Origin of the sequence: Agrobacterium sp. CCNWLW32, from assembly GCF_037083425.1 — a bacterium.
Lineage (GTDB): Bacteria > Pseudomonadota > Alphaproteobacteria > Rhizobiales > Rhizobiaceae > Agrobacterium > Agrobacterium radiobacter.
On sequence record NZ_JBAOJM010000001.1, the window covers coordinates 109,351 to 220,465 of the forward strand.

At 61.3% G+C, this 111,115-nt stretch carries 114 protein-coding genes (2 of these 114 running past the window's edge); 79 read left to right on the forward strand and 35 right to left on the reverse strand.

All coding sequences use genetic code 11. The features are described 5' to 3' along the window. Nucleotides 1–384 carry the 5' portion of an ABC transporter permease gene (locus V6R85_RS00570; RefSeq protein WP_080865994.1) on the reverse strand. The gene continues 525 nt to the left of window position 1, outside the view, so only the first 384 of its 909 coding nucleotides appear in the window; the start codon lies at nt 382–384; its stop codon lies off the left edge, out of view. A gap of 246 nt (nt 385–630) precedes the next feature. Next, nucleotides 631–1,641 (reverse strand): ABC transporter substrate-binding protein, encoded by a 1,011-nt coding sequence (locus V6R85_RS00575; RefSeq protein ID WP_112958572.1) that lies wholly within the window; start codon nt 1,639–1,641, stop codon nt 631–633. A gap of 83 nt (nt 1,642–1,724) precedes the next feature. On the opposite strand from V6R85_RS00575, the gene V6R85_RS00580 reads away from it, so the two are divergent. Continuing rightward, on the forward strand, nt 1,725–1,856 hold the full coding sequence (locus V6R85_RS00580) for a hypothetical protein (protein ID WP_003509291.1): 132 nt from the start codon (nt 1,725–1,727) through the stop codon (nt 1,854–1,856). 278 nt (nt 1,857–2,134) lie between these two features. On the opposite strand, the gene V6R85_RS00585 is transcribed toward V6R85_RS00580, so the two are convergent. Continuing rightward, entirely contained in the window at nt 2,135–4,234 is a 2,100-nt protein-coding gene (locus tag V6R85_RS00585) for a S9 family peptidase (RefSeq protein ID WP_111835019.1), read from the reverse strand. 223 nt (nt 4,235–4,457) lie between these two features. Here V6R85_RS00585 and V6R85_RS00590 point away from each other — a divergent pair, with 223 nt between their 5' ends. The 4 genes from V6R85_RS00590 (at nt 4,458) to V6R85_RS00605 (ending at nt 7,842) form a co-directional block, all read left to right on the forward strand. Further along, nucleotides 4,458–4,859, forward strand: a complete 402-nt coding sequence (locus V6R85_RS00590) for a DUF930 domain-containing protein (RefSeq protein WP_003509289.1) — start codon at nt 4,458–4,460, stop codon at nt 4,857–4,859. Between the two features lie 105 nt (nt 4,860–4,964). Further along, on the forward strand, nt 4,965–5,873 hold the full coding sequence (locus V6R85_RS00595) for a dihydrodipicolinate synthase family protein (RefSeq protein WP_111784555.1): 909 nt from the start codon (nt 4,965–4,967) through the stop codon (nt 5,871–5,873). Between the two features lie 51 nt (nt 5,874–5,924). Next, the gene (locus tag V6R85_RS00600) at nt 5,925–6,650 is read left to right on the forward strand and encodes a polysaccharide deacetylase family protein (RefSeq protein ID WP_020812985.1); all 726 of its coding nucleotides are present in this window, start codon (nt 5,925–5,927) and stop codon (nt 6,648–6,650) included. A gap of 112 nt (nt 6,651–6,762) precedes the next feature. After that, nucleotides 6,763–7,842 (forward strand): bifunctional transcriptional activator/DNA repair enzyme AdaA, encoded by a 1,080-nt coding sequence (locus tag V6R85_RS00605; RefSeq protein ID WP_111835018.1) that lies wholly within the window; start codon nt 6,763–6,765, stop codon nt 7,840–7,842. Between the two features lie 28 nt (nt 7,843–7,870). Here V6R85_RS00605 and V6R85_RS00610 read toward each other — a convergent pair whose 3' ends face one another. Continuing rightward, nucleotides 7,871–9,067 (reverse strand): AI-2E family transporter, encoded by a 1,197-nt coding sequence (locus tag V6R85_RS00610; RefSeq protein ID WP_080865999.1) that lies wholly within the window; start codon nt 9,065–9,067, stop codon nt 7,871–7,873. An 84-nt stretch (nt 9,068–9,151) separates the two neighbouring features. Further along, nucleotides 9,152–10,012 carry a VOC family protein gene (locus V6R85_RS00615; RefSeq protein ID WP_111835021.1) on the reverse strand — a complete coding sequence of 287 codons (861 nt, stop codon included), beginning with the start codon at nt 10,010–10,012 and terminating at the stop codon, nt 9,152–9,154. A 278-nt stretch (nt 10,013–10,290) separates the two neighbouring features. Here V6R85_RS00615 and V6R85_RS00620 point away from each other — a divergent pair, with 278 nt between their 5' ends. The 4 genes from V6R85_RS00620 to V6R85_RS00635 all read left to right on the forward strand — a co-directional run bounded on the left by V6R85_RS00620 (nt 10,291) and on the right by V6R85_RS00635 (nt 12,651). Next, a complete protein-coding gene (locus tag V6R85_RS00620) occupies nt 10,291–10,701 on the forward strand; it encodes a universal stress protein (protein WP_003509277.1) in 411 nt (136 codons plus the stop codon). A gap of 61 nt (nt 10,702–10,762) precedes the next feature. Continuing rightward, complete coding sequence (locus V6R85_RS00625; protein WP_003509276.1) at nt 10,763–11,083, forward strand: TraR/DksA family transcriptional regulator; 321 nt, start codon at nt 10,763–10,765, stop codon at nt 11,081–11,083. Nucleotides 11,084–11,366: 283 nt separating this feature from the next. Next, complete coding sequence (trhA, locus tag V6R85_RS00630) at nt 11,367–12,035, forward strand: PAQR family membrane homeostasis protein TrhA (RefSeq protein WP_003509275.1); 669 nt, start codon at nt 11,367–11,369, stop codon at nt 12,033–12,035. A gap of 118 nt (nt 12,036–12,153) precedes the next feature. Next, nucleotides 12,154–12,651: a GNAT family N-acetyltransferase gene (locus tag V6R85_RS00635; protein ID WP_087743582.1), complete on the forward strand. Its 498-nt coding sequence runs from the start codon at nt 12,154–12,156 to the stop codon at nt 12,649–12,651. A gap of 19 nt (nt 12,652–12,670) precedes the next feature. Here V6R85_RS00635 and V6R85_RS00640 read toward each other — a convergent pair whose 3' ends face one another. Further along, complete coding sequence (locus tag V6R85_RS00640) at nt 12,671–13,297, reverse strand: LysE family translocator (RefSeq protein WP_003509272.1); 627 nt, start codon at nt 13,295–13,297, stop codon at nt 12,671–12,673. 117 nt (nt 13,298–13,414) lie between these two features. Beyond that, entirely contained in the window at nt 13,415–13,822 is a 408-nt protein-coding gene (gene msrB, locus V6R85_RS00645) for a peptide-methionine (R)-S-oxide reductase MsrB (protein ID WP_003509266.1), read from the reverse strand. A gap of 203 nt (nt 13,823–14,025) precedes the next feature. On the opposite strand from msrB, the gene V6R85_RS00650 reads away from it, so the two are divergent. From V6R85_RS00650 to V6R85_RS00695, 10 genes are all read left to right on the forward strand, one after another. Next, nucleotides 14,026–16,395 carry a putative monovalent cation/H+ antiporter subunit A gene (locus V6R85_RS00650; RefSeq protein WP_111835017.1) on the forward strand — a complete coding sequence of 790 codons (2,370 nt, stop codon included), beginning with the start codon at nt 14,026–14,028 and terminating at the stop codon, nt 16,393–16,395. Next, nucleotides 16,392–16,811: a Na(+)/H(+) antiporter subunit B gene (locus V6R85_RS00655; protein ID WP_003509264.1), complete on the forward strand. Its 420-nt coding sequence runs from the start codon at nt 16,392–16,394 to the stop codon at nt 16,809–16,811. Before V6R85_RS00650 ends, V6R85_RS00655 begins: the two co-directional genes overlap by 4 nt. Then, nucleotides 16,811–17,188 carry a Na+/H+ antiporter subunit C gene (locus V6R85_RS00660; RefSeq protein WP_003509263.1) on the forward strand — a complete coding sequence of 126 codons (378 nt, stop codon included), beginning with the start codon at nt 16,811–16,813 and terminating at the stop codon, nt 17,186–17,188. The genes V6R85_RS00655 and V6R85_RS00660 overlap by 1 nt, the downstream gene beginning before the upstream one ends. Before the next feature lie 19 nt (nt 17,189–17,207). Further along, on the forward strand, nt 17,208–18,785 hold the full coding sequence (locus V6R85_RS00665) for a Na+/H+ antiporter subunit D (RefSeq protein ID WP_111835016.1): 1,578 nt from the start codon (nt 17,208–17,210) through the stop codon (nt 18,783–18,785). After that, complete coding sequence (locus V6R85_RS00670) at nt 18,782–19,261, forward strand: Na+/H+ antiporter subunit E (RefSeq protein WP_020812977.1); 480 nt, start codon at nt 18,782–18,784, stop codon at nt 19,259–19,261. The genes V6R85_RS00665 and V6R85_RS00670 overlap by 4 nt, the downstream gene beginning before the upstream one ends. Then, nucleotides 19,258–19,644, forward strand: a complete 387-nt coding sequence (locus V6R85_RS00675; protein WP_111835015.1) for a cation:proton antiporter — start codon at nt 19,258–19,260, stop codon at nt 19,642–19,644. Before V6R85_RS00670 ends, V6R85_RS00675 begins: the two co-directional genes overlap by 4 nt. After that, nucleotides 19,641–19,973 carry a monovalent cation/H(+) antiporter subunit G gene (mnhG, locus tag V6R85_RS00680; RefSeq protein WP_020812975.1) on the forward strand — a complete coding sequence of 111 codons (333 nt, stop codon included), beginning with the start codon at nt 19,641–19,643 and terminating at the stop codon, nt 19,971–19,973. The genes V6R85_RS00675 and mnhG overlap by 4 nt, the downstream gene beginning before the upstream one ends. A 433-nt stretch (nt 19,974–20,406) precedes the next feature. Then, nucleotides 20,407–20,835 (forward strand): MucR family transcriptional regulator Ros, encoded by a 429-nt coding sequence (ros, locus tag V6R85_RS00685; RefSeq protein WP_003509257.1) that lies wholly within the window; start codon nt 20,407–20,409, stop codon nt 20,833–20,835. 335 nt (nt 20,836–21,170) lie between these two features. After that, entirely contained in the window at nt 21,171–21,593 is a 423-nt protein-coding gene (locus V6R85_RS00690) for a helix-turn-helix domain-containing protein (protein WP_111835014.1), read from the forward strand. After that, on the forward strand, nt 21,586–22,428 hold the full coding sequence (locus V6R85_RS00695; protein WP_111835013.1) for a DUF6456 domain-containing protein: 843 nt from the start codon (nt 21,586–21,588) through the stop codon (nt 22,426–22,428). The genes V6R85_RS00690 and V6R85_RS00695 overlap by 8 nt, the downstream gene beginning before the upstream one ends. Nucleotides 22,429–22,431: 3 nt before the next feature. On the opposite strand, the gene V6R85_RS00700 is transcribed toward V6R85_RS00695, so the two are convergent. Beyond that, nucleotides 22,432–22,848, reverse strand: coding sequence for a SufE family protein (locus V6R85_RS00700; RefSeq protein WP_087743595.1), 417 nt, complete (start codon nt 22,846–22,848; stop codon nt 22,432–22,434). Between the two features lie 198 nt (nt 22,849–23,046). Continuing rightward, a complete protein-coding gene (locus V6R85_RS00705; protein WP_336376936.1) occupies nt 23,047–23,472 on the reverse strand; it encodes a DUF5330 domain-containing protein in 426 nt (141 codons plus the stop codon). A 488-nt stretch (nt 23,473–23,960) separates the two neighbouring features. Here V6R85_RS00705 and V6R85_RS00710 point away from each other — a divergent pair, with 488 nt between their 5' ends. The 3 genes from V6R85_RS00710 (at nt 23,961) to V6R85_RS00720 (ending at nt 26,986) form a co-directional block, all read left to right on the forward strand. Then, a complete protein-coding gene (locus V6R85_RS00710; protein ID WP_111835012.1) occupies nt 23,961–25,493 on the forward strand; it encodes a sensor histidine kinase in 1,533 nt (510 codons plus the stop codon). After that, a complete protein-coding gene (locus tag V6R85_RS00715) occupies nt 25,465–26,373 on the forward strand; it encodes a peptidoglycan-binding domain-containing protein (RefSeq protein ID WP_031233927.1) in 909 nt (302 codons plus the stop codon). The genes V6R85_RS00710 and V6R85_RS00715 overlap by 29 nt, the downstream gene beginning before the upstream one ends. Before the next feature lie 259 nt (nt 26,374–26,632). Then, complete coding sequence (locus V6R85_RS00720; protein ID WP_003509247.1) at nt 26,633–26,986, forward strand: DUF1491 family protein; 354 nt, start codon at nt 26,633–26,635, stop codon at nt 26,984–26,986. Between the two features lie 74 nt (nt 26,987–27,060). Here V6R85_RS00720 and V6R85_RS00725 read toward each other — a convergent pair whose 3' ends face one another. Further along, nucleotides 27,061–27,996: a DUF2336 domain-containing protein gene (locus tag V6R85_RS00725; protein WP_210303433.1), complete on the reverse strand. Its 936-nt coding sequence runs from the start codon at nt 27,994–27,996 to the stop codon at nt 27,061–27,063. A gap of 561 nt (nt 27,997–28,557) precedes the next feature. Between V6R85_RS00725 and V6R85_RS00730 the strand changes: the two genes are divergently transcribed. Then, complete coding sequence (locus V6R85_RS00730; RefSeq protein ID WP_003509245.1) at nt 28,558–28,746, forward strand: hypothetical protein; 189 nt, start codon at nt 28,558–28,560, stop codon at nt 28,744–28,746. Between the two features lie 19 nt (nt 28,747–28,765). On the opposite strand, the gene V6R85_RS00735 is transcribed toward V6R85_RS00730, so the two are convergent. The 3 genes from V6R85_RS00735 to V6R85_RS00745 form a co-directional block, all read right to left on the reverse strand. Next, complete coding sequence (locus V6R85_RS00735; protein WP_003509243.1) at nt 28,766–29,314, reverse strand: DUF1254 domain-containing protein; 549 nt, start codon at nt 29,312–29,314, stop codon at nt 28,766–28,768. Beyond that, nucleotides 29,307–29,894, reverse strand: coding sequence for a DUF1214 domain-containing protein (locus V6R85_RS00740; RefSeq protein ID WP_003509240.1), 588 nt, complete (start codon nt 29,892–29,894; stop codon nt 29,307–29,309). The genes V6R85_RS00735 and V6R85_RS00740 overlap by 8 nt, the downstream gene beginning before the upstream one ends. Before the next feature lie 109 nt (nt 29,895–30,003). Next, entirely contained in the window at nt 30,004–30,612 is a 609-nt protein-coding gene (locus tag V6R85_RS00745; RefSeq protein WP_003509238.1) for a LysE/ArgO family amino acid transporter, read from the reverse strand. 373 nt (nt 30,613–30,985) lie between these two features. Here V6R85_RS00745 and V6R85_RS00750 point away from each other — a divergent pair, with 373 nt between their 5' ends. Further along, the gene (locus V6R85_RS00750) at nt 30,986–31,885 is read left to right on the forward strand and encodes a LysR family transcriptional regulator ArgP (RefSeq protein WP_111835088.1); all 900 of its coding nucleotides are present in this window, start codon (nt 30,986–30,988) and stop codon (nt 31,883–31,885) included. Between the two features lie 250 nt (nt 31,886–32,135). Here V6R85_RS00750 and V6R85_RS00755 read toward each other — a convergent pair whose 3' ends face one another. Next, a complete protein-coding gene (locus V6R85_RS00755; protein ID WP_111835074.1) occupies nt 32,136–34,328 on the reverse strand; it encodes a PBP1A family penicillin-binding protein in 2,193 nt (730 codons plus the stop codon). 254 nt (nt 34,329–34,582) lie between these two features. Between V6R85_RS00755 and V6R85_RS00760 the strand changes: the two genes are divergently transcribed. Then, on the forward strand, nt 34,583–35,062 hold the full coding sequence (locus tag V6R85_RS00760; RefSeq protein ID WP_003509227.1) for a YcgN family cysteine cluster protein: 480 nt from the start codon (nt 34,583–34,585) through the stop codon (nt 35,060–35,062). Nucleotides 35,063–35,230: 168 nt separating this feature from the next. Then, nucleotides 35,231–36,055: a class D beta-lactamase gene (blaOXA, locus tag V6R85_RS00765; protein ID WP_003509224.1), complete on the forward strand. Its 825-nt coding sequence runs from the start codon at nt 35,231–35,233 to the stop codon at nt 36,053–36,055. A gap of 27 nt (nt 36,056–36,082) precedes the next feature. Here the strand turns inward: blaOXA and V6R85_RS00770 are convergent, their stop codons facing one another. Together V6R85_RS00770 and V6R85_RS00775 are read right to left on the reverse strand one after the other, a co-directional pair. Then, a complete protein-coding gene (locus V6R85_RS00770; protein ID WP_111835073.1) occupies nt 36,083–36,418 on the reverse strand; it encodes a type II toxin-antitoxin system YafQ family toxin in 336 nt (111 codons plus the stop codon). Continuing rightward, the gene (locus V6R85_RS00775) at nt 36,415–36,690 is read right to left on the reverse strand and encodes a type II toxin-antitoxin system RelB/DinJ family antitoxin (protein WP_020811442.1); all 276 of its coding nucleotides are present in this window, start codon (nt 36,688–36,690) and stop codon (nt 36,415–36,417) included. Before V6R85_RS00775 ends, V6R85_RS00770 begins: the two co-directional genes overlap by 4 nt. A gap of 211 nt (nt 36,691–36,901) precedes the next feature. Here V6R85_RS00775 and V6R85_RS00780 point away from each other — a divergent pair, with 211 nt between their 5' ends. The 5 genes from V6R85_RS00780 (at nt 36,902) to V6R85_RS00800 (ending at nt 40,854) form a co-directional block, all read left to right on the forward strand. Next, entirely contained in the window at nt 36,902–39,481 is a 2,580-nt protein-coding gene (locus V6R85_RS00780) for a heavy metal translocating P-type ATPase (protein WP_162695606.1), read from the forward strand. Next, the gene (gene cueR / locus V6R85_RS00785; protein ID WP_060726101.1) at nt 39,478–39,900 is read left to right on the forward strand and encodes a Cu(I)-responsive transcriptional regulator; all 423 of its coding nucleotides are present in this window, start codon (nt 39,478–39,480) and stop codon (nt 39,898–39,900) included. Before V6R85_RS00780 ends, cueR begins: the two co-directional genes overlap by 4 nt. Before the next feature lie 52 nt (nt 39,901–39,952). Continuing rightward, a complete protein-coding gene (locus V6R85_RS00790) occupies nt 39,953–40,153 on the forward strand; it encodes a heavy-metal-associated domain-containing protein (protein WP_060723954.1) in 201 nt (66 codons plus the stop codon). A gap of 76 nt (nt 40,154–40,229) precedes the next feature. After that, nucleotides 40,230–40,499 carry a ribbon-helix-helix domain-containing protein gene (locus V6R85_RS00795; protein ID WP_003509217.1) on the forward strand — a complete coding sequence of 90 codons (270 nt, stop codon included), beginning with the start codon at nt 40,230–40,232 and terminating at the stop codon, nt 40,497–40,499. Continuing rightward, nucleotides 40,489–40,854, forward strand: coding sequence for a hypothetical protein (locus V6R85_RS00800; protein ID WP_060726102.1), 366 nt, complete (start codon nt 40,489–40,491; stop codon nt 40,852–40,854). Before V6R85_RS00795 ends, V6R85_RS00800 begins: the two co-directional genes overlap by 11 nt. Here V6R85_RS00800 and V6R85_RS00805 read toward each other — a convergent pair. Next, nucleotides 40,851–41,099: a hypothetical protein gene (locus tag V6R85_RS00805; RefSeq protein ID WP_003509215.1), complete on the reverse strand. Its 249-nt coding sequence runs from the start codon at nt 41,097–41,099 to the stop codon at nt 40,851–40,853. The genes V6R85_RS00800 and V6R85_RS00805 overlap by 4 nt on opposite strands. Before the next feature lie 176 nt (nt 41,100–41,275). On the opposite strand from V6R85_RS00805, the gene V6R85_RS00810 reads away from it, so the two are divergent. Further along, nucleotides 41,276–42,664 carry an MFS transporter gene (locus V6R85_RS00810; protein WP_336377019.1) on the forward strand — a complete coding sequence of 463 codons (1,389 nt, stop codon included), beginning with the start codon at nt 41,276–41,278 and terminating at the stop codon, nt 42,662–42,664. 80 nt (nt 42,665–42,744) lie between these two features. Here the strand turns inward: V6R85_RS00810 and V6R85_RS00815 are convergent, their stop codons facing one another. Both V6R85_RS00815 and V6R85_RS00820 read right to left on the reverse strand, forming a co-directional pair. Beyond that, nucleotides 42,745–42,918: a hypothetical protein gene (locus V6R85_RS00815; protein ID WP_020009686.1), complete on the reverse strand. Its 174-nt coding sequence runs from the start codon at nt 42,916–42,918 to the stop codon at nt 42,745–42,747. 67 nt (nt 42,919–42,985) lie between these two features. Continuing rightward, nucleotides 42,986–44,701 (reverse strand): glycoside hydrolase family 32 protein, encoded by a 1,716-nt coding sequence (locus V6R85_RS00820; RefSeq protein WP_035213467.1) that lies wholly within the window; start codon nt 44,699–44,701, stop codon nt 42,986–42,988. A gap of 169 nt (nt 44,702–44,870) precedes the next feature. Here V6R85_RS00820 and V6R85_RS00825 point away from each other — a divergent pair, with 169 nt between their 5' ends. Continuing rightward, nucleotides 44,871–46,331: a protein adenylyltransferase SelO gene (locus V6R85_RS00825; protein WP_060726105.1), complete on the forward strand. Its 1,461-nt coding sequence runs from the start codon at nt 44,871–44,873 to the stop codon at nt 46,329–46,331. A gap of 171 nt (nt 46,332–46,502) precedes the next feature. Here the strand turns inward: V6R85_RS00825 and V6R85_RS00830 are convergent, their stop codons facing one another. After that, nucleotides 46,503–47,603: a saccharopine dehydrogenase family protein gene (locus tag V6R85_RS00830; protein ID WP_080866011.1), complete on the reverse strand. Its 1,101-nt coding sequence runs from the start codon at nt 47,601–47,603 to the stop codon at nt 46,503–46,505. A gap of 145 nt (nt 47,604–47,748) precedes the next feature. Between V6R85_RS00830 and V6R85_RS00835 the strand changes: the two genes are divergently transcribed. After that, nucleotides 47,749–48,180 (forward strand): Lrp/AsnC family transcriptional regulator, encoded by a 432-nt coding sequence (locus V6R85_RS00835; RefSeq protein ID WP_052817598.1) that lies wholly within the window; start codon nt 47,749–47,751, stop codon nt 48,178–48,180. Nucleotides 48,181–48,377: 197 nt separating this feature from the next. On the opposite strand, the gene V6R85_RS00840 is transcribed toward V6R85_RS00835, so the two are convergent. Further along, a complete protein-coding gene (locus V6R85_RS00840) occupies nt 48,378–48,746 on the reverse strand; it encodes a winged helix-turn-helix transcriptional regulator (protein WP_003509204.1) in 369 nt (122 codons plus the stop codon). A gap of 142 nt (nt 48,747–48,888) precedes the next feature. Here V6R85_RS00840 and V6R85_RS00845 point away from each other — a divergent pair, with 142 nt between their 5' ends. Then, the gene (locus V6R85_RS00845; RefSeq protein ID WP_111835070.1) at nt 48,889–49,728 is read left to right on the forward strand and encodes an SDR family oxidoreductase; all 840 of its coding nucleotides are present in this window, start codon (nt 48,889–48,891) and stop codon (nt 49,726–49,728) included. Nucleotides 49,729–49,751: 23 nt separating this feature from the next. Here V6R85_RS00845 and V6R85_RS00850 read toward each other — a convergent pair whose 3' ends face one another. Next, the gene (locus tag V6R85_RS00850; RefSeq protein ID WP_162695607.1) at nt 49,752–51,392 is read right to left on the reverse strand and encodes an alpha/beta hydrolase; all 1,641 of its coding nucleotides are present in this window, start codon (nt 51,390–51,392) and stop codon (nt 49,752–49,754) included. Nucleotides 51,393–51,840: 448 nt separating this feature from the next. On the opposite strand from V6R85_RS00850, the gene V6R85_RS00855 reads away from it, so the two are divergent. The 11 genes from V6R85_RS00855 (at nt 51,841) to V6R85_RS00905 (ending at nt 60,434) form a co-directional block, all read left to right on the forward strand. Next, nucleotides 51,841–52,353, forward strand: a complete 513-nt coding sequence (locus tag V6R85_RS00855) for a hypothetical protein (RefSeq protein ID WP_080866012.1) — start codon at nt 51,841–51,843, stop codon at nt 52,351–52,353. Nucleotides 52,354–52,356: 3 nt separating this feature from the next. Then, nucleotides 52,357–53,616 (forward strand): DNA-packaging protein, encoded by a 1,260-nt coding sequence (locus V6R85_RS00860; RefSeq protein ID WP_162695605.1) that lies wholly within the window; start codon nt 52,357–52,359, stop codon nt 53,614–53,616. A gap of 445 nt (nt 53,617–54,061) precedes the next feature. Next, a complete protein-coding gene (locus V6R85_RS00865) occupies nt 54,062–54,700 on the forward strand; it encodes a hypothetical protein (RefSeq protein WP_111835068.1) in 639 nt (212 codons plus the stop codon). A 59-nt stretch (nt 54,701–54,759) separates the two neighbouring features. Then, nucleotides 54,760–55,068, forward strand: coding sequence for a Dabb family protein (locus V6R85_RS00870; RefSeq protein ID WP_031233658.1), 309 nt, complete (start codon nt 54,760–54,762; stop codon nt 55,066–55,068). 254 nt (nt 55,069–55,322) lie between these two features. Further along, nucleotides 55,323–56,489 carry a phage portal protein gene (locus V6R85_RS00875; RefSeq protein WP_003509188.1) on the forward strand — a complete coding sequence of 389 codons (1,167 nt, stop codon included), beginning with the start codon at nt 55,323–55,325 and terminating at the stop codon, nt 56,487–56,489. Between the two features lie 195 nt (nt 56,490–56,684). Continuing rightward, a complete protein-coding gene (locus V6R85_RS00880) occupies nt 56,685–57,005 on the forward strand; it encodes a DUF6107 family protein (RefSeq protein ID WP_003509186.1) in 321 nt (106 codons plus the stop codon). Between the two features lie 28 nt (nt 57,006–57,033). After that, nucleotides 57,034–57,642, forward strand: a complete 609-nt coding sequence (locus V6R85_RS00885) for an HK97 family phage prohead protease (RefSeq protein WP_003509185.1) — start codon at nt 57,034–57,036, stop codon at nt 57,640–57,642. A 30-nt stretch (nt 57,643–57,672) separates the two neighbouring features. Further along, entirely contained in the window at nt 57,673–58,941 is a 1,269-nt protein-coding gene (locus V6R85_RS00890; protein ID WP_111835067.1) for a phage major capsid protein, read from the forward strand. Nucleotides 58,942–59,133: 192 nt separating this feature from the next. Next, nucleotides 59,134–59,703: a head-tail connector protein gene (locus V6R85_RS00895; RefSeq protein ID WP_111835066.1), complete on the forward strand. Its 570-nt coding sequence runs from the start codon at nt 59,134–59,136 to the stop codon at nt 59,701–59,703. Nucleotides 59,704–59,706: 3 nt separating this feature from the next. Then, entirely contained in the window at nt 59,707–60,042 is a 336-nt protein-coding gene (locus V6R85_RS00900; RefSeq protein ID WP_111835065.1) for a phage head closure protein, read from the forward strand. Then, the gene (locus tag V6R85_RS00905; protein WP_111835064.1) at nt 60,039–60,434 is read left to right on the forward strand and encodes a DUF3168 domain-containing protein; all 396 of its coding nucleotides are present in this window, start codon (nt 60,039–60,041) and stop codon (nt 60,432–60,434) included. The genes V6R85_RS00900 and V6R85_RS00905 overlap by 4 nt, the downstream gene beginning before the upstream one ends. 7 nt (nt 60,435–60,441) lie before the next feature. On the opposite strand, the gene V6R85_RS00910 is transcribed toward V6R85_RS00905, so the two are convergent. Next, on the reverse strand, nt 60,442–61,641 hold the full coding sequence (locus V6R85_RS00910; protein ID WP_162695604.1) for an MFS transporter: 1,200 nt from the start codon (nt 61,639–61,641) through the stop codon (nt 60,442–60,444). 90 nt (nt 61,642–61,731) lie between these two features. Between V6R85_RS00910 and V6R85_RS00915 the strand changes: the two genes are divergently transcribed. The 21 genes from V6R85_RS00915 to V6R85_RS01015 all read left to right on the forward strand — a co-directional run bounded on the left by V6R85_RS00915 (nt 61,732) and on the right by V6R85_RS01015 (nt 81,492). Beyond that, nucleotides 61,732–62,139: a phage major tail protein, TP901-1 family gene (locus V6R85_RS00915; RefSeq protein WP_112958571.1), complete on the forward strand. Its 408-nt coding sequence runs from the start codon at nt 61,732–61,734 to the stop codon at nt 62,137–62,139. Then, the gene (locus V6R85_RS00920; RefSeq protein ID WP_087743626.1) at nt 62,139–62,498 is read left to right on the forward strand and encodes a gene transfer agent family protein; all 360 of its coding nucleotides are present in this window, start codon (nt 62,139–62,141) and stop codon (nt 62,496–62,498) included. The genes V6R85_RS00915 and V6R85_RS00920 overlap by 1 nt, the downstream gene beginning before the upstream one ends. Next, on the forward strand, nt 62,495–62,704 hold the full coding sequence (locus tag V6R85_RS00925; RefSeq protein ID WP_087743628.1) for a rcc01693 family protein: 210 nt from the start codon (nt 62,495–62,497) through the stop codon (nt 62,702–62,704). Before V6R85_RS00920 ends, V6R85_RS00925 begins: the two co-directional genes overlap by 4 nt. A gap of 68 nt (nt 62,705–62,772) precedes the next feature. Further along, entirely contained in the window at nt 62,773–63,354 is a 582-nt protein-coding gene (locus V6R85_RS00930) for a phage tail tape measure protein (RefSeq protein WP_020809574.1), read from the forward strand. Nucleotides 63,355–63,402: 48 nt separating this feature from the next. Further along, nucleotides 63,403–64,041, forward strand: coding sequence for a TIGR02217 family protein (locus tag V6R85_RS00935; RefSeq protein WP_111817284.1), 639 nt, complete (start codon nt 63,403–63,405; stop codon nt 64,039–64,041). Next, a complete protein-coding gene (locus tag V6R85_RS00940) occupies nt 64,038–64,922 on the forward strand; it encodes a DUF2163 domain-containing protein (protein WP_111834250.1) in 885 nt (294 codons plus the stop codon). The genes V6R85_RS00935 and V6R85_RS00940 overlap by 4 nt, the downstream gene beginning before the upstream one ends. Further along, complete coding sequence (locus tag V6R85_RS00945; RefSeq protein ID WP_107675291.1) at nt 64,919–65,353, forward strand: C40 family peptidase; 435 nt, start codon at nt 64,919–64,921, stop codon at nt 65,351–65,353. The genes V6R85_RS00940 and V6R85_RS00945 overlap by 4 nt, the downstream gene beginning before the upstream one ends. Nucleotides 65,354–65,369: 16 nt before the next feature. Continuing rightward, entirely contained in the window at nt 65,370–69,167 is a 3,798-nt protein-coding gene (locus V6R85_RS00950; RefSeq protein ID WP_112958570.1) for a baseplate multidomain protein megatron, read from the forward strand. Between the two features lie 34 nt (nt 69,168–69,201). Continuing rightward, nucleotides 69,202–69,408, forward strand: coding sequence for a hypothetical protein (locus tag V6R85_RS00955; protein ID WP_161974039.1), 207 nt, complete (start codon nt 69,202–69,204; stop codon nt 69,406–69,408). A 137-nt stretch (nt 69,409–69,545) separates the two neighbouring features. Next, on the forward strand, nt 69,546–69,800 hold the full coding sequence (locus V6R85_RS00960; RefSeq protein WP_003497070.1) for a hypothetical protein: 255 nt from the start codon (nt 69,546–69,548) through the stop codon (nt 69,798–69,800). A 93-nt stretch (nt 69,801–69,893) separates the two neighbouring features. Then, nucleotides 69,894–70,565: a response regulator transcription factor gene (locus V6R85_RS00965; protein WP_003509815.1), complete on the forward strand. Its 672-nt coding sequence runs from the start codon at nt 69,894–69,896 to the stop codon at nt 70,563–70,565. Next, nucleotides 70,555–71,955 carry a sensor histidine kinase gene (locus V6R85_RS00970; RefSeq protein ID WP_003509813.1) on the forward strand — a complete coding sequence of 467 codons (1,401 nt, stop codon included), beginning with the start codon at nt 70,555–70,557 and terminating at the stop codon, nt 71,953–71,955. Before V6R85_RS00965 ends, V6R85_RS00970 begins: the two co-directional genes overlap by 11 nt. A 105-nt stretch (nt 71,956–72,060) precedes the next feature. Further along, nucleotides 72,061–72,489 carry a membrane protein gene (locus V6R85_RS00975; RefSeq protein ID WP_031233662.1) on the forward strand — a complete coding sequence of 143 codons (429 nt, stop codon included), beginning with the start codon at nt 72,061–72,063 and terminating at the stop codon, nt 72,487–72,489. Between the two features lie 160 nt (nt 72,490–72,649). Next, nucleotides 72,650–73,813, forward strand: coding sequence for a c-type cytochrome biogenesis protein CcmI (ccmI, locus tag V6R85_RS00980; RefSeq protein ID WP_003509809.1), 1,164 nt, complete (start codon nt 72,650–72,652; stop codon nt 73,811–73,813). Then, nucleotides 73,810–74,322, forward strand: coding sequence for a cytochrome c maturation protein CcmE (gene ccmE, locus V6R85_RS00985; RefSeq protein ID WP_020809581.1), 513 nt, complete (start codon nt 73,810–73,812; stop codon nt 74,320–74,322). Before ccmI ends, ccmE begins: the two co-directional genes overlap by 4 nt. Next, nucleotides 74,319–76,310, forward strand: coding sequence for a heme lyase CcmF/NrfE family subunit (locus V6R85_RS00990; protein WP_111834252.1), 1,992 nt, complete (start codon nt 74,319–74,321; stop codon nt 76,308–76,310). The genes ccmE and V6R85_RS00990 overlap by 4 nt, the downstream gene beginning before the upstream one ends. Then, entirely contained in the window at nt 76,307–76,774 is a 468-nt protein-coding gene (locus V6R85_RS00995; protein ID WP_003509801.1) for a cytochrome c-type biogenesis protein, read from the forward strand. Before V6R85_RS00990 ends, V6R85_RS00995 begins: the two co-directional genes overlap by 4 nt. Nucleotides 76,775–76,930: 156 nt before the next feature. Next, nucleotides 76,931–78,499 carry a Do family serine endopeptidase gene (locus V6R85_RS01000; protein ID WP_020809582.1) on the forward strand — a complete coding sequence of 523 codons (1,569 nt, stop codon included), beginning with the start codon at nt 76,931–76,933 and terminating at the stop codon, nt 78,497–78,499. Between the two features lie 205 nt (nt 78,500–78,704). Beyond that, nucleotides 78,705–79,463: a response regulator transcription factor gene (locus V6R85_RS01005; protein WP_020009721.1), complete on the forward strand. Its 759-nt coding sequence runs from the start codon at nt 78,705–78,707 to the stop codon at nt 79,461–79,463. A gap of 9 nt (nt 79,464–79,472) precedes the next feature. Then, nucleotides 79,473–80,882 carry a sensor histidine kinase gene (locus V6R85_RS01010; protein WP_111792467.1) on the forward strand — a complete coding sequence of 470 codons (1,410 nt, stop codon included), beginning with the start codon at nt 79,473–79,475 and terminating at the stop codon, nt 80,880–80,882. A 184-nt stretch (nt 80,883–81,066) separates the two neighbouring features. Further along, a complete protein-coding gene (locus tag V6R85_RS01015; protein WP_111792460.1) occupies nt 81,067–81,492 on the forward strand; it encodes a thiol-disulfide oxidoreductase DCC family protein in 426 nt (141 codons plus the stop codon). A 117-nt stretch (nt 81,493–81,609) separates the two neighbouring features. On the opposite strand, the gene V6R85_RS01020 is transcribed toward V6R85_RS01015, so the two are convergent. Further along, nucleotides 81,610–82,473, reverse strand: coding sequence for a MipA/OmpV family protein (locus V6R85_RS01020; RefSeq protein WP_162695511.1), 864 nt, complete (start codon nt 82,471–82,473; stop codon nt 81,610–81,612). A gap of 291 nt (nt 82,474–82,764) precedes the next feature. Between V6R85_RS01020 and V6R85_RS01025 the strand changes: the two genes are divergently transcribed. Next, on the forward strand, nt 82,765–85,734 hold the full coding sequence (locus V6R85_RS01025; protein WP_111834253.1) for a bifunctional [glutamine synthetase] adenylyltransferase/[glutamine synthetase]-adenylyl-L-tyrosine phosphorylase: 2,970 nt from the start codon (nt 82,765–82,767) through the stop codon (nt 85,732–85,734). Between the two features lie 222 nt (nt 85,735–85,956). Here V6R85_RS01025 and V6R85_RS01030 read toward each other — a convergent pair whose 3' ends face one another. The 3 genes from V6R85_RS01030 to pepN form a co-directional block, all read right to left on the reverse strand. Then, entirely contained in the window at nt 85,957–88,293 is a 2,337-nt protein-coding gene (locus V6R85_RS01030) for a PAS domain-containing sensor histidine kinase (protein WP_112277709.1), read from the reverse strand. Between the two features lie 238 nt (nt 88,294–88,531). After that, nucleotides 88,532–88,852, reverse strand: a complete 321-nt coding sequence (locus V6R85_RS01035) for a carboxymuconolactone decarboxylase family protein (protein ID WP_003509790.1) — start codon at nt 88,850–88,852, stop codon at nt 88,532–88,534. A gap of 135 nt (nt 88,853–88,987) precedes the next feature. Continuing rightward, nucleotides 88,988–91,636, reverse strand: coding sequence for an aminopeptidase N (gene pepN / locus V6R85_RS01040; protein WP_336376937.1), 2,649 nt, complete (start codon nt 91,634–91,636; stop codon nt 88,988–88,990). A 441-nt stretch (nt 91,637–92,077) separates the two neighbouring features. Here pepN and V6R85_RS01045 point away from each other — a divergent pair, with 441 nt between their 5' ends. Further along, entirely contained in the window at nt 92,078–93,013 is a 936-nt protein-coding gene (locus V6R85_RS01045; protein WP_020809591.1) for a DMT family transporter, read from the forward strand. A 264-nt stretch (nt 93,014–93,277) separates the two neighbouring features. Here the strand turns inward: V6R85_RS01045 and V6R85_RS01050 are convergent, their stop codons facing one another. The 3 genes from V6R85_RS01050 to V6R85_RS01060 form a co-directional block, all read right to left on the reverse strand. Further along, a complete protein-coding gene (locus V6R85_RS01050; protein ID WP_003509784.1) occupies nt 93,278–93,469 on the reverse strand; it encodes a hypothetical protein in 192 nt (63 codons plus the stop codon). A gap of 152 nt (nt 93,470–93,621) precedes the next feature. Beyond that, a complete protein-coding gene (locus V6R85_RS01055; protein WP_065694918.1) occupies nt 93,622–94,521 on the reverse strand; it encodes a uracil-DNA glycosylase in 900 nt (299 codons plus the stop codon). Nucleotides 94,522–94,564: 43 nt separating this feature from the next. Further along, nucleotides 94,565–95,863: an Hsp70 family protein gene (locus tag V6R85_RS01060; RefSeq protein ID WP_035213543.1), complete on the reverse strand. Its 1,299-nt coding sequence runs from the start codon at nt 95,861–95,863 to the stop codon at nt 94,565–94,567. 303 nt (nt 95,864–96,166) lie between these two features. Between V6R85_RS01060 and V6R85_RS01065 the strand changes: the two genes are divergently transcribed. Then, on the forward strand, nt 96,167–97,144 hold the full coding sequence (locus tag V6R85_RS01065) for a GGDEF domain-containing protein (RefSeq protein WP_162695512.1): 978 nt from the start codon (nt 96,167–96,169) through the stop codon (nt 97,142–97,144). A 22-nt stretch (nt 97,145–97,166) separates the two neighbouring features. Here the strand turns inward: V6R85_RS01065 and V6R85_RS01070 are convergent, their stop codons facing one another. Next, nucleotides 97,167–97,955, reverse strand: a complete 789-nt coding sequence (locus tag V6R85_RS01070) for an SDR family oxidoreductase (protein WP_111834255.1) — start codon at nt 97,953–97,955, stop codon at nt 97,167–97,169. 182 nt (nt 97,956–98,137) lie between these two features. Here V6R85_RS01070 and V6R85_RS01075 point away from each other — a divergent pair, with 182 nt between their 5' ends. Beyond that, nucleotides 98,138–99,058: a cation diffusion facilitator family transporter gene (locus V6R85_RS01075; RefSeq protein WP_111834256.1), complete on the forward strand. Its 921-nt coding sequence runs from the start codon at nt 98,138–98,140 to the stop codon at nt 99,056–99,058. Nucleotides 99,059–99,073: 15 nt separating this feature from the next. Here the strand turns inward: V6R85_RS01075 and V6R85_RS01080 are convergent, their stop codons facing one another. Continuing rightward, a complete protein-coding gene (locus V6R85_RS01080; RefSeq protein ID WP_162695510.1) occupies nt 99,074–99,337 on the reverse strand; it encodes a hypothetical protein in 264 nt (87 codons plus the stop codon). A gap of 135 nt (nt 99,338–99,472) precedes the next feature. Here V6R85_RS01080 and V6R85_RS01085 point away from each other — a divergent pair, with 135 nt between their 5' ends. The 4 genes from V6R85_RS01085 to V6R85_RS01100 all read left to right on the forward strand — a co-directional run bounded on the left by V6R85_RS01085 (nt 99,473) and on the right by V6R85_RS01100 (nt 103,790). Beyond that, the gene (locus V6R85_RS01085; RefSeq protein ID WP_336376938.1) at nt 99,473–100,033 is read left to right on the forward strand and encodes a hypothetical protein; all 561 of its coding nucleotides are present in this window, start codon (nt 99,473–99,475) and stop codon (nt 100,031–100,033) included. Between the two features lie 51 nt (nt 100,034–100,084). Continuing rightward, complete coding sequence (locus V6R85_RS01090; RefSeq protein ID WP_111834257.1) at nt 100,085–100,588, forward strand: hypothetical protein; 504 nt, start codon at nt 100,085–100,087, stop codon at nt 100,586–100,588. A gap of 439 nt (nt 100,589–101,027) precedes the next feature. Beyond that, nucleotides 101,028–102,692: an electron transfer flavoprotein-ubiquinone oxidoreductase gene (locus tag V6R85_RS01095; RefSeq protein ID WP_111834258.1), complete on the forward strand. Its 1,665-nt coding sequence runs from the start codon at nt 101,028–101,030 to the stop codon at nt 102,690–102,692. Nucleotides 102,693–103,049: 357 nt separating this feature from the next. Continuing rightward, nucleotides 103,050–103,790, forward strand: coding sequence for a pentapeptide repeat-containing protein (locus V6R85_RS01100; protein WP_020809597.1), 741 nt, complete (start codon nt 103,050–103,052; stop codon nt 103,788–103,790). An 86-nt stretch (nt 103,791–103,876) separates the two neighbouring features. Here the strand turns inward: V6R85_RS01100 and V6R85_RS01105 are convergent, their stop codons facing one another. Continuing rightward, a complete protein-coding gene (locus tag V6R85_RS01105; protein ID WP_111834259.1) occupies nt 103,877–104,893 on the reverse strand; it encodes a zinc-binding alcohol dehydrogenase family protein in 1,017 nt (338 codons plus the stop codon). Between the two features lie 103 nt (nt 104,894–104,996). Here V6R85_RS01105 and V6R85_RS01110 point away from each other — a divergent pair, with 103 nt between their 5' ends. Together V6R85_RS01110 and V6R85_RS01115 are read left to right on the forward strand one after the other, a co-directional pair. After that, on the forward strand, nt 104,997–105,386 hold the full coding sequence (locus V6R85_RS01110; RefSeq protein WP_111792160.1) for a winged helix-turn-helix transcriptional regulator: 390 nt from the start codon (nt 104,997–104,999) through the stop codon (nt 105,384–105,386). A 122-nt stretch (nt 105,387–105,508) separates the two neighbouring features. Next, nucleotides 105,509–106,345, forward strand: coding sequence for an undecaprenyl-diphosphate phosphatase (locus tag V6R85_RS01115; RefSeq protein WP_003509996.1), 837 nt, complete (start codon nt 105,509–105,511; stop codon nt 106,343–106,345). 68 nt (nt 106,346–106,413) lie between these two features. Here V6R85_RS01115 and mgtE read toward each other — a convergent pair whose 3' ends face one another. Together mgtE and V6R85_RS01125 are read right to left on the reverse strand one after the other, a co-directional pair. After that, nucleotides 106,414–107,787 (reverse strand): magnesium transporter, encoded by a 1,374-nt coding sequence (mgtE, locus tag V6R85_RS01120; RefSeq protein ID WP_020809600.1) that lies wholly within the window; start codon nt 107,785–107,787, stop codon nt 106,414–106,416. A gap of 286 nt (nt 107,788–108,073) precedes the next feature. Continuing rightward, entirely contained in the window at nt 108,074–109,318 is a 1,245-nt protein-coding gene (locus V6R85_RS01125; protein ID WP_080866556.1) for an MFS transporter, read from the reverse strand. A 235-nt stretch (nt 109,319–109,553) separates the two neighbouring features. Here V6R85_RS01125 and V6R85_RS01130 point away from each other — a divergent pair, with 235 nt between their 5' ends. Both V6R85_RS01130 and V6R85_RS01135 read left to right on the forward strand, forming a co-directional pair. Further along, nucleotides 109,554–110,462 carry a diacylglycerol/lipid kinase family protein gene (locus V6R85_RS01130; RefSeq protein ID WP_003509989.1) on the forward strand — a complete coding sequence of 303 codons (909 nt, stop codon included), beginning with the start codon at nt 109,554–109,556 and terminating at the stop codon, nt 110,460–110,462. A 286-nt stretch (nt 110,463–110,748) separates the two neighbouring features. After that, nucleotides 110,749–111,115, forward strand: the 5' portion of a protein-coding gene (locus V6R85_RS01135; protein WP_162686144.1) for an aspartate aminotransferase family protein. Its footprint extends 1,007 nt past the window's final position; the window shows 367 of its 1,374 coding nt (coding positions 1–367); the start codon lies at nt 110,749–110,751; its stop codon lies off the right edge, out of view.

Sequence of the window (111,115 nt, forward strand, 5' to 3'; positions counted from 1 at the left end):
GAGCGGCAGGCCGATGACGATGGCGATCAGCGTGGCGATGGCGACGATGGAGAGCGTCGTCATGGCGTCGCGCCAGAGGCCGACGGCGCCGATCATGAGCAGGGAAATGGCGGTGCCGCCGGTGATCTTCAGGCTGCGCCCGGCCAGATGCACGATGGCCAGAATGACCAGCATCGTGATGATCCACGGCGTTTGGATGAACAGCCGCTCTGAGGCATTGAGGAACAGCTGCAGCGGATGCACGACCACGTCGATCGCATCGCCGTAATTGCGCACGATGTCGCGAAAACCGTCATCGATGGTCTTGCGTGCCACACGCATCGTACTGTTGTCGATAGCCGGGAACTTGCAGAGCAGGTCCGGCAGGTAGTTGCAGAGGGCCATTATTGTTGTTTTCCCTTTGGGTTGGGGGGGGCGGCGGGCGGCGGCTGGGGCACCCCCCTCTGTCCTGCCGGACATCTCCCCCACAAGGGGGGAGATCGACCTGCGGTAAGGTCTCGCCCATGACACACGTTGCGGATTTGGGAGAAGGGTGCGCCCAGCCGATCTCCCTCCTTGTGGGGGAGATGTCCGGCAGGACAGAGGGGGGTAAAGCCACGGATAAAAACCGAAGCTTCCCCCATCAACCAATCACATCGAAGCCTTGATCTTCTCCGCCACCTCGGCCGGAACCCACTTCGTCCAGATGTCCTCATGGTTCTCGAGGAAATATTCCGCGCCGTCCTCGTTGGTGCCCTGGTTCTCATCCATCCAGGCAAGGATTTCGGCGACCGTTTTGTTGTCCCAGTTGCGGGCCTTGATGTAGTCCATCGTCACCCCGGCCTTGCCTTCGAAGTCCTTGGTGATGACCGTAAAGACATCCGCCACGGGATAGGCGTTGACTTTGGGATCGGCACAATCGACCTTCGCCGTGCATTCGTCGAAATGGGCGCGGTCGAGTTCGACGCCGTCGTCCAGCTTCACCATCTCGTATTTGCCGAGAATGGCGGTGGGCGACCAGTAATAGCCGAGCCAGCCCTGCTTCTTTTCAAAAGCGTTGGCGATAGAGCCGTCAAGACCGGCGGCCGAACCGGTGTCGACCAGCGTGAAGCCCTTTTTGTCGCCTTCGCGCGCCTTGTAGAGATTGGCGGTCGTCACCTGGCAGTTCCAGCCGGATGGGCAATTGTGCACGGCGCCTTTGCTGGCGTCTTCCGGGGCGGGGAAGAGTTCGGGGTGCTTTAGCGCGTCTTCGACGGTCTTGATGTCGGGGTGTGCGTCGGCGATGAATTTGGGGATCCACCAGCCTTCGATGCCGCCTTCGCTCAGGATTTTCGACGCTTCGATCATGCGGCCGTCCTTGACGGCGGCGCTGAGCGGTTCGCGCACGGCGTTCACCCATAATTCGGGGGCCATGTCCGGCTGGCCCTTTTCGTTCATGGAAGCGAAGGTCGGCATGGTGTCGCCGGTGACGACATTGACCGTGCAGTCATAGCCGTTTTCCATAATGAACTTGTCGACATAAGCCGCGACACCCGCGGATGCCCAGTTCATTTCGGCGATGGTGATGCTGCCGCAGCTATCGGCGGCATTGGCGGAATGTGCTGCACCGGCAGCGATGGTAAAGCCCGTTACGAGAATGGTCGAGGCCAGGAGTTTCTTCATAGGAGACCTCCAAGTCTGATGCAGTGTTTTCAGTTGGCAAAGCGGGAGCACTGCAAAGCCCGGATTGCCAAGGGCGAACTGACATGGCGCGTGGAAAAGCCGAAAAATTACGGCGAGAAGAATATCCGCAGAACACGCTGCGGCATTGCCGCAAGAAAAGCGGCGAAAAGGCGCATGAATATGTCAACGACCGGCATAATACGGCCAAAAAGTGATATTGCAACGCGAAATGACGCATCGCAGCCATGCATTCGATTTTTGGAACATTTCCCTATTTCGAATAATACATGAGAGTTATTATGATTTAAGTTGGATATATTATTAGTTGCAATAACTAGAAATAAAAATCCAATGATATGACAAGTGAAATTTAAAGAAAAGATACAATCGATATTTTCTGGAATAAATGTTCGAAAAGATGATTTTTGTGGGTATTTTTATCTCTCATGGGTCGGGCGGCGACGGAATCGCCGCCCGTTTTAATGTCAGGCCGTCACACGGCGTCCTTGCCGGCCACCTTCAGCGCGAAGGCGTATTCGAAGGCAATTTCTTCAAGCCGCTGGAAACGGCCCGATTTGCCGCCATGGCCGGCCGCCATGTTGGTCTTCAGCAGGATGGGCGCTTCTCCCGTTGTCCTTTCGCGCAGCTTCGCCACCCATTTGGTCGGCTCCCAATAGGTCACGCGCGGATCGGTAAGGCCGGAAAGCGCGAGGATCGGCGGATAGGCCTTGGCGCCGACATTGTCATAGGGGCTGTAGGCGGCGATCCAGCCGTATTCCTCTTCCGATTCCAGCGGATTGCCCCATTCCGGCCATTCCGGCGGGGTCAGGGGCAGCGTGTCATCGAGCATTGTCGTCAGCACGTCCACGAAGGGTACGGCGGCGATGATGCCGGCGAATTTCTCCGGCGCCATATTGGCGACAGCCCCCATGAGCATGCCGCCGGCCGAGCCGCCTTCGGCGATGATGCCCTCATAGGAGGTGAAACCTTCCTGAACCAGATGGTCAGCCGCTGCGATGAAGTCGTTGAAGGTGTTCTGCTTGGCTTCCATCTTGCCGGTTTCGTACCACTCGAAACCCTTGTCCTTGCCGCCGCGAATATGGGCGATGGCATAGATGAAACCACGGTCGGCCAAGGACAGCGTGGTGGTGGAGAAGGAGGCGGGGATGGTGATGCCGTAAGCGCCGTAGCCATAAAGCAGGCAGGGGGCGGAACCGTCGAGCGCCACATCCTTGCGATAGAGCAGGGAGACCGGCACCAACTCGCCATCATGCGCAGGCGCCATGATGCGGCGGGTGATGTAGTCATCCGGATTGTGGCCTGATGGTACTTCCTGCGTCTTCAGAAGCGTGCGCTCACGCGTCACCATGTCGTAATCGAACAGCTGGCTCGGCGTCGTCATCGAGGAATAGGAGAAACGGATGACGTCGGTGTCATATTCTGCCGCGCCATGCAGGCCGAGCGAATAGGCCTCTTCGGCAAAGGCGATGGAATGTTCCTCGCCGGTGCGGCGGTCGCGGATGACGATGCGCGGCAGGCCGTCGCGGCGTTCCAGCCAGATCAGGTGGCGGGCATAGGCGTCGACGGAGAGGATCAGGCGGCCCGGCTCGTGCGGAACCACCTCTTTCCAATTTTCCTTGCCGGGCGCGGTGACCGGCGCTTCCACGATGCGGAAATCCTTGGCGTCGCCGTCATTGGTAAGGATGAAGAAGACGTCGCCGCCTTCGCACATCGAATATTCGATGCCCTCTTCGCGCTCCGCCACGATAGCGGGCTCGGCCGTCAGGTCCTTGGTGGAGAGAATGCGGTATTCGCTGGTCTCGTGGTCGTGAATGTCGATGAAGATGAAATCGTCGAGCACCGACGCGCCGACGCCCATGAAGAAGCCGGGATCCTTTTCCTCATAAACCAGCCGGTCGGCCGATTGCGGCTCGCCGATGATATGGTGGAAAACTTTCGAGGGGCGATGGTTTTCGTCCTGCAGCGTATAGAAAAAGCTCTTGCCATCGGGCGCCCATGCGCCGCCGCCGCCGGTGTTCTCCACGACGTCGGCAAGGTCCTCGCCGCTTTCGAGATTGCGGATGCGCAGGGTGAAATATTCCGAACCCTTGTCGTCATAACCCCAGATGCCGTGACTGTGATCGGAGGACTGGTCGAGACCGGCGAGACGGAAATAATCCTTGCCTTCCGCTTCCTTGTCACCATCAAGCAGAACATGTTTTTCGCCGCCATCACGCGGGGTTCGGAAATAATGCGGCTGCTCGCCGCCGGTCACGAACAGCGTGCCATAGGCATAAGGCCCGTCATTAACGGGAACGGAGGAATCATCCTGCTTGATGCGGCCCTTCATTTCCTCGAACAGCTTTTCCTGAAGCGCCTTGGTGTCGCCCATGGCCGCTTCCATATAGGCGTTTTCCGCCTCCAGATGGGCGCGGATGGCCGGGTCGAGCAGGGTGGGGTCCTTGAACATGGCCTGCCAGTTATCGGCCCGGAACCATGCGTAATCGTCGGTGCGGGTAATGCCGTGATGCGTATCCTGGACGGGCCGTTTTTCGGCGGTCGGGGCAATGGGCAGGTTCTTGAAAATCGGCAAGGGAAACTCGCTTTCCTGTAAAAATTCTTGGGCGGCACCAAGATGTAGAGTGCGGCTTGCGGCCGATCAAGTTTCAAATCTCCACAGGCGGAATGCGGCTCGGGCACAATTTCGTCAGCTTTCGATCACATTTTGGCAATATCCGGCAAATCGGCGATGATGTGCGTCGGCCGTCCGGCCTGCCGCGATCGACAAGAACAAACGAAAAAACTGACAGGACCCCATGCGAAAGCTTCTTCCCGCTGCCCTCTCTGCCTTTTTCCTCAGCCTGCAGGCCTTCACCCCCGCTTTCGCGATCGATGCCAGCGTCATGCGGCAACTGAATGCGCTGGCCCCCGAAGAACGCCTGGAGCAGCGCTGCGATATAGAGGCGATGGAAAGGATAGCGACGGAACAGAAGGGCATGCGGCCGGACAAGGTCATCGCCTATACGTTCGGCGACCCGGAAGTGGGCAAGAACTCCATCAAGGCGCCGGGTGCGGTCTTCAGAAGCGCGGGCGAATGGTACAAGCTCAAATACAAGTGCCAGCTGAAGAGCGACAGCCTCAGCATCCAGTCCTTCGACTACCGTGTGGGGGACAAGATTCCCGAAGAGCAGTGGAAGAAGTTGTATCTTTATGACTGAGCACGGAATTTTTCGATTTCAGGCCAGCGTTTAGCCGCCGCTTTTGTTGCGGCCGCGCGGTCGGCTCTGTAACCCTGACTTCCGATCGAAGTGAGGGGCATAGACATGACGAGACGATTCAAGGGACTTTCGGCTTTTCCGATTACGCCGGCCGACGAGGCGGGGCGGGTCGATGTTGAAGCCTTCTCGGCCCTGATCGAGCGGCTGGATACGGCGGCGGTCGATTCCATCGGCATTCTCGGCAGCACCGGCATCTACATGTATCTCACGCGGGAACAGAGACGTTGCGCCATCGAGGCCGCCGCCGCCATCCTTAAGGGCAGGCGCATATTGATGGCGGGTGTCGGCGCTTTGCGCACCGATGAGGCCGTTGCGCTTGCCACGGATGCGGAAGCCGCCGGCGCCGATGCGCTGCTGCTGGCACCCGTGTCCTACACGCCGCTGACGCAGGAAGAGGCCTATCACCATTTCGCCGCCGTGGCTGGCGCGACGGCCCTGCCGCTCGCGATCTACAACAACCCGACGACCACCCGGTTCACCTTCAGCGACGAGCTTCTGGTGCGGCTCGCCTATATCCCGAATATCCGCGCCATCAAGATGCCGCTGCCGGCGGATTCCGATTATGCCGGCGAACTTGCGCGGCTGCGCCCCAAGCTGTCGGAGGATTTCGCCATCGGTTACAGCGGCGACTGGGGCTGTGCGGACGCCACACTTGCCGGCGGCGACACATGGTACAGCGTCGTTGCCGGCCTGCTGCCGGTTCCGGCCCTGCGGCTGATGCGGGCGGCTCAGGCCGGCAATGCGGAAGAGGTGAAACGGATCGATGCGGCCTTCCAGCCGCTCTGGGCGCTGTTCAGGGAATTCGGCAGCATCCGCGTTGTTTACGCCGCCGCCAATATCCTATCGCTGACGGTGAGTGAACCGCCGCGGCCGATCCTGCCGCTCACCAGTGCGGAACGCCAGCGAGTGGAAGAGGCGCTGGAAGCCCTGTCCGTGCTGGAAACCGCGCCATAATTCGGGCGCTTTGCAGGCGGATTGCCACCTCTTCACACTCCGGAATATAAAATGCTGCGTCGCCTCTTCATTGCCGCCCTGTTTCTCTCCGCCTCTTCAGCCGCTTTTGCGGGAACCGGCCTTGTCGAGCCGTCGCTGAAAATGACGCCGCAGCATGACGGCAGGGTGCGGGTGGCGATGACGCTGGATGCCTGCATGGGCAAGACCGATCACCGCATCCTCGATACGCTGGTGCGCGAGCGCATTCCCGCGACGATCTTCGTCACCGCCCGCTGGCTGAAACATAACAGCGAGGCGCTGGCCACGCTCATGGCGCATCCGGATCTGTTCGAGATCGAAAATCACGGCGAAAACCATGTGCCGGCGGTGGACAAGCCCGTTTCCATCTACGGCATTGCCGCCGCCGGTTCGCAAGCCGCGGTCGAGCAGGAAGTGGAGGGTGGCCGTCAGGCGATCGTCGCCGCTACCGGCATCCAGCCGCAATGGTTCCGGGGGGCGACGGCCAAATACACAGGCTCGTCCATGGCCACCATCAACCGGCTTGGCATGCGGGTCGCGGGTTATTCCGTCAATGGCGATGGCGGCTCGCTGCTGGGTGCGGCGGCGACGGCGAAACACATCGCTTCCGCCAAGGACGGCGATGTCATCATCTCCCACATCAACCAGCCCACCCATGAAGCGGGCGAGGGCGTGGTGAAAGGCCTGCTGGCGCTGAAGGCGCGGGGCGTGATTTTCACAAGGCTGGACGACCCGTCCTTTGCGCCGCCGGGGAATTGAAGGGGAAGCTCCTTCCTCATTCCTGTGACGAGCACAGGAAAGAGGGAGATGAGCCACATCCACGCCCGTTTTTCGGCGGCATGCCGCTTAAATTTGCGCTAGCATCCTCCCCATGATGCTGTTCAAACGCCCCGACACCGAAACCCTGTATTCAGCCCTTGTGAACAAGGACCCCGCCTATGAGGGCGTGGCCTATGTCTGCGTGACCTCGACGAAGATCTTCTGTCGTTTCACCTGCACGGCGCGCAAACCGAAGATCGAGAACTGCCGGTTCCGCGAGACCATCGCCGAATGCCTGGAGGCGGGTTTCCGCCCCTGCAAACGCTGCAAGCCGATGTTGTCCTACGGCACCGCCGATGAGACCGTCACCTCGCTGCTGACGGCGCTGGAAAACGAACCGGCGCGGCGCTGGCGCGAGGAGGATGTGGTGGCGCTCGGCCATGATCCTTCCACCGTGCGCCGCACTTTCAAGCGCCGTTTCGGCATGAGCTTCCTGGAAATCGCGAGATTGCGCCGGCTGGGCGATGCGGCGGAGAGCATTGCTGCCGGCGAAGCGGTGATCGGTGCACAGATCGATGCCGGTTACGATTCCGGCAGCGGTTTCCGCGCCGCCATCAACCAGTTCTTCGGCGCTTCACCCATGGCCATGAAGGGCAAGGGGTTCCTGAAGGGCGACTGGATCGATACGCCGATCGGCCCGATGCTCGTCGTCGCCGACGATCACGCCCTGCATCTCCTCGAATTCGCCGACCGGCCGGCGCTTCCCGCCGAGCTGAAGCGGCTGAAGACGCGTACCGGCGCGGATATGGTGCTCGGCCGTACGGCGGTGACCGGCCAGATCGAAGCGGAGCTCAAGGCTTATTTCGCCGGCCGCTCGGCCGCCTTCGAAACCCGGCTTGCCGGCCACGGCACGCCCTTCGAGCGCGATGTCTGGCGCAGCCTGCGGGAAATTCCGGCGGGGGAGATCGTCAGCTATTCCTCGCTTGCAACCACCATGGAAAGGCCGTCCGCCGTGCGCGCGGTGGCCCGCGCCAATGGCGCCAACCAGATCGCCATCGTCGTCCCGTGCCATCGGGTGCTGGGCGCGGATGGCAGCCTGACCGGTTATGGCGGCGGGCTGTGGCGCAAGAAATGGCTGATCGAGCACGAGCGCCGCATGGCAACCCGCGAAGGTATGCCGCTCGCTTCCTGAGCGGCCCTGATGCGCCTTTCGGAAAAGGCTAGGCAGGCAAGTTTGGCACAACCCGGCGCGAGGGGAATAGCTCCCGCGTCACCGTCATCGCGATCAGCGACAGCGGCAGGGCGAGCATGGCGCCGGCCGCCCCCCACATCCACGTCCAGAAGATGATCATCACGAAGACGAGGAAGGGGTTGATCTCCATGTTGCGGCCAACGACCGCCGGAAAGGCGAGGTTTTCCATCAGCAGGTGAATGGTGAAGAAGATCGCCGCCGGCAGAAGCGCCAGGACGATGTTGTCATGGGTGATGATGCCTGCCACCGTCAGCGAAATCGTCATGGCGGTGATGCCGAGAAACGGCACGAAGCTGGAGAGGAAGGCAAACAGCCCCCAGAGCAGCGGCATGGCCAGCCCGCCAAAATAGGCGATGACCACCATCGTCACGCCAAGCCCGGCATAGATCAGCGCCGCCGTGGCGAAATAGGTGCCGAGCACCTCTTCCACCGAGCCGATGATGCGGATGGTGCGAAGCCGCTGGTGGCGGGCCGGAAAGGCCATGATGATCGCCTTGCGCAGCCGCAGCCGGCTATAGAGAAACATCAGCAGCGCAGCGAGGAAGATCAGGCCCTGAATGACCGCGGGGGTGATGTTGGAGCCGAGCACGGAGATGATCTCGCCGCTGCGCGAAATCAGCGATTCCATCGACATTGACCCCATGCTGAAACTGGCCGCCGAAATATTCAGCCATCGCAGGCTTTGCAGATAGGGCAGGAAACGATCGATGCTGCGTTCAATCAGCGCCGGGCCTTCGGAAGCGAGGAGCGAGAGCGGCTCGGTCAGCGAATTGATGACGAAAAACATCACCGCCGCCACGAGGCTCGACAGGATAAGCGCAACGCCGAAACCGGGAATGCCGTAGGAGCCGAGTTTTTCAGCGGCGATGCCGAGGATCATGCCGACCACGATGGCCATCACCACCGGAATGAGGATGAGCGACAACTCGTGGATGACCGCCATCAGCATGATGAGGAAGATGCCGATCACCGACCAGGCGACGACCACATCCAGCGCTTCGCGGCCGAGTGGCTGCTGGCTGCGCGCGTCGTCACGGCGTGGGGCGGAAGCCGGTACTTCCAGCGGGTCCGCTCTAGTTGCCGGAATGCTTCCGGCGGTGGCGCCGGCGTTTGCCCCGGTGCTGACCAAGCTGCCGGTCTTCTCCGGCCTGGCATTTTCATTCATCGAACGGTCCCCCAATAAGGTGACAAACGTTCGAAAAATGTGGCGGTTCCGGGGCGGCAGAAATTTCTGCCGCCCCTTTTTGCTTTATGCGGAAAGCTTTAGCCCAATTCCCCAAGGGTCTCTGAGGACGATACCGTCGCTTTGCCTTTCGGTGGCGATTTCCAGCCGGTCGAGTGCGGCAACAGCCGTGTCGAGCGCCGCCTGCTCGTTGAATTTCAGCGAATAGCCGGAAAGGCCGGTCATGTTGTCCTTGCGGGCCACGGCACCGCGGCTGTTCCAGATATTGGCGGCCACATGGTGGTGGTAGGCCCCGGAGCCGAAGAAACTCGCACCCGGATACCGCGCCATGATCTTCAGCCCCAGCACATCCTGATAAAACTCATCCGCCTGCGGAATATTGCCGACCTGCAGATGGATATGGCCGATGGCGGTTCCCTCCGCCGCACCGGTGAATGCGGTCTTCGGCGCGCTGTCATAAAGCGCCTGCAGGTTGAGGCCGAGCGTGGCCATCTCAACGGTGCCATCAGGCTGGTAGGTCCATTCATCCGGCGAACGGTCGCGATAGACCTCGATGCCGTTGCCTTCCGGGTCGGCGAGATAGATCGCCTCGCTCACCAGATGGTCGGATGCGCCCTGAAACTGGATATTGTTATGGGCGGCATGCGCCAGCCAATGGGCCAGGTCGTTCCGGCTCGGCATCAGGAAGGCCGTGTGGAACAGGCCTGCGGCATTGCGCGGCGCGCGTTCCGCCATGCTGGAGGTGGAAAGCGTGAGAAGCGGCTGGCCGCCGACACCAAGCACTTCGCCGCTAGGGTTCTTTTCAAGAACGGAAAGGCCGATGATCTTCTGGTAGAAATCCGAAACGCGCGGCAGATCGTGAACGACGAGATGCGCCTGGCCGACATAGGCCGGCCGCGTCAGGGCGAATTGTTTGATTTCACTCATCATGATCTCCATATTGAATCCGAAGCGCCCCGGGGCGGATCGGTCGCCGAAATTATCGGCCGACGCCGCTTTGCGGCGTTTGTCGAAGGCGAATATGGGCTGGTTTCGTCGTTCAGCAAAGATCACCGTCTGGCGATTGACTGTCTACTATTCGTTGACAATGCCCCGTTCGGGCCCGGCTCCGGCTTTGACTTCGATCAAGGTGAAGGCTGCGCGGGCGGGGAAATATAAGTCTAGCCCGACACGCCAAACGGCGGATCAAGCCAAAGGAGACAGCCATGTACAAGAAGATCATCGTACCGGTAGACCTCAGCGCCACCGACAAGGGGGAAAAGATTCTCGAAAAGGCCAAGGCGCTGCTGGATCCGGACGGCGAGATCGTTCTCATCAACGTTGTCGAGGAACTGCCGGGCTATATGGCGATCGATCTGCCTGTCGACCTGATCGAAAACGCCATCAAGGACGCCAAGACCAAGCTTTCGGACCTCAAGACCAGGGCCGGTTTCAAGGGCAGCCAGGAAATCAGAAGCGGCGCACCCGCGCGCGAGATCATCGCCGCCGCCGAGGAACACAAGGCTGACCTCATCATCATCGCGTCGCACACGCCTGATTTCAGCAATTATTTCATCGGCGCCACCGCCGACCGCGTCGTGCGCCACGCCAAATGCTCGGTGCTGGTGGATCGATAAAGGCTTGACGTTTTTGGGTTGCGGGCGGGTTTTCCGCCCGCGCCGGCTGGAGGAAAAGACCATGAATGTCGAAACTTACGAGAAAATCCTGCGTGACCGCCAGCGCGAGCTTTATCGCCGCCTGCACAAGATTGAGGCCGATTTCGAAGAGCCTCGCAATCCCGATGACGAGGATCGCGCCAGTGAACGCAGCAATGACGAGGTGCTGGACGAGCTGGGGCAGGTGGGGCAGGACGAGTTGCGCGCCATCGACGCAGCACTCGACCGCATCGCGAGCGGCACCTTCGGCACCTGCGTCAAATGCGGCAAGAAGATTTCGGAGGATCGGCTGAAGGCGGTGCCCTATACGCCGTTTTGCCAGGAATGCGCCGCAGCTTTGTGAAATATTTTCGTGGTGACATGTTGCGTCCGCCCTTTCTCACCCTCATCCCTGTGCTTGTCACAGGGATCCAGCCAGACCAAGTCCTTGGGCTGAGAAGAGTCCTTTCGCCGCGCAGACACGCGTCGGCTGGATTCCTGTGAAAGCGCAGGAATGAGGGAAACGGCGGACCTCTCTTTTCGCAACAGTCTCGAACGCAATTTGATTGCCGTTAACCGGCCGCTGTCTTGTTCCTGTCTAATATTGGCTCCATGCTTTGATGAAAGCACGCAGACGGGAATGGACCATGAGCGAGATGTGGCGGTTCGGGCGCCAGTATGATTTTCACGAGATTGTCGCCGATGGCATCGTCCATGGGGTCGGCATCGTGTTTGCGCTTATCGGCGCGACGGCGCTGATTTTTTACGCGATGGCGTGGGGCAGCCTCAGCGCGATCGCCGCCGCGTGGATTTACGGTCTCGGCCTTGTCGCCTGTCTTTCCGTCTCCTTCACCTATAATATCTGGCCGCACTCCAGGGTGAAATGGTTCCTGCGCCGGCTGGATCATTCGGCGATCTTCATCCTCATCGCCGCCACCTATACGCCCTTTCTGATGCGCGGTATCGACGATCCGCTGATTGCCGTCATGCTGGGGTTGATCTGGCTTGCGGCACTCTGCGGCATCCTGCTCAAATGCCTGTTTCCCGGCCGTTACGACCGGGTCGCCATCGGCCTTTATCTCGCCATGGGCTGGAGCGGCATCATGGTGGTCGAGCCCCTGTCGACACACCTTTCGCCGGTCACGCTCTGGCTCATCGTTGCCGGCGGCGTCATCTATTCGCTCGGCGTCATCTTCCATGTCTGGGAAAAGTTGCGGTTCCAGAATGCCATCTGGCATGGTTTCGTGGTTTCCGCCGCCGCGGTTCACTATTTCGCCGTGGTCACCTCGTTCAGCCTCGTTCCGCTGGCATCCTGAAGCCCACGTTTTCGACAGGCGAGCGAGGCGCTGGACATTGCGCCACCTCATCGCTTAAGGGTCGTGGGGATCGCGTCAGGCAGTGACGCTTTCGGGAACGACGAGGGCGAAGGATAAAATGACGGTGGAACTGCGCGATGCGACGGTGGACGATCTCTCCGGCATCATGGAGATTTATAACGACGCGGTGCTGAATACGACGGCGATCTGGAATGACGTGCTGGTCGATCTGGAGAACCGCAAGGAATGGTTCGCCGCCCGCAAGTCGCGCGGCTTTCCCGTCATCGTCGCAATCCTCGACGGCAAGGTCGCAGGCTACGCCTCCTATGGCGACTGGCGCGCTTTCGACGGATATCGCCATACCCGCGAACATTCGGTCTATGTGCAAAAGGATGCGCGCGGCCACGGCATCGGCAAAAAGCTGATGCAGGCGTTGATCGATCATGCCGCGGGCAACGACGTGCATGTGCTGATCGCCGCCATCGAGGCGGAAAACATCGCCTCCATCCGCCTGCATGAAAGCCTTGGTTTCAGGGTCGTCGGCCGGTTTTCGGAAGTCGGCACCAAGTTCGGCCGCTGGCTGGACCTGACCTGCATGGAGCTGAAACTAGGCTAGCAGGCTAGGCGGTTTCCCTTCAGGCCGGACGCCGGGCGAAAGCGAGCATGACACCAAAGGCCATCATCATGGAACCGCTGATCTGGTTGACGCGCTTCAAGGCGCGCGCATTGCGCATGAGACCGGACAGTCGTGAACCGACAAAGGCATAAACGGCAATCGCCACCACCTCGAGCAGCAGGAAAATCACGCCAAGCGTGGCGAAACTCTGCCAATAGGCGTCCTGCTGGATGAATTGCGGGAAAAAGGCCGTGAAGATCAAAATAGCCTTGGGGTTGCCGGAGGCGACGAAAAACTCCTGCCGCAGATAGGTTTTGAGAACATTGCCGTTGCCCGAGGATACGTCAGGGGCGGTAACCTCAGCCTTTGAGCGGATGAGTTTGAAGCCGATCCACAGCAGATAAAGAACACCGATCCATTTGATCAGCGAGAACATCATCTCGGAGGCCATCAAAAGTGCGCCGAGGCCCAGTGCTGCAATCGCGATCATGCCCGCGAAAGCGACCAGCCTGCCGCTTGCCGCCATTACCGCCGTCGCCATGCCGTAGCGCGCACCCACTGTCATTGACAGCAGATTGTTCGGCCCGAAAGCCATGTTCAGGGCAAAACAGGCGGGAATGAAAATGAGGATGGTTTCGAGTGTCATGGCGGTGATCCGGAAGGAATGAGACGGCGATGATCTCACTCTCCGGTCCGGCTGTCGAGACAGCCTTTTCAGGGTGAAAGGCCGGCAAGGGCAGCCGGCCTTTCACCCTGAGCTTTATCAGACCGGCTCGAACACCATCGAATGGCCATTGATGCAATAACGCAGACCGGTGGGCGGCGGGCCGTCCGGGAAGACGTGGCCGAGGTGGCCGCCACAATTGGCGCAGCGGATTTCCGTGCGCACCATGCCGTGGCTCGCGTCGCGATGTTCCGTCACCGCGCCGGGCTTCACCGGCTCGAAATAGCTCGGCCAGCCGCAGCCGGCATCGAATTTCGTATCCGAGAGGAACAGCGGCTCGTCACAGGCCGCACAGCGGTAGAGGCCTTTCTGGAATGTATCCCAATAGGGACCGGTGAAGGCGCGCTCGGTGCCGTGTTCGCGCAGGATGCGATATTGCTCCGGCGTCAGCTGCTCACGCCACTCGGCATCGGTCTTGGTCAATTTGGGGGATGTCAGATCGCTCATGGAATGATCCTTTCTGTTCCCGCCTCAAATAATCATCACTGAGGCGGATTGAAAGGGGATGGGCGTCATAACGCGTTCGTTATGGGCCGGGCGTACCGATTTGGGTTGAGATGCCCGTGTCTATGCCTTAACTGAAAAGCCGATTTGAAAGAAGAACGCCATTCAGTGGCGCGCAGGGATGGGGGACATCCCGGGAGATGTGAATGACATCAGATGTCACGCCGCTGACATTCCTGTCGCTGTTTCTGCCGTTTCTGGCAGCGCTTGCCGCGCCGGCCCTGGTGAAAAGGTTCGGTCACAATGCGGCATGGGTTCTGGCGATCGCGCCGGCTCTCGCCTTCGTGCATTTTGCGCTGATGCTGCCCGAGATCGCGGCAGGCGGCGTGGTGACCGGCGGTTATGCCTGGGTGCCGAGCTTCAATCTCAGCTTCTCCTGGTTCATCGACGGCCTGTCGCTCACCTTTGCGCTGCTCATCACCGGCATCGGGCTGCTGATCGTGCTTTATGCGGGCGGTTATATGAAAGGCCATCCGCAGCAGGGCCGTTTCCTGTCCTTCCTGCTTCTGTTCATGGGAGCGATGCTCGGCGTCGTCGTTTCCGACAGCCTGCTGATGTTGTTCGTCTTCTGGGAACTCACCTCGATCACCTCCTTCCTGCTGATCGGCTTCGACCATGAGCGCGCAGCTTCGCGCCGTGCCGCGCTGCAGGCGCTGGTGGTGACGGGCGGTGGCGGCCTTCTGTTGCTCGCCGGGCTGATCTTCATCTGGGATATAAGCGGCATCACGCAATTGTCGATGCTGGTGCGCGGCGGCGATATATTGCGTGACAGCCCGTTTTATCTGGCCGCGCTGCTTCTGGTTCTCGGCGGCGCCTTTACCAAATCGGCGCAGTTTCCCTTCCATTTCTGGCTGCCCAACGCCATGGAAGCGCCAACTCCAGTCTCCGCCTATCTGCATTCGGCAACCATGGTGAAGGCCGGCGTCTATCTGCTGATGCGCCTCAATCCGGTGCTCGGTGATACCGCCGCCTGGCAGATCCTGCTGCCCTTCTTCGGCGGGCTGACCATGCTCACCGGCGCACTTCTCGCCGTGCGCCAGACCGATCTCAAGCTGATGCTTGCCTATACGACGGTGTCGTCGCTCGGCCTGCTGGTCATGCTGACGGGTTTTGGCTCTGACCATGCCATAGAGGCGGCCGCGCTTTATCTGGTGGCGCATTCGCTGTTTAAGGGCGCGCTCTTCATGGTCGCCGGCATCATCGACCATGAGACCGGCACCCGCGACATAACGAAGCTCGGCGGCTTGCGAAAAGCCATGCCCATCACCTTTGTGGCAGCGCTGGCGGCTGCGATTTCCATGGCCGGCCTGCCGCCCTTTTTCGGTTTTCTCGCCAAGGAGGAGATTTATTATGCGCTGGCGCATGGCAACCCGCGTGCCGTGCTGTTCACCGGCATCGCCATCCTCGGCAACGGGCTGATGTTCGCCGTCGCCTTTGCCGTGGGGCTGAAACCCTTCCTCGGCAAGCCGGTGAAAACGCCGAAACACGCGCATGAAGGTCCGCTGCTGCTGTGGCTCGGTCCGGCGCTGCTGGCTCTGAAGGGGCTGACGATCGCTCTCTTTTCCGGCATTGCGCATTTCTACATTTCGACACCCATGGCGAGCGCCATCGCCGGCGAGGCGCGCCCGGTGGAAATCTCGCTCATTCCCCATATGGGCGTGCCGCTCGGCCTGTCGCTGCTCACCATTGCGCTCGGTATCGTCCTCTATACGCAGCTTTCCGCTGTCCGCAGCCTGATGGCCCGCACCTTCACGGCGCTGGGGGCCGGGCCTGACAGGGGCTTTGACGTCTTCATCGAAATGCTGGTGAAAGTCTCGTTCCACGTTACCCGGCTCATTCAGCCCGGCCGGCTGGAGTTCTACGTCACCGCCACCTTCGCCGTCATCGCCGCCGTGCTGCTGGTGCCCCTGTTCCTCTATGGCGAATTGCCGTCCATGCCGTCATGGCCGCGTGACATGCCGGTCCATGAGCTGACCTTCATCGCCATCGCCGTGGCGGGCCTTGTCGCTGTCCTGACGGCGTCGAGCCGGCTGACTGCGATCATCGCGCTCGGCATTCAGGGCTTTGCGGTGGCGGTCATCTTCCTGCTGTTCGGCGCGCCCGATCTGTCGTTCACGCAATTCATGGTCGAGACGCTGTCGGTGGTCATTCTGACGCTGGTGATGACAAGGCTTCGCCTGTCACCGTCAGATCATCGCGGCCTTGGCCAGAAGCTGCTCGACAGCACCATCGCCATTGCCTGCGGAACCGGCTTTGCCCTGTTCCTGATGCGCGCGACGCAGGCGAGCTTCGACAACCGCCTGACGGACTTCTACAACACCTATTCCAAGGTCATCGCCCACGGCGCCAATGTGGTTAACGTCATCATCGTTGATTTCCGCGGCACGGATACGCTCGGCGAAATCGCTGTCGTGATGATAACGGGTCTTGCCATCCTCGCGCTGATCCGCATCCGTCCGGCCGCCGCGGTCAAGGGACCGGCCAAAACCGCGAAGAAGAAAGGAGCGCGGGCATGAACACGCTCATTCTGCGCACCGTCACTCCTGTCGTCACCAGCCTCATGGTGCTGTTTTCCATCTTCGTGCTGCTGCGCGGCCATAACGAGCCGGGCGGCGGTTTCATCGGCGGATTGATCGCGGTCTCGGCGCTGGCGATCTACGGCATCGCTTATGGCGTCACGGCAGTCAGGCGCGCCATCATGTTTCATCCCCTGTCGATTGCCGGGGCGGGGCTGCTGCTATCCATGCTTTCCGGCCTCGTCTCGATGGCCGCCGGCGTGCCGTTCATGACCGGGCTCTGGGTCTATCCGAGCCTGTTCGGTGTCGAAATGCCGCTCTCCACCGTCATGTCCTTCGATATCGGTGTCTATCTCGTGGTGGTCGGCGCCATCACCTCCATTGCGCTGGCGCTGGAAGAAAGGGAAAGCGACTGATGGAAGCGGTCTTCTCGATTCTCGTCGGCATCTTCTTTTCGGTGGCGATCTATCTCATGCTGTCGCGCCACAGCATCCGCATGCTGCTCGGCATCGCCATTCTCGGCAATGCGGTGAACCTCCTGCTGTTCACCGCCGGCCGGCTGACGCGCGAGGTGCCACCGATCATTCCGCCCGGCATGGACACGCTGCCCGCAGGGGCGGCCAATCCTTTGCCGCAGGCGCTCATTCTCACGGCAATCGTCATTTCCTTTTCCTTCTTCTGTTTCCTTCTGGTGCTGACCTGGCGTGCGTTTCAGGAACTGCAGACCGACGACACGGACGAGATGCGCACCGCAGAACCCGCAGGCGAGCCCTTGCCGCCGCTCGGTTATTGAGCGGCGAGGCTGAGACAACATGGCATCCACCACCACAACAGCAGTCACTGATCTCTCGGCAGCGCTCGTCACGACGCCTGTGCCTCTTGCCGACTGGCTGATCATTCTCCCCATCGCGCTCTGCATCGGCGCAGGCGCGGTGCTGATGATGATGCGCCATGCCATCCGCCATCACGCGACCGTTGCCATCGCGGCGCTTTTCCTGCTGGTCCTGCTCGATGCAGCACTTTTATGGAAGGTCGCCACTGAAGGCCCGTTCACAATGGTGATGGGCCGCTGGCTGCCGCCCTTCGGCATCGCCTTTACCGCCGACCTGACGGGGGCGCTGCTGTCGCTTGCGGCCGCCATCGTCGCATTGGCGGGCGCCATCCATGCCGGCGCGGATATCGACGCCGGCGGCAGGCGCTACGGTTTTTATCCCTTCCTGCTGCTGCTGATGGCCGGCGTCACCGGCGCGTTCCTGACCGGCGACATCTTTAACCTCTATGTCTGGTTCGAAGTGCTGCTGATCTCGTCCTTCGGCCTGATCGTGCTCGGTTCGACGCGCGAGCAGATCGACGGCGCGCTGAAATACGCCATTCTGAACCTCATCGGCACGACGCTGTTTTTGATCACGGTCGGGTATCTCTACGCCATCTTCGGCACGCTCAACATGGCCGATATCGCGCAGAAGGCGACAGCTCTGCGGGAGACCGCGCCGCTGATGACGCTTGCGAGCCTCTTTACGCTCGCCTTCGCCATGAAGGCCGCGGCCTTCCCGGTGAATTTCTGGCTGCCGGCCTCCTATCACACGCCGCGCATCGTCGTTTCCGCGCTTTTCGGCGGATTGCTCACCAAGGTCGGCATCTATTCGCTGCTGCGGGTCATGGTCATGCTGTTTCCGGTCGAGCGGGAAGAACTCAGCATCGTCATCGCCATCTCCGCCGCGCTCACCATGGTGCTTGGGGCCATGGGCGCGCTCGCCCAGAACGATATCCGCCGCATGCTCGGTTACATCGTCATATCAGGCATCGGTTACATGATGGCCGGCATCGCCATCGGCACGCCATCCGGTGTCACAGGCGCCATTTTCTACGCGCTGCATTCCATGGTGCTGATGACGGCGCTTTATCTCGCCGCCGGCCATGCCGCCCGTCTCGGCGGCAGCTTCAGCCTCACCTCACTCAGAGGCCTTTACCAGCAGGCTCCGTGGTTTTCGGCGCTGGCGCTGGCATTGTTTTTCGCCGGCTCCGGCCTGCCGCCCTTTTCCGGCTTCTGGCCGAAGGCGGTGCTGGTCAAGTCGGCGATCGATATCGGCGCATGGTGGCTCGCTGGCGCCATCCTCGCCTCCGGCTTCATCGCCACGATCGCCTTCGGGCGGATCTTCCTTTTGTGTTTCTGGCGTCCCGCTGCGGCATCCCCCGGTCAGCCTTCCTTCCCGCACGCGTCGCCGTCGGCGGCTCCGTCTTTCGCGCCGCTGGTGGGGCTGACCTTGCTCGTGGTATTCTTCGGCCTGTTTCCGGAAAGCCTGCTCAATCTCAGCCAGCAGGCGGCCGCAGGCCTCGGCAACCCGCAGGCCTATATCCAGTCGGTCTTTTCCGAAGGAGGCAAACCATGAGCCTCTATCTCGTGCAACTGCTGTTCGTTGCCGTATGGCTCGCCGTGACGGGCAGCGTCACCCTGGCGAACATCATCTTCGCCCTGATCGTTTCGACACTGGCGCTCGGCCTCATCCGCCACCAGCTTCCGGGCGGGCGTAACCACTGGCTGCGGCTTACCCGCGTCTTGTCGCTGGTGCTGCTGTTCTTCAAGGAGCTGGCGCTCTCGGCCTGGAAGGTCGCCGTGCTGGTGACGCGGCCCAAGCTCGACGTGCAGCCCGGCATTTTCGCCTATCCGCTGACGGTGACGACGGATTTCGAGATCACACTGCTCGCCAACCTCATCACGCTCACCCCCGGCACGCTCTCCGTCGATGTTTCCGCGGACAGGAAAACGCTTTACGTGCACGCGATCGACTGCAGCGATATCGAAGCCACGAAAAACGACATCAGAAATGGCTTCGAAAGAAAGATCATGGAGGCGTTTCAGATATGACGCCAGAACAGACAGTTTCATTTGCAACTATACTTGCATCGGTTGTTCTGTCGGCCGCCTTTTTGCTGACAGTATATCGCGTCGTCGTCGGCCCCACCTTGCCGGACCGCATCGTCGCGCTCGACATGCTGGTGGGCATCGCCATCGGCTTTATCGCTGTTATCGCCATCCGCACCGGCTTCAATCTTTACGTCGATATCGCCATTGCGCTCGGGCTGGTCGGGTTTCTGGCAACGGTGGCCTTTGCCCGCTTCGTCCTGTCGCGCGGCCCGGATGGACGGCGCAGGCCGACGGCGGTTCTCGATGGTGAGAGGGCATCTGAAGTCATTGAAAAAACAATGGAAACAGGTGCCGACGGCAAAAAAGGAAAGGGCAGGCGATGATGGCTTGGATCGTGGCTATTCTCGTTGCGGCGCTGACGATCTCAGGCGCCATCTTCTCGCTGATCGCGGCAATCGGGCTCAATAGACTGCCAGATGTCTATACACGCATGCATGCGGCCTCCAAGGCGGGAACGGTGGGCTCCGGCCTGCTGCTTCTCGCGGTCGGCATTCATTCCATGGAAATCCCGACGCTGGCGCGGGCGCTGGCCGGCTTTTTCTTTTTTGTCCTCACCGCGCCGGTCTCTGCACATCTTCTTGCCATGGCCGCTCACAAGGCAGGTTATCCGCTTGCCGTTAAATCGGTAGTTGATGACATCAAGAAAATTTGAAGTTGAAAATCCCCCTAATAAATGGGGGTATTCATTTTCAATTACTACTAGGCATAGTATTTTATTACCCGTAATTTTTTGTATTCCAATTAGACTGTTTTGAACTGAAAAATTGACACTAGGAATTTGACTTTTGCTGTTTTGCTGTTATCCAAATTAAGTGTAAAGTTGCTAATCGCGATTTGCATCTAGCCTCTTCATAGTCGGCATAGGCATTTTATTAATGTCTAATCTATGGCCCGTCGGACCATTGCTGCCCATGTCGCGGGCCATAAGTTGAATCTCGGACCAATTCGTTTCCGGTTTTCGCTCGAAATCTAGGGGTAGGTTTCATGTTGGTTTCAACAAGGCGAAGGTGGGGCGCCGGGTAACTTCACATCGCTCGATGCGGCGTTCGCCCGCTTCAGGGGATTAATAAACAGGAGATACTTAAATGACGGAAACTGCATACGGTAACGCCCAGGATCTGCTGGTCGAACTGACTGCGGATATTGTGGCTGCCTATGTTAGCAACCACGTCGTTCCGGTAACTGAGCTTCCCGGCCTTATTTCGGATGTTCACACGGCACTTAGCGGAACATCGGCACCGGCATCGGTGGCGGTCAATGTTGAAAAGCAGAAGCCTGCCGTCTCTGTCCGCAAGTCGGTTCAGGACGATCATATCGTCTGTTTGGAATGCGGCGGCTCGTTCAAGTCGCTGAAGCGGCATCTCACGACGCATCACAGCATGACGCCGGAAGAATATCGCGAAAAATGGGACCTGCCGGTCGATTATCCGATGGTTGCGCCCGCCTATGCCGAAGCCCGTTCGCGGCTCGCCAAGGAAATGGGTCTCGGCCAGCGCCGCAAGGCCAGCCGCTGATTGTAACGACGGGTCGGCGGGGCTTGTTCTTCCCTCGCCACTCAACCCGCTGCCGCACCTTCTCCCCACCCGGGAGAAGGCGGCAAGGCGAACTTGCCCGCTCCCTATGCTGCTCTGAAGCTTTTTCTACCTTCACATGAATGTTCAGCCGGTCCGCAGACCGGCTTTTTTATTGTCGCGTGCAATTTCAGTTGAGGAAAAAAATCCTTTATTGTGTTCGTCATTTCTGCAAATATATAGCCATATCAAACGCATATTCTTCTCCGCAAAATTTACGCTTCCCCATAGCTGTTCTCAGGTGTATGAATTAATTCCTATTCGTAGAGGAGTTGCATATGCCGTCGGATACTGTGTTTCTGTCTGCCGCCGCGCGGCCTTGCGTGCGGGTCGGTGATCGTCCTTTTCGTCGTTGGCCGTCTGCGGCCGGGCGGGATGAGATTCCCCGTCTTTGCCGTCTGGTGCGGCAGCTCACCGGTGAGATGGTGCAATTGACGGGTGACCGAGCGCTGGTGCGCCGCGACATCAGGCGCACGGAGTGCCATATCCGCCAGATCGCCATGTATGTGTGCCATGTGCAGCTCGGTATTCCCATGACTGATATCGGGCCCTGCTTCGGCCGGGACAGGACGACGGTGGGCCATGCCTGCCAGGTGGTGGAGGACCGGCGTGACGAACCGGCATTCGATGAGTTCATCGCCGCGCTCGAGCGGCTCACCGGCAGTATTTTCAACGTGATGAAAGGGGGCCGGGATGAATGAGGTGAAACGCGTCCCGGCTGCCTCTTCAAATCCTCACCTCCTGCGCTTGCTGCGTTGCATCGCTGCGGGCGCGGCCGAGATTTCGCAGGAGGGCGGCGATATTGTCGTGCACCGGGCGCGCGCTGGGCATCCCCCGCTGCGGTTTCCGGCGGCGACGGTGCGGCTTGCCGTTTCTTCCGGACTGGCGGAACAGCGGGAAAACACCCTTTTCGCCGCGCCGCCGCTCGCCTCTTATCTGAAACGCGCAATGGCAAAAGACCGCGATGAGGTTTTTCAGGAACAGCATCGGGATATGCAGACTGTTGTTGTGGATGTCGATGACGCGAAGCAACCGGCCCGTCGCAACCTCAACACCTCACCGCTGACCAGCCTTTCAAGGCTGAAGGAGCGGGATGGCACGGTGTTTTTCCCGGCAGATGCTTTGGCGGCAGGCGAGCGCCTCGCCGCCGATTTTCATCGCGGTCACCTCAATCCGAAGGTGACGGCGACATGGGAGCCGAAAGTAGCCAGCCGCACCAAGGGGGAGGCGGGGGGCCTGCTCAATCTTACCGAGGCGGCGATGGCGGCGCGGGTGCGGTTTTCCCGCGCGGCGGATGCGATGGGACCCGAACTGTCGGGCGTCGCCATCGATGTCTGCTGCTTCGAAAAGGGTCTGGAGACGGTGGAGCGGGAGAGGCAATGGCCGGCGCGCTCGGCAAAACTGCTGCTGCGCGCCGCACTGCTGGCGCTTGCCCGCCATTATGCGCCGCCAGCCGCTTGCGCCCGTGGCAACAATCACCATTGGGGCGATGCGGATTATCGCCCTTCGATGACAACGGCGGTGACGGCGGGATAGCGCTCAGGCGGCCAGCAGCCGGGCTTCCTCGCGGATACGCTTGATCATCGAGCGCAGGCCGTTGGCGCGCTGCGACGACAGATGCTCCACCAGCCCGATCTTGTCGAACACCTCGATGGCGTCGAGATCGGCGATGTGGGAGGCTTTTTTGCCGGAATAGACGGCGAGCACGATGGCGACGAGGCCGCGCACGATATGCGCATCCGAATCGCCCTCGAAGGTCAGCAGGGGGTCTTCCGCGCCGTCGCTATGGCTGACGAGCCAGACCTGGCTGGCGCAGCCATGCACCTTGTTTTCGGCCGTGCGCTTGTCCTCCGGCAGATCGGGCAGCGCCTTGCCGAGTTCGATGACATAACGATAGCGGTCCTCCCAGTCGTCGAGGAAAGCGAAATCGTCAAGGATCGTTTCGAGAGAGGCCATTTGTGCGCCGTATCATCCGTTATTGCAGGTCTTTGCTAGGATATAGGCGAAGTGCGGCCGGTTTTGAACCATGGGCCACGAAAAAGCCCACGGAAAACAGGTTTCCGCGGGCAAGTTTGGCAGGCAGTCGGCGGACGGAAATCTCCGTCCGCAAAAAAGTTGCGGCGCGGTGGCTTGCAAGATCAGGGGCTGGCAAGATCAGGGAGCAGGGCGCTTCTGCGGCAGGGGAATGACGGTGCCGGTCTTCAGCATGTCGGTATTGCCGGGAAATTCGACGCTGACGACAGGAGCGTCAGCCAGCTTTTCGATCTCCGCTGCGACTTCAGTGGCGGGAGCGGATTTTTCACCGGAGGCAAGCTGCTTGTCCAGCAGTTCATAGGCGACCTTCGCGCCTTCCTTTGCCCGTTCACCGAGCGCATGGAAGGTTTCGGCGCCCTTGACGCAGACATCGGGCTTTTCGATGCAGATGGCGCTGACATAACGATAGGCTTCACCGGCTGCCGAAACGGCGCTGGGAAGATCAAATGCCGAAGGTTCCTTGGTCGGATCGTTGCTGCTGCCGAAATAGGACAGCGCCACCAGCACCAGTGAAAACCAGAATGTTCCTTTGATCAGAAACCACATTGTCAGACTACCCTGCCAGATGATCTTTGTTTTCTAAAGCCCCGCCCGGTTCCGGGTCATCGGCCTTTGTCCCGTTTTTCGGGCTTGTGAAGAAGCTACACGCGACCGGCGAACAGCCGATTGCAAAAAGCGACGCAATTTAATTCAAATTGTATCTATTCTCCTCGTATCGGGACGCCCGCCATCAATTCATTCGCATTTTAACAGTCCATGTTAAGCATAATTGCGACAGAGGCCGCGCGTTCCGGGCGAAAGCTGTGGTCCGCCTTGCCACAAAAGTTAACATGATGGCAAAAATGAAGCGAAATCCGTCGCTTACCCGTCATTAACCATGATTGGCAAAGCTTGGAATAAATGCCCCGTAATGGGACTGCGACGCCTTTGGCAGGCCTTTGACGCCATTCTTTTTATCCATTCCTTAAGCCGCCGCCTTCTATTGTCGGAGCCGTTAGAACCGCCTCAGGGATTCGGTGTTGGTATTGCGTAATATGAGAGAAAAAGCGGTCGCATTGGTCGACCATGCCGCAGGCAGATGGCTTGCGCGCATGGAAGAGGACGCCGAAAGGCGCGCCGGAACCGTTGCGCGCCTGCGCCGGCTGATTGCCTTCAGCACTGTTGGTCTTTTCGTGGTGCCCGCCCTCTTCAGCCTCGTCATCAGCCCCGCCATCGCGCTGCCCATCGGCGCCGCTCTGGTGCTGGCGCTGTTTCTGGCCGCCGCAGCGCTGCTGATCGCCTTTTCCCGTCCCGCGCGCGGCGCGTCCTCCTTTTCCGCCTCGTCTGGCGATAACGACCTGATCGCCGCTACGCAGGTGCCGGGCCTCGTGCTCATGATCGGTGATACCGGCTTCGTCGAACACGTCTCCGGCCGCGATCTCGCGACCTTCCCGGCCGATCTACAGGCCAGCCAGGGCCATGCCCTCGTTGAATATGTCTATGTCTCCGACCGTATCGAGCTGATGCAGGCCTTCGACCTGCTGCGGCAGGGCGAGGACAGGGCAACCGCTGAACTCCGCTTCGAGACCGGTGCAAAGTCGCGTCAGGCGCAGTTCATGCATGCGCGTATAGAGATGACGGCGATCCGCAGCGCCAGCGGCCGGCTGCGCCGCATCGTCGCCCAGCTCTCCGATGTTACCGAGATGGAACGCCTGCGCCGCGATGTCGCCCGCAAGGCGGCGGAGGCGGAATCGGCCAATGACGCCAAGTCGCGTTTCCTTGCCGCCGTCAGCCACGAGCTGCGCACGCCGCTCAATGCCGTCCTCGGTTTTTCCGATATTCTCGCCGGCGAATATTTCGGCCGGCTGGAGAACGATCGCCAGCGGGAATATGTCGGCCTCATCCGCCAGTCCGGCGCCCATCTCCTGTCGGTCGTCAACACGATGCTTGACATGAGCAAGCTGGAAGCCGGCCGTTACGAGCTGATGATGGAAAGCTTCCCGATTGCCGAGACCATCTCTTCCTGCGAGGCCATGCTCGGCCTGCAGGCGAAGGAAAAAGGCCTGACTTTAACCAGCCGCATCCAGCGCGGCATTGGCGAAATCTCGGCCGATCAGCGCGCCATCCGGCAGGTTCTCATCAATCTCGCCGGCAACGCCATAAAATTCACCGATGCGGGTGGTGTGGTGTCGATCGACGCCGCGCGTGAGGGCGCGATGCTGAAACTGACGGTGAGCGATACCGGCATCGGCATCGCTTCCGACAAGATTGAACTCCTGGGCCAGCCCTTCATGCAGGTTCAGAATGAATATACCCGTCGCTATGAGGGCACGGGTCTGGGATTGTCCCTGGTCAAGGGGCTTGTGGCACTGCATGGCGGCACTTTCGCCATTACCAGCAAGCCCGGCGAGGGAACGGTCGTAACGATCACTTTGCCTGCCGACGGTTCCGGCATGGCGGGTGAGGGCCAAGGTGCCGAAGCCGAAAGCATGGTGGAATTTCCGCCGCGCATCCGGCAGCGCGGTGACATGGCCGCAATGATGAAAAAGGATGGTGACGATGGCCCCGCGAAAGCGAAAATCGCCTAAGAAAACAACGGCCCAGATTGGCGCCGGGATTGTTTCCTTGGTGGTTTCGGCCATCGGGCGCGAAATCCTGCGCCATCCGAAAATGGTCGGCAGCTGCGGCGCCTTCGCGGTCGTATTCGGTTTTGTCGCCGCCAATGCGCTCTGGTATCAGCCGGGCGTGCATCCGTCGCCTTTCCTGCGCACGCGCGATGCGGAAAACCCGAACGGCATTGCCGGTTATCGCCCGGCCGAGCCGCTCGGCACGCACGGCAACGTCACCACCTTTCGCATAGAACGACCGGCAGAGACGGAAACGGCGCAACAGCCAGCGGCCGAAACGCCGGCGCAACCCGCCGCCGAAAGCCAGAAACCGCAGCAGATCGTTGCCGATATTCAGGCCGAACTGAAGAAACGTGGGCTTTACGAAGGCGAGGCGGACGGCCGCATGGGTCCACGCACCGCCGCCGCCATCATGTTCTTCGAAGAAACGCTCGGCATGGAGCAGACCGGCGAGCCGACGACCCGCGTGCTGGCGGCACTCCGGATCGATGGCGCAACGGTTGCCGCGATCCCCAGGGATCGGCCCGCCGATAGCACCGGCGGCGTCGAGATCGACCCCGTCGCCGCCGCCATCCGCAAGGCGGAAGCGCCGCGCCCGAAGGCCGAACCGGCCTCCCTCAACAGTTCGGCCAATGCCGCCAAGCCAGCAAACCGCGAGCTGATCGCCAGGATCCAGCAGGGGCTGATCAATATCGCCTATGCCGATGTGAAGGTGGACGGCGTTGCCGGCCAGCAGACCCGCAATGCCATCCGCGCGTTTGAGAAACATTACCGCCTGCCGGAAACCGGCGAGCCGAGCGAGGTTGTGCTGAAGAAGCTGAAGTCGATCGGGGCGCTTTGAGGTTTTGACAGCAGCCGAGGGTGCGTGGGGCTTTACCCCCTCTGCCCTGCCGGGCATCTCCCCCACAAGGAGGGAGATCGGCAAGAGGCTCTTTCACTGCTCCATTCTCAAGCGTTGAGGTGGGCGAGCGCCTGCCGCGGATCGATCTTCCCCCCTTGAGGGGGAGATGCCCGGCAGGGCAGAGGGGGGTAAGCCCCACGCACCTTCGTCCGCGTAACCCAGCAGTGAGAGCCCCCACCGTTTCCATCGAAAGCACCCCATGCGCCTCAAATCCGAAATGTTCGTCTCAGCCCTCATCCGCCGCGTCTTCGCCGCCGGCGGATTTGCCGCCGTCGAAAAGAAGGGGGCGGAGGAGGCGGGGGCGATCTTTGTTCGCCAGCGTCTGCGCGATGGCCGCGAGAACCTCTATGGGCCCGCGCCGCAAAGTTTCGCCGATGATGAGGAAATCCGTGCCGAGCGCCGTTTCGAAACGCGTCTTGCGGGTGCGGATGGCGAGGAAAGTGCCGCTCTTCTGGAAAGGGAACGGCGTTTCGACAGCGACCTTTGGGTGGTGGAGATCGAAACCGACGAGATCGGAACTCTGCTGACGCTGGTGGACCAGCCCAAGGCCTAGAGGCAGGAAAAGCAGACCCGGCTTTCGGTCCGCGAAGGGCCTCGCGTCGCAAAAGACGCAAGGCCAGGCCTTGCTTACCCTTGCGTGCCAGTTCTCTGCACAGCCGGTGCGCTGCGGCTCGGCCGCTCGCGGCCATGCGTATAGCTGTCGGCACGCCGCCAGCTTTCCAGCCGCTCTTCGCATTCCACGATGTCGAGGCGATCGAGCAGGGCTTCGGCGCGGCTCATGTCGCCTTCGGCGGCGGCGAGATGCGGATAGAAGCATTGCAGCACGAAGGCCGCCTCGGAAAATTCCATGCCAAGACCGGTGAGCGTCGTCGCCAGCTGCGCGCCTGATATATCGAGCATGATGCGCTCCGACAGCCAGTAGCTGGAGGACAGCGAATCCGCCAGCGCCACCGCGAATTGCCGGGCGTTGCGCTCGCGGGCGAAACGCACCAGCAGCGCCTCCTGCACCTCGCTCAGGCGGCGAAGACCGAGGACGTCGCTTTCCGGGCGGTTGAGGTGATGCGCCATCTGCTTGATCCGCTGGCGCATTTCTTCTTCGAGTGCGGAAGCGGCGGCGATGTTGTCAGTCTTTTCTTCCGTTTTCGGTTCTTCTGGGCTTGCCGCCACCTGCGGTTCGGCGGGAGCTTTTTCCTCTTCCGGCCGTTTCAGATCTTCCGCGTGGCGCAGGCCGACAAGCGCGTCGATGACGGTGGGGGAGAGATCCTCGCGCCGAACGATGGCGCGCGCATGCGCCGCGCCTTGCGTGCGGGCAATGGTGATCAGCGTGTCGTCATCGAGGCATTTCGAGGAAATGAGAAAGGGCGCTGCAAGCGAAATCGGCTGGCAGGCGATGAAGAAGGCGACGGCTGACGGCACGCTCGGATGCTGCGAGAGTGCGGCGATCGCCTCTCGTTTGGCTTCGTCGGTGGAGGCGTTGAAAAGCGGCATGAAAAGTTCGGCGAACTGCCGAAGGTCCGTTTTTGACGGATGCGAAACAGTCTCGAAATTCGTCACGGTGGCCATCAGCACCACATCTTTCTTCCTCACGGCTCTTGGCCTCTCAAGTTCTCGAAACCGGTCGGTCAACGCACTACCCAACAAACGCAAACACAATATCGGTTCAAATTAGAGCAAATGCGTTGACGTCCTGTTAACTATGGGGGGTAGCAAGAGGGAATCTGCCTCTATCAACAAGGAAATTTTAAAACCTTCACAACGGACGAAATGCCGTGGAACTTTACCGCATGGCCTTTGTTTTCAAGGGGTGTGGCGCCGGGAGGAATAAGTGACGGCCCGGCAATTAGGGTTAACGGATCATTAACCTCTGTCTGTTTGTAATTTCATGGGAAGTATTAGGATTCCATGTTATTCTTATCGACGGAATAAATGCAAAAATGGCATGCGAAGCCTGAATCTGCGCACGATCCCCTTATAAGAATCTTTTTGGATTTTTGGATCGTGCGAAAACCAGTCTGTGGGCTGGCCTATGCGCAATGTGATGGTGATGAAATTCCCGACGCAAGATGAGGCTTGCGCGGTTCCCATGGGCAACATTGACAATCATGTCCCGAAGAGGAGATGAGCATGGCAGAGATTATTCCAATCAGCGACGCCCGACGAAGCCTGCGTCCCGCCGGCGTTGTCGGAAAGCTGATCGGCCCGGCGAAGGTCGTGCTGTTTACCGGCGTGCGTTATGAAAAACGTGATACCGAGCCGACCGGCAAAGTCGCGCGCAAGGGCAAATCCGCAGTGGAAACCGCCCTCAAATCCTGATTGCCGATGATGTCGGACGCTATTTCCACGGCGTCGGCTGGCATTTCGCCTCGTTCAGGAACCGTTCCGCCTCTTCGCCGAAACTCGGCTGCGGCACCATGGTCCGCAAAACCACATATCCTTCCGTCTGATCCGATTCCGCCAGAATGGCCTGCGAAAGCGAGGGCGGCTGCGCCTTGCGGATGGCGGCTATCTGCACCGCATCAGCCACCAGAATATCCATCACCCCGGCGGCGGATGTGCGGTCATTCATGCTGAACACCTCATTCGAGGCCTTGTCGTAAACCGCGACCGACCAGAAGGGTACCGCACCGACGGCGGTCAAGCGGATCGGCTGTTCCTCGATGTTAAAGGTGCAGACGGCCACCCGCATGAAGGGATCGCCGCTACCAAGCGTCTTTTTCTCCGTCGTCTCCTCGAGAAGATGAAACAGATGCGGTTTTCCTTCCGCAACCGCGCGCGTATTGGCGTCGCGATTGCTGAAATGCGGGATCGCGAGAAGGATGATGACGTGCAGCACGGCTGCGCCGACGAGACCGGTGAGGATGGCGAGCAGGACCCTAAGCATTGCCACACCCCAGCTTGCGGATTTGCGGCATGGATATGTCGATCAGGCCGGAACTGCCGGCAACCGGTGTGTCGAGCAGGGTCATGACGAGCTTGAAGGTCTGGCCCTGCGGTACCGACAGCCAGTTATAGGTCTGGGCGTCAGGGGCGATGGTGATGTCGATGCCGCCATCGGCGCTGCGCAGAAGCGTGCGGGAATTCAGCGCGAAGGGCCGCCCGGCATCTTCAGCCAGAACATTTCCCTGCTGGTCGGCGGTGTAAATCGTCCAGAAACGGGCGGGCGGCACGGCGCCGGCCAGCCGGTACCGGCACTCGCCGCTCAGGCGTTGTCCATCGCTGTCGACGGAGGCGGTGAAGGCCAGCCCCTCGGCCGTTCCGTAAAGCAGCTTGCCGGCATCGGCGCGGTGCGATTTGGCGTAAGGGTCGGCCTCGATCGTCTGCGCTTCGGGAAAGGCATCCCACGAGCCGATGCGGATCGATCCAAAGCCGGATGTCGCCTCAAGTGCTGCGAGTGTTGCGGCAATACCGCCGCCAAAGGCGATCAGAAGGGCGATGCCGACAAGGAATGGAACTCGGAACACGCTGTTTTCCCGTTTTGAACAGGTCGAGGACTATCACTGATTCCCCGTTTGGAAAATGGCGCGGCCTGTTTAGTCCTCGTGAAAGTGACTGGAGCGCGAAATTCCTTGCCTATGCGCCCATGACGAGCTTGAAGGCGATGGCCCACATGGTAACGGCGATGATGCCTTCGAGAATACGCCATGCGGAGGGTTTTTCGAAAATCGGCCGCAGCCAGCGCGCGCCATAACCCAGCGAAAAGAAGAATACCAGCGAGCCGGTGGCCGCGCCCGCCGCAAAGGTTTTCTCAAAGCCGGGGAACTGCGTGGAAATGGTGCCGAGCAGCACGACGGTATCGAGATAGACATGCGGATTGAGGAAGGTCAGCGCCAGACAGATGGCGAGCGTCTGCCACAGGCTCGCCTCCTGCCGCTCGGTCACCGACAGCGTCTCGGAGGAACGCAGCGCCGAATGCAGGCTTTTTGCGCCATACCAGATGAGGAAGGCGGCCCCCGCATAACGCATGATGGGATCGAGCGCCGGCATGATGGCGCTGATCCGCTGGAAGCCAAACACGCCGACGGTGATGAGCAGCGCATCTGATATCGCGCAGGTGGCGCAGACGGCAAACACATGCGAGCGCGCCAGACCCTGCTTCAGGACGAAGGCATTCTGCGCGCCGATGGCGACGATGAGGCTGAGGCCCATCGTCAGGCCGGTGAAGAAGATCTGGATGTCCATGCGCGTCGTGGCCCCTGCCTCTGTCCATGTGGAATGGCCGAAGGCGTTGCATCCGGACCGAGTGCTTGGATATTTCCGCCAGATGATTTAATCCAGTTAAATAAACTCAACTCGGATAAGCTCAGCTAATGGCGCACTTCTCTCTTCAACCTTTCGATTTTCCACGACGTTGCCATCTCTCAACCCTCATTCCTGTGCTTGTCACAGGAATCCAGCCAGCCCAAGTCCTTGGGTTGAAAAGACTCTCCCGCCGCGCAGACGCGCGTCGACTGGATTCCCGTGACAAGCACAGGAATGAGGGCGGGAGAGGGTGTCGCCCATCGCCTCGAAGAGCCTCGTGCCACCCCCACCACCCCCTACATCAGGTGCCATAATGCTCGACTACCCTGCCATGCGCGCCGTGGCGCTCGTTGCCCAGACCGGCAGTTTCGAAAAGGCGGCGCAGGTGCTGTGTGTCACACCTTCGGCCGTCTCCCAGCGCATCAAGCAGCTGGAGGAGCGGCTGGGTGTGGTGCTGATCGTGCGCGGTAACCCCTGTGTGGCGACGGAAAAGGGGGAGTGGCTTTGCCGGCACATGGATCATGTCGGCATGCTGGAAAGCGAATTGTTCCGCCAGCTTCCGGCATTGGCGGAAGCGGGATCGGCACAGGAACGCGTGACGCTCAATATCGCCACCAATGCCGACAGCCTCGGCACATGGTTTCTGGATGCGGTTTCAAGATTCACCGGCGGCAGCGATTATCTCGTCAACATCGCAGTGGACGATCAGGATCATACGGTGGAATGGCTGCGCGCGGGCAGGGTGCTTGCCGCCGTGACCGCCCACGCCAAGCCGGTGCAGGGCTGTCGGGTAACGCCGCTCGGCGTGCTCCGCTATCACGCCACCGCCAGCCCGGATTTCATGGCCCGCCATTTCGCGGATGGCGTGACGCCCGTAACACTTGGCCGGGCGCCGGGGCTGACCTTTAACCAGAAGGACCGGCTGCAGGCGAGCTGGATCAGGGAGGCGCTGGGCGAGGATGTCTCCTATCCCACCCACTGGCTGCCTTCGACGGACGGTTTCGTGAAGGCAAGCCTTGCCGGCATGGGCTGGGGGCTCAATCCCGTGCAGCTTGTGGGGGAGCATCTTGAGGCGGGGAGGCTGGTGGAGGTCGTTCCCGGCACGCCGCTTGATATTCCGCTTTATTGGCAGGTGAACAGGCTTGCGGCGGAGCGTCTCGGTGCGCTGACATCACATATGGTGGAAACGGCGAGGGCGGTGTTGTTGCGGTGAGATGACTGACGCCGGATTTGGAGAGACGGGAGCCGTAGAGTGAGTGGCTTACCCCCCTCTGCCCTGCCGGGCATCTCCCCCTCAAGGGGGGAGATCGGCGAGCGGTGCTACCACCACTTCATTCGCTAACGTTGAGACGGGCGAGACCTCGCCGCATATCGATCTCCCCCCTTGAGGGGGAGATGCCCGGCAGGGCAGAGGGGGGTGAGCGACACTCTCCGTCAGAAATCCTGGCCGGTTGCCCGCAACATCACCGCCGCGCCGCATCCTCCGCGCCGTCACGCAAAGACGCATCCGCCACCTTCTGCGTCGTCACACTCAAGGCCGAAGCATCCTTCATCTTCTTGGCGATGGAGCGAATGACGCGGGTGGCCTCGGCAGAGAGCGAGCGTGGGCGGGTGAGGGCCGGCAGGGCCGGGGTGCTGGTGGCTGCGGCTGCCACTTCCGCCGAAGGCTGCGGGCGCGCGCCTGTCGGCAACGGGTTCTGGATGCCGGGGATGGGGCGCAGCTCCATGCCCTGATGGGCGTAATCCATCAGCCGTTTGAAGGCCATGGCGGGCAGCGCGCCGCCGGTCATGTTGTTCATCGGTGTGAATTCGTCATTCCCGAACCAGACGGCGGTCGTATAATTGCCGGTGAAACCCACATACCAGGCGTCGCGGTAAGCCTGCGAGGTGCCGGTCTTGCCGCCGGAGACGATGCCATTGTCAAGCGCGCCGCGGCGGGCCGTGCCCATGACGGGAATGGTCACCAGCATCTGGTTCATTTTGGAATTGGCGTCTTCGGAGAGCACGCGCTTGGCAGGCGGCTCGTTGTGGCTGAAATCGTAGAGAACATTGCCCTCGTAATCCAGCACCTGCTCGATGCCATGGCGGCGTGACTGCATGCCATCGGCCGGGAACACGGCATAGGCGGTGGCCTGGTCGAGAACCGTCACTTCCGAAGTGCCGAGCGGAATGGTTTTGTCGCTGCGAAGCGGTGTTGCGACACCCATGGCCTTGGCCGTGTCGACGATGACCTGCGTGCCGAGCACATCCTTGGCGAGCCGGACCGGCACGGTATTGTAGGATTTGGCGAGCGCCATCTGCAGCGTCACCTTGCCGGCATAGGAGCGGCCATAATTCTGCGGCGACCAGCCGCGCCAGGTCACCGGCGCATCGGAAATCAGCGTCTCCGGCTTCATGCCCTTTTCCATGGCGGCCGAGTAGGTATAGACCTTGAAGGAGGAGCCGGGCTGGCGCAGCGCCGCCGTGGCGCGGTTGAACTGGCTTTCGCCATAATCACGCCCGCCGACCATGGCGCGCACGCCGCCACCATTTTCGATCATCACCATCGCGCCCTGCTTGACGCGGTAACCTTCGCCATATTCGCGCAGGCCCATTTCCATCGCCTGTTCGGCCGCCTGCTGCAGGCCGGTATCGATGGTCGTGCGCACGACCACCGTATGGTCCTTGAATTTACCTTCGGCGGCCAGCCGCTGCACTTCGTCGAAGGCCCAGTCGAGGAAATAATCCGGCGCCTTCACATCGGCGCGGTCGATGACGGTGGCCGGATTGCGCCGCGCGCCGATCACCTGGCCCTCGGTCATCAATCCGCTCTGTACGAGGTTGGAAAGCACGGTGTTGGCGCGAGCACGCGCGGCGGGCAGGTTGACGTGCGGCGCATATTTGGCCGGCGCCTTGAACAGGCCGGCCAGAATGGCGGATTCGGCCAGTGTCACATCGGTCAGGTTCTTGCCGAAATAAAACTGCGCCGCCGCCGCCGCCCCGAAGGTGCCGCCGCCCATATAGGCGCGGTCGAGATAAAGGCTGAGGATTTCCTTCTTCGACATGTTGGTCTCGAGCCACAGCGCGAGGAAGGCTTCCTTGATCTTGCGCTCCAGCGAGCGCTCATTGGTAAGGAACAGGTTCTTGGCGAGCTGCTGCGTCAGCGTCGAACCGCCCTGCACCACGCCGCCGGCGCGGGCGTTTTCGCTCATGGCGCGGGCAAGGCCGATGAAGTCGATGCCGAAATGGTTGAAGAAACGCCGGTCTTCGGTCGCCAGCACCGCCTTGATGAAATGGTCAGGCATCTGGTCGATCGGGACGGAATCTTCATGAATGATACCGCGATGGCCGATGGTGTTGCCGTAACGATCAAGGAAAGTGACGGCGAAATCGCCGCGGTAACGCCAGTCCTTCTTGGTTTCCTCGAAGGCGGGCATCGCGAGCGCCAGAAGCACGACGCAACCCGCCGTTCCGAAGGTCAGCGCGTCGCAGGTGAGGTTGACGAGAAGCTTCTTCCAGCCGCGCACATGCAATTTGCGCGAGGCGATGGTGACGTCTTCCCAGAAATCCACCAGCCTTGCCGCAGCCGTCCACAGGCCGGAGTCGATGAAGCTATCGATCCGGAGCAGGATGTGCCGTTTTTTACGGCCGTTCTTATCGTCTTTTTCTTCCTGCACGTGCCGATGTGTTCCTGTTCAACGCAACGCGATCGTCGATATTCTGCTGTTCAACCCATTCCCGACGCAAAACCGTGGCATGGTTATGTCGGAATTGCTTGACGTGGCGGCAGTTCGCGGGCCAATGACCCCTCTGCCGCCTGCCAATATGCTAAAATATCGTACAAACCAGCCCTTGGCGATACGATATAAAGGATTAGGGACCGGTTAAACACTCCTGTCCAAGTGATCAAAATGAAACGGAAATGTTAACGATGAATGACGCGCCGTTCTGGAAAACCAAATCGCTGACCGAGATGACCGGTGAGGAATGGGAAAGCCTGTGCGACGGCTGTGGCCTCTGCTGTCTCAACAAGCTGGAGGACTGGGACACCGGCGAAGTGGCGTTCACCTCGGTTCGCTGTGTGCTGCTCGATGGCGAGAGCTGTCGATGCTCCGACTACGAAAACCGCCGCGCCACCGTGCCGGACTGTATCCAGCTGGACCTCAAGAAGGTCCATGAGATCGGCTGGCTGCCGCCCACCTGCGCCTATGCGCTGGTGCGTGATGGCAAGGATCTCTACTGGTGGCACTATCTTGTTTCCGGCGATACGGAAACGGTGCATGAGGCGGGCATTTCCGCACGCGGCCGCACGGTCAGCGAGGCCGATGTGGATGTTGACGACTTCGAGGATTATGTGGTCGACTGGCCGCTGACGGTCGGCGAGAGGGCGGGCGAAAAGGAGCGGATGTGACGGAAAACGTCGATTTTCGTTTTGGTCCTATTCCTGCCCCATCAGTCTCCTAAAGGCATGTCGTCCGAAAGCGTGTCACGGTTTCGGGATCGACTTGTCTGAAATCAAAGACAGCTTCCGGCCATTCCGGCAAATGATCCGCAAAGCGGACGAGGGACATCAAAACGCATGCGCTACCGGCTGCCCGCCATCGTTCTTTCATGCCTTGCCCTTCCGGGGCTCCTGCCGTTTTCCGCTGATGCCCAGCAACAGCCCCAGGCCTTCGAATGCACGCTCGTCACCTCAATCGAGACCGGCGCGATCATCAACCAGCAGGGCGCCTGCGACCAGCGCGTGGCGCCGGCTTCCACCTTCAAGGTGCCGCTGGCGCTGATCGGTTACGATGCCGGCATTCTTCAGGATGAAAAGACGCCCGCCTGGGACTGGAAACCCGGCACGGAGGCGCGCGCCTCCGACCGCAAGACGGTCGATCCCTCGATATGGGAACAGGATTCGGTCCTGTGGTATTCGCGTGAAATCACCCGTCGCCTTGGACCGGATAAATTCGCCGCCTATGTGAAGCGTCTCGGTTACGGCAATGCCGATGTTTCCGGTGAGCCGGGCAAGAATAACGGCCTGACCCATTCCTGGCTCGGATCGTCGCTGACGGTTTCGCCGGTGGAGCAGGTCGGCTTCCTCCGCCGCCTCCTGGCCGGCAATCTGCCGGTCTCGCGTGATGCGCAGGCGAAGACAAGGGCAATCGTTCCGGTCTTTGATGCGCCGGAAAGCTGGGCCGTGCATGGCAAGACCGGCACCGGCTACATGCGTGACGAAAAGGGCAACCCCGACCGCAACCGTCCCTTCGGCTGGTTTGTCGGCTGGGCGGAGCGCGAAGGCCAGCACATCGTCTTCGCAAGGCTGCGCGTTTCCGACAAACCGTCCGACGAGCCGCTCGGCCCCGCCGTGCGCGATGCATTCCTGCGCGATATTCCGCGGCTGGCCGTGCACCGGTAGCGAGATCGTATCTTTCAGATCGCGTCTTTACCTGAAAAGCTCGGCGTGCGTTCCTGCGCAGGTGAAGATGAGAAGGTTCTGCTTCTCATCAAGTTTGTAGATCAACAGAAAGTCCCCGCTGACATGGCATTCGCGATGATCGTGCCATTCTCCGGTCAATTCATGGTCACGAAACTGCGCCGGTAATGGCGCTTCGTTGGAAATGAGAAGGAGCATGATCTCCTTCAGTTTCACCATGTCATAACGCCCGGAATTGTTCAGCCGTTGCCAGTCCTTGATAAATTGCCTGGTGAAATCCGAACTGCGCGGCAGCACCGTTCGCTTCGATGCCGCCTCTTTTCCGTGACCTTTCTTATCCGTCACCGCTTGTTACCATCAAGGGCGTCAAACAAGGCTTGCGCCGTGCCGAAACGATTGCGCCTGGCAGCCGCGATGGCGCGCGCTTCTTCAATCGCGGCGAGCGTTTCAGCGTTCGGTTGCGTCAGTTCTATCGGCAGTGCTTTTTCTCGGGCAATGCGCGTCAGCATCATTCGCATGACGTCGGAAACAGTCAGTCCCAGACTGTCGAGCACGGCAGTCGCGTCGTCCTTGAGTGCCTGATCGATGCGCGCTCTCACATAAGCATTTGCGGTCATGATCAATCTCCTTTTTAGAGATTTGTTTGTAGCTCAAATGAGCATCAAATTCAACGCGTGTATTGCCGCCCCCTCCATACTCTTTCTTGCCGAGCGGGCGGCGGCGATAAGCGTGGCTGCGCTCACGATTGTGTGTTCAACAAAAACTTTCCCTTCCCTTGACCTTCCCATCATGGGAATCTCTACATAGGGTCTCGAAAGGGGATTTCCCATGAACGAGACAGTCAAACACGCCCATCGAAATGAACCGGTTTCCATTCCCGTGGAGGGCATGACCTGCGCTTCCTGCGTGCGGCGGGTGGAAACGGCTGCCGCCAAGGTGCCCGGTGTCATGTCGAGTTCCGTGAACTTCGCCACGAAGAAGCTTACCGTCGAGCCCGCCGAGGGTTTTTCGGCGCGCACGCTTGGCGCCGCCATCAAGAAGGTCGGTTATGATATCGCGCCGGAGCGGCAGGAATTTACGGTGGAAGGCTTGCAGGGCGAGGCGCAGGCCGGGCGGCTGAAGGCCGTTCTGGAAGCGGTCGCCACCACAATCGCCGTCAAGGTAGACGCGGCTTCAGGCAAGGTCTCGGTGGAAACGATCGGCGGCCGGCGCGAACGGGACGCATTGGTGGAAACGGCAAAGCTTGCCGGGTTCGCGCTGAAGACACCGAAACCGCACGATCATTCCGCCCATCACAATCATAACCAGCACCAGGGACATCATCAGGGCCATGGTCAGATGGCGGGCGAAACCGGCGGCCATGACCACATGCAGCATGCGGGTGAGGAGGGCGCGCTGAAACGCGACCTGACGATTGCCGCGATCCTGACCGCGCCGCTTTTCGTGCTGGAAATGGGCGGCCATCTCTATGAGCCGATGCATCACTGGCTGATGGGCATCATCGAGACGCAGAACCTCTATTACATCTATTTCGTGCTGGCGACGGCGGTGATTTTCGGACCGGGCCTGCGCTTTCTCAAGACCGGTTTTCCCGCTTTGCTGCGCGGTGCGCCGGAAATGAATTCTCTTGTGGCGCTGGGCGTGACGGCGGCCTACGCCTATTCCGTCGTGGCGACCTTCGCGCCCGATCTACTGCCGGAAGAGGCGCAATTCGTCTATTATGAAGCGGCAACCGTCATCGTCACGCTGATCCTGACCGGGCGGCTTCTCGAAGCCCGCGCCAGCGGCCGCACCGGAGACGCCATCCGCAAGCTGATGAGCCTGCAGGCGAAGACCGCCCGTGTGGAGCGCGACGGCGCCACCATCGATATTTCCCCCGATGATCTGGTGGCCGGCGATATCGTCGTCATCCGTCCCGGCGAAAGGCTGGCGGTGGATGGCGAAGTCGTCGAAGGCTCGTCCTATGTCGATGAATCGATGATTTCAGGCGAGCCGGTGCCGGTGGAAAAGACGGTCGGCGCAACGGTCGTCGGCGGCACCATCAACAAGACTGGCGCCTTCAAGTTCAAGGCGACCAAGGTGGGCGCGGATACCATGCTGTCGCAGATCATCCGCATGGTGGAGGAGGCTCAAGGGTCCAAGCTGCCGATCCAGCTGCTGGTGGACCGCGTCACTGCGCTCTTCGTGCCCGTTGTCATTGCCATTGCGGTGCTGACCTTCATCGTCTGGGCGATATTCGGCCCGGAACCCGCCTATACATTCGCCCTGGTCAATGCGGTCGCGGTGCTCATCATCGCCTGCCCCTGCGCCATGGGTCTCGCCACGCCCACCTCTATCATGGTCGGCACCGGCCGGGCGGCGGAGCTGGGCGTGCTGTTCCGCAAGGGACAGGCCCTGCAGGAGCTGCGTTCGGCTGAAATCGTTGTGGTCGACAAGACCGGCACTGTGACCAAGGGCCGCCCGGAACTGACGGACCTCGTGGTGGCGGAAGGGTTTGCCGACAACGAGGTTCTGGCGCTCGTCGCCGCCGTCGAGGACCGCTCGGAGCATCCGATTGCCGAAGCCATCGTCCGGGCTGCGGAAGACCGGAGTGTGGTAGCGGGAGAGGGACTTGAACCCCCGACCGTTGAAAATTTCGAAAGCGTCACGGGTTACGGCATCGCCGCCACCGTCAATGGCCGCAGGGTCGAGGTCGGCGCGGATCGCTTCATGGCGAAACTTGGCCATTCCGTGGATATCTTCGCGGATGCGGCGGCAAGGCTGGGTGACGAGGGCAAGACGCCGCTTTATGCCGCCATCGACGGCAGGCTGGCGGCTGCGATCGCCGTCGCCGATCCGCTGAAACCATCGAGTGTCGCCGCCATCAGGGCGCTGCAGGCGATGGGCATCGAAGTGGCCATGGTGACGGGCGACAATGCCCGCACGGCCAATGCAATCGCCCGGCAGGTCGGCATTTCCCGCGTGGTGGCGGAAGTGCTGCCCGAGGGCAAGGTGAAGGCGATCCACGAGATGCGCGCAGGCGGCAAGGTGCTCGCCTTTGTCGGCGACGGCATCAACGATGCGCCGGCGCTGGCCGAGGCTGATATCGGTATCGCCGTCGGCACCGGTACGGATGTCGCCATCGAAAGCGCCGATGTGGTGCTGGTCGGCGGCGATCTCACGGGTGCGGTCAACGCCATCGAGATGAGTCGCGCAACCATCCGCAACATCAAGGAAAACCTGTTCTGGGCTTTCGGCTACAACGTGGCGCTGATACCGGTTGCGGCGGGCGTGCTTTATCCGGCCTTCGGCATCACGCTGTCGCCGATGATTGGCGCGGGGGCAATGGCGCTGTCCAGCGTCTTCGTTCTCGCCAATGCGCTGAGGTTGAAACGGGCGAAGGTGGCCCATCGGGAGGTGACATCGTGAATATCGGCCAGGCATCGGAAGCATCGGGCGTTTCCGCCAAGATGATCCGTTATTACGAGCAGATTGGCCTCATCACCCCCGCCGCCCGCACCGGCAATAATTACCGGGTCTATGGCGAGCAGGACGTGCACAATCTGCGCTTCATCAAGCGGGCGCGCACGCTCGGTTTCTCGCTGGAGGAGACCGAGACGCTGCTGAAACTCTGGCAGGACAAAAGCCGTGAGAGTTCGGCGGTGAAGGAAATTGCGCTCGTCCACATCGCTGATCTCGAACAGAAGATCGCCGAGATGAAGAGCATGGTGAAGACGCTGTCCCATCTCGCCCATTGCTGCGGCGGCGACCACCGGCCCGACTGCCCCATCCTCGATGATCTCGCCGGCGCTGAGAAGAGCGACGCCAGGCCTGTGCGAACCCACTGAACTTTATGACAACCGGCGCGAAAATATCGCTACCGGCCAGAAGGAGAAAACCATGGGTGCAACCACCTTCCTCATTCCAGACATGACCTGCGGCCATTGCGAAAAGACGCTGCGCGGCGCTCTCACTGAGGTGCTTCCCGATGCCGCCGTCAGCATCGATCTTTCCGCCCACCGGCTCACGGTAACGGGCGACGCCGCAACTGCGGAAGCGGCGATCCGCGAAGCCGGTTATTCGCCGGAAAGGGCGGGTTGAAGCATCTCGTTGCTGGAATGAACAGGAAAGATGTGCTACTGAGTAGCATGATCTGTCCTGTCGAGGGAGTGCCACAATGTCCGTCAAGGCGTCAGTTTCCATCTCCGATCAACAGGACAGCTTCGCGCGCAGGCTGGTGGAGGAAGGGCGTTACGCCAGCCTCAGTGCCGTCGTCCAGCGTGGGCTGGAACTGCTTCGGCAGGAGACCGAGTTGAGGGACGCCGAGCTTGCTGCGCTTCGCGACCTGCTGGCAGATCGTAAGCAGGACGACTTCGTCTCCGTTGAGGAAGGTAAACAAAGAACAGCAGCCATGATAGCGGCCAGAAAGGCCGGCTATGGCCTATAAGGTCCTGCGTTCAACACAGACAGATCAAGACCTCGGCCTCATTCTCGACCATCTCATCCAGTCCTATCTCGACCTCGGCGACGCCTTGCCAGCAGCTTTCACGCGCGCTGTACGACGCGTGGGGTCGATTGAAGCGGATATGGAAGCGCTTCATAAAGCGCCCTTCCAGGGAACATTGTTGCCCGAAATATTACCCGGCCTTCGCCGGGTAACGAAAAATCAGGCTGTCTTTTATTTCGATATCGATGAGGGTGAAAAGACCGTGCGTATTCTCGCGGTCTTTTTCGGCGGGCAGGATCATCTACGCTATATGCTCACGCGCCTCGTGTCCGGTCGCACCGTCAGTCTTCCCTAAACCTCGTCGAAAGCCCCGCCTTCCCGTGAGGGATTGCGGTTGATCACCCGTTCCTCGGCATCGTCGGGCAGGGCCTCGTCGCTTTCCTGATAGGGATCGTCCTCGCTCTCGGCCTCTTCTTCCTCGATTTCCTGTTCGATGGATTGCGGAATCTCTCCCTTGGCGGGAAGGGCGTCGATGTCGAGATCGAGCAGATCCTCGTTCATGGCGTCTTCGTTAAGGGGCAGGATTTTCTTGCGGTCCATGACGGTGTCCTTTCTGTCGGTTCTTCGGCAAACGGCCGGGCGCGCGGAGGGTTCCTGCCGCGCGAGAATTCCTTCAGAACAAATGACCTGAAAAAGCCGTCTTGACCTCAATGGCGCTTGAGGTTCTAGTTTGCCCGCCGTATCGCAAAAATGGAAAGGATACGGCTTTGTCGAGTATCGAAATGGCGGAGAAAAACGGCTGGAGCGAATTGCTGAGCGGGGCGAATCTCTCGCTTCTGACCGTCATCTCCTCCGGTATCGGCCTGCACGCTTTTAATCAGTTCGCTGTCGTGACGGCCTTGCCCGTGGCCGTGAACGAAATCGGCGGCGCGAGTTTTTACAGCTGGGCCTATAGTCTTTATTTCGTCGGTTCCGTGGCGGGCGGCGTGACTGCGGTGCTGTTTCGCGAACGTTTTGGCGCGCGCGCCGTCCTGCTTCTGTGCTGCCTGATCTTTTCCTTCGGTTCGGTTCTCTCGGCAATTGCAGGTGACTTTTTGTGGGTCGTCGTCGGCCGGGCCTTGCAGGGACTGGCGGACGGGCTGATCGTCGCCGTTTGCTACAGTCTCATTCCCGCCGGTTTCCGCTCCGGCCTGTTGCCGAAGGTCTTCGCCATCGAGGCGGCGATCTGGGCGGTCGCCTCCTTCATCGGCCCGCTGACCGGCGGTTTTGCCACCGAACACATCTCCTGGCGCGCCACCTTCCTGCTGTCGGCGCCGCTGATCCTGCTGCTTCTGGCCTATACCACCATTGCCGTCTCCGCCGAGCGGCCGGTGGCGGCGACGCGCAAACCGCTGGTGCCGCTGGTTTTCTGCCTTGTCGGCGCATTGGCCTTTTCCGCTCCTTCCGCCTTCGAGGATGCGAGCCTGCGGGCGATTTCCCTGCTGGCGGGGGCGGCGCTGTTGTGGGCGTCGCTGCGGGCTGGCACACGGCCTTCCGTCGGATTGTTCCCGAAGAATTCCTTCCGGCTGAAGACGGTGCTCGGCAGCGGTTTCTGGGTGCTGTTCCTGATGTCCTATGCCCATGCGCTGGGCAGCGTCTATCTCGCTTATGTCGCTATCAATCTCTGGCAGCATGAGCCCACCTTTGCCGGTTTCATCGTGGTGACGATGCCGCTTGCCTGGAGCTTCGTGGCAATGCTGATCGGCAGCCTGCGCTCTAGCCGCCTGCGGGAACTGTGCCTGCATTACGGTCCCTACCAGATGGTGCCGGGCTGCGCCCTGCTGGGGCTGGGGCTGGCGACCGGCAACTGGGGAGAAATGCTGCTCGGGCAAATCCTGATCGGATCGGCCTTCGGCATGTCCTGGGCCGGCATCAGCCAGGCGGCCATGGAGGCCGCGCCGGAAGAGGAACGCAAGATGACGGGTGCGCTTTTGCCGACGGTCGCGACGCTCGGCTCTGCGGCCGGCGCTGGCGCAAGCGGCACTGTCGCCGCCGCCAGCGATCTCGTGGCGCAGATCGAGCGTGCGGATGTGACGATGCCGATGGTTTATCTTTATGGGCTGGGTGTGGTCGTATCGCTGCTGGCGATCATGACCGCCAGCGGGTTGCGGGGTGAAAGGCGCTAGAGCATTTCCAAAAAAAGTGGAACCGGGTTTTCCGTCCGGAAATGCGACCCAACAAAGTGAACGGCCCTTCGCGGCCTTGATCAGGACTGGGTGGCGGCGATGGTGATCGCCGCCAGATAAACGACGAAGGACATGATGGCGATTGCGCCGATAATGATGATGATGCCCTTGCCGGCGCGTTTCTTCTCTGCCTTGTTTTCATTGGCTTCGGTTGGAAACAGGATCGGATCGCTGGTGTCGCGGATTTTGGTCATGCCGTTTCTCCTTTCGGCGGATTGGGCGGTTTCGGTCTATCAACCGCCCAATCCGTCAAAAGGTTCCTCACGGTTTCAGCGCCCAGCTGGTGGCATGCACCACCGCGCCGGGGGCGGCCTTCAGCAGCGCCGAGCGCACGGGTTCGAAACCTTCGATGCGCTTGGTGCCCACATATCGCCCGCGATTGGCGAAGACCTCAATCGAGCCATAATCGAGAAAGATGCGGATGCGGGATGCCTTGGCTCCCCGGGCGATATAATGCGGCGAGGGGCCGTCGCGCCCGTCCTCATGGCAGATCCACAGCCCCGTTTCATCGGAAACGACGCCAAGCTTAACCGTCGGATGATCGAGCATCAGTTCGAAGGGCGCGCCGGGTGAGGCAAGCTCGAACAATATTTCCACCGCCCCGTTGATGAAGGTGACGCGTTCGCCGGCGGCAAGCCGCGTGCGGTCGAGAATATGGCTGCGCAGGCTTTCCGCCGCGCCGATGGGCGGGGTCAGAAGCTCGCCATTCACATAATGAATCCGGCGCGGCAGCGTCATGGAGGTGGGGAAATCGATCTCCGGATTGGCATCCGCCCAGTTTGCCAGCCAGCCCATGCCGATGATGCTGTCGCCATCGAGAAAGGCCTGGAAGGCGTAATTATCGGTGCCGAAATCCAGCTCCTGCCCGGATTCTTTGGTGAAGGCCTTGCCGTCAAACCAGCCGACATCGGCCATAGTCAGGTTCTTGCGGCCGGTCTCCGGGTCCTCCGAATGCATCAGCCCGTAGATCAACACCCAGCGGGTGGACCGGGCATTGACCGGGCCATCGAGCGGCAGCAGGCAGGGGCATTCGATGGCCGTTGTCTTGTAGCGTGTTTCCACCCAGAGTTTGCCGACATAGGTCCAGCCCGATGCCGCCGTGGGGTCGAGCGTTTCGTAGAGCAGAATGACGCCGCCGCCATCGCTCTGGCTGCCAAGCACCATTTTCCACAGGCCATCCGGGCCACGAAAGACGTAAGGGTCGCGGAAATCCGGTGTCAGCCCCTGTCCGTCCGGCCGGGTGCCGAGAATGACCTCGGCCTGCCCAGCCATGATGAGATCGGACGAGGTGGCGGTCAGCTGTATCTGCTGCTCGGGAATGCGGTCCTGCACCTGCTCGGTGAAGAAGACGCGGATGCCGGTGCCTTCCACCAGCGGAATCGTCGAGCCGGAATAGGCGCCGCCGCGCTTGTCCGGCCGCGTCGTCAGATCCTCTGAAGGGAAGAGGAAGATCGGCAGGTGCCGCCAGCGAAGGTAATCGGAGGAGACGGCATGGCCCCAATGCATGGTGTTCCAGCGCAGCCCGTGAGAATAATGCTGATAAAACAGATGCGGGCGGCCCTCGAAGCGGCCAAAGCCGTTCGGGTCGTTCATCCAGCCAAAGGGCGGACGGAAGTGATAGCTGCCGGGAAGTTCGGGTGCGGCATTATCAGGCTTGGTATGGACAACGGTGATGCCGGTCTCGAGCACATCCGACGCGGTGAACCAGTAGATGACGGAAACGGCTGTGGTCACCGTGTCGTAACTCAGCTCCACATGGCCGCCGCCAAAGACCTGATAGATTCGAAAACCGAACTCTTCCGTGTTGACGCTTGAAACTTCAGCGAATTTTCCATTCTGATTGGAAAAGGAGACGGCGCCGGGCTCGGCATCTTTTTTCGCCTTCAGCCAGACATGGAAGGTGGCGTTGACAGGCAGTTCGGTGTGGAGGGTGCGGATGGCGCTTTCCGGTTCGGCTGCGGCTTCAACAACGGTCATTGCTTTTCCTTTCCGTTCGGCATTCTGCTGGTCAAGAATAGGAACGATGATGGCGCGGGAAAGTTCATTGCGCAAAATTGAATGAGGCGATGGAGGAGGCGCGGCATTTATCGCTCGCATCCGCCGCCTTCCGGCCCCATATAGGGGCAAAGCAGGGAGTTTATCCGTGATGAAATTCGACAATTCCTATGCCCGACTGCCGGAACGCTTCAGCGCCGCCGTGCTGCCGACGCCGGTGAAGGCGCCGCGCCTCATCGCTTTCAATCGCGGGCTGGCCGACGAACTCCTTCTCGATGTGGCCGGCCTTGATGATGAAAGGCTGGCGGCGATCTTTTCCGGTAATGTCTTGCCGCAGGGGGCCGAGCCGCTGGCCATGGCCTATGCCGGCCACCAGTTCGGCGGCTTCGTGCCGCAGCTGGGCGATGGCCGCGCCATTCTACTTGGTGAAGTGATCGACATTAACGGCAAACGCCGCGATATCCAGCTCAAGGGCTCCGGCCCGACGCCGTTTTCACGCAGGGGAGACGGCCGTGCGGCCCTTGGCCCGGTGCTGCGCGAATATATCGTGTCGGAAGCGATGTTTGCGCTTGGCATTCCCGCCACGCGGGCGCTGGCGGCCGTCCTCTCCGGCGAAAGGGTGCAGCGCGAAGTCGGCCTGCCGGGCGGCGTCTTCACCCGCGTTGCGGCAAGCCATATCCGTGTCGGCACGTTCCAGTTCTTCGCCGCGCGCGAGGATGACGAGGCGATCAAAAACCTCGCGGACTACGTGATCGACCGTCATTATCCCGAGGCGAAAGAGGCAGACAATCCTTACCTCGCCCTGCTGCGCGGCATCGCCGGGAGGCAATGCGAACTCATCGCCCGATGGATGATGGTGGGTTTCATCCATGGCGTGATGAATACCGACAATATGGCGGTCTCCGGCGAAACCATCGATTTCGGCCCCTGCGCTTTCCTCGATGAATATCACCCCAACAAGGTCTTCTCCTCCATCGATGCACAGGGCCGTTACGCCTTCAACAATCAGCCGGGCATCGCGCAATGGAACATCGCAAGGCTGGCGGAATGCCTGCTGCCGCTGCTCGATCCGCAGGTAGAAAAAGCCGCCGAACTCGCCAACGCCGTTCTCGCCGATTTCGCCGCCGCCTTTCCCCAACGCTGGCTTACCGGCATGCGCGAAAAGCTTGGCCTGACGACCGAGGAAGAGGGCGACATGGATCTGGTGCAGGCGCTGCTGGCGCTGATGCAGGCATCGGAAGCGGATTATACGCTGACCTTCCGGCGTCTTTCCCATGCGGCCAATGGCGACGCCGAGCCATTCCGCGGCATGTTCATCGATATCGCGGGGGCGGACGAATTTCTCACCCGTTGGCGGGAACGAGCCGGTCGTGAGGGGATTTCCGATTCCGAAAGGTCAGGCGCGATGCTCTCTGCCAATCCCGCCATCATCCCGCGCAACCACCGTATCGAGGAACTGATCGAAGCGGCGGTTGAAGAGGATGATTTCGAGCCCTTCCACGCCATGCTGAAGGCGATTGCGACGCCTTTCGAAGAGCGGCCGGATAATTTCGTCTATATGCAGCCGCCGATGAGCCATGAGCGGGTGTTCAGGACATTTTGCGGGACGTAATGGATTCGTCACCTTCGCCGTCATGCCGGACTTGATCCGGCATCCAGCCGCCGCGCGCCTGCGCGGCGAGAAGGGTTTTTCAGCCCAAGGACTTGAGCTGGCTGGATACCGGCTCGAGGCCGGTATGACGGAGGAATGGGAGGAGATATTTTCTCGCCCGGTTTATATTTCTCACCCAACCCGCGCCAGCGGCTCATGCGAGCCATAATACCGGCCAAACCGGTTTTCGAGGAACTTCGGCAGCGCCACTTCCTCCTGTCGCACGAAGCCCTTCTGCGGCAGGGCGCCTTCCGCGAGCAGGTCGAGAACCGTGCAGATGCCGGCGGCGGTAGTGATCTGGATGGCGCTCATCATGCGGCCGGAAACCGGGCCGGCATAGACCTTGTTGGCATAGGTTTCCTGCAGGAAGCGGCCGTTGCGGGTGCCGCAGACGGTGACGAAGACGATGACCACATCCTGCATGGTGCCGGGCAGGGCGTTTTCGAACAGGTCCTTCAGCACATCGCGGCGGTTGCGCAGGTTGAGGTCGTTCAAAAGCGCCTTCATGATCGCCACATGGCCGGGATAACGGATAGTGCGGTAGTTCATGGTCCGCACCTTGCCTTCCAGCGTCGCGCAAAGCGTACCGAGACCGCCCGAGGTGTTGAACGCCTCGTAGGTGATGCCATCGAGCGAGAACTCCTCGCGCTCCTCAAGGGCCGGAACGGCGGTGAGGCGGCCTTCGACGATCGCTTCGCAGGGCTCGATATATTCGTTGATCAGCCCGTCGGTGCTCCAGGTGAGGTTGTAGTTGAGCGCATTGGACGGATATTGCGGCAGAGCGCCGACGCGCATGCGCACGCTGTCCAGCTTGTCGAACTTGGCGGCGAGATCGGCAGCGACGATGGAGATGAAGCCGGGGGCGAGGCCGCATTGCGGAATGAGCGCGGTTTCGGCCGTTTCCGCCAGCGCCTTGACCTTGCGGGTGGATTCCACGTCTTCGGTGAGATCGAGATAATGCGTGCCGACGGCAACGGCCGCTTCGGCAATACCCGCCGTCAGGTGGAAGGGGGCGGCGGAGAGCACGGCGAATTTGCCTTTTAGCAGTGCTTCCAGAGCGGGACGGTCGGTAATGTCGACGATTTCGGTATCGACCCGTTCATGCGCCGGCACATTGGCCAGCTGATCGGCCGAACGGTCGGCGACGGTGATGCGATAATCGCCTGATGCGGCCAGCATCCAGGCGATTGCCGAACCGATATTGCCCGCGCCGATGACGACAATGTTTTTCATGTTTTTGTTCCCCGCAGTAAATTCGCATGTCTGCGCACCGGATGCGCTTTAAAGACAGAATGCCAGCTTTTTTTGACGATTCGCAGCTTCACTATGTGCGGATAGAGGGTTAATATTGAGCAATTAGACGACAGGATTGGTCACTATGACGATTGCCGACAAGGACCGGGCGCTGCTCGCCCTGCTTTCCGAAAATGCCCGCATGCCGGTGGCAGAACTGGCGCGCAAACTCGGCCTTTCGCGCACCACGGTGCAGGCCCGCATTGAGCGGCTGGAGGCGGACGGGGTGATTGCCGGTTATGGTCTGAGGCTTTCGGAAAGCTATCTTTCCGGGCTGGTGCGCGCCCATGTGCTGATCACCATTGCACCCAAGGCGCTGCCTGGCGTGACGGCGGCACTTGCCGCCATCAAGGAGGTGACGACGCTGCATTCGGTGAGCGGGACCTTCGATCTCATCGCCATTCTGGCCGCTCCTTCGATCCTTGACCTCGACCGGTTGATCGACAGGATCGGCGCGCTTGACGGCGTGGAGCGGACGTTGTCGTCGATCATTCTTTCGACGCGGATTTCACGGTAGGGATTTGGGGAGTGCGACAGGCGCAGCGCTGATGGTTATTCCGGACGCTCTCTCCTTCCTCATCCCTGTGCTTGTCACAGGGATCCACCAACGCGCGTCTGCGCGGCGGGAAGGGTCCTTTCAGCCCAAGGACTTGGGCTGGCTGGATTCCTGTGACAAGCACAGGAATGAGGGAGGTTAAGGACGGTGACCTTACCCTAAACCACCGCCCGCTCATCATAAGCCCTCTGCGCCGCCATCACCGCGTCGATATTGCCCTCCGCCCAATGGGCAAGCGCCGCCACCGTGTCGGTCAGCGTCCGCCCCAGCGGCGTCAGCGAATATTCGACCGTCACCGGCACAGTCGGAAAGACCTGCCTCGAAATCAGCCCGTCGCGTTCGAGCTTCTTGAGCGTCTGCGACAGGACCTTTTGCGAAATGCCCTTGATCTCCCGCCGCAGCAGGTTGAAACGCACCGCTTCCACCCGCAGCCGGTCGAGGATCAGCAGCGCCCATTTGTCGGCGATCCTGTCCAGCACCATGCGGGTGGGGCAGCGGTCTTCATAGACGTCATAGATACGTTCCATGGGTTTGTTCCGTTGTTTCAGGGCCATCCCGGTTTCTGCGAGGATACCAGATAACCGAAAAGTGCTCTCTTTTCATGATTTCGCAAACGCAGTACCTGTGTTTTCGAAACATGGTTTCCATTAGATACTACGGAGATTTGAGATGACAGGCAAGATACTCGTAATCGGTTCGACAGGCACCATCGGCACGCCGCTGGTGAAAGCGCTGCTTTCCAAAGGCGAAAGCGTTAAGGCGGCCTCGCGTAGCGGCAACGCCACGGGCGGCGCGGAAGGCGTGCGTTTCGATTATACCGACGCATCGACTTATGCGGATGCCTTCGATGGCGTTGACCGTCTGTTCCTCATCCTGGCTGGCGGTCGTCTGGATGCCATCGACGCGCTGACGCCCGTTGTCGAGGAGGCCGCGCGCCGCAAGGTGAAGATCGTGTTCCTCAGCGTCCTCGGCGTCGATGCCGATGATTCCATTCCCTATCGCCAGATCGAGCTGAAGATCATTGCGTCGGGCACGCCTTACGTCATCCTGCGCCCCAACTGGTTCGCCGATAATTTCCACAGCTACTGGAAGGCGGGCATCGACCATGGCCAGATCGCCGTTCCGGCAGGCGAGGGCAAGTCGAGCTTTATCGATGTTCGCGATATCGCCGACAGCGCCGCCGCCGCGCTGACCTCTGACGCCTTCAATGGCAAGGCTTTCAACCTGACGGGTCCGAAAGCCCTGGGTTACGGCGAAGCGGCCGCGCTGATTTCGCAGGCGATCGGCAAGCCGGTTTCTTACGCTGCCGTTTCGGATGAGGTCTTCATCGGCATTCTCACCGGCGCGGGCGTGCCGCAGGACTACGCCTCGTTCCTCGCCTCGATCTTTTATCCCGTGCGCGAAGGCTGGACGGCCGTGGTGACTGGCGATGTCGAAACGTTGACCGGCCATGCGCCGCGTTCACTGGAGACCTATATCGCCGACAATCTGGACCGGCTGAAGGGCTGAGGCTCCAGGCGAGCCCGCCGCGCTCACGCCGGATCGGTGGAACCGCGGCGGGCTTTGAAGAGCATCTTCAGCCGCTGGATTTCCTCAGGGCTCCAGCCACCCGGCGCGGTTACTTCCGTCCATGCATCGATATAATGTTCCGGCGCATAGACATGGCCGTAACCGATCGGTGCCGTGGTGGCGGCGGCGACATCGAGACCGAGCTGCAGCAGGGTGACGACCGGGAACCAGCGGAAGGATGTGGAAACGTCAGGCCCGTGATGCACCATCCATTGCGGCCGCCGGTAAAGTGAGGCGGCCTCGAAGAAGGTTATGGGGTCGCTGGCATATTGCAGATAGACGATCCGCATCGGCCCCCATTCCGCATCGGGCATATGGGCTGTCGTATATTGGTTGGCGAAGCGGATGACGGAGGAATCGCGGAAACGCGGCAGCCATTCCGGCGTGCCCTTCACCCGGCCATTGGTGGCCATGCGCCATGTCGGGCTGGAAAAGGGCGGACCGCTCCACAACGCGCCCTGGAAGGGGTCTGCCAGCACATCGTAGAGATCGGAAGATTTCTGCGAATTGAGCGAACCGAGGCTGAGGCCATGCAGGTAAAGCTTCGGCCGCGTTTCCTTCGGCAGCGTGGTCCAGTAGCCGTAGACGGCCTCGAACAAAGCGCGTGCCGTCTCGACACCGTAATCCGGCTCCGTCAGCAAGGCGATCCAGCTGGAAAGATAGGAATATTGCACGGCGACGCTGGCGATATCGCCGTCATGCAGATATTCGACCGTATCGAGTGCTTCCGGATCGATCCAGCCGGTGCCGGTGGGAATGACCACCACAAGCACCTTGCGTTCGAAACCGCCGACCCGTTTCAATTCCGCCAGCGCCAAGGCCGCTCTTTCTTCCGGCGTCGAAGCCGAGTTGAGGCCCGCATAGACCCTGAGCGGCTCCTTTGCCGGGCGATGGGTAAAGGCGGATATGTCTGCGCCATCAGGGCCTTCGGCGACGAATTCGCGGCCGCGTCGGCCGAGCGATTCCCACGCCATCAGCGAGGCGCTGCTGCCGGTCTTGAGCGGATCGGAAGGGCGCGGCACGTCAGGCTCGATCAGCGCATCCACCTGTTTCAGCGAAGAATCCGCAAATCTGAGACCGATATCGAAGATCAGCCCGTTCAGCAGCATCCATGAGAGGACGATTGCTGCCGCGATGCCGAGCACATTGGCAAGTCTGCGCGGCAGGAAATGACCGCTGCGCGCCGCAAAGAACCGGCGGATAAGCTGGAAAAGCCGGCCTGCGCCGATAAGTACGGCGGCGACCAGCACGGCAAGGCCGCCGGTCTTGGTGGGGTGGGCGCTGGGCAGCGGATCGAGCTCCATCAGAACGCGGATGGAATTCTGCCAGTCCTTCGCCTGCCATAAAAACGCGATTGCGGTGATGGCGGCGGCGAGCGCGATGAGAAAGCGAATGCCGCGCATATTGTGGCGCGAGGGCTCGGGCAGTTCGAGATAGGCCCAGACGGCATGCAGGGCGACACCGATCAAATAACCGATGGCAAAGGAAAAGCCGCACAGCACACCCTGCATCAGCCAGGTTCGCGGCAGGAGCGACGGGGTAAGTGAGGCGCAGAACAGAATAGCGCCAAAGACGATGCCGGTTGCCGAAAGGCCCGCAAACAACCGCCCAACCCATTGTTTCACCAACTTGACTCGCCCCTTCTGCTCACCATCCGGCGTCGAGTGTAATATGTGGCGGACGAGGGTGCAAATCCTGTGGTGAGGACAAAAATCACGATGATAGGAAAATAATCCTTTACAGCGTGACGGTGGTTTGATAGTGTTTGGCTACAGTCGGAGATTTGCGGCTGGGTCGCGGTTGGTTCAGAAATATCAGAGCGCTGGATTTTACGAATAACAAGGCTTTGCTCTCTTCCCTCATTCCTGTGCTTGTCACAGGAATCCAGCTAGCCCAAGTCCTTGGGCTGAAAAGCCTCCCTCCGCCGCGCGGACGCGCGTCGACTGGATTCCTGTGACAAGCACAGGAATGAGGGCTGTGGGGAGGCGCCACCCGCAAATGAACCGCGTCGCATGCCCATGTTCATCTCCATTTCCCTCCCAGGCCAATCCGATGACTAATGCTCATAATTGCGACCCGGCGCTCTACGGAGCCTGGCCGGACAGGCCTGCTTATGCGGATGAGGCCGCGCCTGAGATCAAATCGCGGGCAGACAGGCTGGCCGCCGAAGATGCGGCGCGCAACGGCAGTCTGCGGCAGTTGCTGAACGAGCTGACGGAGGAGATGCGCGATCAAGTCTGCATGTATCGCAATCTTCGGCAGTCGGGCGAGGCGGGGCTTTTGCCTGATGCCGACGACACGGAAGGCAAGCAGGCCCGTGCCGATGTGAAAGTTGCAACGGATCAGCTGTCGCTCATCGTCCGCACTCTGGAGCGGATCGACGCGCTGCAACGGGTGCTGGCGGAAGAGCGGCAAGCGCTGATGGGCGAGGATGAAAACGATACGCAGGATTATGAGGCGGCGGTGGCGCATTTCCTCAAACGCATCGACGAGCTGGCCGAGCAGAAATGCCGCGAGAGGCTGGAGGTGATGGCAGCGTCCGGCACTCCGGCGGGGTCTGATTGAGGCATGGCGGACGTTTTGACCGAAGTGAGCCTTCAGGCACAGGTCTTCAACCTCCTGCGCGACTGGCGCTTCATCGGCAACCTGCCGCAGCAGCCGCCGGAAGGCGACTGGCGGACATGGCTGCTGATCGGCGGGCGTGGTTCCGGCAAGACCCGAGCCGGGGCGGAATGGGTGCATCATGTCGCCTCCGCCGGCAAGCAGTCGGATTTGCGCATCGCGCTCGTCGCCGAGACGCTGGGCGACGCCCGCGAGGTGATGATCGACGGCATTTCCGGCATCTGCCGCATCGCCCGCCGCCATCGCCCCGCCTTCGAGGTGTCGCGCCGGCGGCTGCTCTGGCCGAATGGCGCGATGGCGCAGGTGTTTTCCTCGGAAGACCCGGAAAGCCTGCGTGGCCCGCAATTCCACATGGCCTGGGCGGATGAGTTCGGCAAATGGAAATATCCGCAGGAAACCTGGGACATGCTGCAATTCGGCCTGCGTCTGGGTGAGGTCCCCCGGCAATTGGTGACCACCACGCCGCGGCCCATTCCGCTGCTGAAGGCGCTTCTCGCCGATCCCTCGACACGGGTGGCGCGAATGCCGACGGCGATGAATGCGCGGAATCTCTCGCCCGGTTTTCTGAAAGCCATGCAGGACCGTTACGGCGGCACGCGGCTGGGGCGTCAGGAAATCGGCGGCGAATTGATCGATGAGCGCGAGGGCGCGCTGTGGAAACGCGCCGATCTGGAAGCGATCATCGATGCGGGACATGAACCGCTTGCGCGCATCGTCGTGGCGGTAGATCCGCCCGCAGGTGCCGGTGAACATTCCTGCTGCGGCATTGTCGTGGCGGGGCTCGGCATATCCGGGCGTCTTACGGTGCTGGCAGATTGTTCGGTGGAGGGTGAAACGCCGGCCGGCTGGGCCCGCGCCGTGGTCGCCGCCTTTCGCGGCCACGAGGCGGACCGGGTCGTTGCAGAAGTCAATCAGGGCGGAGAGATGGTTCGGGCCATGCTGCAGAGCGTGGACGCCAACCTGCCGCTGACACTGGTGCGGGCAAGCCGCGGCAAGTTCACCCGCGCCGAACCGGTTGCGGCACTCTACGAGCAGGGCAGGGTGTGCCACGCCGCACGGTTTGAAAAGCTCGAAGACCAGATGACGGATTTCGGGCCGGATGGTCTTTCTTCAGGACGCTCGCCGGACCGGCTGGATGCGCTCGTCTGGGCGATCACGGCGTTGACGACCATGGTGGTGAGTGAACCGAAGGTGCGGGGGATGTGAGGTCAGCGACGATTGGCTCCCGTGAATGAGAGCAATTACCGGTCGAGCGGATGCCGCCTGTTTCCTCTCCCCGGCGGGGAGAAGAAAAGCGGGGTACCGTCAACGCCCGAATTCGGGCGTCTGGCGGATATTACTTCTTCGGGGATTGTGCCGGTTTCGGCTGGGAGCCGGTTTCGCGCATCTGGCGCCACTCGTTTTCGAGCCGGTCATAAACGGTCTGGGGGATTGTCGCTGTCATGGCATTCCTCCTTGAATGGTTAACGCTGCAGGATTGCGCGGTGAATGGAGTTAGCGCGCTAAGGTTCCGGAATTCAAGGAATTTTTTACCCCAAAACCACGGGGCGCGGATTAAAATCGATTAAGGTTTTTTCAAATCGATTTAGTTCCGGCGACTGTCATGTGGAAAAACCCGGCGTCATATCGCCCATCATTTTCAGGAGCAGTCATGGCTTATGACGAGGCGCGATTCTTCGCGTCGGCGCGGATTTCTATTTTTCGCGGTCGCCTGCGCACCGCCCAGCTTGCCGGCACGAAAACGATGCTGGCAGGGTTCGAAAAGGCGATGCCGGGCGGCGATCCGCGCTGGCTCGCCTATATGCTGGCGACGGCCTTTCACGAGACGGCAGCGACCATGCAGCCCGTGCGCGAAACCCTGGCGGCAAGCGACGCGGAAGCGATGACAAGGCTCGACCGCGCCTTTGCGGCGGGCAGGTTGCCCATGGTGCGCAAGCCCTATTGGCGGCCGGACACCGAGGGTAAGAGCTGGCTGGGGCGCGGCTTCGTGCAGCTGACGCATCGGCGCAATTACGAGGCCATGTCGGCGCTGACTGGCGTTGACCTTCTGGAGCGGCCGGAGCGGGCCATGGAGGCGGAGGTGGCCACCACGATCCTGATTCACGGCATGTCGGGCGGCGGCTTCACCGGCCGCAGGCTCTCAGATTTCTTCAGCGACAGGTGCGAGGATTGGGATGGTGCCCGGGCCATCATCAATGGCAGCGACAGGGCGCGGCTTGTAGGCGGTTACGGGCGCGCATTTCATCACGCGCTTGTCGCTGCCCGGATTGAACCCGGGCGGGCCAGATGATAACCCGTTACCCGGTACCGAAAAGGCCGCCTTTTTAAGTTTGCATGACAGGTGACACCGTGATCCGCCATATCGTCTTTTTCACCGTTCCCGAGGAAAACCGCGACGCCGTGCGCAAGGGGCTTTCCGGCCTCACCGCGATACCGCATTCGCTGAAACTGGAAATCGGCGAGAACGTGAAGAAGGACCAATGGGGCAACTCGGTCGATTTCATCGTCTATGGCGAGTTCGAAAACGAGGCGGCGCTGGCGGCTTACAAGGCCGATCCCGCCTATGATCTTTCGACCCGCACGGTAAAGCCGCTGCGCGAGACCCGCGTTGCCGCAGATTTCGACAGCGATACGGCGGTGAAAGCGCCGATCCGGTAACGTCCGCTTCCGCCTGCGAAGGTGGCTCGCATCCGCACGTAGTCTACTGATAACGGGCGCAAATCTTTCCTTTGTCGTAGGGCTGAGGCCCCATCTCCCTCATTCCTGTGCTTGTCACAGGAATCCAGCCGACGCGCGTCTGCGCGGCGAAAGGACTCTTCCCAGCCCAAAGACTTGGGCTGGCTGGATCCCTGTGAAAGCACAGGGATGAGGGGCATCGGGACTTGAGCGGCCATCAAAACAAGGACAACTCCATGCGATTTCCCTTTTCCCTGCCGCGCAAGCGCCCGGCGGATGGCAGAGCCGTGCCTGAAAGCCGGAAAATGGCTGATGGCTTCATGGCGGTGGCGGTGCAGGGCGGGCAGGCCTTCTGGTCCGGCCGGTCCTATGCCGCACTTGCCCGCGAAGGTTTCATGAAAAACCCGGTGGCGCACCGCGCCGCCCGCATGGTGGCGGAAACATCCGCCTCGGTCAGCTGGCTGCTCTATGATGGCGAAGAGGAACTGGCCGATCATCCGCTGCTGGCGCTGCTTTTAAAACCGAGCGCCCATATGGGTGGGCCGGATTTTTTCGAGGCGCTTTATGGCCACCTCATGCTGGCCGGAAATGCCTATATCGAGCCGTTAACGGTGGGTGGGCAGTTGCGTGAACTGCATCTCCTGCGGCCCGACCGGGTGAGCATCGTCGAAGGATCGGACGGCTGGCCGGTGGCCTTTGATTACCGTGCCGAGGGCCGGGCATCCCGGCGCATCGCCGCCGAGCGCGACGGGCTAGGGCTGTTGCACCTGAAACTCTTTCATCCGCTGGATGATCGGGCGGGTTTTGCACCGCTCGCTTCCGCAGGGGCCGCGCTTGATCTGCACAATGCCGCAAGCCAGTGGAACAAGCGCCTGCTCGACAATTCCGCCCGGCCTTCCGGGGCGCTGGTCTACCAGCCGAAGGAAGGCGGCAATCTCTCCACCGAGCAATATGAGCGGCTGAAGCGTGAGCTGGAGGAAGGTTATCAGGGGGCGATGAATGCCGGCCGTCCGCTGTTGCTGGAAGGCGGGCTGGACTGGAAGGCCATGGGTCTTTCGCCGCGCGACATGGATTTTCTGGAGGCCCGCAACGGCGCGGCGCGCGATATCGCGCTCTCGCTCGGCGTGCCGCCGATGCTGATCGGCATTCCCGGCGACAATACCTATGCCAATTACCAGGAGGCGAACCGCGCCTTTTATCGTCTGACCGTCCTGCCGCTCGTTTATCGCACGGCGGCGAGGCTCTGCGGCTGGCTTTCTCCGGTCTTCGGCTCGGGGTTGAGGCTCGAACCTGATCTCGACCGGATTGCCGGGCTTGCCGGCGAGCGGGATGCGCTCTGGGCACGCATCGGCGCGGCCTCGTTCCTGAGTGACGAAGAAAAGCGCGAAGCCGTCGGTTATTGATCACCGACCCGGCGGGATCGAAGCCCCGGCCTCGTGTTCAATCATTTTCTGAAGAAGCGGAATCTCCCTGTGAGGTCTTCTGCCCAAGCGATTCCGAAGACTCACAAAATCACCCGGCGCAGGCGCGCAAAAAGCGCCTGCGTGCGACGCGGCGCGTCCGCCCGATAACAACATCCTAGAACGGAATGATTACCCATGTCTGAATTCGCCAATGAGGCCGGCATCTGGGCCGCCCGCATCACCGGCGCCGTGGCGGGCGCGGGTGTATCGCTCGTTTACCTCCTGCCGAAAAGCAAACGCGAGGCCGCAAGTCGTTTCATCACCGGCGTGTCCTGCGGCATGATCTTCGGCGGGCCGATCGGCCTGTGGATCGTGCAGCAGCTCGATATTGCCGGCGCGCTTTCGGGGCGGGAAATCATGGTGGCGGGGTCCGCCGCCGCCAGCATGGGGGCGTGGTGGGGGCTGGGCGTGCTGGTGCGCATCGCCGACCGTTACAGCGCCCGCCCGCGCGCCTGACACTTCCTTCACATCGCAGGAGTTTTCCATGCACGTTTATCGCGGGCCGCGTCCCGCCACGCGCAAATTCGCCAATCTGGAGCTGCGCGGCATTACCAGCGACGGCACCTTTTCCGGCTATGCCAGCGTCTTCGGCGAGATCGATCTCGGTCAGGATGTCATCGAGCGCGGGGCTTTCCGCCGCTCCATCGAGGAGCGTGGCGCGGCCGGCATCCGCATGCTCTATCAGCACGACCCTGCCGAGCCTATCGGCGCCTGGCGCACCATCCGCGAGGATGAGCGCGGCCTTTATGTGGAGGGCGTCCTCGCGCCCGGCGTCGCCCGCTCCCGCGAGGTGCATTCGCTGATGAAGACCGGCGCGCTGGACGGGCTGTCGATCGGCTTTCGCACCGTACGTTCGAGTAAAGAGGGGCGTTCCAGTAAGGATGGGCGCTCCGGCAAGGCGGCGGGCTCAGGCGTCCGGCGCATTCTGGAGGCCGATCTCTGGGAAATTTCGGTCGTGACCTTCCCGATGCTGCCGTCCGCGCGAGTTTCCGACGTCAAGCACGCCCGCTTCTTCCGCGACCGCGAGACCGAGCTGGTGCGCAACATGCGTCGCGCTGCCCGCTCGCTGTTCGACACGGCATTCAAACGCTGACTTCCGGACAATCACCCACAAGGAAACGACATGACAGAACAGATGACGAAACCGGCCCCGATGACTGTTGCACCGCAGGTGAAGGCCGTGCCCGATACGGTGACGGCCGCCTTCGATGAGTTCATGGAGGCCTTCGAGGCCTTCCGCGAAACCAACGACCAGCGGCTTGCCGATATCGAGCGCAAGATGGGGGCTGATGTCGTGACCCGCGACAAGCTCGACCGCATCGACAAGACGCTCGACGACAACCGCAGGATCATGGACGATCTGGCGCTCAGGAAAGCGCGCCCCGCACTTGGCCGCAAGGACGCGCTTTCCCACGATGCCGAGGAGCACAAGGCCGCTTTCGAGGCCTATATCCGCCGCGGTGAGGAAGGCGCGCTGCGCGATCTCGAGGCCAAGGCCTTTGCCGGCTCGACCGGAGCCGATGGCGGCTTCCTGCTGCCGAGCGAGACGGATGGCGAGATCGGCCGGCGCATGACGGCGATTTCGCCGATCCGCGCACTGGCAACCGTGCGGCAGGTTTCCGCCGCCGTGCTGAAGAAACCCTTCTCGCCCGGCGGCATGACGACCGGCTGGGTCTCCGAAACGGCGGCACGACCGCAGACGGCAACGCCGCAGCTTGCCGAGCTTTCCTTTCCAACGATGGAGCTTTACGCCATGCCGGCGGCCACGCAGGGCCTGCTGGATGACGCCGCAGTCGATATCGAGGCCTGGATTGCTTCCGAGGTGGACATCGCTTTCGCCGAACAGGAGGCCGCCGCTTTCATCGCCGGCGATGGCGCCAGCAAGCCCAAGGGTTTCCTCTCCTATACCACCGTCGCCAATGATAGCTGGAGCTGGGGTAACATCGGTTATGTCGCGACCGGCGTTTCGTCCGGCTTTGCTTCCGCCGGGCCGATGGATGTGCTGCTCGACGCCGTCTATGCGCTGAAGGCCGGCCATCGCCAGAACGGCACCTTCCTGATGAACCGCAAGACGCAAGGGGCGCTGCGCCGCTTCAAGGATACCAGCGGCGCCTATCTGTGGCACCCGCCCGCCGCCGCGGGCCAGCCGGCCTCGCTGATGGGCTTCCCGGTGACGGAAGCGGAGGACATGCCGAATGTGGCGGCCAATAGCTTTGCCATCGCCTTTGGCGATTTCCGCGCCGGCTATCTCGTCGTTGATCGCACGGGCGTGCGCATCCTGCGCGATCCCTATTCGGCCAAACCCTATGTGCTGTTCTACACCACTAAACGCGTGGGCGGCGGCGTGCAGAACTTCGAGGCGATCAAGCTGGTCAAATTCGGGGTGAATTGACCGCGGACCTTGGGGCCCTTTCTTCTCCCCGCCGGGGAGAAGATGCCCGAAGGGCAGATGAGGGGGCAACATTGCGGAATATCTCTACCGTCACCCCCTCATCCCGCTGCCGCGACCTTCTCCCCCTTGGGGAGAAGGCAACAAGCCGCCACCGCTCGCTCACTCTTTGATTGCCGTCCTTCCGGAGACCCCATGACCTATGCCCTCATTCATCCGCCGCAGACGGAGCCGCTGACGCTTGCCGAGGTCAAGGCGCATCTGCGCCTCGACAGCGACGACGAGGACGTGCTTCTTGCCGCGCTCATCCGCACCGCCCGCGAGCATCTGGAACGCACGAGCGGGCTTTGCCTCCTCCGCCAGACCTGGCGGCTTTATCTCGACCGGTGGCCGCAGACGGGCGTGATTCTGATTGGCAGGACACCGGTGCAAGCCATCGAAACGATTCTGGTTTTTGACGGTGAGGGGCATTCGGCGGATATCACCGTCGGGGAAAAATTGCTGGACGGTGCGGCGCGGCCGGCAAGGCTGTGGCTGCGCGCTCCGCCGGCTCCCGGCCGGGCGATGAACGGCATCGAGATCGATTTCATTACCGGTTACGGCGAAGCGGGAACGGATGTGCCCGACACGCTGAAACGCGCCATACTGATGCATGTGGCGCAGATGTTCGCCTTTCGCGGTGCTGTCGCCCCGGAAAACCAGCCCGCCGCCGTTCCCGCCGGCTACGAGCGGCTGGTTGCGCCCTTCTGCCGTGTGGGGCTTTGAGACATGAACCTTGTTTTTCTCGATCCCGGCAAGCTGACGGCGCGGCTGGAACTGGACGTGCGGACCGAAACGCCGGACGGGCAGGGTGGTGCTGCGGAAAGCTGGAATTTCCTGCGGTCGCTCTGGGCTGCGATCGAACCCGTTTCGGAGGCATCCCATGAACGGGCCTCGGCCGAGGGCGTGACGATCACCCACCGCGTCTGGCTGGCTTACCGCGATGACATCACCGTTGGCATGCGCTTTCGCAAGGGCCGTCGCATTCTGGCGATCCGGGCCGTGATGGACCCGGATGAGACATGTCGCTTTATCGTCTGCCGCTGCGAGGAGGAAAGCCGATGAGCGCCGCAAACCCGCTTCTTCAGGCGATTTTCGCACGGCTGACGGGCGATGCGGTGCTGACGGCGCTCATCCCCGGCGGCATTGTCGACCGGCTTCTGCCGCGCGCGGTTCTGCCATGCATCGTTATCGGCGATCTTGAAAGCAGGGATTATTCGACCGCCACGGAAAAGGCCGAGGAGCATTTCCTGTCGCTGCAGATCTGGAGCGATGCCAATGGCCGCAAGGGTGCGGGAGAGATCACCGCTCGTGTGACGAGCCTGCTCGACGATGCGGCGCTGCCGATTGCCGGGGTCTCTCTCGTCAATCTGCATCTTCTCTCCAGCCGCTCGCGCCGCGAGGCGAAGACCCGGAATTTCATCGTCGAGATGCGCTTCAGGGCGGTGACGGAGTAGTGCCGTTTCAGGCGTTCTGCCTGCGCACGGTTTTCCACAGGACGATCAGGAGCACAAACGAAATGGCGATCAGCACGGCGGCGACGCCAAGCATGGCCGCCACCCCGCCGCGGTCGAGCGCCAGCGTGAAAATAACAGGTGCAACGGCAATTGCGAGGTTCTGCGGCAGGGAGATACGCGCGGCCTGCAGCCCATATTCCTCCGGGGAAAATACCGCCAGCGGCAGCACGGCCCGGCTGACGGTGAGCACACCGGCGCCGAAACCGAAAAAAATGATGAAACCGATGAAAGCCGGCATGGCCGGGGCAAAGCCAAGCAACAGCAGCAGCGACAGCAGCAGAAGACAGAAGCCGATCATGGCGGTGAGGAAGGGGCTGCCGCGTTTCCCAAGCAGGAAATCCAGCCCGCGCGCCGTAATTGCCAGCAGGCTGCGCGCCGATGCCAGCTGGACGGCAAGCGATTGCGTTGCGCCCGCCTGAACGAGCAGCAGCGGCAGGAGCGGCGACAGGCCGAAGGTCGTAAAGGCGCTGATCGTCGTCGTGGCCGCCAGAAGCAGAAAAGCCCGGCGTGTATCGACTGGCGTGGATGAAAGCGCGTCGGCTTTCTGCCGCTTCGCTTCCTTGCGGGGCGGACGGTCGGGAAGGACAAAGAGATAGAGCGGCAGAAGCACGAAGAGCTGCAGACAGGCATAGAGCAGAAGTGTGCCGCGCCAGCCGAGATGTTGTTCCGCCAGCGCGGTGACGGGCAGGAAAACCGCGCCCGAAAGCCCGGTGAACAGCATCAGAAGCGTCAGCAGCCGGCCGCTTTCCGCGCCCACACGCTCCACCACGGCGGTATGGGCAGCCGTCGTCAAGCCGCAGGTTGCGGCCAGACCCATCACGCCCCAGCCGAAAAAATAGCTCGTGACACCGCCCGAAAAGGCGAGCACGGCAAAACCGGCGGCAAAGAGGACTGAGCCGGCCACCAGCACGGGCGCCGCGCCGCGACGGACGAGCATTCTTCCCAGCAGCGGGCCGCAAAGCGCGCTGATTAGCATCATGATGGTGAGGCCGGCAAAAACGATCTCGTTGCCGATCGCCAGTTCGCCGCCGATCCGTGGCGCCAGAATGGCCAGCATGTCGAAACCGCTGCCCCAGCTGATGATCTGCCCAAGCGCCAGCACGCCGATAAGGCGCACGCGGGACGTCATGGAGGCGGCGTCGGACATGGTGAGATCGCGGGGTGCGAGGTGCGGGAAACCATTTGGTAGCAGGCCCGCCGCACCCCCGCAACCGCAATTGAAACGAAAGGAAACAACATGGTGGCGCAGAAAGGCAAGGACCTGCTGCTGAAGATCGACAATGCCGGCGTCTTTGCGACCGTGGCGGGGCTGAGAACAAAACGGCTGGCCTTCAATGCGCAGGCCGTCGACGTGACGGATGCCGAAAGCGCCGGGCGCTGGCGCGAGCTTCTCGCCGGCGCTGGCGTGCAGCGGGCATCGCTCACGGCCTCCGGCATCTTCAAGGACCAGGCGAGCGATGCGCTGGTGCGCGGCGCATTTTTTGCAGGCGGCATTCCCGGCTGGCAGATCGTCATTCCCGATTTCGGCGCCATTGCCGGACCGTTCCAGATCGTCGCGCTCGAATATTCCGGCCGCCACGATGGCGAAGTGCAATTCGAGATCGCGCTGGAATCGGCCGGTCTTCTCACATTCGGAGTGCTATGATGCCTGAGCGTTTGCGTTACGGGCGGGCGAACCGCCATCGCGGCGAGATAGAAGCGCTGATAGACGGTGAAAGGCGCATCCTGTGCCTGACGCTCGGGGCTCTTGCCGAACTCGAAACCGCCTTTGAAGCCGATGACCTCACCGCGCTCGCCCAACGTTTCGCGAGCGGGCGCATGAAGGCGGCGGACATGATCCGGGTGATCGGCGCGGGACTGCGCGGCGCGGGCAACGTCTTTTCCGACGAGGATGTGGCCGCCGCCACGGTGGAAGGCGGCATTGCCGGCCATGCCGCGATCGTCGCCGATCTTTTGACCGCGACTTTCGGCGGTTTGAAAGGCGGGACGCCGCCGGACCCTTGAATGCCGCAGCAGGCGAAGCGACGTCGCGCCCATTCCCCTGGGACGCGGTGATCCATACCGGCCTGTTCCTGCTGCGGCTTTCCCCGGAAACCTTCTGGCTGATGACCCCGAGCGAATTTTTCGCGATGACGGGCGGCAACGCCGTTTCGCGCGGCCCTGACCGTCAGGCCATGGAGGGGATGATGCGGCAGTTTCCGGATGGGTGAGTTGATCTCAAAAACGAATGGCATTTCAAAATTTTGCGGCTCCGGTTTGAATCAGAAAGGCAAGCGCGATGACGGGCGAAAGATCGATTGCGGAGAACCGGGAAGAGGCGGAGGCGCTCTCGGAGGTGATGGGTGATCTCGAGCGGCGTTCCGAGCGGTTCGGTGCGGCCCTGACCTCGGCCCTGCAGGCGGCGGCGACCGGCGGCAAGGGGCTGGACGATGTGTTGCGCGGGCTTGGCCAACGGCTGTCCGGCATCGCGCTTTCGGCCGGGCTGAAACCGCTGGAGAGCATGATTGGCGATGCCGTCGGCGGGTTGTTGAACGGCGGCGGTTCGCTGTTCGCCTTTGCCGATGGCGGGGTGCCGGGGCGCAGCATCACGCCTTTTGCCGATGGCGGCGTGGTCTCCAGCCCCGCCTTTTTTCCGATGGGCGGCGGGCTTGGCCTGATGGGCGAGGCGGGGGCGGAAGCGATTTTGCCGCTGAAGCGCGGTTCGGATGGCGCCCTCGGTGTTGCCGCACCTGCGGGCGGCGGCGGGGCGCAGATCGTTTTTAACGTGACGGCGACGGATGCTGCGAGCTTCCGCAAAAGTGAAGGCCAGATCGCCGCCATGCTGGCGCGCAGCGTCGGGCGCGGCCAGCGCGGATTGTGACGCGCGCTCACTTTCCCAGACCATTGAAAAGAATCCAGGAACAACGACATGGCGGCATTTCATGAAGTGCGCTTTCCGCTGCGGCTCGCGCTCGGCGTCAGCGGCGGGCCGGTGAGGCGGACGGATATCGTCAACCTGTCCAATGGCCGGGAGAGTCGCAACCAGCGCTGGAGGAACGCCAGACGCAGCTATGACGCCGGATCCGGCATCCGCTCCGTCGCCGATCTCTATGAGGTGCTCGCCTTTTTTGAGGCGCGGCGCGGTGAGCTTTACGGCTTTCGTTTTCGCGATCCCGTGGATTTCAAATCCTGCCCGCCCGGAGAGACGCCTGCCTCGACCGATCAGAGGATTGGTACCGGCGATGGGGTGACGGCGGGTTTTCAGTTGCTGAAGACCTATGCCGATGCCGGCGGCTCCTTCACGCGGCGGATCGATAAACCCGCGGAGGGTTCGGTCATTGTTTCGGTCGAGGGGGTGAAGGCGGAAGCGGCCGATATTTCGGTCGATCACGCCACCGGCATGGTGCTCTTCCGGGCGGGGCGCGTGCCGCCCGCCGGCGCTGCAATCCGTGCCGGTTTTGAATTCGACGTGCCGGTTCGTTTCGCGATCGACCGTATCGACGTAAACCTGACCGCTTTCGAGGCGGGCCGCATTCCCTCCATTCCACTGATGGAAATCCTGCCATGAAAACCATTCCCGCCGCCCTTGCCGAGCATCTCAAGGGAGATGCGACGACCACATGCCATTGCTGGAAGGTGACACTGAAGGATGGCGTCACGATTGGTTTTACCGATCATGATGAGATGATCGTGTTCGGCGGCACCTCCTACCTTGCCGCCAGCGGCTTTGCGGCCAGCGACAGCGACAGCGAAACGGGGCTGGGCGCGAGTGCCGGGGAGGTGGCGGGCGGTTTTTCGAGCGAGGCGATTGCGGAAGACGATCTGGCCGCCGGGCGTTTCGATGGTGCGAGGGTGGAGCTTTTCCTCGTCAACTGGCAGGCGCCTGACCAGCATATGCTGCTGAACATGCGCGAGATTGGCGAGGTGACACGGGCTGGCGGGGCGTTTCGCGCCGAGCTGCGCAGCCTTGCCCATCGCCTCGGCCAGCCGCAGGGCAGGGTCTATGGGCGTCGCTGCGATGCCGCACTCGGGGACAGGCGTTGCGGTGTCGATCTCGAGCCGTTTACCGGCCATGGCAACGTTGTGGCGGTGGATGCCTCGGGCGGCCTGCTCGTGTCAGGGCTCGATGCCTTTGCCGATGGTTTTTTCAGCCGGGGAAAGCTCCGCTTTCTGGCCGGCCTGCTGGCGGCCAAGAGTTTCGACCTCGATGGCCACGAGCGGCGTGACGGCGGCGTGCATCTGTCCTTCTGGCTGCCGCCGGAACAGCTGCCTTCGCCGGGGGACACGTTTTCTGTCACCGCCGGCTGCGACAAGAGTTTCACCACTTGCCGGGCGAAATTCACCAATCATCTGAATTTCCGGGGCTTCCCGCATCTGCCGGGGGCGGATTTCGCCTATTCCTATGCGAGCGGCGGTGAGAGCCATGACGGTGGGGCGCTGTTTCCATGAGCGACACCGGCGAAAGAGTGCTGGCGCTCGCCGGAGGCTGGATCGGCACGCCCTATCGGCATCAGGCCTCGTTGAAGGGGGTCGGCTGCGACTGCCTCGGCCTCGTTCGCGGCATCTGGCGCGGAATTTACGGCCACGAACCGGAATTGCCGCCGCCCTATGCGCCTGATTGGGCTGAACGCGGCGGCGAGGACCGGTTGATGGCGGCGGCGGAACGCCATTTTCTGGCGGTTCCGCGCATGGAAGAGGCAAGGTCGGGAGACCTGCTGCTGTTTCGCTGGCGGGCCGATGCGGCGGCCAAACATCTCGGCATTCTGGCCGGGTCACAGCATTTCATCCATGCCTATGAACAGGCGGCGGTGGTGCGTTCGGCGCTGGTGCCGGGCTGGAGGCGGCGCATCGCCGGTATCTTTCGTTTTCCCGATCCCTGAGTTTTTCGAGGCGAGCATGGCGACAATCGTTTTTCAGGCGGCGGGTGCGGCGCTCGGCGGCATTTTCGGTCCTTTGGGCGCAATGATCGGCCGGGCGGCGGGGGCGCTGGCGGGTAATGCCATCGACCGCACACTGCTTTCGAACGGGCGGACGGTAACGGGCGCGCGGCTTTCGACGGCGCGCATTCCCGGGGCGGATGAGGGGGCGGCGATCAGCCGGCTTTATGGCACCGCAAGGATCGGCGGCACGCTGATCTGGGCGACGCGTTTTGAAGAAAGCATCGAGGTGGAGCGCCGCGGCGGCAAGGGCAACCGTGGCCCGAAGGTCGAAACCTTTCGCTATTTTGCCAATGTCGCCATCGGCCTGTGCGAAGGTGAGGCGGCCATGGTGCGGCGTGTCTGGGCCGATGGGCGGGAGTTGGACCTGAGCGCCATCGAGATGCGTTTTTATCCCGGCAGCGAGACGCAATTGCCCGATCCGTTGATCGAGGCGAAGCAGGGGGCGGGCAATGCGCCGGCCTTTCGCGGACTGGCCTATGTGGTGTTCGAACGCCTGCCGCTCGATAGTTATGGCAACCGTATCCCGCTGATGCAGTTCGAAGTGGTGCGGCCGGTCGGACGGCTGGAAAAAGCCATCCGCGCCATCACCGTCATCCCCGGCGCAACGGAACATGGTTACGCCACCGTGCAGGTTTCCGAACGAACGGGCATCGGCCAAAGCCGCATCATGAACCGCAATGGTTTGACCGCCGCGACGGATTGGCAGGCGGCAATCGACGAATTGCAGGCGCTCTGCCCCAATCTTGAGAGCGTGGCGCTGGTGGTGAGCTGGTTCGGCACGGATATGCGGGTGGGTGAATGCCGCATTCTGCCCGGCGTGGAGGTGGACGGCCGGGATGGGGAAACGATGCCATGGTCCGTCGCCGGTCTTTCGCGCGGCGAGGCGCATCTCGTCAGCCATCACGGCGGCGGTCCCGCCTATGGCGGTACACCCAACGACGAAAGCGTGTTGCAGGCCATCGCCGATCTCAAGGCGCGGGGTTTGCGAGTGTGCCTTTATCCCTTCGTGATGATGGATGTTCCCGTCGGTAACGGTCTTGCAGACCCCTATGGCAAAAGCGAGCAGGACGCCTATGCCTGGCGCGGGCGCATCACCTGCTTTCCCGCACCCGGCAGGGCCGGTTCTGCGGATCGCAGCGCTGGCGCACGGACGCAGGTTTCCGCCTTCTGCAATCGCCATGAAGGTTACCGGCGCATGGTGCTGCATTATGCGGCGCTGGCGGCTCGGGCGGGCGGGGTGGATGCCTTCCTGATCGGCTCGGAACTGCGCGGGCTGACGGCGCTGAGAGACGAGAATGATGCCTTTCCCTTTGTCGAGGAACTGGTGCGGTTGGCGGGCGACGTACGGGCCGTGATGGGGCCGGCGGTGAAGCTGACCTATGCGGCGGACTGGAGCGAATATTTCGGCCACCAGCCGGCAGACGGTTCGGGCGACGTGTTCTTCCACCTCGACCCGCTCTGGGCGAGCCCTGAGATCGATGCTGTTGGTATCGACAGTTACATGCCGCTCTCCGACTGGCGTGACGAGGATGCCGCGAACGGCAGTCCCGATGGCATGACCGGCCCGGATGATGCCGCCGCATTCCGTTATGCCATCACGGCAGGTGAGGGCTTCGACTGGTATTATTTCAGTGACGCAGACCGCGCAGCACGGCGGCGCACGCCGATTACGGACGGGCTGAAGGGCAAGCCTTGGGTGTTCCGCTACAAGGATATCAGGAACTGGTGGGGCAACCTCCATCACGACCGGGTGCGGGGAGTGGAGAAATCCACGCCGACCGCATGGGTGCCGGGCTCGAAGCCGATCTGGTTCACCGAACTCGGCTGCCCGGCGGTGGACAAGAGCGCGACACGCCCCAATGTCTTTCCCGATCCGAAATCGGCGGAAAACGCCTTTCCTTATTTCTCCCGCCGAAGCCGCGCCGACAGCCAGCAGCGGCGGTTTCTCGAGGCGCATCTCGACCATTGGCGTGAGGCCGCAGCGATGGTCGATGCAGACAGGGTCTATCTGTGGACCTGGGATGCACGGCCTTTTCCCGCCTTTCCGCGGAATGGCGCGGCATGGAGCGATGGGGCGAACTGGCGCACTGGCCACTGGCTGAATGGCCGGCTGGGAACGGCCATACTCGCCGATACCATCGCCGCCATCCTCACCGATCACGGCTTTTCCGCCTTCGACGTGTCCGCCGTCAGCGGTGATCTGACCGGTTATGTGCAGGGCGACGTGACCTCGGCCCGCAATCTCCTGGAGCCGCTGATGGCGGCTTTCCAGGTGGATGTGGCGGAAGATGGCGGAACCCTGCGCTTCCGCTCCCGCAACACTGCGGTTTTGCCGGTCCGCGATATTGCCGTGCTGGCCGATCTGGAGGACGAGCCGCTCTGGTCGGAAAGTCGCGGCCATGAAAGCGATTTTGCGGCAGAGGCCGTGCTGACGTCTTTCAACCCGGCGCTGGATTACGAGCAGGGGAGTGCAAGGTCCCGCCGCATCGACAATGCCGGTAGCCGGGTCATGCGGCTTGATCTCAACGCCGCCCTGCCTGCGGAAACTGCGGAGGCGGCGGTCGAGGCGCTGTTGCGCGACAACCGGCAGGCGCAGCGCAGCCTGCGCTTTGCCCTGCCGCCCTCCGAAATCACCCTCGAACCCGGCGATTGCATCCGCCTGCCGGAAGACGCCTTTCCGCAAGCGCCTTCCGGGCGGTTTCTGGTGAGCCGCATTGAGGACGGCGCGGTGCGGCAGGTGGAGGCGCGGGCCTTTTCCGCCGCCTTTTCGGTTTTCGCTGGTGGTGCGGAGGAACGGCGCAGCAACGCCGCAAGCGGTGCGGAAGGGTTCGCGCCCGAGGTACTGTTTCTTGATCTTCCCTGCCATGACGGCACCGCGCCGGAGGATTCGGCGCGGATTGCCGCCCTCGCAAAGCCCTGGCGGCCCATCATCATTTCCGCGTCGCCGGGCAGGGAAGGTTACCGGCAGCGCGTTCTGCTTGACCGGCCGGCGATGATCGGCGCGCTGGCAATGCCGCTGATATCAGGCCCTCCCGGCCGTTTCGACCGGAAAAACGCCATCCTCGTCGATCTGCCCTTCGGTGAAGTGTCGTCGGCCGCGGAGCTTTCGGTGCTGAACGGCGAGAACCGTCTCGCCATCAAGGCCGCAAACGGCGTGTGGGAAATCGTCGCTTTCGCAAAGGCCGAAGAAATCGCACCCTCACGTTGGCGGCTTTCCTCTCTCCTGCGGGGACTGGCTGGCACGGAAGACGCACTGGCCGCAGGCGCGCCAAAGGGTGCGCCGGTGGTGGTTCTGGATCAGGCGGTGCAGCCGCTGGGTCTTGCCGCGAGCGAGCGCGGACGACGCCTGAGCTGGATCGCGGAAGCTGCGGGAATGGCGGGCGCAATGAGCGGGCCTTTTGCCTTCGAGGGAGGCTTGCGGGCGCTGACGCCGCTCGCGCCGGTCCATCTTTCCGCCGAACGGCGCGGGGATGGCGTGCTGTTCAGGTGGAAACGTCGGGGCCGGGTGGAGGCCGACGGCTGGGATGCGAGCGAGATCCCGCTGGACGAGCCCTTCGAGCTTTATCGCGTCGAGGTGCTGGACGGCGAGACGGTGCGGCGAGTGGCGGAGGTTTCAGAACCCGTGTGGTTTTACCCCGCCGCAGACGAACTCACAGATTTCCCGGCCTTGCGGGATCACATTTCCGTGCGTGTCCGCCAGCTCGGCCGCGCGGTGCCCTCGGGCGTGGCGGCCAAGGCCGTTCTGCCGATCTGACATGTGTCTGAAAAACAACGCAAAGGATGAGATTATGGACAGTACCAAAGCGTGGTATCAATCGCGCACGATCTGGGGTGCTCTGGTCGCGGTTTTCGCGCCGCTTTTCAGCATTGCCGGCCTTGAGCTGCCCGCCGGTCTGCAAGGCGAACTTGCGGACGGGCTGGTGACGGTTGCGGGCGGAATTGGCGGCCTGATCGCACTTTACGGCCGCCTTTCGGCGACCAGCGCCATTCGCTGACAGCACATGCAAAGACGCCGCTCCCGCGTTACGCCCTTGCGGCGGGGGCGGCATTCATTTGCCATTCAGACGCTTTGCGCTACATATTCGGTCACAATACGGTTCGAGACGCACCCGGTTTTTTGGAAGTTTGTGCAATGGCATCACCTCTCATCATCGCGACGCTTGCAGCCGGGCTTTCCGGTTTCACGGCGCCCGAGGCTGATCTGCAGGGCCATTACATACTGGCGGCGAGCGACTGCGGCGCAGCCGTTGCCCGCGTCGTGCGCGAAACCGGTGGTCAGCTGCTTTCGGTCTATCCTTCCGGCGATGGTCAGTCCTGTGTCGTCACCGTTCTCGTCCAGGGTAATGGCGAGCGCCCGCGCAAGGTGACGATGCGCGTGCCGATGTAGCTTGCCCGCATCGCCGAAATATCGGAAAACAATCCGAAACATTTAGCATGACCGACCCCGCGCGCGGGCCGGGACGGAAGGAAAGGGCTGATAATGCGTATTCTCGTTGTTGAGGACGATGCCAATCTCAATCGGCAGCTGACCGACGCGCTGAAAGAAGCCGGTTATGTTGTCGATCAGGCATTTGACGGCGAGGAAGGGCATTATCTCGGCGATACCGAGCCCTATGACGCGATCGTTCTCGATATCGGCCTGCCGCAGCTGGATGGCATTACCGTCGTCGAAAAATGGCGTGCGGCCGGCAAGGCCATGCCTGTTCTCATCCTCACCGCCCGCGACCGGTGGAGCGACAAGGTCGCCGGCATTGACGCCGGAGCCGATGACTACGTCACCAAGCCTTTCCATGTCGAAGAGGTTCTCGCCCGTGTGCGCGCGCTCATCCGCCGCGCCGCCGGCCATGCCTCCTCCGAACTCGTCTGCGGCCCGGTCCGGCTCGACACCAAATCCTCCAAGGCGACCGTCAACGGTACGACGCTGAAGCTCACCTCGCATGAGTTCCGGCTGTTGTCCTATCTCATGCATCACATGGGCGAGGTCGTGTCGCGCACGGAGCTGGTCGAACATATGTACGATCAGGATTTCGACCGCGATTCCAATACGATCGAGGTGTTTGTCGGACGTTTGCGCAAGAAGCTCGGGGTTGATCTGATCGAGACGATCCGTGGTCTCGGTTACCGGATGCAAGCGCCGGCAGATGCGAAGTAATTCTCTCACCGCCCGCGTTCTGCTGCTCGCCTCGCTATGGTCGGCGCTGGCGCTGGTGGTGATCGCCGTCGTCATCTCGACGCTTTACCGGCAGGGGGTGGAGCGCAGCTTCACCGATCTTCTCAGGGCGCAGCTTTACAACGTCATCAATTCCGTGACGATTTCCAACGAGAATACGCTGGCCGGCAGCCCGCAGCTTGGCGACCTGCGTTTTTCGCAGCCCGATACCGGCTGGTACTGGGTTGTCGAGCCGCTTGGCAATTTCCAGACCGCGCCGCTGGTTTCCTCGTCGCTGGGCGTCTCCACCTTGCCGGTGCCGAGCATTCTCGATGCGCCCTTCGACAACCGCTATGAGCGCTTTTATGCCGTGACCGACGAGGCCGGCAATCAGGTGCGTGTGGCGGAAACCGAAGTCGTGCTGGATGGCGAGGGGCGTGCCGCGCGTTTCCGCGTTTCCGGCAATCTGAATGTCGTGGAAGACGATGTACGGGATTTCTCCAACAGCCTCTATCTGGCGCTCGCCGTTTTCGGTGTGGGCAGTCTGGTCGTCAATGGCCTCGCCATTCTCTACAGTCTGCGGCCGCTCGATCAGGCTCGCGTCGCGCTTGGCAAGATCAGGGGCGGGGAGGCGGAAAGCCTAGAAGGTGAATTCCCGCGCGAAATCCAGCCGTTGGCCAATGAGGTCAACGCGCTCATCGACAGCAATCGCCGCCTCGTGGAGCGCGCCCGCATGCAGGTGGGCAACCTCGCGCATTCGCTGAAGACGCCGATCGCCGTTCTTCTCAACGAAGCGCGCACGCTGGACCCGCAGCATGGCGATCTGGTGCGGGCGCAGGCCGATGCCATGCAGGCGCAGGTGCAATCCTATCTCTCCCGCGCCCGCATCGCCGCCCAGCGCGGTTCTATCCTTGCCCGCGTGGAAGCGGAACCGGCACTGGAACGGCTGGTGCGCGTCATGCGTCGCCTGAACCCCGACAAGCAGTTTGTCCTGAATTTCGAGCAGGCCGGCGCCGTGCTTGGCATGGAGCAGCAGGATCTGGAGGAGGTTGTCGGCAATCTTCTGGAAAATGCCGCGCGTTTTGCGCAGACGCGCGTGGTCATCACGCTTGCGACCGGCACGCACCCATCGTCCGACGCCGAAATCGCCCGTCGCTCCTGGGTGGAGCTGACTGTCGAGGATGACGGGCCGGGGCTGGAGCCGGGACAGATCAGCGAAGCGATGAAGCGCGGCAGGCGGCTGGACGAGAGCCGGCCGGGCACGGGTCTCGGATTGTCGATCGTTTCCGAGGTGGTGTCAGAGTACCATGGCCGCTTTTCGCTGTCGCGCAGCGCCATCGGCGGCCTTAAAGCCGATCTGATTTTGCCGGGCCTTTCGAAAGAGCTTGCGTGAGGCAAGAAAAAAGGCAAGAAATTCAATGCCGGTATATTAGGTGCAATGCGGTAGGAAAGAGGACAGGGTTTGGTTGACGTGTATGATGGCTGCCGCTCCGTGACAATGCGTTCGCTGGTGTCACGCCCGGCACTTCTCTCGATCCTGTGCGTATCGATGCTGAGCGCCTGCACCACTACGGGCACCCGCCCGGCGGGCGGCGGCCTGTTTGGCCGCTCTGCGCAGCCCTCGACGCCCTTTCTTGCCAATCTGGAAGGCGGCATTGTCGGGCGAAGCGGCGTTGAGCTTGACAGGGGTGACCAGACCAAGGCGCTGGAAGCCGAATATAAGGCGCTGGAAACAGCCCCGGTCGGCACGCCTGTCACCTGGACGGGCGATGACGCCAAGGGCCAGGTGGTCGCCAATGCGCCCTATCAGGTCGGCAATCAGAATTGCCGGCAATATTCGCATACCTTGACGGTCGACGGACGGGAAACCAGGGCGCGCGGTGCAGCCTGCCGCAATGCCGATGGAAGCTGGTCGCCGCTGACGTAACCAGTTTGACGTAAATCAAGGTCACGGGCCTTTTGCGATGACAAGAAGAGGCATAGCGGTGCAGCCGGGAGATGGCCTGCGGTGCGGCGTGATGTCTCAAATTCGCGTCATCCCCGCGCTTCATGTTTCCATGTGCCGCGCATTCGAGTAATTGAGCCTTATGTTCTGGATTGTCGTTGCGATATTGACGGCGGCTGTTGCCATCGTCCTGATGTACCCGCTGATGCGGAAGACCGAGGCGCCCGAGACGCGCCGCGACGGTGAGGTTGCCGTTTATCGCGACCAGCTGGCCGAGCTGGACCGCGAACGCGCCGCCGGCCTGATCGGGCAAACCGAAGCGGATTATGCCCGCGCCGAAATCGGCCGCCGGCTTCTCGCTGCCGCCGAGACGGAAGAGCAGCCCGGCAGAGAGGCGCGTCCGCTGCGGCACAATCTCGCCGCCAGCCTCATCACCATTCTCTTGCCCGCACTCGGCCTCTGTCTTTACATCTGGAACGGCAGTCCGGAGGTGCCGGACATGCCGCTCGAGGCACGTCTTGAAAAGCCCGGTAACGACATGAACCTGCTGGTCGCACGGGCCGAAAGGCATCTGGCGCAGAACCCGGATGACGGCGCGGGCTGGGACATTCTCGCGCCGATCTATTTCAAGACATTGCGGCTTGGCGACGCCGAGCTTGCCTATCGCAATGCGCTTCGTATTCTGGGCCCGAGCGCCGAACGATTGACGGGCCTTGGCGAAACGCTGGTTGCCGGCAATGACGGCATCGTCATCGAGGCCGCGCGCGATGCGTTTGCGCAGGCCGAACAGTTGAAACCCGGCAATCCGCGCGCCCGCTTCTATCTGGCGCTTTCGCTGGAGCAGGCTGGCAAGGCGGAGGAAGCACGCGCGGCCTTTGCAGCGCTGGCGGCCGATGCGCCGGCCGGCGCGCCGTGGCTGCCGCTGGTTCAAGAGCATATCGCCCGCACCGGCGGCGCGGCGAACCCTGCCGCGCCCGGCCCGAACGCTGAGGATATGGCGGCGGCCAACGATATGACGGCTTCCGACAGGCAGGCGATGATCGAAGGCATGGTGTCGAGCCTTGATGCCAAGCTCAAGGAAAACCCCGCCGATTTTGAAGGCTGGGTGCGGCTTGTACGCGCCTATTCGGTGCTGAAGAACGAAGCCAAGGCCGGAGAGGCCCTGCGGGCGGGGCTGAAGGCTTTCCCGCCGGAGGGTGAACAGGGCAGGCAGCTTCTGGCGCTGGCGAAGGAACTTGGCGTTTCCGCCGGGCCGATCCGTACGAACGGGCAACAGGATGCTGCGCCGCAGGGAGTGACGCAATGACCCGCAAACAGAAACGTCTCGCGATCATCGGCGGCGGCATGAGCTTCATCGTTGCAGCCGTGCTGCTCGTCATGTTCGCCTTTGGCCAGTCGATTGCCTATTTCTACATGCCCGCCGATCTGGAGAAGACGCCCGTCAACCCCGGCACCCGCATCCGCCTTGGCGGGCTGGTGGCGGAAGGCTCGATCAAGCGCGGCGAGGGCCGCACGGTGAGCTTTACGGTGACGGATGGCGAGGCCAATGTGCCGGTCAGCTATACCGGCATTCTGCCCGATCTCTTTCGCGAAGGGCAGGGCGTGGTGACCGAAGGCATGTTCGACGCCGCGACCCACGGCTTCGTGGCCGACAGCGTGCTGGCCAAGCACGACGAGAATTACATGCCGAAGGAAGTGGCAGACCGGCTGAAGGACAAGGGCCTGTGGCAGCATGGCGGAGAGGGTGAGGAACCCGCCGCCGCGACGCCGTCGGCCAGTGCGACGTCGCCCGACAAGACCGGAGCAACCAAATGATCAACGAGATCGGCCATTACGTTCTGGTGCTGGCGCTTGGGGTGGGGCTGATCGTCTCGACGCTGCCGGTTATCGGCGCGCGCCGCAACGACCGGGCGCTGATGGATGTCGCCTCGCTCGGCTCCGTCATGATGTTCCTGCTCGTTGGTTTTTCCTTCGCGGCGCTGACGCGGGCCTATGCCGTCTCGGATTTTTCCGTGCGCAACGTCTGGGAAAACTCCCATTCGCTGATGCCGATGATCTACAAGCTGACCGGCGTGTGGGGCAACCATGAAGGCTCCATGCTGCTGTGGCTGCTCATTCTGGTGTTTTTCAGCGCGCTCGTCGCCGCCTTCGGCCGCAACCTGCCGGAAACGCTGAAAGCCAATGTTCTTGCGGTGCAGGCATGGATTTCGGTCGCCTTCCTGCTGTTCATCCTGCTCACCTCCAATCCCTTCCTGCGGCTGGAGCCGGTGCCGGCCGAGGGGCAGGACCTCAATCCGATCCTTCAGGATTTCGGCCTCGCCATCCATCCGCCGCTGCTTTATCTCGGTTATGTCGGCTTTTCCGTCTGCTTTTCCTTCGCCGTCGCAGCGCTGCTGGAAGGGCGCATCGATGCCGCCTGGGCGCGATGGGTGAGGCCGTGGACACTCGCCGCATGGACCTTCCTGACCGCCGGCATTTCCATGGGTTCCTACTGGGCCTATTATGAACTCGGCTGGGGCGGCTGGTGGTTCTGGGATCCGGTGGAAAACGCCTCCTTCATGCCCTGGCTTGCCGGAACCGCGCTGCTTCATTCGGCGCTTGTCATGGAAAAGCGCGAGGCGCTGAAAATCTGGACCGTGCTTCTGGCGATCATGACCTTTTCGCTGTCGCTGCTCGGCACCTTCCTTGTCCGCTCCGGCGTTTTGACCTCCGTGCATGCTTTCGCCACCGATCCGAGCCGCGGCATCTTCATTCTTGGCATTCTGACCGTCTTCATCGGCGGCGCCTTCGCGCTCTTTGCATGGCGCGCGCCCTCGCTGAAGGCCGGGGGGCTGTTTGCGCCGATTTCGCGTGAGGGATCGCTGGTTCTCAACAACCTCATCCTCACGGTGTCCACGGCAACCGTGCTGATCGGCACGCTTTACCCGCTCATTCTCGAAACCCTGACGGGCGAAAAAATCTCGGTCGGCGCGCCTTTCTTCAACCTCACCTTCGGCCTCCTGATGATCCCGATCCTGATCGTCACGCCCTTTGGCCCGATGCTCGCCTGGAAGCGCGGCGATCTGCTCGGCGCATTCCAGCGGCTTTATGTGGCCGCGGCGCTTGCGGCTCTCGCGGGTCTGACGCTCTGGTACATCGAAAATGGCGGTCCGGTGCTGGCCGCACTCGGCATCGCTGCGGGCTTCTGGCTGATCTTCGGGGCGCTTGCCGATCTCTGGTATCGCGCCAATTTCGGCAAGCTGGCCTTCGGCATCGCATTTCGCCGCCTCAAAGGCCTGCCGCGTTCGGCCTTCGGCACGGCGCTGGCGCATATGGGGCTCGGCATCACCGTGCTCGGCATCGTCATTGTCACCACTTTCGAGACGGAAACGGTGCTTGAGATGAAGGAGGGCATGGTGGCGGAAGCGGGCGGCTACAGCCTCACCTTCGACGGTATCCGCCACGCCGTCGGTCCGAATTTCACCGAGGATCGCGGCCATTTCACCATCCGCAAGGCGGGTGTCGAAGTGGCCGATGTGTGGTCCTCCAAGCGGCTCTATACCGCGCGGCGCATGCCGACGACGGAAGCGGGTATCCTGACCTTCGGCCTCAGCCAGCTTTATGTCTCGCTTGGCGATCCCATGACCGATGGCGGCATGGTGGTGCGCATCTGGTGGAAACCCTTCATCCTGTGCATCTGGGGCGGCACGCTGTTCATGATGGCGGGCGGGTTCATCTCGCTCTCGGACCGGCGTTTGCGGGTCGGTGCGCCGAATCGCAAGGCGAAGCCGGTGCGAACGGCGATGCCGGAGGCGGCGGAATGAGGGAGTTTGTGGTAGCGCTCGGGCTTCTTCTCACCCTCATCTTCGCGGCAGCCTCTCCGGCCTTCGCGTTCAACCCCGACGAAGTCCTCAAAGACCCGGTGCTGGAACAGCGCGCCCGGAACCTGACGTCTCAGCTCCGCTGCATGGTCTGCCAGAACCAGTCGATCGACGACAGCAATGCCGAACTGGCGCGCGATCTGCGGGTCCTGGTGCGCGAGCGGCTGGTTCAAGGCGACAGCGACAAGGCTGTCATTGACTACGTCGTGTCGCGCTACGGCGAGTTCGTGCTCCTGAAACCGCGCCTCAGCCTTCGCACCGTGCTTCTGTGGGGCGCGCCCATTGGTCTCACCCTTGCGGGGATTTTCGCCGTCTTCGTGTTTTCCCGCCGCCGCGCAAGCCAGGAACAGCCACAGAAGCTGAGCGCGGACGAAGAAGAGCGAATCCGCAATCTCATTGAAAAATAACCGGTTTCCATTTCATTCCCCGGTACTTTTTCAACATTACGGATTTTTCATTCGTCAGACACTTCGCCGTAAGGTGTCGCCTCCTATATCTTCATCATCCACCGCTTCTCCCCCGGTCAAACGGGGCCCAGTCTGAATGAAGAAAGAAGGTACACCATGTCTCATTCGCAAAACGGCCATTCCTCGCTGAAGACGGCCTCGCTGAAGACGGCTCTGAAGGCCACGACCGTTGGCGGCCTTGCGGCGCTGATGCTTTCCACCGGCATCGCCGCCCCGATCCTCCACTCGTTCGCCGCTCCCGTCGAGGTGAATGCGCCGCAGGTTCCAAGCTTCGCCAATGTGGTCGATGCGGTATCGCCCGCCGTCGTCTCCGTTCGCGTACAGTCGAACGTGCAGCCCGCTTCCGATGACTCCAGCAATTTCTCCTTCAATTTTGGCGGCCGTGGCCTTGACCAGCTGCCTGATGACCATCCGCTGAAGCGCTTCTTCAAGGAATTCGGTGGTCCGAACCAGGATCGCTCCGAACGTGGTCCGAATCGCCACCGTGACGGCAAGGGTCCGCTTCGTCCCGTCGCTCAGGGCTCCGGCTTCTTCATCTCCGAAGATGGTTACATCGTCACCAACAACCATGTCGTCGATGATGGCTCCGCCTATACGATCGTCATGAACGACGGTACCGAACTCGAAGCCAAGCTCGTCGGCCGTGATCCGCGCACCGATCTTGCGCTCCTGAAGGTCGATGTGAACCGCAAGTTCACCTATGTGAAGTTTGCCGATGACAGCAAGATCCGCGTCGGTGACTGGGTCGTCGCCGTCGGTAACCCCTTCGGCCTCGGCGGCACGGTGACATCAGGCATTATTTCGGCCCGCGGCCGCGATATCGGCTCCGGCCCCTATGATGATTACCTGCAGATCGACGCCGCCGTGAACCGTGGCAACTCGGGTGGCCCGGCCTTCAACCTCAATGGCGAAGTGGTCGGCATCAATACCGCCATCTTCTCGCCGTCGGGCGGCAATGTCGGCATCGCCTTCGCCATTCCGGCATCCGTCGCCAAGGACGTGATTGCCGATCTGCAGAAGGACGGCAAGGTCGAACGCGGCTGGCTCGGCGTGCAGATCCAGCCGGTCAGCAAGGATATCGCCGAATCGCTTGGCCTCGCTGAAGCAAGCGGCGCGCTCGTCGTTTCGCCGCAGTCCGGCTCGCCGGGCGACAAGGCCGGCATCAAGCAGGGTGACATCATCACCGCCGTCAATGGCGAGCCCGTCAAGGATGCCCGCGACCTGTCGCGCCGCATCGGTGGCATGGCGCCCAACGCCAAGGTTGAAATCTCGCTGTGGCGCGGTGGCAAGTCGCAGTCGGTCACAGTGACGCTGGGTGATCTTACAAGCGACGACGCCTCCAAGGCGACGCCGACCCAGAACGACGACAAGGGCGACCAGTCTTCCAGCGAGAAGGTGCTGTCCAGTCTCGGCCTGACGGTTTCTCCCGCCGATGACGGCAATGGCCTTGCCATCACCGATGTCGACCCCGACAGCGATGCCGCTGCCCGTGGCCTGAAGACGGGTGAGAAGATCACCTCGGTGAACAACCAGCAGGTCGCTTCCGCCGCCGATATCGAGAAGATTCTCGAGCAGGCCAAGAAGGACGGACGCTCCAAGGCGCTGTTCCAGATCCAGACGGATGATGGCAGCCGCTTCATCGCTCTGGATATCGACCAGGGTTGATACGCTGAAACGCGATGCCGGCTTCTTTTGGGACCCGGCATCGCATCTCGCTCTTGAGACGGGGCGGTTGAGTATGGCAGGGCGCTATGGCCCTTTTCTTCTCCCCGCCGGGGAGAAGAAACAAGCGGCACCCGCCTGATCCATAGGCGATTGTTCAGCCTGGAAGCGCGATGGTGCTTAAGGCCCGATCTTCGGAGGAAATTCCATGGAAAACAAGGTTCAGGAAGTCTCTCCCGCATCTGTTTCCGGTTGTGCGGAAAAGGGCGAGGGCGCTATTGTCCCGCACATGAAGATTCTAGTCATTGAAGACGACCTAGAGGCTGCGGCCTATATGACCAAGGCGTTCCGCGAAGTCGGGATCGTCGCCGATCACGCGAGCGACGGTGAGAGCGGCCTGTTCATGGGCTGCGAGAATGCCTATGACGTGATGGTGATCGACCGCATGCTGCCGCGCCGCGACGGGCTTTCCGTCATCAGCGAGCTGCGCCGCCGCGGTATCGAGACGCCGGTTCTGATCCTTTCCGCGCTGGGGCAGGTGGATGACCGCGTGACCGGCCTGCGCGCCGGCGGCGATGATTATCTGCCGAAGCCTTACGCCTTTTCCGAATTGCTCGCCCGCATCGAGGTGCTGGGCCGCCGCAAGGGCAAGCCCGAGCAGGACATGATCTACCGGGTCGGCGATCTCGAACTCGACCGGCTGTCGCACGATGTGCGCCGCAACGGCAAGGAAATCCTGCTGCAGCCGCGCGAATTCCGCCTGCTGGAATATCTGATGAAGAATGCCGGCCAGGTGGTGACCCGCACCATGCTTCTCGAAAATGTCTGGGACTATCACTTCGATCCGCAGACCAATGTCATCGACGTGCATGTTTCCCGTCTGCGCTCGAAGATCGAGAAGGACTTCGAGAAGCCGCTTCTGAAGACCATCCGCGGCGCCGGTTACATGATGAAGGACGAGGGCTGATTGGCGAAAATGGCCCGCCTCAGAATAGTGTTCCGGTCGACAGCGGTGCGCCTTTCGGCGCTCTATATCCTGCTGTTCGCGCTCTGCGCCGCCTTCCTCGTCTTTTATGTCACCGCCCTTTCCGAAAGGCTGCTGAACCAGCAGACGCGTGATGCGGTGCTGCAGGAAGTCTCGGATGTGCAGCGGATATATAATCGCGGCGGCATCAACCCGCTTCTCAGGATGATGGAGCGCCGCGCCCGCCAGCCGGGTGCGAGCCTTTATGTCATCGCCGGGCCGAATGGTGAAATCCTTGCCGGCAACGTTGCCTCCGTTCAGCCCGGTGTCTTCGACAAGGAGGGCTGGACGGGCTTCCCGTTCCGCTACGAGCGTTATTCCGAAAGCGGCGACAGCGTGCAGCATCTCGCCACCGCCAATATCTTCATGCTGGACAACGGCCTGCGCATCCTGATCGGCCGCGATCTCGGCGAGCCGACCAAGTTCCGGGCGCTGGTGCGCAATGCGCTGATGGTGGCGCTCGCCATCATGGGCGGCGGCGCGCTGCTCATCTGGTTCGGTATCGGCCGCAATGCGTTGAAACGCATCGACCGCATGTCTGCGGCGACCAAGAAGATCATGGCCGGCGACCTTTCCCAGCGTCTGCCGCAGGGCCGATCCGGCGATGAATTCGACCGCCTGTCCGGCTCGCTGAACGCCATGCTCGGCCGCATCGAGAAGCTGAATGAAGGCCTGCGGCAGGTCTCCGACAATATCGCCCACGACCTGAAGACGCCGCTGACGCGGCTGCGCAACAAGGCGGCCGCCGCCCTTGACGACAATGACGAGACGAAACGGCGCGCGGCCCTTGAAGGCATCATCGCCGAGTCAGACCAGCTTATCCGCACCTTCAACGCGCTGTTGATGATTTCCCGCGTCGAGGCCGGTTCGATTGCCGCGGAAATGACCGATGTCGACGTCTCGGCGATTGCCGCCGACAGCGCCGAACTTTACGAGCCTGTAGCCGAGGATGCCGGGCTTGCTCTGGAAGCCGAAATAGAGGCTGACCTTTCGGTAAAGGGCAACCGCGAACTGATCGGCCAGGCGCTCTCCAACCTCATCGACAACGCCATGAAATATGCCTGCGAGGGCGAAGGTGACAAGAAACTCGTCGTCCGTCTGGCAAGAGAGCCGGAGGCCATCGTGCTCTCCGTCGCCGATAACGGTCCCGGCATTCCCGCCGACAAGCGCGGCGAGGTGCTGAAACGTTTCGTCAGGCTGGATGAAAGCCGCTCCAAGCCGGGAACCGGGCTCGGCCTGTCGCTGGTGGAGGCCGTCATGGAACTGCATGGCGGATCGCTGGTGCTATCCGACACGGATGCCTCGAATACGGCCTGCCCGGGGCTGACGGTTTCGATGGTGTTTCCCATTCCCAGGGCGTAAGCATCGCTGGCTGATGAAGCCAGTGGGTCTTCACACCGGTGAGTTCTGCGGATGAGCAAGGCTTGCCGGGAAATGACTGTTTTTCAAGATTATATTGAAAGATGATCTGGAGAATGGTTCGGTTGATCGACTGCAATGGCTCTGTTCGGAAATCGCGCGCGATGGACGAAAGGATGTGTGACGGGTGGCAGATACGGTTCCTCTGATCGACGACGGGCATGGCCCGATCATTCTGTTCGATGCGGAATGTGTCTTGTGTTCCGTGAATGCGCAATTCGTACTGCGGCATGACAGGGCCGGATATTTCCGCCTGGCCTCCATGCAGAGCGAGATCGGCGCTGAAATTTACCGTCGTTACGATATGGACCCGAAAGATCCCGTCAGCATGCTGGTCGTGGATGACGGCAGGGTGCGGCAGGACAGCGATGCTGTTCTGAGCATATATGAGGCGCTGGGCATGCCCTGGCGACTGGTTACCGTATTGCGCATCATTCCCGCATTTCTGCGCGATCCCGTTTATCGCTTTGTCGCCCGCAATCGCTACCGCTGGTTCGGAAAGCATGAAGAGTGCTGGGTGGCGCCGCCGGAATACAGCGACAGGATTCTTTGAACATGGCGGCCCAGTGAAACGCCTTGCGGCGTTTCACTGGATGAGGAGGCGTGAGGGCAGGGACGCCTTTCCTCATGGGGACGGGCGGGGGATGGACGTGTATTTCTCCCGCGCGGCTTAGAACGTGTAGGCCACGCCGATCATGGCGAAGGGCTGGATATCCTTTTTCACCACCGGGCTGTCCTTGGCGTCGCCCAGCAGGAAGCCGACGCCGCCGGTGCCGGTGATCATCCAGTTCTCCGTCATGAGATAGGAAACCGAGGCGCTGGCGTCGATGCGCTTGAAGCCTGCCTTGGCGTCATAACGGCGCAGGCCGGAGCGGGCGGATTGGGCCGAGGTGACACCGAAATAGGATTTCATGTGGTTGTCATCCGCCCAGGTGGCGGAGAGATCCGCACCGAAGATGAACTGGTCGACTTTGTGCGAGACGCTTGCGCCGACAGTGGCGGTGAGGCCTTCGCTGCCGCCGATGGTCTTGTCCACCTTGGCGTAGATTTCAAAGGGGTCGACGCCATAGGCGATGACGCCGCCGACCACGCCGCCGGCCTTGATGTCGCCCAGCCCGCGCAGGTTCTTCTTGTCATCCTTTTCCTTGCGGCCCGCTTCCCAGCCACCCTTGACGCCCAGCCGGAAGCCGTTCTGGTTCAGAAGATTGACGGTAACGCCGCTGAAATCGATGCTCAGGGTTTCTCCATACTGGACGGAAACCAGCGGGACGGCGCCCACTTCCAGCTTGTCCGAACCTTCATATTTCGGGGCATAGGCCGCACCTGCGCCGAGCGTGATCTTCCACTCGCTGGAACTGCTGTAGCGGGCATTGTCGAAATTGCCCTGCGGATCGGCCACCCTGTCCGATTTACCGATATCGGCGGCGAAGACCGGTGTGCAGATCGCCTGCGCAACAGGCAACGCTGTCAGGCAAAGGGCCATCGCGCGCAGGTTCTTTTGCCATTTTACTGTAAAAATCTGTTTCATGATCATATCCGTTGCAGCATCGAGCGTTGGAAAACCGGGGAGTCGGGTTTCGTTGAGGATGACGCTACGCGGGCACAATTGCGGAGACATTACGCGGTGCGGCGCTTTGGAAAACATCGCCACCGGCGGTTTTCTGATCGCAAAGCGGCCCGCATTTGTTACAACGCCACATGCATGCGCCGGGAGGCTTCGGCAAAGGTGCGGCGGCAGGAACGTTTCGGATGCGGTGCATCCGGTCCTGAAAGCCGGGCACGGTCGAAGAGCGGCGAGAGAATAGGCGGAAGAGGGAGAGAGACAGTGACGAAACGGGAAACCGCTGAAAGGCGGCTGAGCGAGGTTCTGCCGGGGATGATCCGCCCCTATACGCAGACGGAACTGAAATCCGTTCTTTCGACGCTGAAGGATATCGGCAAGGGTGAGCCGGCGGTGGCCGCGCTGCTTGCCGGTGAAAGCGCGCTCAAAGACTTTATCGCTGCGGCTTTCACGCTGTCTCCCTATCTGCGCGACATGGCGTCGGCGGATGAAGGGCTTTTGTCGCTGGCGATTTCGAAACCGCTTGAGCCGCTGCTGACCGGTCTCGTCCGCGAGGCGCGCGATTGCTGGAAGTCCGGGAACGAGGGCGGTATACCGAGCGAAAACGAGGTGATGTCGCGGCTGAGAGTAGCCAAGCGGCGGCTTTCCTTTATCGCCGCACTTGCCGATCTCGCCCGCATCTTCACCGCGCGTGATACGACCCGCTGGCTGAGCGACATGGCGGATGCAGCGCTCTCTGCCGCCATCGATCACCTGCTGCTGTCGGCCCATGAGAGCGGCAAGCTGAAACTGAAGGATGTCGCAGCCCCCAGCGAAGGATCGGGCCTCATCGTGCTCGGCATGGGCAAGCTCGGTGCGCGCGAACTCAACTATTCCTCCGACATCGACGCCGTGGTGTTCTTCGAACCCTCCGCCGGCATCATGGACGATCCCTATGATGCGACGGAGAATTTCGGACGCATGATGCGCCGTCTGGTGCGCATCATGCAGGAGCGCACGGCCGATGGTTATGTCTTCCGCACCGATCTCCGGCTGCGGCCCGACCCCGGCTCGACGCCGCTCGCCATTCCCGTGGAAGCGGCGCTGCTTTATTACGAGGGCAGGGGGCAGAACTGGGAACGCGCCGCCTATATCAAGGCGCGGCCGGTGGCCGGCGACATGAAGGCGGGCGAGAACTTCCTGCGCGAGCTGACGCCTTTCATCTTCCGCAAATATCTCGATTACGCGGCGATTGCCGATATCCACTCCATCAAGCGGCAGATCCACGCCCATAAGGGCCATGGCGCGATTGCGGTGAAGGGTCATAATGTCAAGCTCGGGCGCGGCGGCATCCGCGAGATCGAGTTCTTCGCCCAGACGCAGCAGCTCATCGCCGGCGGTCGCATGCCGGCGCTCCGGGTGCGGGCAACGCAGGAGGCGCTTGCTGCACTGACCGAGGCGAAATGGATCGATGCCGAAACGCGCGACAGCCTGACCGACGCCTACTGGTTCCTGCGTGAGGTGGAGCATCGCATCCAGATGGTGCGCGATGAACAGACCCATGTGTTGCCCGATACCGAAGCCGAATTGAAGCGCATTGCCTTCATGCTCGGCTTTGACGACACCAAGGCTTTTTCGGAAAAGCTGGAAGAAGTGCTGCGGCTGGTGGAGCGGCGTTATTCCGCGCTGTTTGAGCAGGAAACGAAACTCTCCGGCGAGGCTGGCAATCTGGTCTTCACCGGCCAGAAGGACGATCCCGATACGCTGAAAACACTCTCCGCCCTCGGCTTCGAGCGGCCGGAGGATATCTCCCGCGTCATCCGCACCTGGCACAATGGCCGTTACCGGGCCACCCAATCGGTCGAGGCGCGCGAGCGGTTGACGGAGCTGACGCCGGACCTGCTGCGCGCCTTCGGTGAAAGCAAGCGGGCGGATGAGGCGCTCCTGCGTTTCGATAATTTCCTTTCCGGCCTGCCGGCCGGCATCCAGCTGTTTTCGCTGCTCGGCAACAATCCGGCGCTGCTCGACCTGCTGGTGACCATCATGTCATCAGCACCGCGCCTTGCCGAAATCATCGCCGCCCGCCCGCATGTCTTTGACGGCATGCTGGACCCGGCGCTGATGAGCGACATCCCGACACGCGATTATCTCGCCCACCGCATGGGCAATTTCCTCTCCAACGCCCGCCATTACGAGGATATTCTCGACCGGCTGCGTATCTTTGCCGCCGAACAGCGCTTCCTGATCGGTGTCAGGCTTCTGACCGGCGCAATCCGCGGCGAAGTCGCCGCCCGCGCTTTCACCCACCTGGCCGATCTGGTGATCGAGGCGGCGCTGAATGCGGTTCTGGCGGAGATGGAAGCGGCGCATGGGCTCTATCCTGGCGGCCGTGTCGCCGTCATGGGCATGGGCAAGCTCGGCTCCTTCGAGCTGACGGCTGGTTCGGATGTCGATCTCATCCTGCTTTACGATTATGACGATGCCGCCCATGAATCCACCGGTGCAAAGCCGCTCGATGTGGTGCGCTATTTCACTCGCGTTACCCAACGGCTGATTGCTGCCTTGTCGGCCCCGACGGCGGAAGGCGTGCTTTACGAGGTCGACATGCGGCTTCGCCCTTCCGGCAACAAGGGGCCGGTGGCGACGCGCATCTCCGCTTTCGAGAAATACCAGCGCGAGGAAGCCTGGACCTGGGAACACATGGCGCTCTCCCGCGCCCGCCTGATTTGCGGCGATGCCTCGCTGATGGAAGATGCGCGCCGCATCATCGCTTCCATCCTTTCGCAAAAGCGCGATGCGGCCAAGGTTTCCGTCGACGTGCTGGACATGCGCAACCTCATCGAGCAGGAAAAACCGCCGGAAAACAACTGGGACTTCAAGCTCATCAACGGTGGCCTGATCGACCTCGAATTCATCGCCCAATATCTGGCGCTGGTTGGGCCGGTGAAAGGGCTTGCTGCGCACGAACCGGGTCGCAATACGGCCGAGGCGTTTCAGGCGCTCGCCGCGCCTGTCATGGAGCCGCAGGCTTTCGATGACTGCATGGCGGCAATGGGGCTTTATACCGAAATCTCGCAGATCGTGCGGCTGTGCATTGATGGGACGTTCAATCCGAAAGAGGCGCCGGCGGGCCTGATCGACCTCGTGTGCCGGGCGGGGGATTGCCCGGATATCTCAACGCTTGAGGGAGAGGTGAAGCGGCTGGCGAAAGCAGTGCGCAAGGCGTTTGTGGCGGTGGTGAAGAATGGCGGCTGATCTCGGTGGGTGGGGCGATACGCCCCTCTGCCCTGCCGGGCATCTCCCCCTCAAGGAGGGAGATCAGCTGGGAGCTAACGCTCGCTCATTCGCAACGTTAAAGATGGGCTGAAGAGCGACGCGCATCGATCTCCCCCCCTTGAGGGGGAGATGCCCGGCAGGGTAGAGGGGGGTAAACCGCACCCTCCAGCGCAAATGGGCGCGCGCGAAACACACCAAGCTTCAATGCACCGTCCCACACACGCCCGCCGTATGCGGAATAATGATCGTCACCACCGTGCCGCGACCCTCACATGAGCGTATCTTCATCGTCCCGCCATGCAGCTTCACCAGTGAGCGGGAAATCGCCAGCCCAAGCCCGGAACCGCCCTGGCTCTTGGCATATTGGCTCTGCACCTGCTCGAAAGGCTGGCCGATCTTGTTGAGCGCCTGCGCGGGGATGCCGATGCCGGTATCGGCGATGGTGAGGATCATCGCGGCCTCATGCACATGGGTGCGCAGCGCGATACGGCCGCCGTCGCCGGTGAATTTGACCGCGTTGGAGAGCAGGTTGAGCATGATCTGCTTCATGGCGCGGCGGTCGCCCTGCATGGTCAGCCCGGCGCAGACCTTCTGCTGCACGGTGATGTTCTTCTGCTGGGCCTGAATGGCGGTCAGCCGCAGCGTCTCCTCGATCAGCGGCGCAAGATCGATCGTCTCGCGGTTGATGCGCATATGGCCCGCTTCAATCTTCGACATGTCGAGAATATCGTTGATGACGTTGAGCAGGTGTTTGCCGCTGTCATGGATATCGCGGGCATATTCGGAATATTTCGGCGAGCCGACCGGCCCGAACATCTCGTTTTGCAAGATTTCGGAAAAGCCGAGGATGGCGTTGAGCGGCGTGCGCAGCTCGTGGCTCATATTGGCGAGGAATTCGGATTTCGCCCGGTTGGCGGCCTGCGCACGCTCTTTTTCGGCGAGATAATTGGCGTTGGCGTCGGAAAGTTCCGTCTTCTGCCGTTCCAGCTTGTGCTGCGAGGCGGAGAGGTCGCCGATCGTTGCCATCAGCCGGCGTTCGGAATCGCGCAGCCGTTCCTGATGGCGCTTCAGAAGGGTGATATCGGTGCCGACGGAGACGAGGCCGCCGTCACGGGTGCGGCGCTCGTTGATCTGCAGCCAGCGGTCATCGGCAAGCTGCACTTCCATGGTGCGCGACAGGCCGGATTGGTCCGGATCGGCAACGCGGCGTTCAACCACGGGGCGGGCTGCTGCGGCATGGACCGTACTTTTTTCCGTGCCGGCCACCAGCACGCTGTCAGGCAGGCCATAGGCCTTCTGGTAGTGGGTGTTGCACATCACGAGGCGATCGTTCTTGTCCCACAGCACGAAGGCTTCCGAGGTGGATTCGATGGCGTCGGCAAGGCGCTGGTCCGCCTCGGCATAACGCTGGGCGAGGCGGTGCTGTTCGGTGACGTCCATGGCGATGCCGATGACGCGCGGGCCGTTATTGGTGCGGATGACCTGGGCGCGGGCGCGCAGCCAGACATAATGACCCTTGGAATGGCGCATGCGGAAAATCTGGTCGATCTGGCGCAGGTTGCCGCAGCCGACGGCGCGGGCAAGCTCGTAGAGATTGCCGTCTTCGGAATGCATCATGCGGGCCGCATCGGAAAAGGAGAGCGGTGCTGCCTTCGGCGGAAGCCCAAGAATTTCGTAAAGCGAACCGGACCAGAACATGCGCCGGCTGGAAAGATCGAAATCCCAGAGGCCACAGCGCCCGCGCGACAGCGCCGTCTCCACCCGCAGGTTGGATTCGGCGAAGATGTCGTCGGCGTCGCGGGCGCGCTTCACCTGCATGTAATAGGCGTAGAGCACAACGAGCAGGATGGAGGAGATGCCGGCAAACAGCGTGACGTTCATGGCGATTTCGCTGCGCCAGAAGGAGCGGATCGGCTGCAGCGAACGCGCCGCGATCACCATGGCGCCGTCATCACCGAAGGGGATCATCGTCGCATAATGCTGCTGGCCATCGATGTTGGTCTCGATGGTGCCGGGCGAGCCGGGGAAACGCTGCACGATGGCGATTTCTGGAAGCAGGGCGGGCAGTGAGGTGCCGATATAAAGCATCGCCTCCTTGCCGGCGCCCGCGAAGATGCGGCCATTGCTGCCTGACAGCAGCACCATCGTGCCATCGGCAAGGCTGCCCGACGGCAATGCGGCGACGAGGCTCGCCTCGGCGCGGGTCCGGTCCTGCGCGGTGAAAACGATACCGTTGTTAATAAGGGCCGCTTTCGCCGTCAGCGCCGTCAGCGCCGTGGAGTGGCGGGCGGCCTCTTCCATGCGGCTGTATTCGGCAACGATGCCAAGCATGCGCGAGGCAGCGACAACAACGAGGAAGGCGAGAATGAGAATGGGGATCAGACGTTTCAGCAGGGTTTCGACCTGCGGCGCCGGGCGGTCGGAGCCATTCATCAAACCCATCAGGTCGCTGGAAAGCCTTTCGCCCCAGGCCGCAAGATCAGAAAATTTGGCATACGGCCGCTCATCGCCCGCAGTCGCCCGCCGCACGTTCGTCATTGTCCCGCCTTTTAGATGTCCCCAGTGATTCGAAGCGCCGCCGCTCGAATATCTCTAATGAATCAAATGCGATTCGCCGTGTCCAGAGGCAAAAGTTAAAAGAATTTTAACCCCTTGAACCGACTCCGTATTTTTTCGGGACAATCTGCTCCCGCTTCGGGAAAAGCGGGATTCATGAAGAAAAACAGTGAGCGGCACTTCAATTCCGGCGGTTTCGAGATGCCGCGTGGAACGGGTTTCAGCCTCCATCGAAGGCATCGAGAGCAGGGCCAAGCGCGCTGATCACGCCATTGCCGGCGGCGGGAAGACCGGTCAGCACCGCGCTGATGATATCCTCCCGGCTTGCGCCGTGCGCCTTGGCTTCCGTCACATGAAAAGCGATGCCGCTTTCCAGACGCAGGGCGGCCAGAATACCGATATAGATCAGGCTCTGCGTCTTCACATCGAGTGTGGAGGCCGCGCCCAGGCCCTGCACGGCCTGAAGCCATGCCGCCTTGTGAGCCGGGGCGTCGGTCATGAAGCGTTGAAACGAGGCGCTGGTTCTGGACATGTCCGTCATCTGAAGTTCCCATCTGATCCCGAGCCAACGTCGGCCCTTCGCACACAAAGATGCTGCGCAATGCGCGACGCCGCCTTGATGGAAATCAAGACGGCGTCGCGGCATGGATCAGAATGGTGGAGCTTCGGCGGACGATCAGCCCTTGAGGATACGCCCGACGATGTCGCTTACATCCGTCGACAGGTCCTTCGCCTCGGCAATGGTTAAAAGCGCGGCTTTCGCATGTTCGGCACGGCTTGCCTCCAGCGATCGCCAGGAGCGCATGGAGGTCAAAATGCGGGCGGCCAGCTGCGGATTGCGCTTGTCGATGGCGATGATCTGTTCCGCAAGGAAACGATAGGCCGCGCCATCGGCTCGGTGGAAGCCGGTGGGGTTGGAGAAGGCAAGCGTGCCGACCAGCGAGCGCACCCGGTTCGGATTGGTGGCGATGAAATGTTTCGATTTCATCAGCCCCTTGATACGCTCCAGCGCGCCTTCGCCCGGAATGGCTGCCTGCAACGAGAACCATTTGTCGAGAACGAGTGCATTGTCGGCAAAGCGTTTTTCGAAGGCGGCAAGCGCTTCCTTTGTTTCCGTGCTTTCCGGGAAACGCTGGGTCAGGACGCTGAGCGCATGGGCGAGATCGGTCATGTTGGTGGCGTCGGCAAAGGCCTTCGCCGCCCGCTCCGGTGTTCCCTCGGCAAAGGCGAGGAAGCTCAGGGCGCCATTGCGCAGCGAACGGCGTCCGGCGCTGTCGGCGTCGGGGCTGTAAGCCTCGCCATCGGCAGCACTATCGGCAAGCTGCCGCAGCGTTTCTAGGCCGGACGTGGCAATCGCCTTGATCGTGGCATTGCGCGCCTTGTGGATGGCATCGGGATCGGTGTTGCCGCCGAGTTCGCGGGCGATATCCGTTTCGCTCGGCAAGGCGAGCGCCTGCGCCCGGAATGCCGGCTCAAGCGCGTCGTTGCCGATGATTTCGATGAGCGTGGCGGAGAGAGCCGCATCCGTCTGTATTTCTTCGCCCTTGTGCACCGCCTTGGTGGCGGCAATCAGCGCCGGCAGGGCGAGATCGGTCAGCGCCTGGAAACGGGCGAACATGTCAGTCTCGTGCCGGGCGATCTGCACCAGATCGGCCGCATTCTGCTCGAAATCCAGATTGATCGGTGCCGCGAAGCTGCGGTTGATAGACAGCACCGGCCTCGACGAGATGCCGGTGAAGGAGAAGGTTTGGTTGCGTTCGTTCAGATGCAGCACGCCATTGCGATACTCGCCGCCTTCGACGGCTTGCGGTTCGGCGATCTGGCCATTGTCGAGGATCAGCGCCAGCGACAGCGGAATATGGCGCGGCTGCTTCACCGGCTGGCCGGGCGTCGGCGCCACGGTCTGTTCCAGCGTCAGTCTGAAGGTGGCATTGCCCGCATCATAAGCCGATGAGACGGAGACGAGCGGTGTGCCCGCTTCCGTGTACCAGAGCGAAAATTGCGAGAGGTCGCGGCCGCTCGCATCGGCGAAGCTCTTGACGAAATCCTCGACGGTTGCGGCTTCGCCGTCATGGCGCTCGAAATAGAGGTCCATGCCCTTCTTGAAATCATCAGCGCCGAGGATCGTGGCGATCATCCTCGTGACTTCGGCACCTTTTTCATAAACGGTCGTTGTGTAGAAATTGTTGATTTCGCGATAGGTATCCGGGCGCGGTGGGTGCGCCAGCGGGCCGGAATCCTCGGGAAACTGCTCCGATTTCAGGTGGCGCACATCGGCGATGCGCTTGACCGGCCGCGAGCGCATGTCGGCGGAAAATTCCTGATCGCGATAGACCGTCAGGCCTTCTTTCAGGCAGAGCTGGAACCAGTCGCGGCAGGTAATGCGGTTGCCCGTCCAGTTGTGGAAATATTCATGGGCGATGATACGCTCGATATTGGCGTAGTCAGCATCGGAGGCGGTTTCCGGGTCGGCCAGTACGAATTTGTCGTTGAAGACGTTGAGACCCTTGTTCTCCATCGCGCCCATGTTGAAATCGGACACGGCGACGATCATGAAGATATCGAGATCGTATTCGCGGCCGAAACGCTCTTCGTCCCATTTCATCGAACGTTTCAGCGCATCCATGGCGTAGGCCGCGCGCGGCTCTTTGCCGTGCTCGACATAAATCTTCAGCGCCACTTCGCGGCCGGACATGGTGGTGAAGGTATCTTCCACCACGCCGAGATCGCCGGCGACAAGCGCGAAGAGATAGCTGGGTTTCGGATGTGGATCGAACCAGGCTGCGAAGTGACGGCCTTCATCGTAATTGCCGCCGCCGAGGAAATTGCCGTTCGAGAGCAGCAGCGGATTGCCTTCCTTCGCCGCGATGATCGTCACCGTATAGGGCGCCAGAACATCCGGCCGGTCGGGGAAATAGGTGATACGGCGGAAACCTTCCGCCTCGCATTGCGTGCAATAAACGCCATTGGTGCGGTAAAGCCCCATCAGCTGCGTATTGATCTGCGGATTGATGTAATTGGTGACGCAGATCTCGAAGGGAGATTCGGCCGGCAAATCGCGGATGGTCAGGCTGTCGGGCGTCGCCTCATATTGGCCGGCGGGAAGCTCCACCTGGTCGAGCAGCAGGCCGGAGAGCTTCAGCTCGTCGCCATCAAGGACGAGCGGCGCCTGCCGCTCAGCGCCTTCGCGCCGGTGAAAGATCAAACGGGCTTCGACCTTGGTATTCTTGGGGTCGAGTTCGAAGGTGAGATCCACCCGCTCCAGAACGAAATCGGTGGGGCGGTAATCTGCCAGGTGAACGATCTGGCCCGTGTCTGTTCGCATGACTGTCCCTGAATAACTTGGCGTGGTCTTCCCGGCATCATGTCGCCATAAGTCCCGGATGTAAAATGGGTAGAGTATTCGTCACGTTCATGTGCGCGTCGGAGGACGTTCTGTCCCGCGATGGAAAGCTTTGCCGGCCATGCAGACAATCCTCCCGCCGCCGGACCCGTGGACCATGGCAGCAAATGTTGAACGATTGCTGAAATTATATTTTATTTTCTTCAAATTTTAGCACGCGTCGCTTTTCGTCTGCGATCGTTCCCTGAGCCCATGATAACGAACCCCAGCCAGATCAACGGAATTCATGAGTGAATAACATTTTTTGTTGTAAAGCCCCGGAAGAATGCTCTAGCCTTGGGACATCCACTTCCCCTGCGTCGTCCTCTCCCGCATGAAAATCTCCCGATGGCGTGTTTGCGCAGCCGATATGAGTAACTGCCAATGAACGCCGAACCGATGAATCCCTTTCGCGGGATTAGCATGAAGCTGATTTCGGTCGGCTTTTTTCTTGTCATGCAGACCTGCATCAAGGCCGCAGGTGACGTGCCGGCCGGCCAGATCACCTTCTTCCGTTCCGCCTTCGCCATCATCCCGATCGTCGTTTATCTCGCCTGGCTGCATGCGCTGGCGAGCGCGCTGCACACCAACAATCTCCTCGGCCATTTCAAGCGCGGTTTTCTGGGCATCCTCTCGATGGCCTGCGGTTTTTATGGGCTGACCATGCTGCCGCTGCCGGAATTCATCGCCATCGGTTATGCCTCGCCGCTTCTCGCCGTCGTTTTCGCCGCCTTCATCCTGCATGAAAAGGTGCGCATCTATCGCTGGAGTGCGGTGTTTGTCGGCATGATGGGCGTGCTGGTGATTCTGTGGCCGAAGATGACGCTTCTGAGTGAGGGCGGCTTTGCCGCGGGTGAGGGGCTGGGGGCCATTGCCGTGCTATGCGGCGCGGCGCTGGGCGGTCTGGCCATGATCCAGGTGCGGCAATTGGTGGAAACGGAAAAGACGCCGACCATCGTGCTCTATTTTTCGCTCACCGCCACTTTGTTATCGCTCATCAGCGTGCCCTTCGGCTGGAATTCGCTGAGCGTGACGCAGGCGATGCTCTTGATCACCAGCGGCATCTGCGGCGGCGTCGCGCAAATCTTCCTGACGGAGAGTTACCGCCATGCGGAAGTCTCCGTTATCGCGCCCTTCGAATACAGCTCCATCGTCTTCGGCATCGCGGTGTCCTACATTCTGTTTGGAGATATTCCGACGGTGACAATGCTGATCGGTACGGCGATCGTGATCCTCGCCGGTATCTTCATCATTTTCCGCGAACATCAGCTGGGATTGGCGAGACGGGCGGCGCGCAAGGCTTCGACGCCGCAGGGGTGAGGGATGTTTCCTCGGCCGCTATACGCTGGCCGTTTTGTGTGTCCGTCATTCCGGCCATGAGCCGGAATCCAGTCGACACGCGTCTGCGTGTTGGAAAGACTCCTTTCAGCCCAAGGACTTGGGCTGGCTGGATGCCGGATCGGGTCCGGCATGACGGAGGTCTATAATCGTGAAAACACGCAAAAGCAAAAGGCGCCTTCCCGAAGAAAGACGCCAGCGCGCAATCATATCTATGGGCCAGTGCTAGACTGGCCTGAGTGCTTCTCAGCGCTCGCGGAAATCCGCGAAGACTGCCGAGGGACGCGTCACGCGGACCTGCTGCATGGCAGCGCGTGCGGTCATCTGTTCGTTTGCGGCTGCGCCGAAACGATGGTAGCCCTGACTGGAGCGAGGGCCGAGGCCCGCCAGGCGGAGCGTTTCAAAGCCGGAATGTACCGGACGGAAGCGAGTGGTCATTGCCTTGGTTCCTTAAACCGAATTCCTCCCAAGACATGATCGCTATATCGCAGCGCAGCATGGATTCGGCAAGCCGGCCAAATGCGCCGCTGTTATGCGTAATGCGCATGGCTTTTTTCATAATTCATTTACATTGAGTAGGAATGAGGCAGTCAGCCTTGGGTGATCTTTGCCTGAAAAGCCAATAAATCCTGCCATGCCAATGACTTACTCGCTGGCGCGTTCAACAGTTCCTGTGGGTGCAGGCTTGCGAGAGCCGGCAAAACCAGGTGTCCGGCTGCGACATCACGCCACTGTCCACGCAGCGTATGGATGGTGCCGGTGCCGCCAAAGAAGAAACGTGCGGTGAAGTTGCCAAGAAGCAACAGGTGTTTCGGCTCGGCAAGCGCGATCTGTCGCTCGATGAAGGGGCGGCAGATATCCATCTCGGCCTGCGTCGGCGGGCGGTTGCCCGGCGGCCGCCAGGGCACGACATTGCCGAGCATGATGGTGCTGCGCTCAAGCCCGATGGCCGCCAGCATGCGGTCGAGCAAAAGCCCGGTCTTGCCGGCGAAGGGAAGGCCCTCGCGGTCGTCATCCGCGTCAGGCATCGGGCCGATGACCATGATGGCGGAGGCGGCATCACCTGCGGTGAAAATCGTATTGCGCGCGCTGTTCTTGAGGTTGCAGCCGCTGAAACCCTCAAGTGCGGTTTTCAGCTCGGCAAGCGATCTCGCGCTTTCCGCCGCAAAACGCGCCGCCGCCACGGCCTGCTCGTCGGGCATGGCGACATTCTGCTGAAGAGCGGGCGCGGCTGGCGCGCCACGCGCCGGGGCGCTGCGCGTTGCCGCCTGCCGCTGAGGTGCGTCGGCACGGCGATCCGCCGGCCTTTCAGTCTGGCGTGCCGATGTCACCGCATCCTGTGCCGGCGCGGATCGGGCAGGGCGGGCGGCGGCGAATTCAGCGAAACGGTCGACCGGGGTCTCTTCCAGCATCCAGTCCACGCCCGCATCCGCATGGAAATGCAGGAGGGCGGCGAGTTCGGCCGGGGAGAGGTCGTGAGCGGCGATCATGGGCGGAAATTACCCCATGTTCCCCGCCCGGGGAACCCGTAAATCACGCTGTCCAGCGCTGAATATCGCCGCTTTCGCCGATCATGGCGAGACCATGGGCAATCGAGAGCAGCTCGCCGCCGCTTTCGATGCGGTCGGCGTCGAAACGGCGGGTGAAAAGCTCGCGCACCGCCGGCACGAAGGAGGTGCCGCCGGTCAGGAACACCTTGTCGATCGCCTCGGGCGCAACCTTCGTCTTTTCCAGAACCTCGTCGAGCGCTTCTTCTATCTTGGCAAGGTCGTCAGCGATCCAGTTGTTGAAATCGCTGCGCTTCACCATCTTGCGGCCGGCCTTGCCGAGCGGTGAGAAGTTGAACTCCGCTTCTTCCGCAGAAGACAGCGCCATCTTGGTGGCGGAAATCGCCTGATAGAGCGGGTAGCCCTCGTCGTGGTCGACCAGATCGATGAAGAGTTCGAGTTTTTCCGGCTCCAGCGCCGAGCGCACCAGCGATTTCAGCGCGGTGAATTCCTTCGAGGTCTTGAAGATCGACAGCTGGTTCCAGCGGCCGAAATTCACGTAATAACCCGAGGGTACATCCAGCACCTTGTCGAAGCTTTTGAACTTGCTGCCCTTGCCGATCTCGGGCGAGACCAGATTGTCGATCATGCGGAAATCGAAATGGTCGCCTGCCACGCCGACGCCGGAATGGCCGATGGGGGTGGCGGAAAGCTTGCCGGCATGGGTTTCGAAACGGATCAGCGAATAGTCCGTGGTGCCGCCGCCGAAATCCGCCACCAGCACATTGGCGTCCTTCTTCAGGCTCTGGGCGAAATAATAGGCCGCCGCCACCGGCTCATAGACATAATGGATATCAGGGAAACCTGCCCGGGTGAGCGCCTCGTTGTAACGGGCAAGCGCCAGCGTCTCATCCGGATTGCTGCCGGCGAAACGCACCGGCCGGCCGGCGATGACGGTGGAAACGTCACCTGGCCATTCCTCACCCGCATAGGTCTTCAGCTTGCGCAGGAACACGTCCATCAGATCCTCGAAGCTCTGGCGCTTGGCGAAGATCAGCGTGCCCTGAAACAGCGGCGAGGCCGCAAATGTCTTGATCGACTGCAGGAAACGGCAGTCGCCGGCATTGTCGATGAACTGGCGGATGGCGGCATGGCCCGCTTCCACATGCAGGGCGGCCGCACCCAGGCCGGCATCCTTCATGAAGGAGAGCGCGGTGCGCATGCTGTCATCCGTGCCTGCGCTGCTGGTGAAGCGCATGGAACGGCTTTCGCCGCCGCCGTCGGAAAGAGCCATGACCGTGTTGGTCGTGCCGAAATCGAGGCCGAGAGCCCGCTTTTGCGTCATCGCCATATCCTTGTTGCCGATAGAAAAACCCGCCCGGCCTGAAAGGCGGCCCAGCGCGAAAATAAGGGATGCCTTTGGCACCCCGATGTCAGAGGAGGGCGGTTGATTGCACAGGGCCGACGGAATGGCAAGCACCCGCACCCGGGTTTATTGTGAAATTTGCATGAAGTAATCGCCATGGGTGGAAGGCCGCCCTGCCGCCCGCATTAAATATTTTTTCGCATAAAGCGAGTATAAGGCTGAAATATAGCGTTAAAGAGCAGATTTATTTTTGTATTTGTTGTGTTTGCAGACGGAGCCCCGATGTCCCGAAAGCCGGCCCGTTCCACCCTCGAAGACGTGTCGCCGGCGCGAAACGCCCGCGTTCGCGGCGATGCGGACAGCTTCAACCGCCATCTCATGGACCTGATGGAGGCGTCGCAGCAGGGTTATGCGCTTTTCGACGGCGGCGATGAACTGCGTTTCGCCAACACGGCATTCCGCACCGCGCTCGGCCTCGGCCCGGACGAGTTTCCGACATGGGTTGATCTCATGCGCAGCGGTTACCGCAACTCCGCCGGCACGGCCATCGAGACCTCCGATTTCGAACTGTGGCTACGCTCCGCGAGAACGAGGCGCGGCAAGCTGCCCTTCCGCACCATCGAGACCGGCCTCAATGACGGGCGCTGGATGCTGACGACCGAGACGACGCTGCCGGGTGGCTGGATGTTGTGCGTCGTCACCGATATTTCCGAACTCGGCGTTGAACTGCGCGATCTTCGCCAGGAGCGGGACAGGGCGTTGAAATCCGCCCTGAGCGACGAGCTGACCGGTCTCGGCAACCGCCGCTACGTCATGGATATTCTCAATCACCGGCTCGGCCCCAACAAGGCCGAGGCGCTTGCCGTCATCATCATTGATATAGACCACTTCAAGTCGGTGAACGACCGCTTTGGCCATGCCTGCGGCGATCTGGTTCTGAAAGACTTCGCCGCCCGGCTTTCCGCTGCGGTCGCCCGCGACGATCTGGTCGGGCGGATCGGCGGCGAGGAGTTCCTGCTCGTTTTCGGCGGTTCGCGCATGTTGAGCGCGGAGATCATCATGCAGAAACTGCTGTTGTCTTTGACCGCGGCATCGCCGCTGAGCGACGTGCCGGATTTCCGCTATAGCTGCTCGGCGGGCATTGCCTTTGCAAATCCAGGCGAGAGCGCGAGCGATGTCCTGCGCCGCGCCGACACCGCCCTCTACGAGGCCAAGAATACCGGCCGGAACCGTTACGTGATTTACGGAGCGGCCTCCTGACGGGATTCGTATCTATTCGGCCTTAGTTCGACTTCGCCGCGCCGCCATCCACTCTCAGCATCGTGCCGGTGATGTAGCTTGCCGGAACCGAGCAGAGGAAAGCGCCGGCGGCGGCGAATTCCTCCACCGTGCCGAGGCGGCCGGCCGGGATGCTCTTGACGGAGGCCTCTCGGATTTCCTCGACGCTCTTGCCGAGACGCTTGGCGTTGGCGCCGTCAAGCTCATCGATGCGGTCGGTATGGATACGGCCGGGCAGGAGCAGGTTGGAGGTGATGCCGAAGGAGGCTACTTCGCTGGACAGCGTCTTGCTCCAGCCGACCAGCGCGCCGCGCAGCGTGTTGGAAAGCGCAAGATTGGCGATCGGCTCAAACACGCCTGACGAGGCGACGGTGAGGATGCGGCCGAAACCCTGCTCTTTCATCTCAGGCAGAAGCGCATTGGTGAGCGTGATGACGCGCAGCACCATGGACTGGAAGAAGGTATCGAGCTTTTCGACCGTCATCTCCTGCGCAAGGCCCGGGGTCGGACCGCCGGTATTGTTGACGAGAATATCGATGCCGCCGAGCTTGTCCTTGACCGCCTGAACCATGGCGGCGACGAAATTGTCATCGGCAAGATCGCCCCAGACCCAGTCGGCCTTGCCCTTGCCGAGCGCATTGATCGCCTTGCAGTTTGCCTCCAGCTTATCGCCGCTTCTGCCGACGAGAAGGACATGCGCGCCTTCTTTCGCCAGCGCCGTCGCAATGCCCAGCCCAAGGCCACGAGAGGAGGCGAGAACGAGGGCGCGTTTGCCGGAAATGCCGAAATCCATGGGTTTTATCCTGTCTTGTGAGTGCGCTATGTGCTGTTTATAGAGCATTTCCAGGAAAAGTGGACCCCGGTTTTCCGTCCGGAAATGCGACAAAACAAAGAGTTAGAGCGTTTTCGCGATTCGAAGAATGGCGAAAATCCTCTATGAAGGTGGCGCCCGGTTTTGAAGGAAAAATACACGTCATGACAGAACAATCCCTGCTGAAATTCTCCATTGCCGTCACGGTTCTCCTGGCGCTCTTCGGTATCGGCGCGGGCCTGTTCTCCGGCTCCTTCGCGGTGGTTTTCGATGGTGTCTATGCGCTGACCGACGCTTTCATGACGGTGCTGGCGCTGCTGGTCGCGCGGCTGATCGCCGCCTCCGCAGCGCCAAGGCCGGGCGGCCGACTGGTGGAGCGTTTCACCATGGGTTTCTGGCACCTGGAGCCGATGGTGCTCGGCCTCAACGGCACGCTGTTGATGGGCGCAGCCATCTATGCGCTCATCAACGCCATCGACAGCCTGATGGATGGCGGCAGATTGATCGAGTTCGACTACGCCATCATCGTCACCTTCCTCAGCTTCGCCGTCTCGCTCGCCATGGCGTGGTTCGTCAAAAGGCAGAACCGCCGACTGAAATCCGCCTTCGTGGCGCTGGATGCCAAAAGCTGGTTGATGAGCGCGCTTTTGAGCATCGCGCTCTTTATCGCCTTCGCCGTGGGTTATGGGCTGACGGGAACATCGCAGGCATGGCTTTCGCCCTATATCGACCCGGCCGTGCTGGCGCTGGTCTGCCTTGTGATCATCCCCATGCCGCTCGGCAATGTGAAGCAGGCGCTGGCCGACATCCTTCTGGTGACCCCGCTGGAATTCAAGCAGCATGTGGACAGGGTGGCCGCCGAGACGGTGGAAAAATTCGGCTTCGCTTCGCACTATTCCTATGTCGCCCGCGTCGGCCGCGGCCGTCAGATCGAACTCTTCTTCATCGTGCCGAAGAACTGGCCGGCCCGGCGTCTGGAGGAATGGGATGCGATCCGCGACGAGATCGGCGAAGCGCTGGGCGGCGAGGGCAGTGACCGCTGGTTGACGATCGTGTTTACGACGGATGAGGAGTGGGCGGTTTGATGTTGGAGAGTGATCTTAGCTAATCGGCTTGTGGCCCGAAGCGGACATTGGTTTGCCGTCGTTAGGTTGCAACTCCGCGCTGGATAACGCTAAAAACACATAGACTATGGGTTGCGTTTGATTTACGGCTAACTCAAACGCGCGAAAAATGGTGCAACCACCGACCGCCCAATTTTCAATGTCTTTGGTTACGATCTTATGGACCAATTGGTTGCCGATATCAAGAATTGCAAGCAATGCCACCTGTCCATTCCGCCGCAGGCAAAGATCTGTACTCATTGCCAATCGTATCAGGACTGGCGAGGATTGTTCTCGATCTCGAACACCGTTCTTGCCTTGCTCACTGCACTCGTGTCTGTCCTGAGCATTGCCCTACCAAACCTATATGGTCTGTTGCATAGGCCGAAGTCCGATATGTCTGCCCCGATGATATCGATGGAGGGAACAACGGTGCGTTTGCTTGTCACCAATCGTGGGGATGCGGCTGGCGTTTTCGTACGAGCGGACGTTCATAGCGAATATCTCGCGGCCGCAACAAAGGTTCGACTTCGTGACGATCAACGCGCGGTTATCAGCCCTGGCACAAACCTCCTGATGTTCGACATTATTCCCCTGCTCACGCAGGAGGAATCCTATCGAAACTCAGTCGAAATGATCGAGGTTGTACTACAAAACAAGGAGGCTCCACCGACCGACATCTTCTTTCAGTTCAGCGACTCGGACGGCTATCCAATAGTCGCGCGATTGTCCTTAGACGCAGACAAGTTGTTTGAGCTTATGAGAGCGAATTCCGATCGATGCTCAGCTATCAAAGTCGCGGACTTTTATAATGGTTGCATCGGCCCCGGGGCTGCACCAGAGAGTGCTGCTTTTTTGGAGATGCTAAAGCACCCGGAGATCGAGGCAGAAAAAAAGAATGAGGAACCGACACCATCATCGAATACATCCTCTCCTCGCCCCCAAACTAGCCACTAGGGAGCTGTCCGCTTTCCGCCGATAAATTTCGCAGTTTTCGAGGATTTTGCTTTGGATTTTCTGGGTTTCATAGCCGCTATTCTCACCGTGGTTGCGGCACTTTTCGGGTTGATACCCCCTCTGCTTTCGAAAGCTCAAGCGGGAGGACAGTCAGATGAGTCTGTCTCCGGTTTTGTTAAGGCGTTGACTCCGATCGTTGTTATCGGCGGCATGCTGGGCATCTATTTTCTCTACATGTTCGGAATGACCGCGTTGCCGCGATACATGATGAGTCGACCCGAGAAAGAGATCGCCGAAATCAAGGGGGTGAGCGACGCGGATTGGAACTTAGTACGCAGCGCTGAGATGCTTACGTATTCTGGTGAGCGAGATGCGGCGCTAGTGCGGATCATCGACCATGCGATTGCCAACTCCGACTTTCCACTGGCTATTCTCGCTACGTCCAACCTTTCGTATAGCTCTCAGCGAGACGAACAACTGGTGCGGATCCAGGGAGCGATGCTTAGTGGACCGAAGCCAATTAAAGGCTTACCGTCTCCGCCAGCGACAGAATAGCTGACGTTATGGCTGAGATATGGCACGAGGCGGTTTTGGCTATCCCATCTCGTGAAAAGAGTGTCGTTGATGTCCGGTATTGGCGCAAACGGAAACGCCGCCATTGATGAAGCGAGCCGAATGGGCGTTTCAGCCGCGGTAAACGCGAGAGTGGCACAAATGCCGACTACCCTTGACGCCTACACTCCCAGCTTCTATTTTAAATCTTACGTGAACGTAAAAGTAATAATTCAATCATCAGGTTGTCTGACAATTGACTGGCGTGCGACATGTTTTGCCGCTATAGAAGCTCGACAAAGGCGTCCTGCTTTGCGAAGACAGACGCTGGTAAATGCGGTGTCGCGGATGGCTTTTTGTCCGGCGCAGGCGATGCGCCGACGATGCCGGTAAGCGGATATATAACAACAGCCGGATGGGACCGGCGATCTGAGAGGACGAGATGACGGAAGCGATGGAACTGCCCGAACGCGAAGCGATGGAATTCGACGTTGTGATCGTTGGCGCGGGTCCTGCGGGTCTTGCCGCCGCGATCCGCCTGAAGCAGGTGGAGCCCGAGCTCTCGGTCGTCGTTCTGGAAAAAGGCGCGGAAGTCGGTGCGCACATCCTCTCGGGCGCGGTGGTCGATCCCATCGGCATCGACCGTCTTCTGCCCGGCTGGCGCGAAGAGGAGGGGCATCCCTTCAAGACCGAGGTCAAGGACGACCAGTTCATGTTCCTGGGCCCGGCCGGCTCCATCCGCCTGCCGAATTTCATGATGCCGCCGCTCATGAACAATCACGGCAATTATATCGTCTCGCTTGGGCTGGTCTGTCGGTGGCTGGCGGAAAAGGCGGAGGCTCTCGGTGTCGAGATCTATCCGGGCTTTGCCGCAACGGAAGTGCTTTATAATGACGAAGGCGCCGTCATCGGTGTCGCCACCGGCGACATGGGCATCGAGAAGAACGGCGAGCCGGGTCCGAACTTCACCCGCGGCATGGAACTGCACGGCAAATATGTGCTTGTTGGAGAGGGCGTGCGTGGATCGCTCGCCAAGCAGCTGATTTCCAAATTCGACCTCTCGAAAGATCGCGAGCCGCAGAAATTCGGCATCGGCATCAAGGAGCTCTGGCAGGTCAAGCCGGAACACCACAAACAGGGCCTCGTGCAGCATTCCTTCGGTTGGCCGCTCGGTTTCAAGACCGGCGGCGGCTCGTTCCTGTATCATCTGGAGGACAATCTCGTTGCCGTCGGCTTCGTGGTGCACCTCAATTACAAGAACCCCTATCTTTATCCTTTCGAGGAATTCCAGCGTTTCAAGACACATCCGGCCATCCGCGACACCTTCGAGGGCGGCAAGCGCATTTCCTATGGTGCGCGCGCAATTACCGAAGGTGGCTACCAGTCGGTGCCGAAGCTCACCTTCCCGGGCGGCGCGCTGATCGGCTGTTCCGCCGGTTTCGTCAACGTGCCGCGCATCAAGGGCAGCCACAATGCGGTGCTGTCGGGCATGCTGGCTGCGGAGAAGATCGCCGTGGCGATTGCCGCCGGCCGCGCCCATGATGAGGTGGCCGAGATCGAGGCCGAATGGCGCGAAGGCGATATCGGCAAGGACCTGAAGCGGGTCCGCAACGTCAAGCCGCTGTGGTCGAAATTCGGCACGCTCGTCGGTGTCGGCCTTGGCGGTCTCGACATGTGGACGAACCAGCTGTTCGGCTTCTCCTTCTTCGGCACGCTGAAGCACGGCAAGACGGATGCGCAGAGCCTCGAGCCCGCTTCGAAGCACAAGCCGATCGCCTATCCGAAGCCTGATGGCGTCCTGACCTTCGACCGCCTGTCCTCGGTGTTCCTGTCCTCCACCAACCATGAGGAAGACCAGCCGGTCCACCTTCAGGTGAAGGACATGGAGCTGCAGAAGCGCTCCGAACACGACGTCTTTGCCGGCCCGTCCACGCGTTATTGTCCGGCCGGTGTTTATGAGTGGGTGGAGAAGGACGGCCAGGAGGTCTACGTCATCAACGCGCAGAACTGCGTGCACTGCAAGACCTGCGACATCAAGGACCCCAACCAGAACATCAACTGGGTGCCGCCGCAGGGTGGCGAAGGGCCGGTTTACGCCAATATGTGATGGTGGGTCCGAACCGTCTGGATCGTTGACGTCGTTTAGCGACGCCGTGGCGTTTGAACGCCGTCACCCCGGATTTGATTCGGGGGCCGGCGCGATCAAGTCTTTGATCGTAAAAGACTCTCCTCACGGCGCAGACGCGCCGTGACTGGATGCCGAATCTAGTCCGGCATGACGAAAGAGCAGCGTTGATGGCCCGTCCCCCGTCAGTATTTGTGGATTGCTCTTCGATTTCTTACATATAGGATGTTGGGGTGTTGCATGGTCGCGTGGCCCGTGGATTGTGGTTAAGCGATGCGGTAACGCCTTGAACGTGCATATGGTCCTAGGTGCCGTCGCAAGACGACAGGGAGTGAAAGAATGTCCGGCTTTCAAAGGCTGAATATCGTGCGGAAGACAGGGTGCGTTGCCGGTGTGGCGGCGCTTGCGATGATTGCCGTTTCTTTCAGCGGCGGCCCGCTGGTGGCCGCAAGCTGCCGTACCGATGCCATGGCCGGCATCGACTGGCGCGAATGCAACAAGCGTCTGCTGATGCTGGGCGGCAGCAATCTCGATTCGGCGATGCTCTACGGCACGGATTTCACCTATACGGATCTGCGCGGTTCTTCGCTGAAGGGCGCCAATCTCGAAAAGGCCAAGCTCATCCGTACCGCCCTTGGCGAGGCGAACCTTCAGGGCGCCAACCTGACCAAGGTGGAAGCTTATCGCAGCGATTTTTCCGCCGCCGACGCCACCAATGCCAAATTCGTCAATGCCGAAATGCAGCGGACCAAATTCGAAAACACCAAGCTGGACGGCACGGATTTCACCAAGGCTGAACTCGGCCGTGCTGATTTTGAGGGTGCGACGCTGAACGGCTCGAAATTCTCGCTCACCAACCTGTCACGCGCCCGCTTCGGCGGTGCGAAGCTTGGCGGTCCTGTCGATTTCACCAGCGCCTTCCTGCTCCTGACCCGGATTGAAGGGGTCGATCTTTCCACCGCCACCGGGCTCGACCAGAAACAGATCGATATTGCCTGCGGTGACGCCAAGACCAAATTACCGAACGGCCTCACCGCGCCGGCCTCCTGGCCGTGCCCGGAAGACCCGGACGACGATTGACAGGAATGGCCGCGCGGTTTTGCGCACGGCCCAAATACATCCGTAAGCGGAGAGAAGCGCCCGCGATGCGGACGCCTCGTTGCTGATCAGAAGCCCGAAAGCACGATCTTGCCCTTGGCCTTGTTGCTTTCGATCAGCGCGTGCGCCTTGATGAGATTTGCGGCAGTGATGGTGCCGAAAACCTCGGTCAGCGTCGTCTTGATCTTGCCGGCATCGACAAGCTCGGCCACGTGGTTGAGCAGCCGGTGCTGCTCGATCATGTCAGGCGTCTGGAAGACGGCGCGGGCGAACATCATTTCCCAATGGATCGATACGCATTTGCGCTTGAAGGCCATGACGTCGAAACCGCCGGCCGGATCGTCGATCAGCGCGAAACGGCCCTGCGGCGCGATGGTCGCCACACTGTCGGCGGCATGAATGTCGCTATGGGTGGTGGAAAAGACGAAGCCCGGCGCACCGAGCCCGAGCGCTTCCACCTGCGGCGCGATCGGCTTGCTGTGATCGATGACGTGATGCGCGCCGAGTTCTTTCACCCAGGCAATCGTTTCCGGCCGCGAAGCGGTGGCGATGACGGTGAGGTCGGTTAGCGCCCGCAGAAGCTGGACGGCGATGGAGCCGACGCCACCAGCGCCGCCGATGACCAGAACGGCGTTGGCTGCGCCCGGAACCGGTTCCTTCACCCGCAGCCGGTCGAACAGCGTCTCATAAGCGGTGATCGCGGTCAGCGGCAGGGCGGCCGCTTCCTCGAAATTCAATGATTTGGGCTTTGTTCCGACAATGCGCTCATCGACGAGATGGAATTCGCTGTTGGAGCCGGGGCGGTTGATGACACCGGCGTAGAATACCTCGTCGCCGGGCTTGAACAGCGAGACCTTGTCGCCGACGGTCTTCACCACGCCGGCAGCATCGAAGCCGAGCACGCGCGGTTCGCCGTTTTCCGGCGTCTGGTTGCGGCGCACCTTGGTGTCGACGGGGTTTACCGAAACGGCCTTCACTTCCACCAGAATGTCGTGCCCTTTCGCTTCCGGCTGGGGCAGGTCGATATCGACGAGGGCGTCTTTCGCCGTGATGGGCTGGCTGGTCCTGTAACCGATGGCGCGCATGAACAGTCTCCTTTGCTTGTTTGCGTGCCTCTTACTTGATACATATGAACGCTGATCGCAAGAATGCACATTTTGTGATGATACATACAAAAAGGATACTGTGATGTCGCGACCGCGCGCCAAGCTCACCGGCAACTTTCCCGGCTGCCCGGTGGAATCGGCCTTGAGTTTTCTCGACGGCAAATGGAAGGGCGTGATCCTTTATCACCTCATCAATGAAGGCACGCTGCGCTTCAACGAGCTGCGCCGCCATATTCCCAGCGTCACCCAGCGCATGCTGACCAAGCAGCTGCGGGAACTGGAGGAAGCGGGCCTGATTTCGCGCACCGTCTTCCCGGTGGTGCCGCCGCGGGTGGATTATGCGCTGACGCCGCTTGGCGAGACGATGCGGCCGGTCATCTCGGCGCTGAAAAGCTGGGGGGACGCCCATGTCGTCTGCAAGAACGGCGCGAAATACACCCAGCTTCCGCAGGCTGCGGAGAAGGCGGCCTGAGAGAAATCACAGGTAAAAGCACGTCCCGTGAGGGCCATTTTTCATGGTGCGATGCAACACGGATTTGCCCCGATTGATGCATAATGCTGCAAACTCGATTCGCAGCAGGGACATCAAAGCACATGAGCATGGGTTGGATGGAGGCCGGATTTCTCGGCCTTTTGCAAGGACTTACGGAGTTTCTTCCGATTTCTTCAAGCGCGCATCTGAGGATTGCCGGGGAGTTCCTGCCCTCCGGCGCGGATCCCGGGGCCGCCTTCACCGCAATTACCCAGATCGGCACGGAAATGGCGGTGCTGGTCTATTTCTGGTCCGATATCATGCGGATTGCAGCCGCCTGGCTGCGGCAGAACCTGCGCCTTGGCGAATATAACAAGGCTGATGCCCGGCTGGGCTGGCTGATCATCGTCGGTTCGGTGCCGATCGTGTTTCTGGGCCTGTTCTTCAAGGATGCCATCGAACATTCGCTGCGCAACCTCTATATCACCGCTGTGATGTTGATCGTCTTTGGCATCGTTCTCGGTCTTGCCGACAGGATCGGGGAGAAGCGTTACAAGCTCAACCAGCTGATCTGGCGCGATGGCATCCTGTTCGGTTTCGCGCAGGCCATGGCGCTCATCCCCGGTGTTTCGCGTTCGGGCGGCACCATCAGCGCCGGCCTGCTTCTGGGCTACACCCGCGAGGCGGCGGCGCGTTATTCCTTCCTGCTCGCCGTTCCCGCCGTCTTCGGCTCCGGCTTCTACCAGCTCTTCAAGAGCATCGGTGAGGACAATCCGGTCGGCTGGGGGCAGACCGGGCTTGCGACCCTCATCGCCTTCGTGGTCGGTTACGCCGTGATCGTGGTTTTCCTCAAGCTGGTCTCGACCAAGAGCTACATGCCCTTTGTCTGGTACCGCGTGGTCATCGGTTTCATCCTGCTCGCCCTACTGGGAACGGGCGTCATCAATGCCGGCGGCTGAGGGCAGGGCTTCTCGCTTTTTCCCATCGCAAATGAAAAGGCCCGCTCTTTCGAACGGGCCTTTTGTCTTTAGAGCAATGTGCCGCTGAGGATCGCCAGCGCCACCGAGAAGTAGATGATAAGGCCGGTGACATCCACCAGCGTGGCGACAAAGGGGGCAGAGGCGCTGGCGGGGTCGAGCCGCAGGCGCTGCAGGATGAAGGGCAGCATGGAACCGGCCAGCGAACCGAAGGTGACGATGCCGACAAGCGCCGCGAAAACGGTTGCACCGACCAGCAGCCAGTGTTCGCCGTAATCGTAGAAACCTGCCTGCTGCCAGACCGTCAGACGCAGGAAGCCGATGGCGCCCAGAATGCAGCCGAGCGTCAGGCCCGTCGGGATTTCGCGCAGCAGCACGCGCCACCAGTCCGAAAGCTTCAGTTCGCCGAGCGCCAGCGCCCGGATGATGAGCGAGGTGGCCTGCGAACCGGAGTTGCCGCCTGACGACATGATGAGCGGAATGAACAGCGTCAGCACCACGGCCTTTTCCAGTTCGCCCTCGAAATGCTGCATGGCGCTGGCCGTCAGCATTTCACCGAGGAACAGGGCTGCGAGCCAGCCGGCGCGCTTGCGGATCATGTCCGGAAAACCGATCGTCATATAGGGCTTGCCGAGCGCCTCCATACCACCGAATTTGTGGGCGTCTTCCGTGGTGTCGGCGATCATGGTGTCGATCACGTCGTCAACGGTGACGATGCCGAGGATATGCGAATGGTCATCGACAACGGGAAGGGCCAGAAGGTCGTGCTTGCGGATCAGCCGGGCGACATCCTCCTGCGACATCAGGGGGCTCGCATAGGCAATGCCCTCCTTCGAAGCGACGGAGAGGATGGAAGCGCCCGGTTCGCCGGTCAGCAGGCGACGCAGCGTCACCACCGTGGAGAGTGTCCCGTCCTGCGCCAGCACATAGATGGCATAGACCGTTTCACGCGACCGCTCGACGACGCGGATGTGCGAAAGGGTCTGTTCCACCGTCCAGCTGTCGGGCACGCTGACGAATTCCGTGGTCATGATGGAGCCGGCGGTGCGCGGCGGATAGCCCATCAGATGCTGGATGGAGAGCGCCGTGGTGCGGTCCAGCCGGGCAAACAGCTTGGCGCGGGGCTCTTCTTCCATTTCCGCCATGACGTCGGCGACGCGGTCGTCGGACATGAGGTTGACGAAACGGGCGGCCTGTTCGAGCGGAATGCCGGCAATGATGGCGGCTGCGTCATGCAGTTCCGGCCGGTCGAGAATGGCAACGGCCTTTGCCTGCGGCATGGCAAGCAGGGCAGCTACGGCTGCGTCGGTATCAAGCGTGTTGAGGTGCTCGACACGTTCTGCGATGGTGGTGGAACCGGCATTTCCGCTGCGGAGAAGACGTGCGGCCTTGCTGGCTCTCTGGGAGAGAGTGTGGAAGTTCATGATTGCTCACCTTTCCGTCGATTCGCCGATTACGGCGAACGCGGTGGTGAGCCGACAGAGGTCGGATCAGTTCCCGTTCGCCGCTTTCGGCAAAGGCAATCGACTACTACTGTCGCTAGACATCTAATGATGCTCCGTTGAAATCCGCACAGTTCCGGGTCACGGCCCGTGCGTAACGCCGTGTTGCGCCTGAAACGAAAAAGAGTCAAGCGGGCCTATTGTGAAATTTCCGTAAGGTTCCGGGCGGGTCCCGGAAAGGGCATTCAAGCGGTTAAAAAACCGGCATTCAGCCGGCTTTTGCGCGCCGCTCGACGGTGACGGAAACGAGGAAAACGCCAAGCCCGAGAAGGGAAAGAACCGCACCGACATAACCCGTCGAGGCGTAACCGAAACCCATGGCGATGACGAGGCCGCCAAGCCAGGCGCCAAGCGCGTTGGCGATGTTGAAGGCGGAATGGTTGGAGGCGGCAGCCAGCGTCTGCGCATCCTGCGCCACATCCATCAGCCGGGTCTGCACGGCCGGGCAGGCTGCGAAACCGCAGCCGATCAGGAAGACGCAGAGGCAGAGCATGAATGGATTGTCCGCCGTCATGCCAAACACGGTCATGACAAGCACGTTGAAGGCCAGCATGCCGCCAATCGTGCCGTTGAGCGAGATATCCGCCAGCCGCGAGCCGACGACATTGCCGACATTCATGCCGATGCCGAACAGCGCCAGCACCATGGAAACGGTGGAAACCGGCATCATCGCCACATCGGTGGTGGTCTTGGCGATATAGCTGAACACAGAGAACATGCCGCCGAAACCGACGGCGGCGATGGCAAGCGTCAGCCACACCTGCACGCGCCGGAAAGCGCCAAGTTCGCGCCACACGCTGGCGCCTTCCTCCACCCTGTCACGCGGCTGGAACAGCCAGAGAAGGGCGACCGTCAACAGCCCGATGCCGCCGACCAGCATGAAGGCCGCGCGCCAGGACAGAAGCTGGCCGAAGAAGGTGGCAAGCGGGGTGCCGAGCAGGGTGGCGATGGTGAGGCCGAGCATCACGCGGCCAACGGCGCGGGCGCGCTTGTGGATGGGCGCCATGGAGGCCGCCACCAGCGCCGCAACGCCGAAATAGGCGCCATGCGGCAGGCCGGTGATGAAGCGCAGGACGGTGAAGCTCAGGAAATCAGGTGCAAGGGCGCTCAGGATATTGCCGACCGCAAAAAGCCCCATCAGGCCGAGAAGCAGGGTACGACGCGTTATGCGCGCGGCAAGCACCGCAATGATCGGCGCGCCGATGACGACGCCGAGCGCATAGGCGGTGATGACGTAACCCGCCTGCGGAACGGTGACGCCATAGGTGGTGGCAACGTCAGGCAAAAGGCCCATGATGGCGAATTCACCGGTGCCGATGCCGAAGCCGCCGGCGGCAAGCGCCAGTTCGATAAGTGCGATGGCAAGCGGGGAGAGGGCCACGGCTGGCGCTGCCGTGTAAACGGTTTCATTCTCCGCGCCAGGGCGGGCTTCGGAAATATTCGACTGGCTCATCGTGACCTGAAAAACGGGAAGGGCCCACAGAAAAAAGGGCAAGACCGTATGGGAGCGGTCTGCCCTGACTGGAGATGCGCGGTCATGAAAATGACCTTAAGTGATCCCTAACATGAAATGATGCGTTGCGGTAGAGCGATTCTCGGCAAAAGAGCATCTTCACGCGATGGTGTTCGGAACTCTATATGACGACAGGCATTTACGCGCGGCTGCGTTACTGGATCGGGTTGGAAACATGAAGCTCATTGCAATTTTCAATCGCGACGGCGGCACTTTTCGTACCACTGACATGGAAGCCTATTGCGAACACGCCCGCGACGTTTTCACCCGTGCCGGCCACACGATCGATTGCCGTCTGGTCTCCGGAAAAGATATCGTCGAGGAAATGGAACGCGCCGCCGATGAACCGGGCATTGAAGCCATCATTGCCGGCGGCGGCGACGGCACGATTTCCGCAGCAGCGGCCATCGCCTGGAAGCACGGCATCGCGCTCGGCATCGTTCCGGCCGGCACCATGAACCTCTTCGCCCGCTCGCTGAAGCTGCCGCTCGATATTCGCCAGGCGCTGGAAACGCTGGCGAGTGGCGAGATTGCCAGTGTCGACATCGCCAGCGCCAATGGCCGCCTCTTCGTCCACCAGTTTTCCGCAGGTCTGCATTCGCGCATGGTGCGCTACCGCAACAATCTCGCTTTCGCCTCCCGTCTTGGCAAGATCAAGGCGAGCATCCGCGCCGCCATCAACGTCATCCTCAATCCGCCGGTGTTCGAGGTGCAATATACTGTCAATGGCAGGACGCAGCATCGCAAGGTTTCGGCCATTTCCGTCTCCAACAACGAGTTCGGCCAGAGCTCGCTGATGGTGGCGGATAATGTCTCGGGCGGCCATCTCGGCTTTTATCTTGCCGATCCGCTGCGTCCCTCCGGCGTTGCGAAACTCGCTTTCGACATTCTGCGCGGCAGGCTGAAGGAAAACGCCGCCGTCACCGCCATGACCGTGACGGATGTGGAACTGCATTTCCCCAAGAAGCGCCATGACCTGCGATGTGTCATCGATGGCGAGTTGCTGCCGATGGAGCGGGATGTGGCGCTGAAAGTTCATGCGGGCGAATTGAAGGTGCTGGTGGGGCGGGCGTTTTTCGCATAGTGCAACCGCCTGTGAATTGGGCGATTACCCTTGTTTCTTCTCCCCGAGGGGGAGAAGTCCGCGGCAGCGGGATGAGGGGGCGAGGTCTCCGAAGTCCGGCAACGATACCCCCTCATCCGACCCTTCGGGCCACCTTCTCCGCGGCGGGAAGAAGAAACTAGCGGCAACCGCTCGTTCCATTCGCTCCCCCTAAAAAACGCCAGCCTTGCCAAATCGAATCCGCCCGGCCATGTTCGGCGGGCGCGGTGGCGTGAGCGCCGTTGCCTTTATGGGAGTGCGATCTGTCATGAATGAAATCTCCAAGCCGCTGTCCAACCTCGCCGCCATCGATGCCGCCCATCACCTTCATCCCTTTTCCGATATGGGCAAGCTGAATGCCGCCGGCACCCGCATCATCGAGCGCGCGGAAGGGGTGTTCATCTATGACAGCACCGGCAAGAAATATCTCGACGCCTTTGCCGGCCTCTGGTGCGTGAATATTGGATATGGCCGCCGCGAGATCGCCGATGTCGTGCAGCGCCAGATGAACGAGCTGCCCTATTACAACGCGTTTTTCGGCACCACCACGCCGCCGGCGACACTTCTGGCGCAGAAAATCGCCTCCCGCGCCGGGCCTGACATGAACCATGTGTTCTTCACCAATTCCGGATCGG

Bases quoted from the DNA above. Each gene is read 5' to 3' on its own strand.
- V6R85_RS00805 (WP_003509215.1), bottom strand. From the start codon at position 41,099: ATGGACCGCAAGAAAATCCTGCCCCTTAACGAAGACGCCATGAACGAG.
- V6R85_RS01060 (WP_035213543.1), bottom strand. From the start codon at position 95,863: ATGACGCAAAAGCGGGCTCTCGGCCTCGATTTCGGCACGACCAACACG.
- V6R85_RS00640 (WP_003509272.1), bottom strand. From the start codon at position 13,297: ATGACACTCGAAACCATCCTCATTTTCATTCCCGCCTGTTTTGCCCTG.
- V6R85_RS00825 (WP_060726105.1), top strand. From the start codon at position 44,871: ATGAAATTCGACAATTCCTATGCCCGACTGCCGGAACGCTTCAGCGCC.
- V6R85_RS00975 (WP_031233662.1), top strand. From the start codon at position 72,061: ATGCGTTCGCTGGTGTCACGCCCGGCACTTCTCTCGATCCTGTGCGTA.
- V6R85_RS00815 (WP_020009686.1), bottom strand. From the start codon at position 42,918: ATGACCAAAATCCGCGACACCAGCGATCCGATCCTGTTTCCAACCGAA.
- V6R85_RS00590 (WP_003509289.1), top strand. From the start codon at position 4,458: ATGCGAAAGCTTCTTCCCGCTGCCCTCTCTGCCTTTTTCCTCAGCCTG.
- V6R85_RS00995 (WP_003509801.1), top strand. From the start codon at position 76,307: ATGAGGGAGTTTGTGGTAGCGCTCGGGCTTCTTCTCACCCTCATCTTC.
- V6R85_RS00675 (WP_111835015.1), top strand. From the start codon at position 19,258: ATGACGCCAGAACAGACAGTTTCATTTGCAACTATACTTGCATCGGTT.
- V6R85_RS00875 (WP_003509188.1), top strand. From the start codon at position 55,323: ATGCGATTTCCCTTTTCCCTGCCGCGCAAGCGCCCGGCGGATGGCAGA.
- V6R85_RS00775 (WP_020811442.1), bottom strand. From the start codon at position 36,690: ATGACCGCAAATGCTTATGTGAGAGCGCGCATCGATCAGGCACTCAAG.
- V6R85_RS00910 (WP_162695604.1), bottom strand. From the start codon at position 61,641: ATGTCCGACGCCGCCTCCATGACGTCCCGCGTGCGCCTTATCGGCGTG.
- ros (WP_003509257.1), top strand. From the start codon at position 20,407: ATGACGGAAACTGCATACGGTAACGCCCAGGATCTGCTGGTCGAACTG.
- V6R85_RS01080 (WP_162695510.1), bottom strand. From the start codon at position 99,337: ATGAGTACAGATCTTTGCCTGCGGCGGAATGGACAGGTGGCATTGCTT.
- V6R85_RS00750 (WP_111835088.1), top strand. From the start codon at position 30,986: ATGCTCGACTACCCTGCCATGCGCGCCGTGGCGCTCGTTGCCCAGACC.
- V6R85_RS01070 (WP_111834255.1), bottom strand. From the start codon at position 97,955: ATGGATTTCGGCATTTCCGGCAAACGCGCCCTCGTTCTCGCCTCCTCT.
- V6R85_RS00710 (WP_111835012.1), top strand. From the start codon at position 23,961: ATGAGAGAAAAAGCGGTCGCATTGGTCGACCATGCCGCAGGCAGATGG.
- V6R85_RS00600 (WP_020812985.1), top strand. From the start codon at position 5,925: ATGCTGCGTCGCCTCTTCATTGCCGCCCTGTTTCTCTCCGCCTCTTCA.
- mgtE (WP_020809600.1), bottom strand. From the start codon at position 107,787: ATGAACTTCCACACTCTCTCCCAGAGAGCCAGCAAGGCCGCACGTCTT.
- V6R85_RS00935 (WP_111817284.1), top strand. From the start codon at position 63,403: ATGGCGGCATTTCATGAAGTGCGCTTTCCGCTGCGGCTCGCGCTCGGC.
- V6R85_RS00970 (WP_003509813.1), top strand. From the start codon at position 70,555: ATGCGAAGTAATTCTCTCACCGCCCGCGTTCTGCTGCTCGCCTCGCTA.
- msrB (WP_003509266.1), bottom strand. From the start codon at position 13,822: ATGAGCGATCTGACATCCCCCAAATTGACCAAGACCGATGCCGAGTGG.
- V6R85_RS00840 (WP_003509204.1), bottom strand. From the start codon at position 48,746: ATGGAACGTATCTATGACGTCTATGAAGACCGCTGCCCCACCCGCATG.
- V6R85_RS00955 (WP_161974039.1), top strand. From the start codon at position 69,202: ATGGACAGTACCAAAGCGTGGTATCAATCGCGCACGATCTGGGGTGCT.
- V6R85_RS00715 (WP_031233927.1), top strand. From the start codon at position 25,465: ATGGCCCCGCGAAAGCGAAAATCGCCTAAGAAAACAACGGCCCAGATT.
- V6R85_RS00865 (WP_111835068.1), top strand. From the start codon at position 54,062: ATGGCTTATGACGAGGCGCGATTCTTCGCGTCGGCGCGGATTTCTATT.
- V6R85_RS00705 (WP_336376936.1), bottom strand. From the start codon at position 23,472: ATGTGGTTTCTGATCAAAGGAACATTCTGGTTTTCACTGGTGCTGGTG.
- V6R85_RS00915 (WP_112958571.1), top strand. From the start codon at position 61,732: ATGGTGGCGCAGAAAGGCAAGGACCTGCTGCTGAAGATCGACAATGCC.
- V6R85_RS00780 (WP_162695606.1), top strand. From the start codon at position 36,902: ATGAACGAGACAGTCAAACACGCCCATCGAAATGAACCGGTTTCCATT.
- V6R85_RS01065 (WP_162695512.1), top strand. From the start codon at position 96,167: ATGTCCCGAAAGCCGGCCCGTTCCACCCTCGAAGACGTGTCGCCGGCG.
- V6R85_RS00830 (WP_080866011.1), bottom strand. From the start codon at position 47,603: ATGAAAAACATTGTCGTCATCGGCGCGGGCAATATCGGTTCGGCAATC.
- V6R85_RS01105 (WP_111834259.1), bottom strand. From the start codon at position 104,893: ATGCGCGCCATCGGTTACAGGACCAGCCAGCCCATCACGGCGAAAGAC.
- pepN (WP_336376937.1), bottom strand. From the start codon at position 91,636: ATGCGAACAGACACGGGCCAGATCGTTCACCTGGCAGATTACCGCCCC.
- V6R85_RS00575 (WP_112958572.1), bottom strand. From the start codon at position 1,641: ATGAAGAAACTCCTGGCCTCGACCATTCTCGTAACGGGCTTTACCATC.
- V6R85_RS00650 (WP_111835017.1), top strand. From the start codon at position 14,026: ATGACATCAGATGTCACGCCGCTGACATTCCTGTCGCTGTTTCTGCCG.
- V6R85_RS01075 (WP_111834256.1), top strand. From the start codon at position 98,138: ATGACAGAACAATCCCTGCTGAAATTCTCCATTGCCGTCACGGTTCTC.
- V6R85_RS01130 (WP_003509989.1), top strand. From the start codon at position 109,554: ATGAAGCTCATTGCAATTTTCAATCGCGACGGCGGCACTTTTCGTACC.
- V6R85_RS00950 (WP_112958570.1), top strand. From the start codon at position 65,370: ATGGCGACAATCGTTTTTCAGGCGGCGGGTGCGGCGCTCGGCGGCATT.
- V6R85_RS00990 (WP_111834252.1), top strand. From the start codon at position 74,319: ATGATCAACGAGATCGGCCATTACGTTCTGGTGCTGGCGCTTGGGGTG.
- V6R85_RS01110 (WP_111792160.1), top strand. From the start codon at position 104,997: ATGTCGCGACCGCGCGCCAAGCTCACCGGCAACTTTCCCGGCTGCCCG.
- V6R85_RS00725 (WP_210303433.1), bottom strand. From the start codon at position 27,996: ATGGCCACCGTGACGAATTTCGAGACTGTTTCGCATCCGTCAAAAACG.
- V6R85_RS01100 (WP_020809597.1), top strand. From the start codon at position 103,050: ATGTCCGGCTTTCAAAGGCTGAATATCGTGCGGAAGACAGGGTGCGTT.
- V6R85_RS01095 (WP_111834258.1), top strand. From the start codon at position 101,028: ATGACGGAAGCGATGGAACTGCCCGAACGCGAAGCGATGGAATTCGAC.
- V6R85_RS01010 (WP_111792467.1), top strand. From the start codon at position 79,473: ATGGCCCGCCTCAGAATAGTGTTCCGGTCGACAGCGGTGCGCCTTTCG.
- V6R85_RS00615 (WP_111835021.1), bottom strand. From the start codon at position 10,012: ATGAGTGAAATCAAACAATTCGCCCTGACGCGGCCGGCCTATGTCGGC.
- V6R85_RS01030 (WP_112277709.1), bottom strand. From the start codon at position 88,293: ATGACGAACGTGCGGCGGGCGACTGCGGGCGATGAGCGGCCGTATGCC.
- V6R85_RS00655 (WP_003509264.1), top strand. From the start codon at position 16,392: ATGAACACGCTCATTCTGCGCACCGTCACTCCTGTCGTCACCAGCCTC.
- V6R85_RS01045 (WP_020809591.1), top strand. From the start codon at position 92,078: ATGAACGCCGAACCGATGAATCCCTTTCGCGGGATTAGCATGAAGCTG.
- V6R85_RS00605 (WP_111835018.1), top strand. From the start codon at position 6,763: ATGATGCTGTTCAAACGCCCCGACACCGAAACCCTGTATTCAGCCCTT.
- V6R85_RS00890 (WP_111835067.1), top strand. From the start codon at position 57,673: ATGACAGAACAGATGACGAAACCGGCCCCGATGACTGTTGCACCGCAG.
- V6R85_RS01055 (WP_065694918.1), bottom strand. From the start codon at position 94,521: ATGATCGCCGCTCACGACCTCTCCCCGGCCGAACTCGCCGCCCTCCTG.
- V6R85_RS00700 (WP_087743595.1), bottom strand. From the start codon at position 22,848: ATGGCCTCTCTCGAAACGATCCTTGACGATTTCGCTTTCCTCGACGAC.
- V6R85_RS00735 (WP_003509243.1), bottom strand. From the start codon at position 29,314: ATGCTTAGGGTCCTGCTCGCCATCCTCACCGGTCTCGTCGGCGCAGCC.
- V6R85_RS00635 (WP_087743582.1), top strand. From the start codon at position 12,154: ATGACGGTGGAACTGCGCGATGCGACGGTGGACGATCTCTCCGGCATC.
- V6R85_RS00820 (WP_035213467.1), bottom strand. From the start codon at position 44,701: ATGACCGTTGTTGAAGCCGCAGCCGAACCGGAAAGCGCCATCCGCACC.
- V6R85_RS00760 (WP_003509227.1), top strand. From the start codon at position 34,583: ATGAATGACGCGCCGTTCTGGAAAACCAAATCGCTGACCGAGATGACC.
- V6R85_RS00920 (WP_087743626.1), top strand. From the start codon at position 62,139: ATGCCTGAGCGTTTGCGTTACGGGCGGGCGAACCGCCATCGCGGCGAG.
- V6R85_RS00665 (WP_111835016.1), top strand. From the start codon at position 17,208: ATGGCATCCACCACCACAACAGCAGTCACTGATCTCTCGGCAGCGCTC.
- V6R85_RS00690 (WP_111835014.1), top strand. From the start codon at position 21,171: ATGCCGTCGGATACTGTGTTTCTGTCTGCCGCCGCGCGGCCTTGCGTG.
- V6R85_RS01005 (WP_020009721.1), top strand. From the start codon at position 78,705: ATGGAAAACAAGGTTCAGGAAGTCTCTCCCGCATCTGTTTCCGGTTGT.
- V6R85_RS00885 (WP_003509185.1), top strand. From the start codon at position 57,034: ATGCACGTTTATCGCGGGCCGCGTCCCGCCACGCGCAAATTCGCCAAT.
- ccmE (WP_020809581.1), top strand. From the start codon at position 73,810: ATGACCCGCAAACAGAAACGTCTCGCGATCATCGGCGGCGGCATGAGC.
- mnhG (WP_020812975.1), top strand. From the start codon at position 19,641: ATGATGGCTTGGATCGTGGCTATTCTCGTTGCGGCGCTGACGATCTCA.
- V6R85_RS00940 (WP_111834250.1), top strand. From the start codon at position 64,038: ATGAAAACCATTCCCGCCGCCCTTGCCGAGCATCTCAAGGGAGATGCG.
- V6R85_RS00660 (WP_003509263.1), top strand. From the start codon at position 16,811: ATGGAAGCGGTCTTCTCGATTCTCGTCGGCATCTTCTTTTCGGTGGCG.
- V6R85_RS00845 (WP_111835070.1), top strand. From the start codon at position 48,889: ATGACAGGCAAGATACTCGTAATCGGTTCGACAGGCACCATCGGCACG.
- V6R85_RS00945 (WP_107675291.1), top strand. From the start codon at position 64,919: ATGAGCGACACCGGCGAAAGAGTGCTGGCGCTCGCCGGAGGCTGGATC.
- V6R85_RS00860 (WP_162695605.1), top strand. From the start codon at position 52,357: ATGGCGGACGTTTTGACCGAAGTGAGCCTTCAGGCACAGGTCTTCAAC.
- V6R85_RS01000 (WP_020809582.1), top strand. From the start codon at position 76,931: ATGTCTCATTCGCAAAACGGCCATTCCTCGCTGAAGACGGCCTCGCTG.
- trhA (WP_003509275.1), top strand. From the start codon at position 11,367: ATGAGCGAGATGTGGCGGTTCGGGCGCCAGTATGATTTTCACGAGATT.
- V6R85_RS00620 (WP_003509277.1), top strand. From the start codon at position 10,291: ATGTACAAGAAGATCATCGTACCGGTAGACCTCAGCGCCACCGACAAG.
- V6R85_RS01050 (WP_003509784.1), bottom strand. From the start codon at position 93,469: ATGACCACTCGCTTCCGTCCGGTACATTCCGGCTTTGAAACGCTCCGC.
- V6R85_RS01020 (WP_162695511.1), bottom strand. From the start codon at position 82,473: ATGATCATGAAACAGATTTTTACAGTAAAATGGCAAAAGAACCTGCGC.
- V6R85_RS01035 (WP_003509790.1), bottom strand. From the start codon at position 88,852: ATGACGGACATGTCCAGAACCAGCGCCTCGTTTCAACGCTTCATGACC.
- V6R85_RS01125 (WP_080866556.1), bottom strand. From the start codon at position 109,318: ATGAGCCAGTCGAATATTTCCGAAGCCCGCCCTGGCGCGGAGAATGAA.
- V6R85_RS00855 (WP_080866012.1), top strand. From the start codon at position 51,841: ATGACTAATGCTCATAATTGCGACCCGGCGCTCTACGGAGCCTGGCCG.
- V6R85_RS00730 (WP_003509245.1), top strand. From the start codon at position 28,558: ATGGCAGAGATTATTCCAATCAGCGACGCCCGACGAAGCCTGCGTCCC.
- V6R85_RS00930 (WP_020809574.1), top strand. From the start codon at position 62,773: ATGACGGGCGAAAGATCGATTGCGGAGAACCGGGAAGAGGCGGAGGCG.
- V6R85_RS00795 (WP_003509217.1), top strand. From the start codon at position 40,230: ATGTCCGTCAAGGCGTCAGTTTCCATCTCCGATCAACAGGACAGCTTC.
- V6R85_RS00745 (WP_003509238.1), bottom strand. From the start codon at position 30,612: ATGGACATCCAGATCTTCTTCACCGGCCTGACGATGGGCCTCAGCCTC.
- V6R85_RS00895 (WP_111835066.1), top strand. From the start codon at position 59,134: ATGACCTATGCCCTCATTCATCCGCCGCAGACGGAGCCGCTGACGCTT.
- V6R85_RS00965 (WP_003509815.1), top strand. From the start codon at position 69,894: ATGCGTATTCTCGTTGTTGAGGACGATGCCAATCTCAATCGGCAGCTG.
- V6R85_RS00695 (WP_111835013.1), top strand. From the start codon at position 21,586: ATGAATGAGGTGAAACGCGTCCCGGCTGCCTCTTCAAATCCTCACCTC.
- V6R85_RS00905 (WP_111835064.1), top strand. From the start codon at position 60,039: ATGAGCGCCGCAAACCCGCTTCTTCAGGCGATTTTCGCACGGCTGACG.
- V6R85_RS00610 (WP_080865999.1), bottom strand. From the start codon at position 9,067: ATGAATGAAAATGCCAGGCCGGAGAAGACCGGCAGCTTGGTCAGCACC.
- V6R85_RS01085 (WP_336376938.1), top strand. From the start codon at position 99,473: ATGTCTGCCCCGATGATATCGATGGAGGGAACAACGGTGCGTTTGCTT.
- V6R85_RS00880 (WP_003509186.1), top strand. From the start codon at position 56,685: ATGTCTGAATTCGCCAATGAGGCCGGCATCTGGGCCGCCCGCATCACC.
- blaOXA (WP_003509224.1), top strand. From the start codon at position 35,231: ATGCGCTACCGGCTGCCCGCCATCGTTCTTTCATGCCTTGCCCTTCCG.
- ccmI (WP_003509809.1), top strand. From the start codon at position 72,650: ATGTTCTGGATTGTCGTTGCGATATTGACGGCGGCTGTTGCCATCGTC.
- V6R85_RS01115 (WP_003509996.1), top strand. From the start codon at position 105,509: ATGAGCATGGGTTGGATGGAGGCCGGATTTCTCGGCCTTTTGCAAGGA.
- V6R85_RS00580 (WP_003509291.1), top strand. From the start codon at position 1,725: ATGGCGCGTGGAAAAGCCGAAAAATTACGGCGAGAAGAATATCCGCAG.
- V6R85_RS00720 (WP_003509247.1), top strand. From the start codon at position 26,633: ATGCGCCTCAAATCCGAAATGTTCGTCTCAGCCCTCATCCGCCGCGTC.
- V6R85_RS00800 (WP_060726102.1), top strand. From the start codon at position 40,489: ATGGCCTATAAGGTCCTGCGTTCAACACAGACAGATCAAGACCTCGGC.
- V6R85_RS00670 (WP_020812977.1), top strand. From the start codon at position 18,782: ATGAGCCTCTATCTCGTGCAACTGCTGTTCGTTGCCGTATGGCTCGCC.
- V6R85_RS00790 (WP_060723954.1), top strand. From the start codon at position 39,953: ATGGGTGCAACCACCTTCCTCATTCCAGACATGACCTGCGGCCATTGC.
- V6R85_RS00835 (WP_052817598.1), top strand. From the start codon at position 47,749: ATGACGATTGCCGACAAGGACCGGGCGCTGCTCGCCCTGCTTTCCGAA.
- V6R85_RS00960 (WP_003497070.1), top strand. From the start codon at position 69,546: ATGGCATCACCTCTCATCATCGCGACGCTTGCAGCCGGGCTTTCCGGT.
- V6R85_RS00595 (WP_111784555.1), top strand. From the start codon at position 4,965: ATGACGAGACGATTCAAGGGACTTTCGGCTTTTCCGATTACGCCGGCC.
- V6R85_RS00900 (WP_111835065.1), top strand. From the start codon at position 59,707: ATGAACCTTGTTTTTCTCGATCCCGGCAAGCTGACGGCGCGGCTGGAA.
- V6R85_RS00625 (WP_003509276.1), top strand. From the start codon at position 10,763: ATGAATGTCGAAACTTACGAGAAAATCCTGCGTGACCGCCAGCGCGAG.